The organism is Maribacter sp. BPC-D8 (genome assembly GCF_035207705.1).
Lineage (GTDB): Bacteria > Bacteroidota > Bacteroidia > Flavobacteriales > Flavobacteriaceae > Maribacter.
This window is the reverse complement of sequence record NZ_CP128187.1, coordinates 1,903,159-2,018,501: the sequence shown is the minus strand read 5'-3', so window position 1 is coordinate 2,018,501 and position 115,343 is coordinate 1,903,159. Positions and strand designations below refer to the sequence as shown.

Genomic DNA, 115,343 nt, shown 5'->3' with positions numbered 1-115,343 from the left:
CTTCCGACATATAAAAAGCTCCAGAAGGGTCTGCACAAAATGCCGAAATGGCGTGGTGCGTATCATGATCATCAAATCCACTCAGTACTATTTCAACATTATCGGCCTTGTCATCTCCATCGGTATCTGTGTACAGTTTTAAGTTGGTGCCTTGGCTCACATAAACGCCTTCTGGTGAAAATTCGAAGCCAATAGGTAAATGTAATTTATCTGCGAATACCGTTTCCTTATCTGCCTTGCCATCGTTGTCGGTGTCTTCTAAGATAATTATCTTATCATTTGGCTTTGGGTCGCCCGGCTTATAATGTGGATAAGAGGGTAGGGTAGCAATCCACAAACGACCTTTGTTGTCAAAAGATATTTGCGCGGGGTTGGCCAAATTTGGAAATTCCTTTTCCGACGCAAATAATTCAACTTTATATCCATTAGGCACGGTCAATGTTTTAATAGCATCTTCGCCATACTTGTAGTGTACGATATCTTCGCTATTTCCTAAATTGTAATTGGTTTCTACGGGAGGCAGTTGAGATGTTAAGGCATCTGCCGAATTTATGTCATAAGAATTACCTTGAGCGCTAGCCCAAATAGACGAATCTCTAATTGAAGTAAGTTCTCTAGTTTTTTTTATTTCGTAGGGGTAGTTGTCAGGACCATAAGGGGCATGGCGTCTTCCAAAAACATGAACTCCATTCGGAATTTTATAATCATTATGCCAGTAAAAATTCTTTTCGGCGATAGCTTCGTTTGTAGCTATTCTTTTGGTTTCAGATTTAACAGCTTTATTACCAGTAAGTTCATTAGCCAGATGTTTAGCGAATTTATCATATCCGCTTTTGTTCATTTGAGAGCCATCTATAGTTATGTCATTTTCGGTATTTTGAAACCATTGTTTAGTGGGGCTTAAAACATCTATAAAAGGAATATTATTAGCAGCGCTAATATCTTTCATTGCATGGGTATACAACTTCAAATTTTCATTTTCTGATACTCCATTTGGTACATCAAAATGGTCTGAAATATCTTCAAAAGCAATAGGGGAAACCAATACTAATTGTGGAGTGGAAGTTCCATTGTATTTCTGTTTTAAAGTATGTTTTATAAATGCATCTAATTCCGCCTTGTAATTTTCTAGTCCATTAGTACCTTCAAAAGATTCATTATAACCGAAAAAAGCTAAAATAACATCGGTGTTTAAGCGTGTTAACCATTCATCAGGAGTTTCGAAAATTCCTTCACTGCCAGAATTCTTTGCTAGTTCTGTTTGAAACTTTTCGGCACCAGGAAAAGCCCAGGGCGATACCCGCCCCGAATGTGGTCTAAAGCCTGGGGTGTCGCCACCATCGCACATATTTCTAATGATTAACGAATCTTTAGGGTAGCGCAATTGCAATTCCGTTTCTAAACTACCATAATTTAACATTCTAGATCCTAGATTGTTTCCAATAAAAACAATAGTTGAATGTGGTTTTATATCTATTAACGGCTCTTTGCTTTCAGTACAGCTTTGAACAATTAGAACGCTTATGAGTAGTAGAGCGAATCTAAATAATTTTGTAGTGATTGTTGTCATTTTGAGTAAGTTGGTGGCAGTTCGTTCCTTTAAATATAGATATAAAAAAACCACTCGAAAGTGGTTTTTATTATTTTAAATATGATTTAGAAATTTCTGTAATCGCCTTCTAAGAAAGCGTTGGCTTCATCTTCAGAGAACTTGGCGTTTTCACTATCCCAATGTAAAACTTGATTAGGGAATCTACCAGCAATTACACCTAGTAAAATAGTTTCGGTAAGTCTAGAAGCATAGGAGAATGGCGCGGTGGTTTCATCTGTGCCTAAACAGGCATCTACAAACTGATGATAATGTTTAGCTCCTTCCGTGTCATAATTACGAATTGGTTTACCCATATTATTCGCTTTTTCAACCGCTTCTATTTCTGCAGATATATCCACATATTCCCCATCTACTATTTTAGTTGGTAGTTGCATGAAGTGAGGTAACAATAATCTTCCTTTTTCACCAATGAACATAGCACCTTGGTCAGGCAATGTACCTTTATCTGCAGTTTTGGTTTCTAGAGACATTTTGTCTTCCATAGAATCTTCCGCAGTTTCTTCTGAACCTTTCACTTTCTTAGCTCCAGGAAGTATTAAATCTTCATGGTCTTGCGGTGCACCCGGACCATCGTACCAAACCCATTTTAATGTTTCTGTGGTGTAAGGAGTCTGCGGAAATTCGTAAGTCACAACATTGTTTTGTGGAAAACCGAATCCGTTTGGTTCTCTACATTCATTTTTAATGGTCATAGGAACTTGCAGGTCTAGAGCATTGTACGGAGTGTCAAAAATATGAACGCCCATATCACCTAAAGTACCACAACCGTAATCGACTAATTTTCTCCAATTACCTGGGTGATAGAATCCTTCTTTATATGGTCTTTCTGCAGAAGTTCCCAACCATAAATTCCAATCTAAAGATTCTGGTATTGGGTCAGAACCTGTTGGTTCAGTTCCGTCATAGCCCCAATCTTTTGGTGACCATGCTCGTACCGTATGTACTTTGCCAATAATACCAGATTGTATTAATAAGGTAGCTAGTTTATAATCGTAAAATGAATGTACTTGAATTCCCATTTGGGTAATCAAGCCTTTTTCTGCTGCTAGTTTGTTCATAGCTCTAGCCTCAGATACATAATGCGTCAACGGTTTTTGACAATACACTGGCTTATCCATCTCCATAGCCATCATAGAAGCAGGTGCATGGGTATGATCAGGAGTTGATACAACCACAGCATCAATTTCATCGCCCATTTCTTTTAACATCACTCTATAGTCGGTATATGTTTTTGCATTTGGATGCAGTTTTTTTGCTTCTGCCAAATTATTAGCATCAACGTCGCATAATACAGTTACATCTACCTTGCTGTGTGATGAAATGGCTTCCAAATCTGCTGCGCCCATATTACCAACACCAATATGCGCAGTACGAAGCCTAGTTAATTTCGTTTCTTCTTTTTTACAAGACCAAAGTCCAGATGGTAATAATACAAATGTGGACAATGCTGCCGCGTTTTTTAAAAAGTCTCTTTTATTCATTGGTGTGGTCTTTAAAGTTTTTTGATTTTTATATTTCTAAACCAGATGGGGCTAGAGTGATCTTGGAAGCCTATATAGCCAGTTTTAAACTTGCCATAATCTTTACTATTCTTCCATTTGTCTGAATTCTTCTTTGCGTACCAAGCTTCATTCCAAGGTACAAATGATACTACCTTTTTACCGTTAAGCCAATGCTCAACTTGTTCAGGTGTGAAAATGATTTTAGTAGTATTCCATTCTCCAACAGGGTTCAATATTTTTCCTTCAGGTTCAGCCGCATGCATGGCGTAATCAGAAGCAGTTTGCTGAAGTGGTTTTAGTTCTTCGGGTTTGTCTGTATACCCTAAGCTTAGGTTGTAGTCAGTTAAGTCGTGAATGCTGGCGTAATTTTCATCATCGATTAATTGGTATTCAGGTGAAACTTCTGGCGGACTATCATAGCCTTCTTTTAAGTGATAGAAAATACCACTATTACCGCCTTTTGGTAATTTCCATTCTACATAGAGTTCAAAATTATCAAACTCTTCTGCACCATAAATAATATCAGTGCCACCTGTGTAGTCTTGTTCTTTTCCTAATTCAGTATCGAATTGTAATTCACCATCTTTAGCAATCCATCCTGGTGGTAGTTCTTTACCGTTGTATGCACGCCAACCTTTAGTAGTGGTTCCGTCGAATAAGGTAATCCATTCGCCTTTAGCTGGTTCTTCGGTTTTTGTTTGCTCTTCTGTTGTTTGTTTTTTTTCTGTTTTACAAGAAATAGTTAAAGCAATAAGTGCGATTAGTGTTGCGAAGGTGGTTTTTTTCATATATCGAGTTGTAGTTGAAAGATGTAAAATTTACATTTTACACGATATTGAAATTACAAAAAAAAAGAATGGCGATAAAGGTATTTCCCTATATCGCCATTCCTGTAAGTCGAACAACCGCTCTTGGTCGTTAGATGTTTATCTTGAAATTGTTTGTGTTCTATCTGGACCAACAGAAACAATCTTAATTGGCACTTCTAATTCTTTTTCAAGAAAGTCAATATACTCGTTAAGTTCTTTCGGCAATTGGTCTGCTGAAGTCATTTTAGTTAAGTCTTCTTTCCAACAAGCGAACTCAGTGTAAATAGGAGTTACGTTCTCTGGTTCTATGTTATATGGAAAATGAGTTATGGTTTCGCCTTTGTACTCGTAAGCAGTACATACTTGCAGGCTATCAAAACCAGAAAGTACATCGCCCTTCATCATATTTAATTGTGTAACACCATTTACTTGACAAGCATATTTTAATGCTACAAGGTCTAACCAACCACAACGACGAGGTCTACCGGTTACTGCACCAAATTCGTGACCTACTTTAGCCATTTCTGCACCAACTTCATCGAACAATTCTGTTGGGAAAGGACCAGAACCTACACGAGTAGTATATGCTTTGAAAATACCATATACTTCTTTTACTTTATTAGGTGCAATACCTAAACCTGTACAAGCACCTGCTGCTGTTGTATTAGATGATGTAACAAATGGGTATGTACCAAAATCGATGTCTAATAAAGACCCTTGAGCACCTTCTGCTAAAATAGTTTTACCTGCTTTAATAGCTTGGTTTAAATACTCTTCGCTATCTATAAAAGTTAATTCTTTTAAACGCTCTACAGCTTCAAAGAATTCTACTTCCATTTCATCCAAATCATACTGTACATCTACATTGTAGAAACTAATCATAGTTTCATGCTTATCTGCTAAATGACGGTATTTTTCTTTCCAAGATTCTAATTCTAAATCTCCAATACGCATACCGTTTCTACCAGTCTTGTCCATATAAGTCGGACCAATACCTTTCAAAGTAGAACCAATTTTTGCTTTTCCTTTAGATGCTTCAGAAGCTGCATCTAACAAACGGTGAGTTGGTAATATTAAATGTGCTTTTCTAGAAATAATAAGTTTTGCTTTGTAATCTATGTTGAACTGGTCTAAACCTTCTAGTTCTTTTACAAAAACAACCGGATCGATAACAACACCGTTACCAATAACGTTCATTGCTTTTTTATGAAAAATTCCTGAAGGAATAGTTCTAAGTACGTGTTTAATACCGTCAAATTCTAAGGTGTGACCAGCATTTGGACCACCTTGAAAACGCGCAATAATGTCGTAATCTCTAGTTAATACATCAACAATTTTTCCTTTTCCTTCGTCACCCCATTGTAGGCCTAACAATAAATCTACTGCCATCTAAATATTATATACTTGGTTAGTTCTATTTAATTTCTTTTTTGCCTGCTTCTTTTGCAGGAGTATTTTTAGTCCCGTAAAAATATAGGGAATGTGTGTTTATGGTAATGTCAAAAACTTCTTCTATCGTTTTTTTTATAGATTGAATTCGTGGGTCACAGAACTCCATTACTTCACCGGTATCGGTAAGAATAACGTGGTCATGCTGACGGTCAAAATATGACTTTTCGTATTGTGCCTGATTTTTGCCAAACTGGTGCTTACGTACCAATTTACAATCTAAAAGAAGTTCTATTGTATTGTATAAGGTAGCCCTACTAACGCGATAGTTTTTATTTTTCATTTTAATATAGAGTGATTCTATATCAAAATGCTCTTCACTTTCGTAAATTTCTTGAAGAATGGCGTAGCGTTCAGGGGTTTTTCTATGTCCTTTGTCCCCCAAAAAGGTTGTGAAGACGTTTTTTACAATTTCTTGATTTTTATCAGAAGACATATATGCTACATTAATGCACAAAGGTACAGTTAAATTTTAATTTACTTTTTTTAAATACGTGTAACTTTATCAATACCGTTGATGTTCATAAGATTGTCGGTCAGCTTTTTTAATACAGCTTTATTTTTGACCACTACAGTAATCTTACCTTTAAATGTTCCACCATCGGTGCTGAAATTTAAATTACGCATATTCACGTGCATAATATCAGATATAACTTCTGTAATATCACTTACAAGACCGAGGTTATCAATACCGGTCATAACAATATCAGCTTGGTATTCTTGTTGAGATGAATCTATCCATTTCGCACTAATGATACGGTATGCATAATTAGATTGTAATGAGATGGCATTGGGACAATTCTTTTTATGAACCTTAATACCTTCAGATACACTTACAAAACCAAATACCTCGTCACCAGGTATTGGATTACAACATTGCGAAAGTTTATATTCTAATTTTTCTTCTTCTTTACCAAAAACCAACATGTCATACTTAGACGTAATCTCATCTTTGTTGATATCTTCTGGTACTGGTGTTTTGCGCATTCTGTTTTTAAAGAAACTTATGAATGCATTGTTGTAAGAAGAAGCAAAATCTTTGATCATGGTATTGTCAATGGATCCAATACCCACTCTATAAAATAAATCTAGACTTGTTTTAAGTTTAAAGAAAGAAACCATTTTATTAATGGAGTCTTCATTCAATGTCATTTTTTGTGATTTTAGCTTACGGCGTAAAATCTCTTTTCCATCTTCTGCAACAGATTTTTTCTCTTCCCTTAATACAGATTTAATCTTTGCGCGAGCACGTGCCGTCGTAGCATAATCTAACCAGTTTGAATTTGGTTTTGCTTGATTAGATGTTATAATTTCAAGTTGGTCACCACTAGATAATGTGGTATTTAAAGGCACCAATTTACCATTGACTTTAGCTCCTCTTGTGTGCATACCTACTTCGGTATGTATGCTAAATGCAAAATCTAATGGAGTAGCACCTTTAGGTAAAGATTTTAATTCTCCTTTAGGGGTAAATACAAATATTTCTTTTGAGTAGAGGTTGAGCTTGAATTCCTCAACAAAATCGACAGCATTGGTATTTGCATTTTCTAATGCTTCTTGAAGTTTATTTAGCCAAACATCTATGCCTTGTTCTTTTTGATTACCATGCTTGTATTTAAAGTGCGCAGCATATCCTTTTTCAGCTATTTCGTGCATGCGTTCACTTCTGATCTGTACTTCTACCCATTTCCCTTGAGGTCCCATTACGGTAATGTGTAATGCTTCGTATCCCGTAGATTTAGGTGATGAGATCCAATCTCTTAATCTTACTGGGTTAGGGGTGAAGTGATCAGTTACTATGGAATATATTTTCCAAGCAAGAAACTTCTCGTTCTGTACATCAGATTTATAGATAATACGAATTGCAAATTTGTCATAGATTTCCTCAAAAGTGACATTCTGGGCAATCATTTTTTTACGCATCGAGAAGATAGATTTCATCCTCCCTTTAATAGTATAATGAAGTCCTTCTTTCTTAAGTGAATTATCAATGGTATCAGAGAAAGCATCAATATAGGCTTGCTGCTCTTCTTTGCTTTCTTCAATTTTGTCCTTAATTGAATTGTAAACTTCGGGTTCTGTATATTTTAAACTTAAATCTTCTAATTCTGACTTAATATTGTAAAGTCCGATTCTATGTGCTAAAGGTGCATAAATGTATAAGGTCTCAGATGCAATTTTAACTTGCTTATGCTCTGGCATAGAATCCATAGTGAGCATATTGTGGTATCTGTCGGCAATTTTAATAATGATTACCCTAACATCATCATTTAAAGTCAAAAGCATTTTTCTGAAATTCTCTGCCTGTTGAGAGATATTCATGTCTTTCTTTAAATGAGATATTTTTGTGAGTCCGTCTACAATACGCGCTACAGTTTCGCCGAACATGCGGTCAATATCATCTAAGGTGTATTCGGTGTCTTCTACAACATCGTGTAGTAGGGCAGATGCAATAGATACGGCATCTAGACCAATTTCAGATGCTACGATTTTTGCTACCGCAATTGGGTGAAAAATGTAGGCTTCGCCCGATTTTCTTCGTTGAGTTTTGTGCGCATCAACAGCTATCTCAAAAGCACTTCGTATTAGTTTTTTATCCTCATCTGTTAAGGTTTGGTAGCTAATACGGAGTAATTCTTTGTACTCGTGAGCTATAAGCTTATTTTCTTCTTCTATTTCTGCCTGTGTCATACTAGATTAAAAATAAGATAATCTTATATGATGGGCAACAAAAATTATGCCTTTAAATTACGTATGCGATCGATTAACGGCGGATGGGAATAATGCATGAAAACATATGCCGGATGCGGAGTTAAGTTGCTTAGACTGTTTTTTGATAACTTTTTCAAAGATGTTACCAAAGGCAAAGCTGCGTAGGTGTTCTTTGCATAGTCATCTGCTTGATATTCAAATTTTCTTGAAAAATGATTCATAAGCAATCCGGTGATTTCTGAAATTGGACTGTATAAAATTCCAAAGCCTATTAATGCCGCATGAAAACTTGGTCTGTCTACACCGATTGCTAAACTAACTTCAGGATTATTTATAAATAATGACAGTATAAATAGCATTAATCCTGTAAGTATTATTGATGTGGCTAGGTTGAATATGATGTGTTTTCGTTTATAATGTCCTATTTCATGGGCTAAAACAGCAACAATTTCTTCTTCTTCTAAATCGTTGATCAAAGTGTCATATAGTGTTACACGCTTCTCTTTTCCGAAGCCCGAGAAATAAGCATTTGCTTTTGTAGAGCGTTTAGATCCATTGATGACAAAAATGTTTTGAAGATCGAAACCTACTTGAGCTGCGTAATTTTCTATTTTCTCTTTTAAGCTACCAGCTTCTAAAGGCTCTTGTTTATTGAACAAAGGCACAATTAATTTACTGTAGAACAAATTCATGAATAAGGTAAATACCGCTACAAATGCCCAGGTATACAGCCAAAAATCAGTGCCTGCCCATTCAAAAAACCAAATGACTAGCGATAGAATTGCACCGCCAAAAGTAATGGTCATTGCCCATTGTTTTAATTTGTCAAGAAAAAAGGTTCCTTTTGTAGTTTTATTGAATCCGAATTTTTCTTCGATTATAAAGGTTTGGTAATATGAAAATGGAATGTTGAGAATATCGCTTCCGATCATAATAATACCAAAGAAAATCAATGCCTGTATAATAATATTCTCGCTGTTACTTTGGGCTACATTATCTACCCAAGCAAATCCGCCGAAAAATAAAAAGGCTAAAATTAATACTAAAGAAAAAATAGAGGTAAAAACACCAAATTTGTAATTGGTTAATTTATACGCTTGCGATTTTTCATATTCTTCAGCATTATAAACATCATTTAAATCTTCAGGAATAGGGTCTTTAAATCGTTTTGCATTCAAATAATTCATTACTGTAGCAAGTATGAATTCTGCAATCAAAATGAAAAGAATACAATAAAAGACGAATGTTTTATCCATATAGTGTAGTTGCAAACGAAAACTGTACTATAAAAAGTATAAATATTACTTGTTAATTTTTCGCTGACGTTTCGCTTCAAAGATAAGTATTGCCGCAGATACCGAAACGTTCATAGAATCTATTTGGCCTTCCATAGGTATAATAATATTCTGAGTGCTGTTTTCTAGCCATTCAGCACTTAGTCCCGAATGTTCGGTACCCACTACTATTGCGGTAGGTTCTTTAAAATCTACTGTCGTATAATCTTTAGATGCTGACAGTGCTGCACAGAATATCTTAAATCCTTCTTTCTTTAAATAGGATATAATTTCTGTTGTGCTGCCCATTTTTACATTTCTAGAAAAAATGCATCCTACGCTGGATCTTATAATATTGGGGTTGTATAGGTCTGTTTTTGGGTTAGCGATTAAAACAGCGTCTAAATTTGCTGCATCTGCAGTTCTTAGTAATGCGCCTATATTACCAGGTTTTTCAGGAGCTTCGGCGATAAGAATTAACGGGTTCTTAGTTTCGAATTTCAATGTCGAAAGTTGATGGTCTTTGCTTTTTGCTATAGCAATTACTCCTTCGGTCGTATCTCTGTAAGCTAATTTCTTGTAGATTTCTGTGCTTACCGAAATAAGTTGATCTGAGTGAAATGATTTTAAAATACCGCTACTTTCAGAACTCTCTAAAATGTCTTCACAATATAATACTGTTTCTATCTCATAATGCGCGCCAATTGATAGTTGTAATTCAAGCAGCCCTTCTAAGATGAAAAGTCCTGTTTTTTTGCGCTCCCTTGATTTTTCTTTTAAAAGTAAAATCTTCTTTATCAGTGGGTTTTGAGCGCTGCTAATGTGTTTTGTTGCTTGCATGAAATACAAAAATAGTTCAATTTAGTAAGTCCCCTGTAGTTTCTCGACTAAGCGATTTCAAAAAATAATAAATAATTAATTGAAATGATGAGTAAATTTTACCTTTTAGTTTTAGCCTTGGTTATATTTTCATGTAAAGAAGCGCCTAAAAAAGAAATGATTACCGATGCTGTTGAAGAAGTGGCTGTTCATGTAAATTTAGATAAATACCCTACTGAATTAAATAAAGTATTTGAAGCCCACGGCGGATTAAATGCTTGGAAGGGATACAAAACATTGAATTTTGAAATGCCAAATGAGAAATTCAATGAAATACAAACAATTGACCTGCATAAAAGATTCGATAAAATTTTTACACCAGATTACACACTTGGTTATAACGGAGAAGTTTGGCTTTTAGATAACACCGGTAATTATGAAGGCAAGCCAAAATTCTATCATAATTTAATGTTCTATTTCTATGCGATGCCATTTGTATTGTCAGATGACGGAATAAAATATGAAGAAGTTGATGCTTTGGTTTATGACGGAGTTTCGTACCCTGGGTTCAAAATTACATATAATAGTGGAGTGGGATCGTCATCTACAGATGAATACTATATTCATTATGATGCAAAGACATATGAAATGAGATGGTTGGGGTATACCATGACTTATTTTAGTGGTGAGCCATCAACAAAAATTAACTGGATCAACTATAATGATTGGGTAAAGGTTGATGCTGTTTTGTTGCCGAAATCAATTACATGGCATAAAGTAGAGGAAGGCGAAATTAAAGGAGCAGCTAAAACGGTGAACTTTGAAAATGCTAGTTTATCTACAGAAGCTAAACCACTTGACTTTTATGCTGCACCTGAGAATGCTGTAATTGTGGAGTAAGACTTTTCTCAAAATCATATAATTTTTTTAAAATAGGTGCCATTTTTATGGCACCTTATTTTTTATACCTAACTTGGAATTTATCTAATTTTAAAGGGATATGAATGTACTTTTTTTTGGCATAACAAAAGATATTGTAGGTAGCTCTGAAATCAGTTTTTCTGATGAATTCAAGCCTGTAAATGTTGCCGAACTAAAAAAACAACTTATTGAATCGTATCCTGAATTTTCTAAATTGAATTCATTGGCAGTAGCTGTAAATAGTGAATATGCTGATGATAATGTGCTATTGAACGGCAATGAAGAAATTGCCATTATACCACCGGTAAGCGGAGGCTAATGAAGAAAGTAATCGAGATAGTTGATGTAATTGATACTGCTAAGGTGTATGCTGAATTAAGCGATGCCAATAGTGGCGGAATCTGTGTTTTTGTGGGTGCCGTACGTGAGTTTACGAACAATGAAGAAGTAGTTGCTTTAGAGTTTGAAACCTATAAAGCTATGGCGTTAAAAGAGATGGAGAAGATTGCCGACACCGCAATGCAAAAATGGTCGTTGAATAAAGTGGTCATGAGACATGCCGTTGGTGAAAAAGGTGTTGAAGAACCAGTAGTGGTTGTAGGTGCATCATCTGCTCATAGAGATGCTTGTTTTGAAGCTTGTAGATTTCTTATTGATACCTTAAAAGAAACGGTTCCTATTTGGAAGAAAGAGAAATTTAAGAATAAGACGGTGTGGGTTTCGGCGCATCCTTGATTTTTTGGAAAAGAGAAGTTAGAAGAGAGAGAATAGAGAAGAGAAGTTAGAAAATAGAATAAAGAAAATTGAGTATAGAGAAGAGAGAATTTAAACTCGAACTTGTTTTTGAGTTTGTTTTTTTGAATTTGAATTTGAACTTGCCACTTGAACTTGAACTTATTTTTTGAACTTGTTTTTTTGAATTTTTATTTAAAAGTATGTTAGTAGACAACCATAATAGACCAATAAATTACTTGAGGTTAGCGGTTACAGACCGTTGCAATCTTCGTTGTAATTATTGCATGCCAGAGGAGGGAATCAATTTTGCCAAAAATGACAAGTTGTTTACCATAGATGAGTTGGTGAAATTAAGCGAGATTGTAGTTTCTCAAGGCATAGACAAAATACGAATTACGGGTGGTGAGCCTTTTGTCCGTAAAGACTTAATGGTATTACTACGCAGCTTGTCAAAATTAGACGGGCTAAATGATATTTCTGTTACTACCAATGCAACTTTAATTGGTCCGCATATAGATGAGTTGAAAGAACTGGGCATTAAGAATATTAATGTCAGTATGGATGCCATTAACCGTGAGACTTTTGAGCGTATTACGCGCCGTGATCATTACGACGTGGTATATAATAACATGATTCGCTTAATCACCGAAGGCTTCAATGTTCGTATTAATTTTATTGCTTTAGAGGGTCAGAATACAGATGATATCTTGCCAATGTTAGAATTGACAAAGCACTACAATGTGTCAGTACGTTATTTGGAAGAAATGCCTTTTAATGGTGGGTCAAAAGAATTTCAAACTATAAAATGGGATTTTAAAACCATACTCGAACATATTCGAGGGGAGCATCCAGATTATTATAAATTAGACTCTCCAAAAACATCAACTTCTATAAATTACAAGATTCCCGGTTTTAAAGGGACTTTCGGAGTGATTCCTTCCTTCAGTAGAACTTTCTGTGGAAGTTGTAATCGTTTACGAATCTCTGCTACTGGTGATGTTATTACATGTTTGTACGCCAAAGCAAGTGCAAATCTTAGAGATATCATGAGAGCTGATGATGTGGAAGAGAATATTAAAAAAGAAATTTTAAAGGCTGTAGGCAATCGTGCTAAAACAGGTTTTGAAGCACAAGAAAAATATAAAGACGTTTTTAGTAATTCAATGACTTCAATAGGAGGATAATGCAGAAGAAATTATCACATATAGATGAATCTGGGAATGCTACCATGGTAGATGTTTCTCAAAAAACAGCTTCGGTACGTACTGCAATTGCTAGTGGAACTATAAAATTTCCATCAGAGGTTTTTAAATCTTTGTCTGAGCAAGATTTTGTCGGTAAAAAAGGTAGCATCGTGCAAACGGCTGTTATTGCAGGTATTCAGGGAGTAAAGAAAACGGCGGAATTGATTCCGTTATGTCATCAAATAAACCTATCTAAAATCAATGTTGAAATTGAGTCAAGTACAGATGCTTTTCAAATTACATGTACGGTAAAATGTAATGAAAAGACAGGTGTTGAAATGGAAGCTTTAACAGGAGTTTCAATTGCAGCATTAACGATTTATGATATGTGTAAAGCACTTTCGCAAGATATCGTAATCGGTGCAATTCAATTAGAACAAAAAACAGGAGGGAAGAATGATTTCCAACGCTAAGTTATACGGGTTGGTGCTTTCAGGTGGTAAAAGCACAAGAATGGGTGAAGATAAAGGTTTGATTACCTATCATAACCTGCCACAACGTGAGCATTTATATCATTTGTTAAATGAAGTTTGTAATCAAACATTTCTAAGCATTCGTAACGATCAAGAGAGCGAAATTTCAAATTCGTTTGAAACAATAATAGATCAAGATGAATTTCGTGGTCCGTACAACGGATTGCTATCGGCTCATAAAGCACACCCTGAAGCTGCTTGGTTAGTCTTGGCGTGCGATTTACCTTTAATGGATAAACAGGCGTTGCAAGAATTAATAGCTGCTAGGGATTCAGATAAGATTGCAAGCGCTTTTGCAGATGCTGAAGATCCTTTGCCAGAGCCACTTTGTGCTATTTGGGAACCAGAAGCATTGAAACAATCTGTTACATATTTAGAAGCAGGTAATGGTTCTTGTCCTAGAAAATTTCTCATAAATTCAGATGTTAACTTGGTGTTTCCGAAACAAAAAGAAGTATTGCTCAATGCAAATTCAAGAGCAGAATATGAAGAAGCGCTACTTAAAATAGCACCATGAACGAGGAACGTTACCTAAGACAAATCACTTTAGACGGATTTGGAACCGAAGGTCAGCAAAAATTAAACAATGCCAAAGTGCTTGTTGTTGGTGCTGGTGGACTAGGAATTCCCGTATTGACATATCTAAACGCGATGGGTGTTGGTACTTTAGGTATTGTTGATGCAGATGTAGTATCATTATCTAATCTTCATCGTCAGGTTTTATTTACCGAAACTATGGTGGGTATGCCCAAAGTAGAAGCGATAAAAAAACAATTGTCCGCTCAAAACTCAACTACACAAATACATATTTATCAAACTTATTTAACGATTGCTAACGCACTTGATATTATTAAAGATTATGATATCGTTGTTGATGCTACCGATAATTTTCCCACTAGATATTTAATTAATGATGCCTGTGTAATAGCAAATAAGCCTTTTGTTTATGGTGCATTACACGCTTTTGAGGGTCAGGTAAGTGTGTTTAATTATAAAGGCGGACCAACATATCGTTGTTTGTTCCCGACCATGCCGGCGGCAGATGCAGTTCCTAATTGTAATGAGAATGGCGTACTGGGTATTTTGCCTGGTATTATTGGTAATCTACAAGCTTTAGAAGTAGTAAAGGTTATTGCGGAAATAGGAGAGGTGTTATCAGGTGTTTTGTTACTTTTTGATACACTGAGCCAACGTACACAACGAATGAAATTTAAATTACAGGCTGGTAATAATGAGATTAAATCACTTGCTGCTAGCTACGAGTTTGACTGTAAACTTGCATTAAAATCAGTAGATGCTGGTGAGCTTCAGCAATTGCTTTCAGGTAAACTTATTGAACTCATAGATGTACGTACCGATAAAGAATTTCAAAGGCAACATTTAAAAGAAGCCAAACATATTCCTTTAGGTGAGTTAATTGATAGAGTGGCCGAGGTTGATTTAGAAACTACCGTTTATGTTATTTGTCAGTCTGGGGTTCGTAGTAAAAAGGCAATAGCAAAAATGCAAGAATTATTTCCGGGTAAAGATTTTGTCAATGTTACCGGTGGTATGAACCAGATGAAAAATTATGTTGATACCTATTGAGCAATTGGTGTTTTTATGCATCGGGTTTTTTATCATTGCCACATTATATTCTTCTGTAGGTTTTGGCGGTGGTTCTAGCTATTTGGCTTTATTGACACTTGTTTTAACTAGTTTTTTTGCCATTCGCTCTATTGCTTTGGTTTGTAATTTAGTGGTAGTTTCAGGTAGTACATATCTATATTTTAAAAATGGTCACGCGAAATTAAAAGATTTTTTACCTTTTGTTTTGGCGAGTATTCCGTTGGCATACATAGGTGCAACATTTCGATTAAAAGAAAGCGTGTTTTTTATCATTTTAGGTTGTTCACTTATTCTTTCTGCATTATTCTTGGCTGTCCAGACATTTGAAATCAACAAATCAAAAAAAGAAGTTGAAGATTATCCTAACTATTTAAGTTATGTTTTAGGTGCGGGAATCGGATTCTTATCAGGATTGGTAGGTATCGGTGGAGGTATATTTCTAGCTCCCGTTCTTAATCATTTGCGATGGAACAAAGCCATAAAAATAGCAGCGCTTGCAAGTTTCTTTATTTTGGTTAATTCGATATCCGGTTTATTCGGATTGATTACCAGTGATTCGCTATCACTACCATGGCGAGAAACTATTTGCTTGGTTATAGCGGTTCTTCTTGGCGGACAGTTAGGTATTCGGATCAGTCTTAAAAAACTATCGGCAAATGGTATTAAAAGGGTTACTGCTTTATTAGTATTTGTTGTGGGTATTAGAGTCTTGTTGGTAAACGGACTCGGGTTATTTTAGAAGTTTAAAATAATTAGCTACAATTCTTCAATGGTATAGTTTGTATTAGTTTTACCTTTAATTCTATGATTACATTTAAGGAAGCATTTCAAAAAGTATTAGACCATCCTCTAGACTTAGGTTCAGAGGTCGTTTCACTTATGGATAGCTTAAATAGAATATTGGCAGAAGATATTTATGCCGATAGAGATTTTCCTCCGTTTGATCGTGCTACCAAAGATGGTGTTGCCATTCAGTATTCAACTCTTGTTAATAATGGTCACCTTTTCACAATTGAAGGTGAAGCTGCTGCGGGTGTGGTTCAACAAGTTTTAACAGATAAAAAAAATTGTTTTGAGGTGATGACGGGTGCTGTAGTGCCAGAAAAATGCGATACCGTTGTTATGTATGAACATATCACTATTGATGGTGGTAAGGTTACTATCAATGAGAAAGTGACAAAAGGGCAAAATATTCATTATCAAGGCAGCGATGAAAAAGCTGGTGCGCTTCTGTTGTCCAAAGGAAAAAAAATTACTCCTGCAGAAATCGGAGTAATGGCTACTGTTGGTAAAGCAACAGTAAAGGTTATGGGTATTCCTAAAATTTGCACTATTGCTACGGGTAATGAATTGGTTGCAGTAAATGAAACTCCCAAGCCACACCAAATACGAAAATCTAACATGCTGACTATTGAGTCCGCCTTACTGAACTCTAAAATTAATGCTAGTTCTCTTCATTTGTTGGATGATAAAATAGAAATTGAGCGAGAACTAGAAAAAGCATTAATTGAAAACGATGTACTTCTTTTAAGTGGAGGAGTATCGAAAGGGAAGTTTGATTTTATACCTGAGGTAATGGAGACACTGGGAGTTGAAAAAGTATTTCATAGAGTTTTACAAAGACCAGGCAAACCATTTTGGTTCGGAATTCACCCAGAATTGAAGACAGTTATTTTTTCTTTTCCTGGAAATCCCGTTTCTACATTTGCCAATTATCACCTGTATTTTTTGCCTTGGTTACAGAACTCTAGGCAACTTCCATTAGATAATTCGTATATTAAACTAAGTGCAGCAATTAAAATAATACAGCCGCTAACCCGATTTATTCAGGTTAGTACAGAAGTAAAAGAGGGTATGTTTTGGGCAACGCCTGTTGTTGAAAATGGTTCAGGAGATCTTACTAGTTTGGCAAAGGCAGACGGATTTATTTGCCTTGAACCAAGAACTGAAGAATATGAAGTAGGGGAGGTTGTACCTTTTATAAAGACCAGATAGTAACCAATTAAATTTTTATATATGAATCCTGTTGTAAAGAATATTTTGGCGGTCCTAGCCGGAATTGTTGTTGGTAGCATTGTTAATATGGGAATTATAATGATCAGTGGTTCTATTATTCCGCCACCAGAAGGTGCAGATATAACAACCATGGAAGGGCTAAAGGCTTCTATACACTTTTTTGAACCTAAGCATTTCATTTTTCCTTTTCTGGCTCATGCTTTAGGTACTTTGGTGGGTGCCGTTATAGCGACAAAAATTGCAGCAACCAGAAAAATGACGATGGCACTGCTAGTAGGTCTATTTTTCTTAATCGGTGGTACCGCGAATATTGCAATGCTTGGCGGACCAATGTGGTTTACTGCCTTAGATATTATCGTAGCTTATATGCCTATGGGATATTTAGGATATACACTTGCTAAAAAATAATAGCTACTTTATTATAAATAAAAAGAGGCTGTCTACAATGGTAGATAGCCTCTTTTATTATATCAACTTATAACGTTTACTATTTTCCTTCGTACTTGCCCATGTAGCGTTTCCAAAGTTCGGTTTGGTGTGTTTCTAGAGAAACTGTTCTGCCATCAATGAAAACATGTGTTAATTGATTGCCAGCCATTTCTAGCGCATCACCCTCAGAAATAAATAACGTTGCGCTTTTTCCATTTTCCAATGTTCCGTAAAGATCATCAATGCCTAGGATTTTAGCAGTATTGCCTGTTAGTAATTGAACGGCTACTTCTTTATCCAACCCTTGTTGTGCAGCTTGACCCGCGTAGAATGGTAAATTTCTAGTTTGAAAGTTTACCGCATCTGAATTTTGAATTCCGACCAACAAACCTGCGTCTACCAATAATTTCGGTAGTTTATAAGGTAAGTCATAATCATCATCATCAAATACAGGTAGGTTATGAGTGTACTGTACTAAAACCGGAATGTTATTGCTCTTTAAAAACTCAGGAATTTTATAGGCATGATAACCACCAATTAATACCACTTCTTTGGCGCCATTAGACTTTAAAGTGTTGATAGCATCAATAATCTGTTTTTCATCATCTGCATGCACATATAGTTTTTGACTACCATCAAATACCCCTTTCATTGCCGCGTAAGCAGGATTTACTTCTTTCGGAGTAGATTTGCCATAAGCTTCAGCATTTTTGAAAAAGGTAACTACTTCTTCCATTTGCTTAGCATACTCTTTATTTGGGTGATAGCCTGGGTCTTCACCTGCCCACCAGCGACCTTGCTTAAAAGTAGTTGGCCAGTTTAAATGAATTCCGTCATCTACTTTAATAGCTGCATCTTCCCAGTTCCAAGCATCAAATTGTACAATACTTGATGTACCTGAAATACGACCGCCTGAAGGTGCAATTTGTCCAATCAAAACTCCGTTAGGGCGCATACTTTCTACTACTTTAGATTCTGCATTGTAAGCGATTAAACTTCTAACATGCGGAATAAAATCTCCTATCTCGTCTTCATCTTTAGATGCTCTTACTGCATCGATTTCAACTAAACCTAATGTTTTAGCAGGGGCTATGAAACCTGGGTAGACATGTTTGCCTGTAGCATCGATAACTTTTCCCTTTCTGGCAATTTTCATCTTAGAATCGCCCACGAAAGTAATTTTTCCGTCTTCGAACATAATCAAAGAACTTTCAATTACTTCGCCGTTACCCAAGTGTGCAGTAGCACCTTCAATGGTAATGGCTTCGGTTTGTTTAGAACCGGGTGTTTGTTGTGCCATAGCTGGTATGACCAGACCTAAGGCTATGATTAAGGTTATAAATTTTTTCATTTGTATTGTTTTATATTTTTGAACTAGCTTATTGAATTAAAGGCTTTCGCAAGTGAAATCTCTTTTTACACTTTGTTTCGGACCTTGTGTCTTTTTACCGCCACTTTTTTCTTTAAGCATCATCGTAACCAACTCGTTTCTTTCCTTCTTAATGGTTTCACGGTTCTTCTTGTCGGTTTCCAAATCGAAATAAGTAACACCTTCAATCATTGTTTTTTCTGCTTTGGAGTATATTGAAAGCGGACTACCTGACCATAAAACTAAATCGGCATCTTTACCTTCTTTAATACTACCAACACGATTTTCTAAATGTAAAAGCTTAGCAGGGTTTATTGTAACCATTTTCCAAGCTTCCAATTCAGTCATGCCACCATACTTGATAGTTTTAGCAGCTTCTTGATTTAATCTTCTAATCATTTCGCGGTCATCACTATTAATAGCCGTTACAACACCTTGCTTTTGCATGATAGCTGCATTATAAGGTATGGCATCGTTTACTTCAAACTTGTATGCCCACCAGTCACTGAATGTAGCAGCGCCAGCCCCGTGTTCTGCCATTTTATCGGCTACTTTATAACCTTCTAAAATGTGAGTGAATGTATTAATTCTGAATCCGAAATGCTCGGCTACTTTCATCATCATATTGATCTCGCTTTGAACATAAGAGTGGCACGAAATAAAACGCTCACCGTTTATGATTTCTGCCAATACTTCCATTTCTTCATCATATCTATATGATTCACCATTTTTCTTTTTGGTGTCATATTCCTTAGCTCTTTGGAAGTAGTTCATGTACATCTGTTCAACACCCATACGCGTTTGCGGAAAACGAGAGACGCTTCCCCAGTTACTTTGTTTTACATTTTCACCAAGGGCAAATTTGATAAACTTTGGTGAGTTGTCATATATTAGCTCGTCTGCTTCTTCTCCCCATTTTAATTTCAATATAGCCGATCGACCACCAATTGGGTTTGCAGATCCGTGTAATAATTGTAAAGATGTAACACCACCAGCAAGTGAGTGGTAGATACCCATGTGTTCTGGGTCAACGACATCTTCCATTTTTACCTCTGCAGAGCTATTTTGACCAGCTTCGTTTACGGCTAAAGCTGCAATGTGACTATGTTCATCAATAATACCAGCAGTTAAATGTTTACCTGTAGCATCAATAACTGTTGCACCACCAGCGTTTAAGTCTTTTCCTATTTTTACAATCTTTCCGTTTTTAACAAGAACATCGGTATTTTTTAAAACACCTGCATTTTCACTTGTCCAAACTGTAGCATTTTTGAACAATGTGTTTTGTGCTTTTGGCTTAGATGCGAATCCGTATCCTACATTAGGGAAAGTCACTGGCATTACTTTAATCGCTTCTGCAGTTTTGCTTTTCTCTGCTTCTTTTTCTGTGAAAGATTTAGATTTGGTTGCCGTGAATTGAGATTCAGTACCATCTGGTAAAACCAAACGACCCGATAAATTATCTGATGTTTTAGTAACCGCACCAATCATTCTATAGGTTTTTTCACCTTTATCTGTAGCAAATGACATTGTTACCCAATTATCATTGTAAGCAATTTTTGAAGTTAATTTGGTAGTATCTTGTTTGATCTCAATTTTAGGCTTAGAGATTTCGCCTGTTATAGAAACATCGTACGATTTGCCTTGTACGGTTAAATTGTAATCTCCACGAATGTCTTTCGAGTCCATAGCATTTACAACACTTTTTGTGCCTTGAACCCAGTTTTCGTAAAGCGTAGTAGACTTATCAAAGACATCACCAGAAGTAATTAAGAAGTTGGCAAGAGCCCCAGTTTTTAAAGAACCAATTTCATTTGATTTTCCTAAGATCAGAGCAGGTACCGTAGTAAGTGCTTCTAATGCTTTAGTAGATGAAAGTCCGTATTCAATAGCTTTCATTAGCTTCTTTTTGAAATTTGCGGCTGATTTTAAATCATGGGTAGTTAGTGAAAACTGAATTCCGTTCTCTGCCAATACCTTCGGATTAGAAGGAGCCTGATTCCAATAACGCATATCTTGTAAAGAAACATAACCAACAGCATACGGATTAGAAACATCATACGCATCTGGAAAGTTTAGCGGTAGAATGTATTTGGCATTGGTAGCCTTTATTTCTTCAATACGTTCAAACTCATTACCACCGCCTAATATGGTGTATTGAATACCATTTGCATCTCCAATTTTATCGGCACGTAAATCATGAGATTTATCTTCAGCTTCAAAAATCTGTACTAAGCTTTTGTTTTCGTTGAGAGCCTCTAAAGAAAGGTCTGTAGTAGAGGCGTATCCTTTAGCATACCAGTCGGCATCGCTATACATTTGTCTTAACAGCGCCAATGTTCCCATTAATGAACCTGGGTAAGATTGCCCTTTTGCAATACTTCTAGTTAAAGAAAAATATTGAGCAGAGCGGTCATCTAAAATTCTATTTGCATTGGTTCCGTTTCCGTTTAAAGCAATAAGAACACCAGTACCTCTGGCAATACCATCTTGAATGTGAGAGTTAACGACACCGAAACCAGCTTCACGTAGCACTTTGGCTTCTTTGTCATTATAAGTAAATTTTTCAATTGCCTTGTTTTCTGGCATTATATGATCGTTCCAATAGTACCCTTCTCTAGAAGGTTCATATTGCGTAGATCTACCTCCGCCCGGTTTTTTCTTTGCTTGTTCTACTCCGAATTTAGAATACACATCAATAAAAGACGGATAAATAGATTTGCCTTCTACATCTATTACAACAGCATTTTTCGGAATGCTAACAGAGCTTGACGCACTGACAACCTTGCCGTGTTGAATTAATAATGTTCCCTTTTCAATTACTTGAGTAGGGGTTACGAAGATTTTTGCATTTGTAAAAGCCGTGTATTTGTTATTGTTGACCTTTACCCCAGCGTTTTCTGGGAAATAATCTTGTGCAGTTAATAATGAGCCATACCCGAGTAGGCATAGCGCAAAGAATAGTTTTTTCATTACGTTTGGTTTGAATTAGTGTTTTAAAAATACTCGGATTCTGCAGTAAATACGGTCTCTTTCACTTTTGTTTAACAGTTGAGTGTATCGTAATTACGAATAGTTAGTATTTTCTTAAAATATTGTAAGAAGGGTGGTTAAAATGCCTTTAGATTTCGAAGTTCTAAACCTATTTTAAAGAGGATGATCTTTATGGTAAGCAACTAAAAATAACACTACTGCACTATAACTTTTAATACCCTCGGTTTGGTTATTGGCTTTGAGAAAAGTATCGAAAATAGTTTTAAAGACAGGTTCCATCGGGTTTTCGTAAGAATTCCAAAAAATCGACATTTCTTGAAAGTTACTTTTTACACCAGGGTTAAGTAATAACATCAATCTATCAAATTCTTTGATGTCGGTGCGTCTTATATCATTTAAGCAATAACCTAAAGCATAGGCATAGGCAGCATATTTAAAATATGCATCTTCATTATTAGATGTTACTAGGTAACCGATAAAGTTTGTTTCGTTTTCGGCGGAGTATCCTAATTGATGACCTACTTCGTGACCGGCAACAAATGGGAATCTAAAGTTGGGCAGTAGGTCATTAACTTGAGCTTCGTTGGTAAACGGATTTAAATATCCGGCGTAGCCCATATATGTTAATCCGGTGCTGAATAATGATTTTTTTAAACTTGGTCTATCGTAAGCCAAAAACGGATGAATTGTTGCTAAATGATTATAACCCAGTATGGTTTTATCCAAAATTTCTTTCTGAGAATACGGAATCTTAACAGCTAATGTCGAGTCTTTTGTAATTGTAAATTGTGATACGTTGGTTTTGAGAATTAACCGTTCTGTGAATTCTAATAAATCTTGGTAGTCTTTATTGGGTACTAACGCTAACTTTTTTGACAGCGGTTCTCTATAGTAATTCATGCCCCACATGACATGAAATGTAAAATAAGCTACTGAGAGCACCATTGCTACATTCTGTAAAAACTGAAGTTTATGGCGCCAAATATATTTTCGGTTTTTAATTACATAAATAAGGGCGAGCAGTATAAGAATGAAATAGATAATATCACCAACAGAGAAGGGTACCCATCCAAATAGGAGTCTAAAGAATTTTGAAATAACAGGGTATAATCCGTTACTGTAATATTCCTCAACTATATCGGTACGTGTACCTAGCCACTTTACAATAATGATTTGGGGAATCAATGAAATTGCAATGGCATTCTTAAAAGATATCTTCATTATCTCAAAAATAGCGAAATCCTTTTTCTATCAGTATTTTTGTAAGCACTAACCGTGAAAAAAAATGTATGGATATTAATAAATTAGAGCCAACGGCTGTTTGGAAGAATTTTTCAAAATTGAACGCGGTACCTAGACCATCTAAAAAAGAGGAAAGGGTTATTAGCTTTATGTTAGAATTTGGCAATGCCCTTGGCTTAGAAACTTTTTCTGATGCTATAGGTAATGTTATCATTAGAAAGCCTGCGACCAATGGTATGGAGGCTAAGAAAATGATAACGCTGCAAAGTCATTTAGATATGGTGCACCAAAAAAATGCAGATACCGTATTTGATTTTGATACGCAAGGTATAGAAATGTATGTTGATGAAGATTGGGTAAAAGCAAATGGTACTACATTAGGTGCCGATAATGGTATGGGTGTAGCTGCAATTATGGCGCTTTTAGAAAGTACAGATATTTCTCATCCTGCTCTTGAAGCCTTATTTACCATTGATGAAGAAACGGGTATGACAGGTGCTTTTGAGTTGAAAGCGGGTGTTCTACAGGGTCAAATTCTATTGAATTTAGATACGGAGGAAGACGATGAGATTGATATTGGTTGCGCAGGTGGTATTGATGTTACGGCAACTAGAACCTATAACGAAAAAGATGGTACGCATGGTGATGCCGGTGTAGCGATTACCGTAAAAGGTTTAAAAGGCGGACATAGTGGTATGGATATTCATAAAGGCTTGGGTAATGCCAATAAAATTATGAACCGATTACTTTATTTAGGACTTGATTATAATGTTCGTATTAGTTCTTTGAATGGTGGTAGTCTAAGAAACGCGATACCAAGAGAGAGTGTTTGTAAATTGAATGTTGGTAGAAAACACGCTGATAAGTTTTTGAAGAAAGTTAATAAGCTTTCTGAAGCTATTAAGGCAGAGTTGAGTGTTCAAGAGCCTAATTTACAAATTGAAATAGAAGATGTCAAGCCCGCTAAAAAAGTAATGGGACTTGGTGCTCAAGAAAAATTGGTTAAGGCTGTTTATGCTGCACATAACGGAGTCTATGCTATGAGCGGTGCTATTGATGATTTGGTAGAAACTTCGAATAACATTGCTATTGTTAAGGTTAAAAAAGGAGAAATAAAGATTGGTTGTTTAACGCGTTCGTCAGTAGATACGGCAAAGTTAGATTTGGCGAATTCGTTACGTTCTGCTTTTGAGATCAGTGGTTTTGATGTCGAACTTAGTGGTTCTTACCCTGGTTGGAATCCGAACCCGAATTCTGAAATATTGACTGTTGCTAAAAACACCTATATTAATTTGTTTAAAGAGCAACCTAGGGTTGTTGCTTGTCATGCAGGTTTGGAATGTGGAATTTTAGGTCAAAATTATCCGGATGTAGATATGGTAAGTTTCGGACCTACTATTCTTGGAGCTCATTCACCAGATGAAAGAGTTAGTATTTCGTCTGTTCAGAAATTCTGGAGTTTGCTGTTAGAGATTTTGAAGAATACAAATTAGAATTACAGTTATAAAAAAAAGCCCTTTAGTGAAAACTAAAGGGCTTTTTTTGTTTGAGATTGTTATTCAGAAATACCTGTAATTTCTAAATCAAAAATTAAATCTGCATCTGGTGGAATTGGACCGCCACCTTGTGGACCATATCCTAAGTGAGACGGAATGAACAAACGAACTTTATCACCAACTTTCATTGTTAAAAGTCCTTCTCTAAATCCTGCGATTAAACGAGATTCTGGAGAGTAGTCCATTGGTACTGGCATGTAACCACCACCTTGTTGTCTCTTAATATCGAACATACCATATTTCTGAGCAACTTCTTCGTAGTTACTATCGAACAAAGTACCATCCATTAAATAACCAGCGTACATTACGTTTACTTTCTGACCAACTTTTGGTTTGTCACCAGAACCATTTTCTAAAGTTAAAACCTTAAGACCAGAAGGTAAAGTCTGAGCTTTTGCTTTTTGAGCTTCGGTAGAAGAAGCAAATTCAGCTTTTATTTTTTGTACTTCAGCTAACTTATCAGCTTTCTCTTTTTCAATAGCAGCAAGTCTATCTTCTTCACCATCAAAATAATCGGTCATTATTTTAACGGCATCGAACTTACGTGCTTCTTTACCGTTTCTAATGATTTCTACGGTATTCATTAAAACTGGTTCTACTGGCTTATTACCAGCGCCTACTGCAACATTTGCAATAGAATCAACAACATCCATGCCTTCAATAACTTCACCGAAAACAGTATGCTTGTTATTTAACCAAGGTGTCTCTTTATGCGTGATGAAAAACTGACTACCGTTAGTTGTAGGACCAGAGTTTGCCATTGAAAGAATACCTTTTTTATCATGAACTAATGAATCATTGAATTCATCCATGAACTTATAGCCAGGGTTTCCGGTTCCTTGTCCTAATGGATCTCCACCTTGAATCATAAAATCTTTCATGATTCTGTGAAATGTTAGTCCGTCATAATATTTTTTACCCTTATACTCTTCACTAACAAAAGTATTTGTTCCTTCTGCTAAAGAAATAAAGTTGGCAACTGTAACGGGAGTCTTATCTTGCTCTAAACGAACAATAATATCGCCTTTAGATGTTTTAATATCGGCAAACAAACCGTCTCCTAAATCGGCTCTTTTGCCGGTTTTGCAGCTAGCTAAAACTAAGGCTATAACTGCAAGCAAGTACATTTTTTTAATCATAATGGTCATTTTAATTTACTGTGTTGTCTTGTTGTTTTTCTATTTGTAAAATTGTTATAGTAGATTTTATAGGCACATTGCTTCCTATTTTATTTTCATCGCCATGGTAACCAAAGGCAATAGATGATGGAAAAAGAAATGTAGCGCGCTCATTTTCTTTTAACATCTTAACGGCATCTCTAAGACCTAAGAATAGCTCTTGCTTATCAACTTTATAGGTGAAAACGCCAATTTCTTCTTTTGAATAGATAGTGTCATTGTCTAAAGTTAATATGTCATAGCTGAATGCTACCAAATCTCCTGTTTTAGGTGTGTAGTCACTTTCTTCGTTAACTGTTAGGTAATGATACCAAGAACCAGAATTACTGTGCGAGTAGTGTTTTAAAGAATCTAGTTTTATAATTTCTTGAATTTTACTTTCTTCAGCTTCAAGTAGCTTACGACTTCTTTCAATAGATGCCTTAAAGAAACTCCCGCTTTTTGTTTGAATCGGTTTTCTTGGTTCAGGTCCATCACAACTAATGACCAAAATGGCTAAAAATAAAAATGAAACTAATCTCATGCCTGTAGTTGATTCTTATATAAAGGCAGCAACGAAGTAAATTTTGCAATGGTTTCCTCTAAATTATCATCACTTTTTCCGCCTGCAGCATTTGTATGTCCGCCGCCACTAAAATGTTTTCTTGCGAAATCATTTACCGAAAACTCGCCGACTGATCTAAAAGATATTTTATAAATACCTTCTTCTCTATTTTCTATAAATATGACGGCAAACTTAATACCATCTAAAGTTAAGCCGTAGTTTACAAAACCTTCGGTGTCTCCTTTTTGATAGTTATAGGTATCTAATTCATCTTGACTCATTGTAATATATGCCGTAGCATACTCTTCTAATATGACCATATTCTTCAATGCGCAACCTAGTAAGTGAAGTCTGCTCGGAGAATTAGTGTCATATATGCGGTGATGAATTTCTGTTCCTTCAGCACCTTTATCCATAAGGTCGGCAATAACTCTATGTGTATTACTTGTAGTTGCAGCAAATTTAAAAGAACCGGTGTCTGTCATAATACCGGTATATATGCAATTCGCCATTTCTGGGGTAATACTGTTCTCATCACCTAATTGGTTAATAAGTACATATACCATTTCACAAGTAGAACTCATTTTTACATCAGAGTACATGATCTTAGCGTAATCTGAGGGCTCTTGATGGTGGTCTACCATTACAAAAGTTGCCTTTGCAGATTCTAGTATATCGCTCATTTGACCAACACGACCAAGGTGATTAAAGTCTAAAGTGAATATGATATCAGCATTGTTAATGCATGATTTGGATTGTGAATTTTCTTTTTCAAAATTCAAGATTTTATCTGATCCTGGCATCCATTTTAAAAACTTCGGATAGTCGTTCGGTGCAACAATACTAGCCGTATGACCGGTATTAACCAAATAATGCCAAAGTGCTAATGTTGATCCAATGGCATCTCCATCAGGATTCTTGTGTGGTATAATCGCTACTTTCTTTGGTGAAGAAAGTAACTTTTTAAGCTCGTTTAGGTGCTCTAAATTCATGGCGGCAAAGATACAATTTAATAATATAGGCTTTAAAGCGAAAGCCTTAATTTTACCCAGACTTAACTATCTCATATGAAAATTACATACTTTTTTATTTGCGCACTCTTTTTAGGGTCATGTTCGTCGAACAAAAAACAAGTTGAAAATAAAGCTACGAATAGCGATTTCGTTTTAGCTTTTGGTTCTTGTAATAGAATTGATTTACCAAACCTTTTGTGGGATGATATTTTAAACACCAAGCCCGATGTTTGGGTGTGGGGCGGTGATAATATTTATGCTGATACTGATGATATGGTTGCCTTAAGAGCGATGTATAATAAGCAGAAGGAGCAAACGGAATATAAAAAACTAGTAGCGAGCACTGATATATTAGGTACTTGGGATGATCATGATTACGGATTAAATGATGGTGGAGTAGAGTTTGAGGCTAAAGATGCCAGTCAACAAGAGTTTTTAAATTTTATGAATGTGCCAGAAGATAGTCCGTTACGTAAGCGGGAAGGAGTCTATAATGCCAAGAAATATGAAATCAAAGGTCATTCTATTAATATTATCATACTTGATACAAGATACTTTAGAACCCAATTAACACCTGATACTGAAACTTCTAAAAGAATTAAACCAAACGAATATGGAGATGGTACTGTGTTGGGTGATGTGCAATGGGCGTGGTTAGAAAATGAATTGAATACATCAAAATCAGATTTTAATATTATTGTGAGTAGTGTGCAATACCTGTCTGATGAACATGGATTTGAAGCTTGGGGTAATTTTCCGCATGAGGTTGATAAATTGGCGAAGGTAATAGCAGATTCTAAAGCAGCGGGAGTAATTGTATTATCTGGTGATCGACATATTTCTGAATTTTCCAAGACAGTTATTGACGGTATGCAGTATCCGCTAATAGATTTTACCAGTAGCGGACTAACGCATGCCTATAGAGGTTTTACCGGTGAGCCTAATAAATATAGAGTAGGGGATGTTGTTTTTACAGAAAGTTTCGGAATTTTAGAGTTCGATTTTAATGCCAAAAAGGTTGATTTTAAAATAGTTGGAGATAACGGAATAGTGCTAGAGAAACTAGAACAAGTCTATGAATAGTTGTGAGATATGTATAAAAACGTATTTTTGCGCAAAAATTAAGATATGAGTACGAATAGAACGTTTACGATGATTAAACCAGATGCCGTTAAAAACGGACATATTGGGGCTATTTTAGAAAAAATTACTGCTGCTGGTTTTAAAATCGCAGCAATGAAATATACACAATTGAGCTTAAGAGATGCACAAGAATTTTATGGTGTACACAGCGAGCGTCCATTTTTTGGTGAATTAGTTGAATTCATGACAAGTGGTACAATTGTAGCAGCTATCTTAGAAAAAGAAAATGCAGTTGAAGATTTTAGAGCATTAATCGGTGCTACCAACCCTGCAGATGCAGCTGAAGGTACTATTCGTAAAATGTTTGCTACTAGTATTGGTGAGAATGCAGTACATGGTTCTGATAGCGATGAGAATGCAGCTATAGAAGGTTCATTCCATTTTGCTGGTAGAGAAATTTACTAAGTCAGATAGTTTTGAGATAAAAAAAAGCCAGTTCGAAAGAACTGGCTTTTTTTTTATAATATTTTCCTACAGCCAACAGCCAACAGCCAACAGCCAACAGCCAACAGCCAACAGCCAACAGCCAACAGCCAAAAGCTATCGCAAAACTAGCTTTTTAATCACTTCTTTTCCTATTTCTTCGTTGAGCATGCGAATTATTTTCGATTTGCCCAAGCTTAACTCTTCTCGCAATACAGAAGAACTTAAAGCCACGTAAAGGGTGCCGAACTTTAATTCAATTTCTGTAGTATAATTATTTACACCATTACCCATAAGTTTAGCCCATGCAGTTCTTGCATCTACTTTGTCTATTCCTTTTTCTAATTTATTCTTTTGAATAAATGCAGAAAGTGCATCTTTCATTGAAGTATTGTCATTGCCTCTGCTTGCCATTATGGGGTTATATTTATAGGTTCAAATCTGTTGTATTCGTAGGTAAGTCCTTCTCTGTTTTTTACCGAGAAACTATCTTCTGTAAGTTTAGTCAAAACCTCTTCCCAAGTATTCGAATTATTGGTGTAACTCATAAAAATAGAATCGTTAGAGATTCTAATGTGAAAAGGCTCTGCATCATTAGACGTTTCAAATGTACCATTGAATTTTGGGACTACTTTTTTTCGAAATCCTGTTAAAGAGTCTAACTTTATATAGTCAACCGTACTATTTATGGAATACTCTTTTTTTGCTCCGTCTTTAAAGGTAACTTCTTTTATTTCCCAATAGCCATTTAATAGATGTAATTGGTTTTTATCAACTTTAGAACTACAAGAAGCAAAAAATATGAAGCAAATGATCAGTAATTTTTTCATCATTACAATTTAAAGATTTTATACGATTGATGAATTTTTTTAACAACACTTTCGGTTCTATCCGCGTGGGTGTCACTAATAAAAATCTGTCCGAAATTTTCATCATTCACCAAAGTTATAATATGAGATACACGATGCTCATCCAACTTATCAAAAATATCATCTAAAATTAATATTGGCGTAGTGCCACTTTGCGATTTCATAAAATGAAACTGTGCGAATTTCAAAGCTATTAAGAAAGATTTTTGCTGACCCTGGCTACCAAACTTCTTAATAGGGTAGTTGCTAATTTCAAAGCTAAGGTCATCTTTATGAACACCAACGCTGGTATATTGTAGCGCTCGGTCTTTATCTAAATTTTTATTTAAAAGCGTAATCAGGTCATAATCTTTCAACTTACTATCGTAAGAAAGCGAAACATCTTCTGTATTGCCTGTGATAGATTTATATTGTTCTTGAAAAATAGGAATAAAAGCTTCTAAGAACGATGTCCTCTTTTTAAAGATTTCTGTGCCATAGGTGTTCATCTGTTCGTTATAGACCGCTAAAGTGTCTTTATTAAATGTTCTATTGGCTGCAAAATACTTTAATAGCGCATTTCGCTGTGAAACCACCTTATTATAGTTGATGAGGTTTTGTAAATAGCTTTTGTCTGATTGTGAGATAACACCATCAATAAATTTTCTGCGGGTATCGCTACCTTCTATAATCAGGTCTCTATCTGCAGGGGAAATTATGACTAAGGGTAGAAGACCTATATGGTCGGCAAAGCGGTCGTATGCTTTTCCGTTACGTTTAATAATCTTCTTGTTACTCTTTTTAAGGCTACAGACAATTTTTTCTTCTCTACCTTCTTTTTCAAAAGTACCGTCGATCACAAAAAAATCTGATCCGTGACGAATGTTTTGAGAAGAGACCGGGTTAAAATAGCTCTTGCCAAATGATAGGTGATAGATAGCGTCGAGAATATTGGTTTTTCCAATTCCGTTATCACCTACAATACAATTTATTTTAGCATCGAAAGTCAGTTCTTTTGACTCAAAATTTTTGTAATTGATCAATGATAATTGTCTCAGCAGCATTAATAAAATTAGATTTTAAATTAGGAAGAATGTATACTCGCTTAAAATATCCAAAAATAACGAATAAATACACTTTGCGATTTCAATAAAACCATTATTTTTGCGCGACCAATAAATTTACACATGGCTACATATAAGAAAAGAGGATATAAACCTGAAACGAAAGCTGAGCAGCAAGAATTTGACGAACAGGAAAGCACAACGGCTGAGGTTTTTAGTTCTTTAGATGAAGGCGCTTCTAGATCAGAAGAGTGGGTTTCTAAGAATCAGAATATCATTTTAGGTGCCATTGGTGTTATTGCTATAAGTGTTTTAGGCTATTTAGCTTACGACCAATTCGTAGAGAAACCGAAAGAGGCTAGCGCAGCAAATGAGATGTACTACCCACAACAATATTTCGACCAAGCATTGGTCGCTACAACTGCAAAAGATTCATTGTTTACTTTGGCATTAGAAGGTGCTGAAGGTAAATATGGTTTTTTAGATATTATTGAGGAATACAATGGTACAAAAGCTGCTAACCTTGCAAATTATAGCGCAGGTATGGCATACTTGAATATGAACAACTACCAAGAAGCGATTACATATTTAGAGGACTTTAGCTCTGAAGATGCTGTTTTAGGTGCTTTGGCAAAAGGTGGTTTGGGTGATGCTTTCATGCAATTAGACCAGGCTTCAGATGCTTTAGGTTATTATGAAGCTGCTGTAAAACATAGTGGTAACGAATATACTGCTCCTAAATTTTTATATAAAGCGGGAGTTACTGCTTTAGAAATGGGAGATAAGGATAAAGCTTTAGGTTTTTTCCAGAAAATAAAAGACGAGTTTCCAAAATCAGAAAACGCCAATTCTATAGATGCATTTATAGGTATGGCTAAAAGTGGTGAGTAATGGCTACAGTAAATAAAAATTTATCAGTTTACGATAAGGCAACAATCCCAAACGCGAACGGACTTCGGTTTGGGATTGTTGTTTCAGAATGGAATTCAGAAATAACAGAAGGTTTGTGTTCTGGTGCAATTGAAGCATTAATTGACTGCGGAGCGCAAGAGTCTGACATTATTCGTTGGAATGTTCCTGGTAGTTTTGAACTTACTTTTGGTTCAAAAAAAATGATCAATTCGCATAAAGTTGATGCTGTAATTGCCATTGGTAGTGTAATACAAGGCGAGACGAAGCATTTCGATTTTGTTTGCGATGCTACCGCTCAGGGGATAAAAGACTTAAATATTATTACCAATGTGCCCGTTATATTTTGTGTACTTACAGATAATAACATGCAACAAGCCATAGATCGTAGTGGTGGTAAACATGGTAATAAAGGTACAGAAGCCGCTATTGCAGCTATTAAAATGGCAGTTTTAGGTAGTTAATAGCCTTTTTAATAGTTCTATTTTCTTATAAGTTTAAGAGTATTAGGTTAGTGTCGTAAGATGTTAACAAATTTTGGCATTGGTAACATGCCCTATTTTTCTATTTTAAGTAACTTTGAGGTTATGGGGATGTTGAGCAAAATAACGCGGTTACGAAAAAATAGGTCATTTGAATACAATCCTAGGTATTATGATGGCAAAGGAAAAGGGAATCCGTTTAAAATGGAACCTAAATTCGACCAATTTCGTAGTACATTAAACACATCTCGAGGATTAAAAAGAAAGATTAATAGTGCTATAGAAGATACCAAAAGACAAGGAGATCGCAACTTAAAAATTAGAATGGTAATTATTATTGCGGTATTGCTTCTTGTTTTTCTTTACATAATTGATTTTGACCTCACAATTTTCTTTACTTCATAATGGCAGATATTATTAGATTATTACCTGACCATGTAGCAAACCAAATTGCTGCTGGTGAAGTGGTGCAACGCCCATCTTCTGTGGTAAAAGAATTAATGGAGAATGCCATTGATGCCGGTGCTACCGAAATTCAACTTATTATAAAAGATGGTGGTAAAACACTAATTCAAGTAGTTGATAATGGTAAGGGTATGAGTGGTACAGATGCTCGTTTAAGCTTTGAGCGCCACGCTACATCTAAAATTCAAAAGGCAGAAGACCTTTTTAATTTAAATACTAAAGGTTTTAGGGGAGAGGCATTAGCCTCTATTGCTGCAATTGCACATGTAGAAATGCTGACCAAGACCGAAGATGACGAGATTGGCACGAAGATTAAAATTGAAGGAAGTAAAATAGTAACTCAAGAAGTTGTGGTTGCCCCTAAGGGTACTTCAATGTTAGTAAAGAATTTATTTTTTAATATTCCTGCTAGACGTAATTTTTTAAAATCTGATCAAGTCGAATATCGACATATAGCAGATGAGTTTCATAGAATATCATTAGCGCATCCGCAGGTAGCATTTAATTTTTATAATAATGGTAGCGATGTTTTTCAATTGCCGGCTACTGATTTCAGAAAGCGTATTGTGCATATTTTCGGTAGAAAGACCGATGAGAAGCTTGTACCTGTTGAGGAGGAAACTCACGTAGTAAAAATCTCAGGGTATATTCAAAAACCTGAGTTTGCTAAAAAAAGCAGGGGAGAGCAATTTTTCTTTGCCAATAACAGGTTTATAAAGAGTCCGTATTTACATCACGCTATATTGGGTGCTTTTGAAGGATTAATTCGTCCGGGTACACATCCTGGGTATTTTTTGAATTTAGAGGTTGATCCATGTACTATTGATATAAACATACACCCAACGAAAACAGAGGTAAAGTTTGACGACGAGCATACATTGTATGCAATGCTTAAATCTACGGTAAAGCATAGTTTGGGTCAATTTAATGTGGTACCTGCCTTAGACTTTGAGCAAAATCAAAATTTAGATACGCCGTATTCCTATATAAATAAGCAGGTGGGCATACCACAGGTAGTGGTAGATTCTTCTTTCAACCCTTTTGAAACTGCACAACCGTCGAAAGGAAATTCTAGAGGTAGTAGCTATTCAAAACCAAAGGTAGATGGTTGGGAGAATTTATATGTAGGTTTAGAGAATACTGTCGATAGTGGGGCTAGTCATTTAGAATTTGAGTCAGAGGTTGTAAATAGTAGTATTTTTGATGATGAAAGAGAGGTTTTTGATCATACGACTACTACTTTTCAAATGCGTAAAAAGTATATTATTACGACCATAAAATCTGGTATGGTGGTAATTAATCAAAGTAGGGCGCACCAACGCGTGTTGTACGAGAATTTTTTAAAGAACATTACTATAAAAGAAGCTGTAAGTCAACAATTGCTTTTTCCATTGACTTTATCTTTTTCTACTAGTGAAATAAATATCTTAAAAGAGATAAAAGAGAATTTATGTACTGTCGGTTTTGTATTCGGAGAAATAACTGAAGACGGAGTAGAGATTTCTGGTGTACCTGTGTTAGTTGTGGAAAGCGAAGTTCAAATGATAATGGAGCAACTGATTTCAGATTTTCAACAAGAAGTGCCTGGCGATAGTTTTTCTCAAAGTGATATGTTGGCGAAAACATTAGCTAAAACACTTTCTGTAAAAACAGGGGAAACTTTAGACGAGTTGTCTCAAGTGAAATTGGTTAATGATCTATTCGCTTGTAAGGAAACTACTCTTAGTCCGTTTAACAAAAAAGTTTACATTACGATTACAGAGAACGATATTGAACGAAAATTTATATAAATGGGAAGAATTACTGATACTATAAAGCATTTACTGATAATCAACGTTCTGTTTTTTATTGCTACACAAATGTATGGTGAGCAAATGTACGAGTGGTTCTCATTGTATTTCCCAAAGAACGAACACTTTGAGCTGTGGCAGATTATAACACATATGTTCATGCATGGTGGCTTTATGCATATACTTTTTAATATGTATGCATTATGGGCTTTCGGTACACCTTTAGAGCGTATGTGGGGCAGAAATAAGTTTTTATTTTTCTATATCTCAGCGGGTTTAGGTGCAGCTTTAATTCATATAGGTGTTAACTATTATTACTATAATGCTGGCATGAGTGCTCTGATAGATTCAGGAATTTCTGAAAGTAGTATTCTAGAGATTATTAATAGCGGACAGTATAATACAGAGTGGTATTCCATTGCAGGGAAAGCAACAATCGATAACTTTTTAAGTGCTTTCAATACTCCGGTAGTTGGTGCCTCAGGTGCTATTTATGGTATTTTGGTAGCATTTGGAATGTCTTACCCTAATAGCGAGTTGTTTCTTATTTTTCTGCCAGTTCCCATAAAAGCAAAATTCTTTATTCCTGTTTTAATTGGTCTAGATTTGTTTTCAGGAGTTACTGGGTACAGTTTATTCGGGCAAGGTATAGCGCATTTTGCACACGTAGGTGGTGCCTTATTTGGTTTCTTAATGATGTGGTATTGGAAAAAAAATCAGTTTAATAATAAAAGGTGGAACTAAACTATGGCTCAGCCAGATTTAAAATATCAATTTAGTAGGTTAAACATTGCAGAGAAACTCATTGCGGTCAATGTAGTGGTTTTCATTGTAAATGCTTTAATACCATTCTTACTTGGTTTACAAAAAGATACCATTGCTCAATGGTTTGAGCTGCCTAATGATATTGTCGATATCGCTTTTCAGCCTTGGTCTATAGTTACCTATTCATTTTTTCATGGTGGTCCCGGGCACTTGTTTTGGAACATGTTGATGATTTATTTTGTGGGTAGAATATTTCTAAATCTCTTTGATGCAAAACGTTTTTTAAATGTTTATTTGCTCGGAGTAATTTTAGGCGGATTATTCTTTGTTCTAGGATATAATATCTTTCCTGCATTTTTTAAAACAAATGCATCATTAATTGGTGCTTCAGCGGGAGCTAGTGCCGTTTTAATATTTATTTGTACCTATTTACCAAATCAAGAAGTTAGAATCATATTTTTCAATGTAAAGCTTTGGATGGTTGGTGCTGTGTTAGTACTTAGCGATTTAATTCAATTACCTATGAGTAACTCTGGCGGACATTTAGCGCATTTAGGAGGTGCTTTTTTAGGATACCTATATGCTAGTCAATTATTGAAAGGCAATGATATTGGGTCTGGCTTTTCTAAATTTATGGATAGTATAGCGAACCTGTTCAAAGGTTCTGAGAAGAAGGCTCCCATGAAAACAGTTTATAAAAATAAAAGTACTACCCGTAGTAATACTAATTCAGCCGTAGACTATGATAAGAAGACACATCAAAAAAAGATTGATGCTATTCTAGATAAAATAAGCAAATCTGGCTATGAAAGTCTTTCAAAGGCAGAGAAGGACTTTTTGTTTAAAGCTGGTAAAGAGAATTAAGCATGAAGAAAATGTCTTTTTTTAAAAAGTTCATGTTGCTCTTAAATGTGATTGTAGCTTTCAGTTTATTTTTGGCCTGCATTGTTCCATATACTTCTATAGCTAGTTTAGCATTTATTAGTTTAACAGTACCTGCATTGGTAATTGTTAACATGCTATTTTTCTTGTATTGGTTAATTGGTAAAAAGATATATCTACTGCTGTCTCTTTCCATATTAGTTTTCGGTTACTTTACCTTGGGTTCATTTATTGCGTTTAATGGGAGGTCAAAAAATATGGCTGATTCTGAAACTATTTCATTATTAACTTATAATGCATTGGGCTTTCATAGTAAATATCATGGTGATTGGGAGAATATAACAAGTCCCGAGGTTATAGAGTTTGTGGAAGGGGAGAATCCTGATATTATTTATTTTCAAGAATTTGAGTCTCATTACGTCAAGGGTGATATGTTGAAGAGCTATCCATATTTAGCAAATAAATTTGAAGTTGGTGATGAAGAATCTAGTAAAGATTTAGCTATTTATTCTAAGTTTAAAATAATCAATAACGGTGAGTTGGATTTTCCTAATACTTACAATGAGGGCATTTATGCTGATATCGTTTTCAAAAAAGATACAGTTCGTTTTTATAATCTGCATTTAGAATCTTTAAGCATAAGACCAAATTACTTCAAAAAGGAGCGCTCAGACAAGCTGTTTGTTCGACTTAGAGATTCTTTTGATAAGCAGCAACGGCAATCAGATATCGTTAGAAATCATATTAATACGAGTCCTTATCCTGTTATTGTTGGTGGTGATTTTAATAATACACAATTCTCTAAAGTGTATTTTAATATTAAAGGAGATTTAAAAGATAGCTTCTTAGAATCGGGACATGGGTATGGTGAAACCATAAAATTTTGGAAATTCCCTTTTCGAATAGATATGATTTTAGGAGATCCAAGTTTTACTTTCATATCTCATAAAAATTACAAAATCGATATTTCTGACCATGAGCCTATCATGGCAACTTTTAAATTGTCTGGCGAATAAAGTAACAGTCTACTGTATCAGCTAAAATATGTAGGAGCAAAGCCAAACCGATAATTCGAGTTTTCTTATAAGCGAATAACAGCGTATAAGCACCAATTGCCCAATAACTATGTAGCGGATGAAAATTTACACTGCAACGGTTAGGGTCAAACATTGGTGTAGCCAAAAGGTGGTCAACATCAATTACAATTGCAGATAATAATATAACCGCAGACCAGAGCTTATTTTCTTTATAGAAATAAATAGCAATTATAATGGGTACAATAAAATGTATACCATAATGCGCTATAAATCTAATCATTGTCAGCAGCTATGAACTCGTGTTTTAGATACTGTATGCTATTAGGTCCTAAATTGAACAACAGATCTAATATACTTAAATTAGGGGTAAAGCCATGTCGATCACCAAACACTTGTGTGTAAGGTTCTATATTCAATTGAGGCTTAAACTTAGCGCTTATTAAAAATCTAAAATCTTCTTTACCTTCAGGGGTGGTCTCATATGCAAGACTTTTCTCTGTAGGTGTTTCTAGTTGAAGACATTCAAATATCGTCTCTATAGTCTTTAAATTGAAGTCAAGCAGGCTTTCGTAAGTTTGATGATAAAGTGGTCTAATATCATCTTCATAAAACTCAAAGAAAGGAGATGTTCTGTAGGCTGTTTCTAAGGTGCGCCAATGTTGACGTTGCCAAGGATAAGAATTGTCTATTAAAACATCTTTATATTTTTGCCTTCCATCTGCTCTACCAGCATGAATGATCGGTATGCTTAATATATGCTTACCTCGGTCATTAGAAATATATGTTCTATTTCTAAACGTCTGTTTTTGGTAATTATCATTTACCTCCCAACAAATTGGGTGGTGCATAATATAGCTGAAAGTTAATATGTTCGGAAAATAAGAGGGATGAATTAATTTCACTTTTTTTCCTTTTTACGTTTCCAGAACCAATTTCCTACGAAATAGGCTACGAGTAATATTAAGAAATATTTGAAATAAGATTGTGGTTCTCCATCGCCATTCACTGTAGTGAATATACGATCCCATCTTGGTCTCCAGTTGCTAATGCCTTCCGTGAAATTATCAAAGCTCATCCAAATAAAAATAGGAGTACCGACAATATGATTTTCTGGTACATAACCCCAAGCTCTACTATCTTCAGAGTGGTCTCTGTTGTCACCCATCATCCAAAAGTAATCTTGTTTGAAAGTATATGTAGTAGCTGGCGACCCATTAATACTAATTTGATTTCCAGATACCGAAATTTCGTTCTTTTCGTACTCCTTTATTATCTTTTTGTAAAGAGGAAGTACTTTTAGGTTCAGGTCTACTGTAGCTCCTTTTTGAGGAATGTAAATAGGTCCCATTTGACTATAGTTCCATGGGTAATCAGGACTCTGAGGAAATAAGTTGATGCCTCTTCTCCCTATTGCCGCAACTTGTTGAACTACAGAATCTATATTAGGGTCCTTTCTAAGCGAATTTACCATGTCAGCAGTTAAGGGCACAGTACGTTTGCGATCGGTAACTTCTTTTAATGCTAATCTATATTTAGATATCACATTCGCAGGAATACCAGATGCCTTTGTGTAAAGTTCTAGTTGTCCGTTTTCGGTTTGATTAAAGCCCATTATATAGGATCTTAATCCATTTACTTGATCTTGGTTCAGCGGACTTGATTGGTATTTTCTAGTGAAATCGGTAATGCCTAAATTATCAAGTGTTCTAGACGATACTCCCTTAGAGCTATAGATATCGTAGTCGAACTGTGGTTTAGCGCTTTTCGGTAATTCTAATTGCTTTCCGTTTATAAAAACATAACCATTACGAACCTCTAAAGAATCGCCTGGTACGCCGACACAACGTTTGACATAGTTTGATTTTTTGTCAATAGGCTTGTCAACGCCTTTTTCTTTTTTGAAAAATACACGAACGGTATCAGCAGGCCAACTGAAAACTACTATATCGTTTCTTTCAACTTTGGTAAAGCCTGGTAATCTAAAGTAGGGTAGTTGTGGCTTTTTTAAATAAGAAGGAATTCCCAAGCCTGGTAACGTATCATGTACCATTGGTGCGGCAACTGTCGTCATGGGTGTTCTGGCGCCATAGTGAAACTTACTTACGAAAAGAAAATCACCAACCCTTAAGGTACGTTCTAATGACCCTGTTGGTATTACATAAGGTTGTACGAAATAGGTATGTACCAATGTAGCTGCTACAACAGCAAATAAAATAGAGCTTACCCATTCGCCTGCTGCAGTTGTTGGATGTAAAGATCGGTCTTCAATGTATTTAACATCTAGTGTATAGTTTACATAGTAAATGTATAAACCAAGTGTTAAGACAACGATCCAAGTTTCTAACTTACTATTTCTACCAAAGCTTCTTATGGTTTCTACCCATATTACCGGAAACATCAATAAGTTGATTATGGGTATGAATAATAATATAACCCACCATTTTGGTCTATTAATAATTTGCATTAAAACTATAGCGTTGTAAACAGGTATTGCTGCCTCCCAAGCTTTTCTTCCTGCTTTTACGTAAAGTTTCCAAGTACCTAAAAAATGTATTACTTGTACAATGAGAATAAAAATAATCCATTGAGTGCCGTTCATATTCTTTAATTTTTATTGAAATAGAATGAATTTTTTTGATGCTAATTAAGTCATCAATAATTCATAAGTCTTTGAGATTGATTTTTGTTACGTTTTTAACCTAGGTTTAACACATCTCGCATAGAGAAAACGCCTGTTTTGCCAATAATCCATTCTGCCGCTGTAACTGCACCTAGGGCAAAACCCTCTCTATTGTGAGCAGTATGCTTTATCTCAATACTGTCAACAATACTATCGTAGGCTACTGTATGTGTACCAGGTACAGTGCCAATTCTTTTAGATGTAATTTTTAAAGTTTCTTGAGATGCACTGTCTAACTTCCATTGCTTATAGTTGGAGTTTGCAATAACACCTTCAGCTAAAGTAATTGCTGTTCCGCTAGGTGCATCTAGCTTTTGCGTGTGATGTATTTCTTCTAACTCAGTGCTGTATTCAGGAAGATTTTGCATCATTTTTGCCAAGTAATTATTCAACTCGAAAAAAATGTTAACTCCTAAACTAAAATTAGAAGCATATATAAATGCTCCTTTTTTTTCATTACAAAGAGTTAAAGCATCATCATATTTATCTAGCCAACCAGTGGTACCTGATATTACAGGTACATTGTTGTTAAAGCATTTAGTGATATTGCCGAAAGCAGCTTCTGGCATACTGAAATCAATAGCAACATCCATCGTGCTAAAATCAATATTTTCAGAATTTTCGTCAATTTTGGCAACAATTTGATGACCACGCTTTATAGCGACTTGTTCTATCATTTGCCCCATTTTTCCGTATCCGAAAAGTGCGATTCTCATTCTTAAAATTTTATAATTAATGCCATTCCGTAATTAGGACTATTGGTTACTTGATTTAAATCAAGATAGGGCTCAAAGTCTATACTAAGGTCATCATCAATATTAAACTGTTTTAAATGCGCGTCAACGTTGGCGTCGACTATATTTAAAGCATACAATGCAATTGCAGCTACTAACCAAAGATCACGATCGCTCTGAAAACGTTCTTGTTGATATTCAAGATCGTCATCACCAAACAATGGTAAAATACCTTCGCCATTAAATTCATCATCTGTAAAACCAGCTTGCCTTCTTATGAATGCTGTTCTAAAACGTTGATATTGATCATTGTTGTAGATGTACATGTAAACACTTCCGCCAATAGCTCCCCAGACAATAGGGGCTTTCCAGTATCGCTTGTTATAAATTTGACCCATGCCAGGCAGAACTGCAGAGTAAAATGCTGCTTTACTTGGTGCTAATGGATTGAATTCTTTTTTAGCTTTTTTGAAGGAAACAGAATCTTTGATGACAACACCATTTTTGGCAAGGTCAGCTTGTACACTATCTATTTCAGTTTTAGGAATAGAATCTTGTTCCTCTTGAGAAAAGGAAAAATTAATGAATAATAATAGAGTACTTAATAATGAAAGATAGTTACGCACCTGTTATCAATTTTTTGATACGGTCAAATTCCTCTTGAGACTTAAATGGTATGGTTATTTTTCCTCTTGCATTATCAGCAGATTTTATATCCACTTTTACTGATAAGGCATCTGTAAGTTCTTTAATACCCTTACGAACAAAAACAGAAGCTTCTTTTTTTACCGTTTTTACTACATCGTCAGTAGGTACTTCATCTGCGTGGTATGCTTTTACGGCACTTTCGGTATCTCTAACAGAAAGATTGTCAAAGATAATTTTTTCGTAAAGTGATATTTGATCTTGCTTTTTGTCAATATTGACCAAAGCTCTACCGTGACCCATAGTTAAAAAACCATCACGCATACCCGTTTGTATAATCGGGTCTAATTTCAACAATCGCAAATAATTGGCAATTGTAGAGCGTTTTTTACCAACACGCTCACTCAATCTCTCTTGAGTAAGATTAATCTCGTCTATAAGACGTTGGTAAGAAAGTGCAATTTCTATTGGGTCTAAATCTTGTCGTTGTATATTTTCGACCAATGCCATCTCTAAAGACTCTTGGTCATTAGCGATACGTATATATGCCGGTATGGTGTCTAAACCTAAAAGTTTAGAAGCACGATATCTTCGTTCTCCAGATACTAATTGATACTCGTTAAATCCTAATTTTCTAACGGTAATTGGTTGAATTACACCAAGTTCTCTAATAGAAGTGGCTAATTCTTTTATAGACTCATCATTGAAATTAGAACGAGGTTGAAATGGGTTTACTTCAATGTGTTCTAAATCGAGCTCGATAATGTTACCTACAACTTTATCTGCATTCTTATCTGATGCTGTATTAATATCATTCTCCGGATCTTTTAAAAGAGCCGAAAGTCCTCTACCTAAAGCTTGTTTCTTTGTCGCTTTTGCCATACTTAAACCGTCTGCTTATTTTTTTTGACTATCTCGTTAGCCATGTTCAAATAGTTTGTTGCTCCTTTACTGGCAGCATCATATTTGATTATACTTTCTCCATAACTAGGAGCTTCACTTAATCTAACATTACGTTGAATTACAGTTTCAAAAACCATATCACCGAAATGCTTTCTTACTTCATCAACTACTTGGTTCGACAATCGTAACCTAGAATCGTACATAGTCAATAACATGCCTTCAATATCTAAATCTGGATTATGTAATTTTTGAACACTTTTTATTGTATTCAATAATTTGCCCAGTCCTTCTAAAGCAAAATATTCGCATTGAATTGGTATAATTATCGAATCTGCAGCGGTTAGTGCATTCAAGGTTAATAAACCTAATGAAGGTGCGCAATCAATTAAGATATAATCGTAATCATTCTTAAGATCTATAATTGCCTTTTTCATCATGTACTCACGCTCTTCTTTGTCAACCAATTCTATTTCAATGGCGACTAGATCGATATGTGCAGGTATAAGGTCTACATTAGGGGAGGTTGTAGGTATAATTGTTTCCCTAGCAGTTTTAGTATGTTCCATCAGCTGGTATGAGCCAAGTTCAACACCATCAACATCAATACCTAACCCAGAAGTTGCATTTGCTTGGGGGTCAGCATCGATTAATAAAACCTTTTTTTCCAATACACCTAGAGAGGCAGCTAAGTTAACTGTAGTGGTAGTTTTACCTACGCCTCCTTTTTGATTGGCTATAGCAATAATCTTGCCCATGTTCAAAGTAAGTTAGGTGGTAAAAATACAATTATTTATGGGGCTAATGAAAGCTTTTTGTTAACACTAAGTGAATAAGCACTTACTTTTCTTTAATAAAGCGTTAAACTTTTAATTATGAAATGGTTAAGCCGCTGTTTATTGTGTAGTATGTAGAAAGGCTAAAACTTATTAAAATGATATTAAAAACTATTCTTTATCCTTGACTTTTAAACTATCCTCGTATTCAATAAGATAAATTTCTTCATTCTTTTTCTTCAAATAATACTCTTCTCGAGCAAAGCGCTCAAGCTCATCTTCGTCAGATAATTTTTCAATAATTTTTTTATCCCTAGCAATTTCATCTTTCAAGAAGTCTTGGGTTTTTTCCAGTTTTTTTATCTCTTTTCTTAATTCTAAATGAATTAGAAGGGAGTTGGTATCAAAAAAAAGCATCCAAACAAGAAAAACGGACAGAACCAATACATACATATTAGTCATGATTTTAAACCATTTTTTTTGTTTTAAATCTTTGAATGCCATTACTCTTGCATTATTTTTTCATTAATAATACTCTTAACTATTTCAACGGCAACAGTGTTGTATTTATTATTCGGAATAATAATATCTGCATATTCTTTTGTTGGCTCAATAAACTGCTCGTGCATTGGCTTAATTACAGCTTGGTATTTTTCTATAGTTTCATCTAAATCCCAACCTCTTTCATTGACATCTCTTTTTAATCTTCTGATCAATCTTTCATCGGTGTCAGCATGTACGAATATTTTAATATCGAACATTTTGCGAATAGCAGAATTGGTCATAATTAAAATGCCTTCTACGATAATAACCTTAGTAGGGTGGGTAAGTATAGTCTTTGCGGTTCTGTTACATTCTAAAAAGGAGTATACAGGTTGTTCGATAGACTCTCCATTTTTTAAAGCTATTAAATGCTTCTCAAGTAGTGCGAAATCTATAGAACTTGGGTGGTCAAAGTTAGTTTTGCGTCTTTCTTCAAGAGATAAATGAGATAGGTCGTTATAGTACGAATCTTGTGAAATTACCCCAACTTCTTCATTTGGCAACTCATTTATAATTTGATTTACTACTGTGGTTTTTCCACAACCTGTTCCACCGGCAATACCTATAATCAGCATACATTGTAATTTAATGCAAAAGTACATATTTGAATTTCAAAAATGCATAAACTCAAATATCAACTTTTAATAACATTGCTTGTATTGTTAAGCCTTATTTTTGCATGATGCAGAATGAACAGGTAAAACCGAATTTTGAGTTTGTTGCCCTAATGGCTTCTTTAATGTCAATTGTTGCGTTAACTATTGATGCAATTTTGCCTGCAATGGCAGATATTGGCATATCTATCAATAGTCTTGATCCTACGCAGAATCAATTGCTGGTAACCATGATTTTTTTAGGTTTGGGAGTAGGGCAGCTGTTCTTTGGTCCGCTTTCAGATAGTCTTGGTAGAAAGCCAATTGTTTATATAGGTTTTACTGTTTTTTTGATAGCTAGTGTTGTTTGTTTGTTAGCTCCGAATCTTGAAATAATGCTAGTAGGGCGTGTGTTGCAGGGGATTGGTTTATCAGCACCTAGAACTATTAGTATCTCTATTATACGCGATACGTATCGGGGTGATTATATGGCGAAAATAATGTCTTTTGTAACGGCATTTTTTATTTTGGTCCCTGTTGTGGCGCCTGCAATTGGTAAAGCCGTTATGGGTATTACAGGTTGGCAAGGTATCTTTTATTTGCAGCTATTTTTTGCGTTATTAGTTAGTATTTGGTTTTATAAAAGACAGGCAGAAACATTGCATCCAGAATACAAAGTACCTTTCTCATTCCATGTATTTGTTAGAGGGACTAAGGAAATTATTAGACATAAAGAAACGGTTTCATGTACCATGATATCAGGCTTTATTACGGGTTCTTTTTTGGTGTATTTAAGTTCTGCTCAACATGTTTTTGAGGAGCTTTACGGATTGACGGAAACATTTCCTTATGTGTTTGCAGGGTTGGCGCTATCGGTTGGTTTTTCAACCTTAATGAATGGTACCTTGGTACTTCGTTTTGGTATGCGAAATTTATCGTTCACAGCCTTAGTAGCTTTTACTTTTATAGCCTTATTATATAGTGTGTTATTTTTTGGATCTAAAGACCCAAGCATAACTATTTTACTGATATTTCTTTCACTTCAGTTTTTGTGCTTAGGATTTATTTGGGGAAATATGAGATCCATAGCCATGGAACCTATTGGGCATATTGCCGGAATAGGTGCAGCGATTACCGGATTCATTTCTACCATTCTTTCTATACCGATTTCTATATTCGTGGGTAGCTTTATTGAAGATTCTGTATGGGCACTTTTTGCTGGTTTAGGTGTATGCGGACTCATATCAGTAATACTGTTTATGACCTTTAAAACGCGACCTCTTTTTGCTAGTAATCGTGCATTTTCAAGTTAACCATAAATTATATTCTTTAAATCTCAGAGTATAGTATCTTTTGCAATCGAAGATTTTGTTGAAAATAAAAATCCATCAAACTCATAGTTAAATGATCCTGATGGATTTTATAATTTTTATTCCTAAGAATTGAATACTCCTTTATAAGGAATTATCCATAATTTCTTGAACAATTTCCGGATTTAATAAAGTACTTGTATCCCCTAAATTACTAGTATCGTTACTGGCAATTTTACGAAGAATTCTACGCATAATTTTACCACTACGCGTTTTAGGAAGTCCGTTTACAAACTGAATCTTATCTAGTTTTGCAATAGGACCAACATGTTCTGTAATCTGCTGATTAATTTCTTTTCTTAGGTTATCGCGATCTCTGCTTTCTCCTGTTTCTTTTAAAATAACATATCCATAGAGCGCATTTCCTTTTACATCATGCGGGAAACCTACAATTGCAGATTCTGCAACTGCTGGGTGTTCGTTGATAGCATCTTCAATTGGTGCAGTACCTAAATTATGACCCGATACAATGATAACATCATCTACACGCCCCGTTATTCTATAATAGCCAACAGCATCTCTCAAAGCGCCATCACCTGTGAAATACATATTTTCATATGCTGAAAAATAAGTATCTCTATAGCGATCATGATTCCCCCAGATAGTTCTTGCAATTGCTGGCCATGGGAATTTAATACATAAACGACCTTCGACTTGGTTTCCTTTTATCTCTTTTGCACTTTCATCCATTAATGCTGGCTGAATACCAATAAATGGTAGGGTTGCGTAAGTAGGAGTAGTAGGGGTTACATATGGAATAGGGGTAATCATAATACCGCCAGTTTCAGTTTGCCACCAAGTATCAACAATAGGGCTGTTCTTTTTACCTACATTATTATTGTACCAGTGCCAAGCTTCCTCATTTATGGGTTCGCCAACAGACCCTAATACTTTAAGACTAGATAGGTCGTATTTTTCAACGTATTCTAAATTCTCTTTTGCTAATGCTCTAATTGCTGTAGGTGCGGTATAAAATTGATTTACTTTATGTTTTTGAACCACATCCCAAAAACGACCAAAATCTGGGTAGGAGGGAACACCTTCAAACATCAATGTCGTTGCTCCGTTTGCTAACGGTCCGTAAACTATGTATGAGTGACCCGTTATCCATCCAATATCAGCAGTACACCAATAGACATCATTTTCTGTATATTGAAATACATTTTTAAAAGTATATGCCGTGTACACCATGTAACCGGCGGTAGTATGTACCATCCCCTTTGGAGTACCTGTGGATCCTGAGGTATATAAAATAAACAAAGGGTCTTCGGCATCCATAATTTCAGCAACGCAATCTGCATAAGCTTCATCAAGTAATGGTTGTAACCATTTATCTCTAGCTGGAAGCATAGTAATTTCAGATCCTGTACGTTTTACGACCAAAACATTCGCTACACCAGGGCAAGCTTCTAGTGCTTTATCTACAATACCTTTTAAATCGATTGATTTGTTACCGCGAAATGAACCGTCTGATGTTAGTACAATTTTACAATCAGAATCATTGATACGTGTTGATAATGCATGTGAAGAAAAACCAGCAAATACTACCGAATGTATCGCGCCAATACGTGCACATGCTAAAAGTGCTACCGACAATTCAGGAATCATTGGTAGATAAATACAAACACGATCTCCTTTTTTAACACCATGGTCCAACAAAACATTTGCCATACGACAAACACGCTCATGTAATTGCCTATAGGTTATATGTAGTGCTTCCTCCTCAGGATTGTTGGGTTCGAATATGATTGCCGTTTTTTCTCCTCTTGTTGGTAAATGACGATCCAAACAGTTTTCGGTAATGTTCAATTTAGCACCTTCGAACCATTTTATTTCTGGCTTCTTAAAATCCCAACTCAGCACACTATCCCAGCGCTTACGCCAAACAAAATGTTCTTCTGCAATTTCTTCCCAAAACGCTTCAGGATTACGGACCGATTTTCGATAAACTTGATAATACTCCTCCAGATGTTTAATGTGGTAATTACTCATGGTATGCGTTAGTTTAATATGCAAAGGGTCTTGAAATCCTTTGGTTGTTGTTGTTGAATGTTGATTTGTTTTAATTAATGGCCTGTGGCTTCACCTGCACCACTGGGTATTCTAATATTTTCTACAATTTCTTGAACATCTTCAGGTGGCTCTGGGGTAAATTGTAAAACAATAATTGCTACAATAAAGTTAGCAATCATAGCGATACTACCAAACCCTTCTGGCGAAATACCGAACCACCAATCTGCCGGAGTTCCGCCGCCAAACCAGCCGAATTTAAACTTGGTCATATAGAACAGCATAAGAACGATGCCGACTACCATACCGCTGATAGCTCCTTCTTTATTCATTTTTTTATAAAAGATACCGAGAACAATTGCGGGGAAGAAGGAGGCTGCTGCCAGACCGAATGCCAGTGCGACTACTGCAGCTACAAACCCAGGCGGATTTATGCCAAAATAACCGGCAATAACTACGGCAACTGTTGCTGCACCTCTAGCCACCCACAATTCTGCTTTGTCAGAAATATTCGGTTTAAATACTTTCTTTACTAAATCATGAGAAACCGATGCCGAAATAACAAGTAATAGACCCGCCGCTGTTGAAAGTGCTGCTGCTAATCCGCCAGCTGCTACTAAGGCAATTACCCAAGCTGGTAAATCTGCAATTTCAGGATTCGCCAATACCATAATATCATTATCTATGGTTAATTCGTTTTTGGTCTTATCAGCTACATATTGAATTTTACCATCTTCATTTTTATCGTCAAAAGAAAGTAGTCCGGTTTCTTCCCAATTTTTAAACCAAACCGGCATGCTAGAATATTCTTCGTTGCTAACGGTATTAATAAGATTGGTTTTTGCAAATACAGAAACAGCTGGTGCCGTAGTGTATAGAATAGCGATCAGTAACAATGCTAATCCCGCAGATTTACGTGCATCTTTTACTTTTTTAACGGTAAAAAATCTAACGATTACATGTGGTAGCCCTGCGGTACCGACCATTAAAGCTAAAGTGATGGCAAAAATATCTGTTACAGATTTAGAGCCGTCGGTGTATTCATTGAATCCTAGTTCAGTTGATAATCCGTCTAACTTATCTAATAAGAATGTACCAGAGCCATCATTTAAAGTTGATCCCATACCTAATTGTGGAATAGGGTTTCCGGTCATTTGAATAGATATGAAGATAGCGGGAACCATAAAGGCAAAAATCAGAACACAGTACTGAGCTACTTGTGTATAAGTGATGCCTTTCATTCCGCCTAAAACTGCATAAAAAAGAACGATAATCATGCCTATAATCACACCTGTGTCAATGTCTACTTGAAGGAATCTTGAGAATACAACACCAACACCGCGCATTTGACCTGCTACATAAGTAAACGAAACAATTAATGCGCAAATTACAGCCACAATACGTGCTGTTTTTGAATAGTATCTATCACCTATAAAATCAGGAACTGTGAATTTCCCGAATTTACGTAAATAGGGTGCTAATAGTAATGCTAGTAACACATAGCCACCTGTCCAGCCCATTAGGTATACTGAACCATCATAGCCTGCAAAAGAAATTATCCCTGCCATTGAAATGAAAGATGCGGCAGACATCCAATCAGCTGCAGTTGCCATCCCGTTGGCAAGTGGTGAAACTCCGCCACCGGCAACATAAAAGTCCTTTGTGGATCCAGCTCTTGAATATATCGCGATGCCTATATAAAGGGCAAAGGTGATTCCTACTAAAATATACGTCCAGGTTTGAACACTCATAATGTGGTTTTTTGGTGGTTGATGGTTGTGCTGTTATTCGTTGTAGCCGTATTTTTTATCCAACTTGTTCATGAGTCTTACATAAACAAAAATCAGAACTACAAATACATAAATTGATCCCTGTTGTGCAAACCAAAAGCCTAATTTAAAACCTCCGATTTTAATAGTGTCTAAAGCTTCTTTAAATAGAATGCCTGCTCCAAAGGATACAACGAACCAAATAGCTAATAAAATGAATAGGTATCTAACATTTTCTTTCCAGTAAGCGGTTGCTTTCTTTTGTTTTTCTGACATGTCTATTTCGGTTTTTATGAAGTGAATATCCTTAGAATTCGTCAAGGCAAACTTCAAGTAAAAATTAATATGCTTCAGCGATAAATCGCTAGGGGTATCTAAATCTCGATTATCGAGTAAATTAGGTAAAAAAGTTTAATTGGGTATGAACAATACTCCGCTTGAGGAATCTTTTTTTGCTCCAGTAACAGATGAGAGTACATTTGTTAATTGCGCTACCCTTAATACGCCCATTAAAGCAAATACTAAAGCTTCTTTAAATTCTATGATTATTTTTTCTGGTACAACTACTTTTGTTGTGTCGCCCAATTTTTGCTGCAAAGTTTCTATTAAAAATGAATTCAATGCGCCACCACCTGTAACCAGTAATTGCTGCTTGTTATGTTTGAAATTTAGATTGATTTGTTGCGCTACCTTATCGCAGATATGGTGAATACCTGTGTGAAGTAAATTTTCGATGGTATCATCGGTATCTTCAACTATAGGAACCACTTCTTCTAAAAACCATTCATAGCCAATCGATTTCGGATGCGGTAATAGGTAGTATTTTAGATTGTTTAATTGCGCTAACATGTTGGTGTTAATCTTACCCGAACGTGCTAGTTTGCCATCTTCATCATATTCTAAATCAACTTTTCTGGTGATATAGTTTAGAATCATATTTGCCAAACCGATATCATATGCTATTCTCTTATCCTTTACTTCAAAAGACACATTGCTAATACCACCAAGATTTAAACAATAATCATATTCATTAAAAAACATGCGGTCACCTATAGGTACTAGCGGAGCTCCTTGTCCGCCAAGTGCCAGATCGTTTGTTCTGAAATCTGCAATTACTTTAATGCCTGTAACATTTGCCAAATGTTGCCCAGAACCCACTTGAAATGTAAGTCCCATTTCTGGTCGATGATGGGTGGTATGACCGTGACTAGCGATGTAATCTACTTCTAACTTGTTCTCGTTAATAAATATTGAGGTTTGCTCACCAAGGTAAGTACCGTAAGTGTTATGTAATTCAATAAGTTTTTCTGCGGATAAACTAATAGCATCTTTAAGGGTATTCAACATCTCTGATGAATACTTGACACTTTTAGTTTCTTTAATATCAAATTCCCAAACCCCATTTTTCTCCCAAATGTGGCAATAGGCTAAATCAAGACCATCTAATGATGTGCCCGACATGAGACCGATAATTTTATATATTTTCATTTGCGATTAATTGGGGTTTCTTTTTTATTTGATAATAATAGATGATTAAAAACACTAAAATTAACTCGGTGAATAAAGAAAAAATAGAGCCTTCAAAGCCGAATTGACCTCCATTGATTTTATTGTTTTCTGGAACCGTAAATTCAATAATACTATAAATATCTTGCCCACTAACATTGAAGCCTAGTAATGACTGAAAGAGATTCCAGCTAAAATGGAATGCTATTGGGTACCATAAGTTTTTTGTATACATATAAGAAGCACCCAAAGCCATACCGGCTAAGAAAAGCCCTAGTAAACTAAACAAGCTTATATTAGGGTTGGCGCCATGCATTAAGGCGAAAAGTGCAGAAGCAACTATTAATGCAACATATTTGTTAAAAGAGAGCATTAGGTTTTTTTGAATATACCCTCTAAACAGCACTTCTTCTAAAATTGCTACTAGTATGAATAACACAGTGGTTAAAAACAATTCGTGGAAATTAAAATTGAATTTCGAGAATACAATCTCTTTTGAAGCTGCTAGACCAAAATAGGCAATAGTCATGATTATTAACCCGAGTAATGTGCCTATCGCAATATCCTTTTTTCTGTTTTTTATTTGAAGTCCTACTTCTATAAACTTTTCGTCGTCTACAAATTTCATAAATAGCCAAATGAGTAGAAATGTGCCTAAGAAAGAAAGGGCCGTCATAATTACATATTGTATGGTAGTTTCTTGGTAGTCTATATCGGCCAGCGGTACGTCTGCTAGTAAAGCACCCGCAACTTGAAATAAACCTACTATTAGAAAATAGGTTATTATGATTGCTAAAACTCTTAACCACCCATTATGATTCATATGCTTTTTTCAATATTAAATGGCAATTTTCCTTTTGCTTCAATACTACCTAGAAAATGTTCGGTTGCTACATCTTGAAACTCTTTAAAATTCTGATAAGCTATTACGGTAGCAGTTGTTTTTTCGGTACTGAAAAACTTCAACGCATACGGATTACCGAAGTGATACAGAACAACATTTTTAGAGGTTATCAATTCGTTTATAAACTGGATTTCTTCATCAAAGAATCCGAATTTGTTGGTCGGTTTTATTTGTGGCGGAGTTAATAGAAGTAAGATTTCGGTTTCCGGTTCAACTTCTTTTTTCATTTCTAAGATATTATCTAAAATATCTTGCTTCGCTTGGTCGGCGCCAAATCGTTTTATGGTTAGCGTACAGAAATTTGTTGTTTTAAATGCTGTGATTTCTGCAGCAGTACCATGATGTAAAGTCAGTGAGTTTTCTGCTATTTTTCTATTTAAAGAACTTGGGTCGGTCAGCTTAAGCGTTGAATCTTCTTTTAAAATAGCTTTTTCTTTGAGCTGCCAAATGCGTTCAATGCTTTTGTTAATTTGAGTTTCAGTGGCATTTTTTAAGATATGCTGAATACCTTCTTCTATATGTTCGGCAAAACATAATACATCATTACCAGCGTTAAAAGCTAGCCATTCTAATTCTCCTTTAATAGGGTAATGTTTTGACACGGCATGCATATTCAGCGCATCAGAAATTACCACTCCTTCAAAGCCCATTTCATTTCTTAACACACCAGTTATAATGTCTTTATTAATGCTTGAAGGTAATTCTGGAGTAGTAGTTAAAGCGGGAACGGATAAGTGACCTGCCATAATTGAATCGACACCTTCATTAATTAATTTTTGAAAAGGATACAACTCATTTTCAATAAGTTCTTCTTTTGATTTATCAATAACGGGTAAACCCAAATGCGAATCTGTAGCGGTATCTCCGTGACCAGGAAAATGCTTAATGCTCGTAAGTACACCTTCACTTTGGGTGCCTTTTACAAACGCAGTTGCCATAGTAACTACATTGGTTTTGTCATCGCCAAAAGAGCGATAGCCAATTACAGGGTTGTTCGGGTTCGTATTGATGTCTACCACAGGCGAAAGATTCCAATGAATACCTGCTGTTTTACAATCTTTTGCAATCTGCTTGCCAACTTCAAAAACTAATGCTTCGTTATCAGGATTTGAGCCAAGAGTTATAGCATATGGGTATTGCGGAGTATTTTCTATTCGCATTGCTAATCCCCATTCGGCGTCAATAGAAATCAGTAGGGGATAAGTAGCTGCTTTTTGATATCTCTTAATGAGGTTTTTTAAGGTGTCAAAACTATTTTCATTGACAACTATTTTTTTCTTGCCTTCAAAATTGGTCGCAGCACTCGCTCTGGAGTGAAAGAAGCAGAGTCCGCCAACGTGGTGCTCAGATATGAGTTTTTCTAATTGCTGAATTTCTTCTTCTGTATCATTTATAAAAGCTGCGGGCATAAAAAGCTGTCCGACTTTCTCGGTCAAAGAGAGTTTTTCTATAGCTTCTTTTGTAGGTATGATGTTATTCATTGGGAGATGTTGTTTTTTTACCGAAATCTGCCGGATAAGAAATGAATTTTAGTAAGAATACCGTAGGTAAGGCAGCAATAACTACCCAAACGAAAAACCCGTCGTAACCTAACCATTGTTGAATATAGCCACTGGCCATACCTGGTAACATCATGCCCAGTGCCATAAATCCTGTGGCAATGGCGTAATGCGATGTTTTAGACTTGCCGTCGGCAATATAAATGAGGTACATTAAAAAGGCTGCGAAACCGAAGCCGTAACCGAATTTCTCAAAAATCACGGTTGCCGTTACTGCATAAATATTAGTGGTATTTGTGATTGCTAATATTGCATATAAGATATTAGGTAGGTTTAGCGAAAGTACCATAGGTAGCATCCATTTTTTTAGACCGTCCCTAGAAATTAAAACTCCTCCTAAAATTCCGCCTATAGAAAGAAAAATAACTCCTGCTGTACCGAAAATGGTTCCTAGTTGTTCTGTTGAATATCCTAATCCGCCTTTATCGGGAGAGTCCAATAAAAACGGTGATGTCATTTTTACCAATTGCGATTCTCCTAATCGATAGGTAAGTATAAATGCCAGCGCAATACCAATACCTGGTTTTTGGAAAAAAGTAGTAAATACTTCTAAGAACCCAGCAGGTTTTTCTTTGTCCTCTGTATTTTCAGCTTCATATTTCGGAGTAACAAAAAAGTTAGCAACGGTCATAATCAACATTAAAAATGCTGCTGCCGACATAGTTACGCTCCAGGCTTTGGTGTTGTCACCATATTTGTTTTCTAAAAATCCTGCTAAGACAACAATTAATCCTTCACCGGTTACCATCGCTAACCTATAAAAAGTACTTCGCATTCCCACGAAGAAAGATTGTTTCTTTTCGGTCAAGCCCAACATATAATACCCATCTGAGGCAATGTCGTTAGTTGCCGATGCAAAAGCAGCCATCCAAAAACAGGCTAATGATGATATGAAAAACATATTGGTCGGTAAGGTTAAACCAACGCCCAATAATGAAATTGCAATTAACAGTTGCATGGCTAAAAACCATTTACGCTTGGTGCTTTTAAGATCTACAAACGGACTCCATAATGGTTTCAAAACCCATGGTAGATATAATAAACTGGTATACAGTCCAATGTCTTCATTGCTGACGCCTAATTTTTTGTACATAATTACCGAAACGGTAACTACCAAAACATACGGCAGCCCTTGTGTAAAATATAAAACTGGAACCCATGCCCAGGCACCTTTATCTTTTTGAATCATTTTTAGGACTGTTCTTTAGGTTGATGACTGTTGGTTTCGTTTCTGCGCCATAAAAATCAATAAAGCTGACACTGTAAAATGATTTACGGTAATCTGATTTTGATATGCGAATGGTATTAGAATTCGGTACTACTAAATTTTTTGAGAGCAATTTTTTAATAGAATATTCCTCTTTTACTTTTCTGCCAGCCTTATATAGAAGAGCATAACGCAAGCCTCTTAAATCGTCGTATTCTAGAATAACCTCATCATCAACAAAAGAAACATCTAAAAGTTTAGGTGTCATTGAAATATGATTTTTTGCCAGTGAAAAAATAGGATTCAAAGCGGGTAACTTATAATATTTCTTGTGAATATATTCAACAACGTCATCATTGTCACTCATTAGAGATTTAGCACTGAACATGATATTACCCTGAATTTCCGGAGTCTCTCGTGCAAGTTCTAATTGGTTGGGGATCTCTTTAATATCGTCCCAGGCTTTATCGCTGTTGTTTCTAATTTTATATGGACCATTACCTATATAAAGATTGGTGCCATAATTATTTTTAGACCACCAGTCTACAATTTTTGTGTGAGACGCTACAGGTAGATCCATACTCCAATATACTTGCGGAGCTAGGTAATCGATCCACCCTTTTTCCATCCAAAGTAGCGGGTCTGCGTATAAATCTTCATAGGTAGTTTGCCCTGCTTTAGTATCTGAACCTTTTGGGTCGGTCGAATTGTTTTTCCAAACCCCGAACGGACTAATACCGAACTGTACCCATGGCTTAATCGATTTTATAGTTTTGTGAGATTGGCTTACAAGAGAATCTATATTGCTACGTCGCCAGTCATCAATAGTTTGGTCATTTTGAGCGTAAGTTTCAAATGCTAAAGAGTCATTAAAAACAGCATCTTTAATGGTGTACGGGTAAAAATAATCATCGAAATGAATGGCATCTACATCATAGCTAGCAACCAATTCTGCAATGATATTAGAAAAATGCTTGCGTACTTCAGGTAGCCCAGGGTTGTAGTAGTTCTTTTTACCATAATGCACGATCCACTCTGGGTGAGTGCAGTAGTCATGGGTTTCAGAAAGGACTTCGAAATTTTCATCGAAAGTTGCTCTATACGGATTCAACCATGCGTGAAACTCCATGCCACGTTGGTGCGCTTCATTAATCATCCATTCAAGAACATCTGTATTCCATTTTGGTGCCGTACCTTCTTCGCCCGTTAAAAATCGGGAGTATGGTGCATATTCAGATTCGTAAAAAGCATCACCTGCAGCACGAACTTGTACGATTACAGCATTGTAGTTTTCTTTTTCGTAAAAGTCTAGAATTTTAAGGTAATCTGCTTTTTGTTTCTTAGAAGTGTCATTACCATTTTTTGGCCAATCGATATTGACCACTGTAGCAATCCATACGCCTCTAAATTCTCTCTTTGGGTGTTTTTCATACGATTGAAAAACTCCGCAAGAATTAAGAAGTAAAAGTAGAAGGGTGAGTAGTGTTAGTTGTTTTGTCATAAATGTAAAAAAGGCCCATTTTAAAACTAAAAATAGGCCTTTTAATTCAATTTAGTTGTTAGTTGAATTTATGTCTTACAAAGGCTTCCATTGCTGCGTATGATGATAAGCCCATTGCTTTGTATTTATTAGCGGTATCGCGGTTTCTTTCTTCTGCGCGCATCCAGAATTCTCTAGAGTCGTCACCTTGAAACATTACGCCGTCTTTTTGAGACTGGTGGCAGAAAATAGCATATCGCTTTTTCAATACTTGCCCCGGACTCATTGGTACTGCCATTTCAATTTCATTAATATCCCACTCATGCCAAGCGCCTCTGTACAACCAAACCCAGCAATCTTTCATAAATGATTCTGATTTCAATTCTTCGCACGCTGCAAATACTGCATCTAAACACACCTTATGTGTACCATGCGGATCGGCTAAATCGCCAGCGGCATAAATTTGATGAGGTTTTATCTGTTTGATAATATCAACAACAATCTTAATATCTTCTTCAGATAAGTTTTTCTTTTTTATAGTACCTGTTTCATAAAACGGAAGATCTAAAAAATGTACGTTTTTATCATCAAGTCCCATATACCTGGTTGCGGCATAAGATTCTCCTCTTCTTATTTTTCCCTTTAAATTTCTAACTTCTGGAGCATCAATTCGAGTTTCGTTTTTATCTGCTATAGACTTAATAATATTTTTAGCCTCATCAGACGGATTAATCTGCATAGCTATTTCAGCATATTTTCTAGCATCGGTATCTGAAACTGCAATGTTACCTGAAGTTTGATATACAATATGTACATCATGCCCTTGTTCAACTAACCTGTCAAAAGTGCCGCCCATAGAAATAACATCATCATCTGGGTGCGGACTAAATATGATAACTCGCTTTTTAGCCGGTGTAGCACGTTCTGGTCTGTGGGTGTCATCAGCATTAGGTTTTCCGCCTGGCCAACCGGTAATGGTATGTTGTAATTTATTGAACATTTCAATATTAAGATCATAAGAATCATCTAAGGCTAAAAGATCAGCCATACCGTTATCATTATAATCTTTATCGGTTAAACTTAAAATAGTTTTACCTGTAGTTTCACAAAGCCAAACCATGGCTTTTGCTTTTAACTCCTCGTTCCATTCGCAAGAATCTACTAACCAAGGTGTTTTATTTCTAGTTAATTGGCTACCTGCACCAGTATCTAAAACAAAAGTACAATTGTCATGTTCTTGTAAGTAGGTTGCTGGTACATGCGATGAAATATCACCTTCAATGGTCTTTTTTATAATACCCGCTTTGTTTTCACCCCAGCCCAATAAAACAATTCTCTTGGCTTTTCTTACCGTGGCAATCCCCATGGTAATTGCTTTTCTAGGTACATTGGCTATTCCTAAAAAAGAAGGTGCTGCATCTACGCGAGTTATATGATCTAAAGTAATTACCCGTGTTCCAGAATTAAAATGTGATCCTGGCTCATTGAAGCCAACATGCCCTGTTCTACCAATACCTAATAATTGAAAGTCTAAACCGCCATGTTCTTTAATTTTGCGGTCATAGCTTAAGCAATATGCTGTAGTTTCTTCATTACTTACGGTACCGTCAGGAATATGAATATTCTTTTCAGGTATATCTACATGATTAAAAAGATGCTCATGCATGAAATAGAAATAACTCTGTATGTTATTCGGCTCCATCGGTAAGTATTCATCTAAGTTAAAGGTGATAACATTTTTAAAGCTTAAACCTTCTTCTTTATGCATACGAACCAATTCTTCATAAACCCGTATTGGTGAAGAACCAGTTGCTAAACCTAAAACACAATTTCTCTTTTGCCCTTGTCTCTTTTTTATTAAAGCAGCAATTTCATGAGCTACTACTATCGAAGCTTCATTGGAGTCTTCGAAAATGACATTATGTATTTTTTCGAATCGTGTTTCTTCAAACTGACCTATAGGCTTGTGTGAGATGTCGATTTTAGAATTTTTAACGGTTGTTTTCATGAGGTAGTGGTAGATTTTTGGATTTTTAAATCATGCAAATATATGCGTTATTTTTATTCGATGCAGTTTTTTGCAAGAAATAATGCCGTATTGTGCCGTTAATTAATCTTAATTTTATGTTACACTAGCATTAACGTCATAAAACGGCATGTGGTAAAAATCATTATCTTTGACATATTCATAAGTAATAAAGTTGCTATTACATGCTAAAAGAAGAACGTCAGCAAACCATTTTAAGTGAGGTTGATCTACACAATAGAATACTTATAACAGATATTGCCGAGGCATTAGACGTGTCTATAGATACTATTAGACGTGACGTCAAAGAGCTTGACGCGGAGAATAAACTGCGTAAGGTTCATGGTGGTGCAATCTCTATGGGTTACATGACCAATAGTGCGAGAAATACCAATATATATAAGATAGAAGATAAAGCAGCGATTGCTACCAAGGCAGTTAGTATGTTGCGAGATGGTGCCGTTATTTTTTTAGATGGTGGTACTACCTGTATGGAACTTGCCAGAATTATACCTGAGAATTTAAACCTTACTTGTTTTACAATCAGTTTGCCGGTGGCTATGGAATTGTCTCATAAGGCAAATATTAATGTGATTTCTATCGGCGGACAAATTTCTAAGGAAGCACAGATTGCTATTGGCGCAAATGCCATTCATCATATTTCTGAAATACGGTTCGATTATAGTTTTATAGGTACAGGATATGTTGATGCTACCTACGGATTAACAGAATTTGATTGGGATATTGTTCAAATCAAAAAAGCGGTAATTAAAGCTTCAAAGAAAACGGTCTTATTGTCTATCTCTGAAAAACTGAATTCTCAGCATCGCTATAAAACATGTGACATCAATAGTATAAATACGATGATTACAGAATTAAAGCCTGATGACGAATTGCTTAAGGCTTTTAGAAACCACGATATAAAAATTATTTAATTATATGGATTACAAAAAAATTACCGAGACTCCGTCGAACCACGACAATTTAGAGTTGATGGATACCACTACTATTCTTCAAAAAATGAATGAGGAGGATAAGAAAATTGCCGATGCCGTAGAAAAAACGATTCCGCAAGTAACAAAACTTGTAGATGCCTTAACCGAAAGATTTAATAAGGGAGGAAGGTTGTTTTATATCGGTGCTGGTACTAGTGGTAGGTTAGGCATTTTAGATGCTTCTGAAATTCCGCCAACTTTTGGTATCCCACATGAGCGTGTAGTTGGTTTAATTGCTGGTGGTGATACAGCCATTAGAAAAGCAGTTGAAAATGCAGAAGATGCAACTAAGCAGGCTTGGTTAGATTTGAAGGAACATGATATTAATACCAATGACGTAGTTGTAGGTATAGCTGCTTCTGGTAGTACACCATATGTAATTGGCGGATTAGAAGATGCTAAGAAAAACGGTATCCTCACGGCAGCAATTACAAATAACCCTGGTGCACCGATTGCTAGAATTGCAGATATTCCTATTGAAATAAATGTAGGTCCAGAATTTCTTACCGGTAGTACGAGAATGAAAAGTGGTACGTCTCAAAAACTGGTTTTAAATATGATATCTACTGCTTTAATGATTAAAATAGGTAGAGTTAAAGGGAATAAGATGGTAAATATGCAATTAAGCAACGATAAGTTGGTTGATCGCGGAACTCGTTACATTATGGAAGGGCTAAATATTGAATACGCCGCAGCTGAAGCATTGTTGAAAGAACATGGCTCTGTAAAGCTAGCAATTGATGCCGGTAGGGGGTAAGTAGCTCTTCTAATTTTTATGTTAGCATAAAAAAGGTCTGTAATCATATTTGATTACAGACCTTTTTTGATTTTGTGAGCTTGCTATTATGCTACTTTTTCGGAATTAGTTTATAGATTCCTTTTCCTTCAACGGCTACATAAATAAGTCCATCAGGACCTTGTTTTACAGCACGTACTCTACCTAAACCGTCCATTAATTTTTCACGGGTGGTTACTTTGTTTCCTTCCATTACTAATCTTTCTAAATATTGAAAAGCTAAAGATCCTACTAAAAGACTCCCTTTCCAATTTTTGTATTTATCCGTAGTTACAAACTCCATTCCGCTAGGGGCAATAGAAGGTACCCAATAATGAATAGGTTGCTCCATGCCGCTCATCTCTGTTTTATCGGTAATGGGAGTGCCGCCATAATTGATTCCGTAAGTAACTAAAGGCCATCCATAATTAGCTCCTTTTTTAATAATATTTATTTCATCACCACCTCTTGGTCCGTGTTCGTTATCCCAAATTTCTCCTGTAATAGGGTGCTTAATCAACCCTTGCGGATTTCGGTGTCCGTAACTGTAAATGGCAGTCTTCGCACCTTTTTCACTTATAAACGGATTGTCTTTTGGTATACGCCCATCGTCATGTAAACGGTAAATTTTACCACCATCTCTTTTAATGTCTTGTGGGTTGATATCTCTGTCGCCACGCTCACCAATAGAAAAGTAGATATACCCCTCGTTGTCAAAAGCAATTCTAGATCCAAAATGTTGACCTTTTGTAGTATTTGGTACTGCCTTATAAAGCACTTGTTTTTCGGTCAAAGAATTGTTCTTCAATTTTGCTCTCATCAATGCGGTATGTCCGCCTTTTTCTTGGCCGTCTGTTGATGCGTAAGTGAGGTAGATCCATCCGTTTTCTTTGTACTTAGGGTGAAGGGCAATATCTAATAATCCGCCTTGACCTCTGTTGTAAACTTCAGGAGTATTGTTAATTATTGTTTTTTTTCCATTGGTAAAATGAATCAATTTGCCTTCTTTTTCAGTGATTAAAATACTATTGTCAGGAAGGAAGGTAAACCCCCATGGAATCTGTACCTCATCGACGAACAGCTCAGTTGTAAAAACAGACTCTTTTGGTGTACTTACTTTGTTATCAGTGTTTTGTGCACAAGAAAAATTTAGCGATACAACGAATAAAAGATTGATTATAATACTATTTTTCATATACAAGCGTTAGAATTATGTTAGAGAACACATGATTATTTAAAAGATAAAATATAAGTATAAAAATTACACCAAAGAACTAATTAGATCCCAAATCAACTTTGTTCTTAAAAACGAATCTTAACCTATGCTTCCAAAACAACAGCGGTATGCGCTGTATGTACTTTTTCTGATTGTTCTTTCAGTAATTGGTACTACGGCTTTAGCCAACTCTAAAGTAACTACTTTATACGAAGAGGTGGCTCATGTAATCGAAAAAGCTGTTTCGATTTCTACCAACAACCAATCGACCTTAGAAAAGAAAGTTCAAGTTGAACGAAAGTCTAACTTAGCTACTTCGGCAATGTTTGCTACACCTATAATAGGCGCAGACAATACGGTCACTTGTAATGATAACGGATTTACAATTGCACGTTTTAATCTATGTGGCGATTTTGATGATCGTATCATAAGTTTGTCTGGCGGACCTTATAGCTCAGTTTCTTGGCAAGTATTGGGCGGTTCATGTACTGCAAATGTTAATGTTGAATGCCCTAACACGACAGATACTTGTTATACTGAAGTCGGAACAGGACAAACATTTAGTTTAGATGCCAGTTCAGTACCGGCTACTTCAGGTGCCGAATATAGAGTGGAAGTTAATGGTCAACCATATTACTTTAAAGTAAAGAAAAGTACCATTACGCAAACATATGTAAAACAAGATTATATCTGTGGTGTAGATGGTAGAATACAGATTACCAATCTATCTAGTGCTTACGAATTTAGTATTAATGGTGGTACTTCTTGGCAAGGCGCTATATTTTCTAATTTAACACCAGGTACCTATAATATTCTAGCTAGATTAAAGAATACAGCTAATACATGTGAATATCCTTATGAGCCTATTGTAATAGAGGAAAAGGAAATCGAAATAACTGCAACTTTTACAGATGCGTTATGTAGTGGAGATACCGGTAGTATTACCGTTACTGCTTCTAACGTTCCAGGACCTTATAAGTATACCTTATTAAATTCTAGTGGTGTTGCTCAAGAATTTACTGCTTTTATAGCAACCAACCCTTATACTTTTTCTGCGGTAGGTTTTGGTACATATACGGTACAGGTAGAGACACAACAATGTACAGGTGATCCTTTAAACGGTATTACTGCTCCAAGACAAGATGTAGATACTAGTGGAAACCCTTTAACTATAGGTGCTGGAGCTTCTGCTTTAGATGCTTCGACTGAGGTAAATAGTAGTTTTGGGTGTTCAGATATTTCTAGTGTAGATATTACTTTGAATACAACGGGTGGTTCTGCTCCTTATACCTTTACAGTTAATGGCGGCCCAATTCAACCTGCATTTGGCGATGCTGCTACAGATTCTGGTACTACAACATATACTGTAACTGCTGCAGGAACTTATGATTTTGTTATTGTCGATAGTAATAATTGTATTATAAATGCTTCTTCTGATGTTGAAGATTTATTGCCGCCAGATGTTACGGTTGCAGGTATTGATGGCACCTGTAGTAACGGTGGAGCAAAATTAGAGTTTACTATAAATAATGGTAGAGGTTATAATATTTCTTATAGAGAAAGTGCATCTGAAGTTTGGGTGAATACACCACAAATTTCAGTAGCGGCAGGTACTTATAATGATATTGAAGTAAGATACCAACAAGGTGCATTCGAATGTACTTTAGATTTACCTTCAGTAACGGTTGATACTGTTGGTTCATTAACAGGTAGTGCAACTAAAATTTCTGATGTTACTTGTACAGGAGCTGGAACTACTGGCGGGCAAATTGATTTTGTTGGTCCGTTTTCTGGTGGATCAGGTAGTGGATATGTTTTTAGTATTGATGGGGTTAATTTCTCTGCAATAACTTCTTATACTGATTTAGCTGCAGGTACTTATACTCCAATTATTAAAGATGCAGGTGGTTGTCGTTTAGATCTTACGGCAATTGACATTTTAGATGTAAATCCACCTACAAATTTAGATTTTGCACAAAGTAATATTAGCTGTGCGGCAGGTACATCTGATGTGCAGTTGACACCAACAAGTAACGCTGCAATTAATAGATATGAAATTATTAGTCCTGCTTATTTTGATAATGGAAATAACGATACGTTTACAGGTTTACTAACTTCTCAAGCATATATTTTTCAAATTACAGATGTTAACGGTTGTTCTTATACAGAAGGCTTTAGACCTGTAGAAATAAGTTCTATTCGTGTACGAGTAAAATCTGGCGGAGATTTAAGAGTTTGTAATGGAGAAATTGATGGTTCGGGTACTTTCATTATTGACGGATTCGCAAATAACTATACATATGACATTAACGGAGGATTATTCTCTGGTGGTCCACAAAGTGCAAATGAAGTAGTTTTACCATTATCTGGTGCAGGTACATATACAATTACGGTAACCGATGCTGATACAGGTTGTACAGATACTACATCTTTTGATATTAATGAAGCTCCGGTTTTAGAATTGGCAACGAGTACAGTTACAGATATGAGCTGTGCTAATGGAAATTTAGGAGCAGTAAGAGCAAACACAACTGGTGGTTGGGGTACAAATAGATATACCTTAACTCAGCCTGTAGGATCACCAATTGGTCCAAAATCTGGAAGCACCTTTAGTAATCTTTCTGCAGCGGGAACATATACATTAACTGTTGAAGATGCTGAGGGTTGTACAGATACATTCTCATTCGATTTAAACCCCATTGATGCGCCAAGTATAGCATTGGATGGCCCTTCTTCAGATTTCTGTTTCGTGGCAGGTATTGGCGCAACGGTAGCAGTTACTTCTACAGCAGGTACTGCGCTAATTGGTACACATCAATATAGAATAAACGGAGGTACACTTCAACCGACTGCAACTTTTGCGGGACTTTCGCCTGGTAATTATACGATTGAAGTTGTTGATGGTAATGACTGTTCAGATAGTCTTCCAATTACCATTGCACCTCAATTAAGAGTGAATACAAGTATCGTAGCTGAAATACCTTGTGGTGGAGCTAATGGTACAATAAGAGTAAGTGTCAACGGTGGGTATACTTCTGGTGCAGGAGCAAAGCAATATGAAGTTAGTTTTGATGGAGGAGCTACTTTTGGAGCAGCGGTACCATTAACTACTAATACTTTTGATTATGATACGGCGACTCCTGGAGATTATGTTTTCAGAATCACCGATAATAATACCACAAGCAGTGGTTGTGTAGCACAGTCTGTTTCGATTACCTTAAATCCACCTCAAAATATTGCAGCGGCAGCAGCGGTACCTAGAGCCGTAAGCTGTAGTTCAACGAATAATGGTTCTGTTACTATAACGCCAGATGCTACTAGCGGTGTGCCTCCATACGAAGTTAACTTTAATGGAATGGGATGGGCTTCAGAAACGGTATACTCCAACTTAACGGTGGGTACTTATTCATACTTGGTTAGAGATGCTAGAGGTTGTGAAACCCCAGCTGATACTTTCGATATAATATTAGATACAACTCCACCACCAGCAACTACGGTTTCTGAAGTACAAGCAGTTTGTGGTGGTAGTGGACCAGTTAGTGGTGGTATCAATATTGATGCTGTAACTGACGGAACCCCTGATTATACATTTATAATAGAGGACAATACAGGAGTAGAAATTACACGTGTAGAAAATCAAAGTGCTTTTCCAATACTAATTTTAGATCCACTTTTAGTAACGGGAGATTATACTGTTATTACTCTTGATGCTAATGGGTGTACAGATATTGATACTGTTTCTATTACTTCAAACGAAGTGGTGATTGCACCAATACCGCCACCAGTACCTGCAACTTGTGATGATACTACTTTTACGTATGCAGTTGCAGTAAGTGGAGGTTCTGGTTCATATCAAATAAGATTAATAGATCAACCAGGTTATTACGCTTTAAATAATACACCAGCGGTTAACGATCATACATTTAGTAATTCTGCAGATGGCATTCAATACGGTGTAGCTTATACTGTTGTTGTTTTAGATGTGGTTACGGGTTGTACTTATGAACAAGAGATTCCGCCAATTGAAGGACCGTCAACATTAGATGTAACCGCAAGTTCAACGCCTGGCGCTTGTGATATTAATAGAAATGGAGAGATTACTTATAATATAATTGGTTATACTGTTGGTGACAATTTAAGGATAGAATTAATAAATAACGAAGATGGTTTAACTACTATCTTACAAAATTCTGTAACAACTACAGGTTTACCTTATACTGATACGTATCCAGAATTACCAGGTAATTATCAAATATTGGTTACAAATTTAACCATAGCATGTACAGATGCCGCTCCGGTTACTATCGTTCAGAATTTACCAGATATTGATATTTTACAGGAAGTTCCTGCAAATTGTAATGCTTTTGGTCAAGTTACCGTACAGGGTAGAGGTGGTTCTGGTGGACCATATGAATTTGCCTTTATGGATTCAGGGATGCCGCCTTCAGGTTGGACTTCGGATACAACATTCTCGGCAGCTGATGGTACGTATGATGTTTATGTAAGAGATGCAAGTGGTTGTACTTCATTTGATATTGCTACCATTATTTCTTTAGATCCAGATTTACCAGTTCCTACATTTGCAGTAGTAAATCAATGTGATCCTACTTCAACTGCTTTTGATATTACGGTAAGAGTACCTAGTTCTGTTAACACCCCAAGATTTACTTTAGGTGGCGATGAGCAATTACCAACAATAAACGGTAGTTTTTGGGAATATACATATATAGTAAGTAGTCCTGGTGAATATGTAGTAGATGTAGTTGATGCGAATGGTTGTACTAGTGTAGATACTGCTACTGTTTATGATTTCTTATCCGCAACGGGTAGATTTTCAACTGATAGTACATGTAATGACGCAGATGGAGAAATTACCATTTCAACTACTGGTGGTAGTGGAGATTTTACTTATGAATTGACAGGTTCAGATTACAACTCTAGTTTAGTAGGTCCGATAACACAGACGAATGATCCAATATTTACAGGATTAACACCTGGTACTTATGAAGTATTAATTACGGATCGTATTGTGAACGATGGTTTTGGCTTCTGTGAAACAACGGTATCAAACATTATTTTAAATCAAGCTGCACAACCGGTAATTGTTTCAGAAGAAGCAATTGATATTAGCTGTAGAGATGAAAATGATGGTTCTATTGAGATAGTAGTTGGTCCTGCAAATGCGGCTGTTCCATTCACCTCTCAAGACACTCCAATTACATATATATTAAATGATGTTACTTCTGGAACTACAGAAGTAACTAGAAATAATACTGGTGCCTTTTCAGGGTTGCCTGCTGGTGATTATCAGGTACAGGTGGTAACGGCGCGTAACTGTGAGGTGTTATCTGCTGTACATACGATTACAAATCCTGATGCATTTAGTATTTCTGCTAGTGCTGCCGATTTTGCTTGTGAGCCAGGTGCTAATAGATATAGTTCAACAATTATTACAGTGACTGTTGATGATGCAGGTACTGTAGGTTCAGGGTATCAGTACAGTATTACCGGTTTTGAGAATTATCAACCTGGTAATACATTTGAAATTATAGATGATGGTTCTGCTCAAAATATTACGGTGTATGCTATAGACGGTAATGGTTGTCAAAGTACATTTGACGTTCCTACTATTAATCCGCCAACAGATGTAGTTCCAACAATTATTGATGTAGATATTTTAAACTGTAGAGATGACGAACGTGTACGTATACAAGTTATAGGTACAACTGATTTTACAGTAAATACGGTATCGGTTACTCCGGTAGCTGCAGTTACTAATACTTCAGGTAATAACTATGTTGATGTGTACTTATCTGATGTTGGTGATTATTTATTCGAAGTAACCGACAATACAGTGGGTTGTACATACCCAATGCCAGTGCATACGGTGAATACTCCAGAAACGCCAACGGTATTAATTAGCGAGGCAAAACCTGTTAGTTGTGCAGTGCCAGGCGATGATGGTGCGTTATTCATAACTGTAGGTAATTATACAGGAGAGTATGAGGTGTTTGTTTATGAAGCAACTGATGTAACTAGAACGACACTTTTAGCTTCTCAAACTTTTAATACAACTAACTATCCTGATGTAAATGGATTTGAGGCTAGAATAGATAATTTGCCAGGTGGTAACTTGATTGTTGATGTTGTTTCTGCAGATATTCCATTCTGTACTGGAACAAGTAATGTTACAAATATTAGAACTCCGAATGGGGAACTTCAAGTAACTGCAGAATCTATAGGTAATGTTAGTTGTACGAACGATACAGGTGAGATAATTGCTACTGGTACCGGTGGGTGGGATACTACTCCGTATGAATACAGGTTACTAATGAGTACAGATGGTGGTGCTTCATATACTACTGAGATAGCAGCATTCTCTAACAATAATGAATTTACAGGTTTGTCTTTCGGATTCTATGAAGTAGAAATTACAGATGTTGAGGGTTGTACAAATACGGTAGAGATAGAATTAGAAGAAGTTCCACAAATTCTTGCTGGTATTAGAGAGCCACAAACACTAGATTGCCCTAATGGTAACAATGCGGTGCTTGAAGCTTATGACACTACAACTGGTGACGCTATAACGGCTACTGCCGGTGCAAGTGGAGGTTTTGCTGGTGCAGGATACAACTATACTTTGTTATATTTAAGTGGTGATGATAACACGGCTATTGTGTCTGAAAGTGGATTACAGAATACACCTACATTCATTGGCGATAGTGGCGGTTATATTAGCGCTGGTTGGTATGCAATAGAAGTATCTTCTAGTTTCGGATGTTCATTTGTAACTGATGCTTACTATGTTGATCCACCACCACCAATTCAACCTGTTTTAGTTCAAATAAGAGTACCTGGTTGTGGAGGTGATGGTGAAATAAGATTGACAGTAGAGAATCCTGATCCTTTATTTACCTATGAGTATTTAAGAGTTGAAAATGGAGTAACCATTGGTACTTATATTCCAATGACAGGTACTTCCTTTAACGCAACAGGTGTACAGGGTATTACATATCAATATGATGTAAGAAAGGTTAATGCATCTGGTGCTTGTCCGGCAATACGTTCTAATGGTATTACCATGACAGATGCTTCTGATCTTGAATTTTTACCAAACTCTCCAGTAGATCCTATTTCTTGTGCATCTGAATTAGATGGTAGAATAGAGTCATTTGCAAGTGGTGGGGTAGGTAATAACTTGTTTACATTATATATAGGGCAACCTACAGATGGTTTTAATATTGGAACAGCAACTATATTCAGAGGTCCACAGGCTGAAGGTACTTTTGAAGGACTTCCTGAAGGAACAGAATATTGGGTTGGTGTTACAAGTGGTTTAACTTGTGAGGCTATAGATGGTCCGTTTGAAATTGTTAGACCTGATCCTATAATATTTGATGCAGTACCAATAAATGTATCTTGTAATGGTGAAGAAGACGGTTCGATTGCTATTTCTGTAAGTGCAGGTGGCGTAGGTTTAATTCAATTTGCAATTGCACCGAACTTTAATGAATTCTTTAGTGATTCTGATAATCCAGGTACGTATACTTTTGATGAGCTTGAAGCAGGTACTTATGAGATTTTAATAAAAGATGACAACGGTTGTTTTGAAAAAGATTTTATCACTGTTGAAGAGCCAGATGAGTTACAGATAATAAATATCGATACAACACCTGAGTTATGTATTGGTGCTAATAACGGTTCTGTTGTTTTTGACATAATAGGTGGTACTCCGTTCGACGATGTTACCGTAAACCCTACTCCGTATTTTGAGTACAAAATTGAAATGGTTGATCCAGTAGATGAATCAGGTACTGCAGTATTTGCTCCTTATACAGGTGCTATTACAGAAGATTTGCAAGGTGGAGCTTCTTATGTGATTTACGTTCAAGATGTTAATCTTTGTTCAGTATCAGAGTTGTTTACGATTACTATAGGAGTTGACTTAACGGCTGTACCACAAGTTCAATATGGCTGTGAAGGTATATTCCCAACTAGTACAACTACCATTCAATTAGAAAATAATAACTTATTGCCTGAGCTGATGTTTGCTCTTGACCCTATTGATCCTACAGATGCAATTACTGCAAACGCTACAGATCAGTATGTTTGGGGAGATTTACCTGCTGGTGATCACATCGTGTACATTTATCACGAAAATGGTTGTACCAATATGGTTGAGTTTAGTATAGATGGTTATGAGCCTTTAAGCCTGGTTGTTGATAAAACCGGACCTAATGAAGTTCTTGCAACTGCAGAAGGTGGTTACGGAGAATATGAGTTCTTTTTCAACGGACGATCTTTTGGCGAGGAAACAACATTTACTACCAATGAAAGCGGAATAGTTAATGTTCGTGTAAGAGATGCAAGAGGTTGTGAACTAGAATTAAGTGTACCGTTCGAATTTACGGGTATGTTAGAATTCCCTAATTTCTTTACTCCTGATGGAGATAACTTAAATGATATCTGGTCACCTAAGAATAGAGACCTTTTTGATGGTGTTGAGGTTCGAATTTATGACCGTTACGGTAGAGTAGTGGCTGTATTAGATGAAGTAAGTGGTTGGGACGGTACCTATGAAGGTAAAGAAGTGCCAACAGGAGATTATTGGTATGTAGTAAATGCCAATAGCGATTCGCTTAAGTATGTAGGTCACTTTACTTTATACCGATAAATAAAAGAGAGAACATAGATTTAAAAAGGAGGATGCATTGTGCATCCTCTTTTTTTGTTTTGAAAAATTATAAATAAGTTTTTGAAATCTTATTCGTCTAACGTTTCGAACACAAATGGACCTAAAACCACTTTTACTTCAAAAGAGCTTGTTTTTAAGGTACATTTGATAGAAAATTTTGCATTCACAGATGAGGTTAATTTTATATATTATTTTACTGGTTATTTTTCAAAGTTGTGCATCTCAGGCAAAACCTATTCTGATAGATTCAGAAATGGAAACGAATGTAAAAGAGAATCTAGCCTATTACTTGTATTACCCAGAAGATTACGAGGAGGAGCCTGAAAAAGATTTTCCGATATTATTATTTTTACATGGTGGTGGCGAATCGGGCGATAGTTTGGTTACGGTGAAAAGAAACGGTCCGCCAAAACTAATAGTGCAGGGTAAGAAGTTTCCGTTTTTAATATTGGCTCCGCAGAACCCGAATGCCAAAAAATGGTGGAATACGAGGGCGGTAAAGCAATTGCTAGACTCCATTGTAGATAATAATAGAATCGATAAACGTAGAATTTATTTAACCGGATTAAGTAGAGGCGGCGGAGCAGCATGGGAATTAGCAGTACAGTACCCTGATACTTTTGCAGCCATGGCAGTAGTTTGCGGTATGGCACCTTTACCTTATGCCTCGTGGATTAATCGCGAAATGCCAATTTGGGTTTTTCATGGCGAGAAAGATAAATCAATTCCGTTTTCCGAATCTGAAAATATGGTAGCTAAATTAAAAGAAATGGGCTACGAGGTCATATTTACCAGATACCCTAATGTAGGTCATAGTGCCTGGATCAAGGCATACGAAACAGAAGCTTTGTATGATTGGTTTATGAATCAGGAATTAGACTAATAATTGATTGAAAATGAATAATAAGAAGAATTTAAAGATTATTGTGTTCATAATTTTTGGATTGTTCTTAGTTTATGGATTTTGGTATTTTAAAAATGCTATCGAAATCTCATCGTATTTAGAACCAGATGTTATAGCTACACATTATAATGGTTCCAATTTTGTAGGGTCTGAAACCTGCTTAGAATGTCATGAAAACATTTATAAATCACATTTAGAAACAGCACATTTCAACACTTCATCTAAGTCTAAAAAAGATCATATTAAAGGACGGTTTACTGAAGGCTTGAACGAGCTTGATTTAATGAGTGTTCGTCTGAAAATGATAGAGGAAGAAGGTGATTACTACCAACTTTCGAACATTAAGTATAAAACAAAAGAAGTAGTAAAATCAAAAATCGAGATTGTTATTGGTTCAGGGGTTAAAGGGCAAAGCCATCTTCAATGGAAAGGGAATGATTTATATCAATTACAAGCTTCTTATTTTCAACCCACAGACTCGTGGGTCAATAGTCCTAATTTTCCCGAAAACGCATTAAGTAGAAAGGTAGATGATAATTGTCTAAAATGTCATGTAACCTTTGCGGAGCCTAAACAGGAATCTAACGTAAGTAAATCTTATGATAGAGAAAGAATAATGTTAGGTATTGATTGTGAACGTTGTCACGGACCTTCTGAGAAACATGTGCAATTCCACAGATCTAATCCTGATGCTTTAATTGGTAAGTTTGTTGATAATTATAAGGAATATTCACGGCAACAACGTTTAGATGCTTGTGCGGTATGTCACTCTGGTTTACAGGGACAGCAGATAAAAGGTAATCCATTTTCCTTCATTGCAGGAGACACCTTGTCTTTGTATTCTAAAAATTATAGAAATGCAAATTCAAATACGAAATTAGATGTTCATGGAAATCAAATGGGATTATTGAGTGAAAGTTCGTGTTTTGTAAACTCATCGAAAATGGATTGTATAACGTGCCATAGTCCTCATGAAAATCAGAGAGGAAATGCTGATGTGTTTAATGCTAAATGTTTGTCGTGCCATGATGTTGAAACGGTAAATAATGTAGCTGAAGGTCAAGAACATAATGTTTCTCAAAATTGTATTACTTGTCATATGCCACTAGTACCTTCTGAAGTTATGAAGTTAAAGTTAGAAGATGGAATGAATGAAATACCCGTCTATATTAGAACGCATCTTATTGGTATTTATAAATGATTATAAAAGTATTTTAAAATATAAAGAGTGGTTAAAACTGTTTTAACCACTCTTTATGCAACTAACAATTAACAATGCTATTTATTCTTTAATAAGCTGGATCTTGTGTTAATGTAGGTTGTCCATCAATAGCTGATCTGTCAATAGCTTCAATAGGAATAGGAAAGAACTCATTTTTACCTTCTACAAATGACCTGCCTTGTAAATAACTTCTTTGTTGAGATTCACTAGCTATATAAGCGTTAAGTGTTTCTGCAGCGATGCCCCAACGTTGAAGATCAAATAAACGGTGTCCTTCTAAAGCAAATTCTAAACGAGTTTCGAATCGTACTGCTTTTCTTGCTGTTGCAGGATCTGTCCATGCATCGTCATACGTTGCTATATCGTAATTAGCAGCAGGTGTTCCTTCAAGAATTGTAAAATCATTACGTTCTGCACCTTGTGTAGCACTCGGTACAAAACCAGCAGGGTTTGCAGCTCTTGTTCTTATTTCATTTACTAAGGTTCTAGCTCGCTCTAAATCACCTAATTCAACTTCAGCTTCTGCTAACCATAAATAAATCATATCTAACCTCATGATTCTATAGTTGTTGGCTGAAAGGTTACCCCAGCCACCTTGACCAAAAGCTTCTGGCTCTGCTACATGCTTCATTGAAAAGAAAGGACCGGCGTAGGTTAAATCACGTACAAAATCGGTTTGGTAAATTTTAAAACCTTTGTATAAAATACCTGGTCTACCAACAGAATGATCCAATCTTGGATCTAATGTGCCGGCATACGTAGATAATGTGGTAGTTTCATCAGTTTCAAATGGAACGTTAGAATCATTAAAAGTGTCTAACATTGGTAATCCATCTTCAGTTTTATAAGCATTTACTAAGTTCTGCGAAGCCTGGTAGAACCCACAACATCCCCAAGGGTCAGTATATGGATGAGCTAATCCAATACCTCTATTAGAAGCGCCATCTGCAGCACTACTAATTGCATACTGTACTTCAAAAATAGATTCTGTATTGTTACGTGTTCCAACTTTGAAATTATCTTCAAACTTATCCATTAATATAAATGGACCATTATCAATAATGTCATCTAGAAGAACCTTTGCTTCGCCTAATTTCGTTGTATTTGCATTACCAGCAGCATCCCACCCTTGGTACATTTTAGCTTTAGCTAAAAATGCTTTAGCAGCCCATTTTGTTGGTCTACCAACATCACTTTGTGTAGTTGGTAACACTGCTATCGCAGCCTCAAAATCAGCTTCAATTAATGGCCATATTTCTCGGTCATTAGGAATTTTGGTGCTTTCCAGATCATTTAATTGAAAATTTGTGTCATCAACATACACTGGCGACCTCCACATTTTTCTTGCTTCAAAATGAAATAATCCTCTTAGAAACCTAGCTTCGGCAATTACTTGAGCTCTTCTTTCATCAGATATACCATCTTCAACAGCTGCAAGTGTAGTTAATGTAATATTGGCATTTGCTACGCCTTTGTATAATCCTCTCCATTTATCACGAATGTGAACATTAAATGATTGAAAATCATAAGCTTCTATAAATGATTGTTCTGGTTGATCCCCAGCATCTGTACCTTTTAAGGCATCATCAGAAGCTATATTGAACACCCAACTATGAATATCATTATGCCATGTCTGTCCTTCAAGGCCACCACCTGGTACCATATTATATGTACCAATAAGTAAGTTTTCTACACCGTCAGGTGTTGCTACATCTGCCTCACTAAATTGACCTTCGGGTTGTCTGTCTAAAAACTCATCACTACATGCAACAACAAAAAGAAGTGCTGTAATTAATGAGGATATATAAATCCAATTTCTTTTTTTCATGATATATTTTATTAGCATTTTCAAATTATTTTAAAGTTACATTTAAGCCTAAAGTGAATGTACGTGCTACTGGTAAACCACCACCATCATAACCTAACGTAAGGTTTCTTCTTGAATCATCAGTGTTACTTAATTGTACTTCTGGGTTAAGCCCTGTGTATTTAGTAAACGTAGCCAAGTTTTGACCTTGAACATAAATATTAGCATTAGCAATACCGCCAATTGATTCCAATAAGTTTTGATCAAAATTATAAGTAAGCTGTATGTTTTTTAAACGGAAAAAAGAAGCATCTTCTATGAAGTATGATGAAGGACGACTACTAACAGCATCATTACGATCCATTATTGGAGTAGTGGCATTCGGATTTGCTGCTACCCAAGTTGAAGGGTCTGATTGCGGATTTGTTGGTTGCCATGCATCATAAAGTGCTCTTGTTGATTTATTACCTTGAAAGGTGTTGAAATCTGCAAAATAACGAGTGTAATTAAATACATCATTACCTTGTGACCCATTACCGAATACATTAAGCGCTAAATTTTTATAAGTAAGATTTATATTTATGCCGTATGTGAAATCTGGGTGAGGTGTACCTATTACTGTACGGTCATCATCGTTTATTTCACCGTCATTATTTACATCGGCAATTTTAAATTTACCAGGCGCGTTGTAATCTCCATAAGGAGCCCAAGCGTCTGCTTCTGCCTGAGTTTGAAAAAGACCTAAGGTCTTAAACCCGTAAAAAGAAGAAACTGGTAAACCTTCTTGCGTAATTGATAAAGCAGGAATTCTTTCACTTCGTCCAAAAATTCGAATGTTCTCACCACCTAATTCAGTTACTTCATTATCATAAGTTGACCAGTTTACATTTACACTATACCCAAAATCACCCTTATCGTCACTATAACCTAATCCTAAATCAAGGCCTTTATTCACTAATTCACCAACATTAAATGATGGTACAGTTGCTTGACCTGCAGTATACGTTGGTGGAACTTCAATTAACATGTCAGCTGTTGTACGGCTATAAATATCCAAGTTGAAATTCACTTTACTATCGAACATAACGGCATCTATACCAAAATTGCCTTGCGTTGTAGTTTCCCATTTAGCATCTGGGTTACCGAAGGCTTGAGTGGAGAATCCTATAGTTGGTGAGCCTGTGCTGCCATCTATTGGATAACCGCCTGTGCCAATATCGGAACGAAAGGTAGTATAGGCATTATAATCTCCAATTTGTTGGTTGCCAGTTTGTCCCCAACCATATCTAAGTTTTAAGTCATCTATCCATTCAACACCATCCATAAAGCTCTCATCAGATACTCTCCAGCCTAAACTAAATGCTGGGAAAACAGCACTATTTGCTGCTTGTTGAAATCTAGAAGAAGAGTCATTTCTTAAAGTTACTTGTGCTAAGTATTTACCATCGTAATCATAGTTTAATTTTCCAAATTGTGACCATAAAGAATAATCTTGCCATACATAACCACGGTTACTTGAAGTGGTTGCATCTCCTAAGTCTAAATAACTTATAATATTATTAGTTTCAAATTTGAAACGTTGACGAGATGCTTCAAAACGCTCCTCAAATTGTTGAATAGATTCAACCCCAACATAGGCAGCGAAATTATGCTTTTCATTAAATGTTTTAGAATAATTTACCGTATTGGTCCATGTCCATTGATATTCGTATTGCTCACGAGCTGTAGAACTATTGATGAAATTACCTTCTACATATTCTGGTTGTGGTCTTTCTATATCTCTATTTCTTTCCACTCTACTATCTAAACCAAAACTAGAACGAACACTAATGTTAGGTGTAATGTCATAATTTGCAAAAACATTCCCTAATAAACGTAATCCATAAGTACGATCGTCCTGGTTTCTAGATAAGCTTGCAAAAGGGTTGTAATTGTTACCCAAGTTAGCACCTCTACTTCCTGCAAAGTTACCGGCAATATCATAAATTGGTAAAAGTGGATGATGTTTATATGATCCCTGTACAGGACCTTGTTCATCAAAATTGTTTACAACACCTTTTTTGTTTTCAAAAGAAGCGGTAAAATTTTCACCCAAAGTTAATTTTTGACTTAAAGCTTTAAATTCTGTATTTGCTCTAATAGATACTCTATTGTAATCAGAAAACTTAATAATTTCAGATTGCTCAAAATAATTTAAACTAAAAGCATAACGGGCATTTTCAGTAGCACCTGAGGCAGAAAGATTATGACTCATTATTGGAGCAGAGCGTGTAATAGCATCCCACCAATTTGTATCTGCCGATTCTGTGATTGCATAGATGTTTTCTGGAGTTAATGAATATAAATTTGGGTCGGTACCTACATCACCTGCACTTGCTCCACTCGGGAAAACGAAATCAGGAATAGTTACTTCGCCATTTGGTCCATAACTATATTGACCATGGCTTGGTGTTACACCAGCATATAAATCGGCTAAATATAAATATTTACCTAAATCTGCTGCATTTAAAGCGTCAACATCTTCAGCGGCAGATTGAATTCCATAAAAAGTATTATAGGTAATTTGTGGCTTACCCATTTTACCTTTTTTTGTGGTAATGATAATTACCCCATTTGCAGCTCTTGAACCGTAAATAGATGCGGCAGAGGCATCTTTTAAAACCTGTAATGATTCTATATCATTTGGGTTAAGGTTAGATTGCGTCTGAGAAGGAACTCCGTCGATAATATATAACGGGTCATTGTTGCCTAAGGTACCAAAACCTCTAATACGCACAGTAGCTTCGCCACCAGCTCTTGCATCATTAACAATGTTTACACCTGCAGCTCTACCTTGAAGTTGTTGGGCGAACGTTGTTGCCGGTATAGCTAAAAGGTCTTCTGTGTCAACGACACTAACTGCCCCTGTCAAGTCTTTTTTCGCCTGAGTACCATACCCGGTAACTACAACTTCATCCAATTTACTCGCATCTTCTTGAAGAGTAACACTAATAGTTGTTTGATTGTCAACTGCAATTTCCATGGTTTTATAACCAATGTAGCTAATCACTAATGTAGCATTGCTTGGAGCATCAATAGTGTAATTTCCGTCAAAATCGGTTTGGGTACCATTAGTTGTTCCTTTTACAAGTACACTAGCACCTGGTAATGGACCCATTTCGTCTGAAACCGTTCCTGTGACGGTATTTTGAACAATTGTTAATTTAACTTCCTTCGAAGTTGTTAATTTTTCATTTGCTACGATTTCTTGCGTGCAAATACAAGCTAAAATCAGTAGAAACCCATGGCTTAGGAATGATGATTTTCCTTTGGATTTCACTAATTTAAAATCTAGTTTTTGATTCATAATAAGTGGTTGTTAAGTTAATTGTTGAATTATCATCAATTCTTAATGTGTGTTAAGAATTGCATAATATTTATATAATATTAGTTAATATTATATCAAATAACCAGTGATACTGCTTATTTTTTGAGAAAAATACACTTATGGCTTCGCGGATGTTATTTATCGTTTTGTAAGTGTCGTCTGTCGTAATGATTGGATGTTTCTTATTGCTTTTTTAGCACTAATTAAGTGCTTAAAGCTTACAAATAGAGAGAGTTATGTTAATGTTGTTGCATTTTTAATCATAAGCCAAGTGTTTTTATAGCTCAGGATGAGTTTTTTTATAAACAAAAATCGGCTGACATATTTCTTAAATATGTCAGCCGATTTCTTTAAAGTAATACAAGTTTTAGTTCTTCTGAAATACCCTTACGGAATCTCTGTTCTGAGTAACAATAAAGTATGGTCGGTCTTCTTGATTACTATTTACCTTTATGATGCTTTTGGCATCACCGGGAACTAGAAATCCACTTTCAATGGTATTAATGGTTTTGTAATCACCTTTGCCATCATTCTCTAATAATAAGCCGTTGAAAGCCTCATATCGTCCTATGAAGACTTCATTTCCAAAATCATTACCTACCAACAATATATCTTCATTGCCGTCATTGTTATAATCTAATGTCGTAATTCCATTAATTGGAGCAACTTGTGCTTCTATTGGTAATGCATTGTATTTAAATGTACCATCGCCCATGTTTTCTAAAATTATACTTTTATCGAAATTGCCAATAAGTTTTGTTGATCCTTGTAATTCTTCATCGTTAAATAAACTTGAGATGGTTGCTTTAGAGTATTCTTTAAAAGTGCTGAATTTGCCTCTAAATAGTGGACTTTGACCATTTAAATCTCCCCAAAAGTTTACTGGAAATGATTTGTATGTAGGATTGTCAAAGCTCTCTTTAAAATAAGCGAACATGACAGGGTCAATAGTACCGTTGTTATCAAAATCTTTTGCTATTACGGTAACTGGTCTTTCTGATGATGGTTGATAGAAGTTGTTCATACCCAAGTTACCTACTATAAAATCAATGTCACCATCATTGTCTATGTCAGTTTTTACAATACTTTCCCACCAACCAGAAAGTTCTTCAACTCCTGTTTTTTCTAATTTATCGATACTAGTTCTATTGTTTTTGAAAATAGTGATAGGCATAAATTCACCAACAATAATCAAGTCATCATTTCCGTCTAAATCAATATCTGCCCAAACTGCATCGGTAACCATACCTAGGTTTCTTAATTCTGGAGTAATACTATCTGTCACATCTTTTAATATGCCGTTTTCGTTTTTTAGTAAGAAGCTTTTTTCCGCAGTGGGATATTTTGAATAAGGGGTTCTGCCACCAACGAAGAGGTCGACGAAACCGTCTTTGTCAAAATCTGAGATGGAGACAACTGATGCACTTGCCTTAACCACTGGCATTTTATCGATTGAAACCGTAAAGTTTCCTTTACCATCATTCAGTAATAATCGATCTGTATAGTGAATGCTTTCTAAGTCAAATTCATTACTACCAGAAACTAAGTACATATCTAAATCGCCATCATTTTCCAAATCGAATAAAGCAATACTTTCCTCTTCATACATTTTATTTTCTTCATCGCTAAATAATGTCTTTTGCTTGAAGTTACCTTCTTTGTCTTGAAAAAATAATTGAGGAGACATACCTGAAGAACTGCCAATAATAAAATCTTCTATACCATCGCCGTTAAGATCTCCGGTAGCTATAACAGGACCATTTTGTGTAAGTTTATGTGGTATAGTTCGTTGTATATTATAATCTACAATATCTTTTTCTTCGTGTAAATAGTTTATACCAATAGCATTTGAAACCTCTTTGAAAATTGGTGCTACATCTTTTGCGACAAATGGAAAATTTAAATCTTCTGAAACGATAGAATTTGCATCCTCGTATTTTATGGTTAACCTTTGGTTACTTTCAACGTTCTCTAATTTTTGAAACTTGTAATCTGCCCAAAGTACTTCAACAGATGCTATTTGCTTTTTATCACCTAGTCCAAAATGCGCTATATCTTCCACGGTAGACATATAGCCCCTATACGTATGGTGTTCTTGGTATTGAAAAGTACCGTCTTTAAATTTTATTGCAATTTTTGCTCCTGTCTTTAGCGATTTTAAAGAAGTATCTAATAACTCTATACTTAGGTAATTATGTTGACCATCTTTTTGATCCGTATTGTTTTGAAAAATAAGAGCTTCGTCGTTTATGTTATTTACGATATAATCTAAATCACCATCGTTATCTAGATCAGCAAATGCTGCACCATTGGAGAAAGAGGGAATGCCTATTCCCCATTCTTCGCTCGCATCTGTAAACTGGTTGTTTTTGTTATTCTTATAGGCGTAATTAGGAATCTTTATTTTAGGAATAGAGTCTAAAATTTGTGCGGGACTTAGGTATCTACTTACGTTAAATTTGAAATCACCAAAATCTAAGTCGGTAATGTCTCTTGGAAATCCATTTGTAATTAATATATCTTGATAGCCATCGTTATCCATATCAGCAAATAGGGGAGACCAGCTCCAATCTGTTTTTGATACGCCTGCCATTAAACCAATTTCACTAAACGGTACATTGTTTCCATTGCCTTTCTGCAGCATGTTTCTGGTGTGCTGGTATTCATAATCAAAACGGTCATTTAAGATATACTCGGTGTACTTGTTTCCTGATAAAGTAGTTTTTAACCTCTCGTTGGTTTCCCCAAGCATATCTAAAGTGATGATATCTAAATAGCCATCATTATTGAAATCAGATATATCATTACCCATAGAGAACTTACTTTGGTGTTTCGTGTTCTCTTTTATCTTATTTGAAAAGGTACCATCTTGATTGTTTATATATAGAATGTCATTAGATAGGTAGTCATTACTTACGTAGATATCTGACCATCCATCGTAATTTAAATCGGCAATAGAAAGTCCTAAACCATAACCTTCTATAGTTATGCCAGCTTCTATGGTGACATCTGTAAAAGTACCGTCGCCATTGTTTTTATATAATTTATCATTGCTCAACGCAGAGCCATTAGTAATTTTCTTTCTGAAGTTAGAAGGTAAAACATGAATGTCAACATTGTTTAAAACATATAAATCTAAAAGCCCATCTTTATTATAATCAAAAAAAGATGCTCCCATACTATTGGCTGATTCTTCAACTCCAAATTCACTAGCCTTATCTATAAATGTGGGTATGTTATTTTTATTTAAACCCTGATTTATGTATAAAATGTTTTTCTTTTCTTCAGCACTGTCTAGCATGGCAGAACATACATAAATGTCTAAAAAACCGTCGTTATTTATATCTGCCAGAGCAACACCGGTATTCCATTTATTTAGTGCTTCTATACCAGATTCTTTAGAGACATCTTTAAATTTGAAATTACCTTGATTTAAGTATAACTTATTAGATACTTGGTTTCCACTAAAAAATATATCGGGCATATTGTCATTATTGAAATCGCCAATTGCAACACCACCACCATTAAATATGTATTCACTGGTTAATATGTTGAAACTGTCAGTTTCAACAATTTTATTGTTAAAATCAATTCCTGATTCAGAAGCAGAGACCACTTTAAAAAGTGAGGTAGATTCTTTTTGATTACATGAAAAAATACTGATTGTAAGTAATGTAATTGTTATGACCGAAAAGATTCGCATAATCGGGTTTTTAGTGCTATTTACTAGAGAAGAAGTATTCAATTTGTCGTGAGTTTGTTGAAAAGAAAATAATGTGATAAAGTGTCTTATGTTCGCAAATGTTGATTTGCATTTTTGCAGTACCAAAATAGTGTTTTTGTACTGAATATCACAAGTAGTTGTGTACTTACTTAAAGATTTAACTAGTTTGTTTTTATGAAAATGTTACAGTCTAACTAGTAATAGATTCTGTTATAATTTACTATTTAGTTTATTGATTACTATAGAATTTGTGTTTCTGCTTTATTTGAGTTTTATTCAAAAAAAAAGCAGGACATTGCAAAATGTCCTGCTTTTAATTAATAATAATTCTATTGACTAGAATCCGTCATTTTGTTGTAAAATTCCACCACTTAAATCGATAGCAGTTAAAGGAATAGGCAATACATTATGTTTTGCTTCAACAGTTTTAGCTTTAGTAGCAAAGTTAGGTATTGTACGACTTTCATTTGCAATGTATTCGTTCATTACACTTGCGGCGTTACCCCATCTTCTAAGGTCAAACAAACGGTGACCTTCCATACTAAGCTCTAAACGACGCTCATGACGAACAGCCTTTCTAGCGAAGTCTTGACTAGCGAAAGATGTATAAGGCTCTATGGCATAGTTAGCAGCATCGGCATCACCAGCTTCATTTTGAATATAAGTCATGTTCTTAGCTCTGTTACGAACTAAGTTTGTCCATGTTAAAGCAGATGCTAAGTCATTAGTTTCAGCAGCAGCTTCAGCTCCCATTAATAAAACATCAGCATAACGAATTATGTGATAGTTGATACCTGCGTGTTGCTCACCCCATGCACCTGTACCTTGATTGTCGGTATCGCCTGATTGGTAAACATTTTTAGCTGGTAAATAAGGACCTGAAATATCTGAGAAAGTTGCACGAATCCAAGAATGACCAGGGAAAGTACCATAACGGTTATAATCAATACCTCTTCTACCTACTGTATAATCTAATCTTGGATCTAAAGGACCTGTATGTGTTGTAAATGCATCTGCATCTTCAAGACCATAATCATTTGCTACATCAGTATCATTAAAAGTATCCAATAAAGGAAGACCTGATCCATCAGTTTGAAATGCATTAACTAAATCTTGAGATGGTTGGTAAAAACCACAGCAAGAACCAAATGGACCTGGATTAGGGAAGTTTAATACTCCACCGATATTTCCATTTAAAGACTGACCATCATCTGCAGTAAATTGAATTGCAAAAATTGCTTCAGAACTGTTTTCTCCAGCACTTTCCCAATTCGCTACAAATTCAGGATTTAAAGCATAAGGACCATCATTAATTACTTCTTCGAATAAATCAAAAGCAGGAGCCCACTCAGACTGTTGTAAATGAACTTTACCTAAATACGCTTTAGCAGCCCAAGAAGTTGGTCTACCTGATTGCGCTTGAGTTGCAGGTAAGTTATCAATAGCAAATTGAAAGTCAGCTTCTATTTGATCCCAGATAGGACCAGAGTTCGGCTGATTAAATTCTGTATTTGCATAGTTTTCTTCAGAGATGTAAGGTACATTTCCGTAGATTCTTTGCAATTCAAAATTGAAATGACCACGTAAAAAACGAGCTTCAGCAAGTTTACCTGTTAAATCAGCATCTTCTATTGTTGCAATTAATGCTATAACGGCATTTGAACGATTGATACCAGCAAAAGTTGACGACCATTTTCCTAATATATAAGGGTTGGCTGTTGTCCAATTGTAGGTCTCCATTTCAAAAAGTTCAGCTTGATCACCATCGGTACTACCTTTGTGTGCATCATCAGCTAAAACGTCAAACCACCAGTTGTCTCCACTTGCAGCAAAACCATTTCCTGCTAAGTTATTACGTATACCATCTAATGTTGAATAGGCTCCAATTAAAAGTAATTCTACACCATCTTCATTTTGTACTGCGGCATCACTAAGAGCACCAATAGCGGGCTGCTCTGTAAAGTCATCACTACAGGCGCTCATAGCTGCGAATAGTGAGAATAAATAAATTAATTTCTTTTTCATTTTTTTACAATTTTAAATTAAATCCAAGTGTAAGAATTCTAGATTGTGGAACAACCTGACTATCTACACCTATTGTTAGGTTATTACCAGTTACTGAAGAAATGATTTCAGGATCAAATCCATCATATCCAGTAAGGGTAAGTAAGTTTGTGCCTTGTAAGTAAACTCTGAAAGAATCTAAACCAATTGTGTTGGCAATTTTATCAGAGAAAGCATAACCTAATTGTATGTTTTTAAGACGTAAGTAAGAGCCATCTTCAACAAAGTATGAATTTGGTTGTGTTTCACTATTTTGTATAGTATTACTTAATGCTGGTAAAGTAGCATTAGTGTTTGTAGGTGTCCAAGAATCTAATACTCTTACACTACGGTTACCATCTACGAAAGTTGGAAAATCTGTAAAGATTTTAGTGTAGTTGTAAATATCGTTTCCTTGTGATCCTTGCAAGAACAATGACAGATCAAAAGATTTATAACCTAGGTTAAAGTTAAGTCCGTAAGTGAAATCTGGGTGTGGAGAACCAATAAAAGTTCTGTCATCATCATCGATTACATTATCTTCATTAACATCTCTATATTCAAATCTACCTGCATCTGTAAAGCCAATAACTTCTCTACCATAAAAAGTTGAAATAGCTTCGCCAACTTGAGTTCTAGAAACTGCACCACCACGGTAGCTTTCATCACCAACTTGAAACTCGCTAATCCAATCGGTTACTTCGTTTTTGTAGTGAGAGAAGTTTACATCAACACCATATTTAAAGCCAGATGTTGTTTCATCTTTATAACGTAGCGTAACATCAAAACCAGTGTTTTCTACATTACCTGCATTTACGAAAGGTGCACCAGCATCAATAGCAGTAGTACTTATCAAGCTATTATCTTGAGTAATTAAATCTTTAGTTTTTATTTTGAACCATTCAAAATCAACATTTAACTTATCGTTGAAAAAACCTAATTCAACACCTGCGTTGATTGCTTCACTGGTTTCCCATTTTAAATTTGGGTTACCTACAGAAGATAAAATAGCGCCTGTTGCTATAGAGTTACCGTCAATTGCATAATTTGCAAGACCTTCATTAAGAGAAGAGATGTTAATAGTAGGGTTACTTGCCGGTAAAGATTGATTACCTAATTGACCCCATGAACCTTTGAATTTAAACCAACTTAAAGCTGAATCAGAAGAAATAAAATCTTCTTTACTAACTACCCAACCTGCGCTAACAGACGGGAAAGTTGCGCTTTTGTTATCTCCTGTGAAACGAGAAGAAGTATCATTACGTAATGTACCTGTAACAAAATACTTGTCGCCATAAGAGTATGTTGCCGAACCAAACAATGAATATAATGATGTTTTAAAATCATATGCACCATCAACATTAGGTGTACCGCTACCGTTATTCAATAAGTAAAAATCTGGTGTTTCGAACAAGAAACCATTACGGCTAATTGTTTTTCCTTTACCACCATCTTCCACAGATTCTATACCTACTAATGCGTCAATTTTACTGTTGTTGAACGTTTTTTTGTAGTTCAATGTATTGGTAAAAGTCCAAGAATAACCATCTTGATTCGTTTCTCTTAGCGTATTGGTACCTAATGGCTCACTATGCTCTGGGTCTAATGCAGTAAAACTACGTGTGTTAAAAGAGTTGATAGTACCACCAACTGTTGTTTTAAAAGTAAGACCGTCCATTAATTGAGCAGATAAATAAACATCACCTAAAATTCTAATAGTCTTGTTGAAGTTGTCACTTTGTCTACCTAATTGTGCTAATGGGCTTCTAGAGTTACCAGTACCTTGGGCACCTGTACCTGCATAATTACCGTTGTCGTCATATAATGGTATTAGCGGGCTACTTCTAACAGCTTCTTCGTATTGTGCACCGTTACCTCCTTTAGAATTGCTGTAAGCAGTACTAAAGTGCTCTCCAATACGTATTTTATCACCTATTTTAAATTCAGAATTTAAACGAATTTGTCCAATTTTATATTCTGTGTTTAAAAGGTTACCTGGGTTGTTCAAGTAGTTTGCAGAAAGAGAATACTTGCTGTTCTCTTCACCGTTTGCTACAGAAAATGCAACGCTTTGAATAATTGCAGTTCTTGTAATAGCATCAATCCAATCTGTGCCATTTGGGTTTACTGTAGCTGAAGCAGGACCTCTAGTAATTGGGTCGTAAGAAACTACTCTTGTATATCCATTTAAAGAAGAAGGAACAACTGCAGATGATCCATTACCATATTGCGGGTGGTCAAAAGCTGTACCGTCGTTAGCAGAACTTTGAAACAACACATCACCTAATTGTTGTGCATTTAAAAGCTCAGGAACATTTGCTACAGAAGAAAATCCAGTATATGTATCAACAGATACAATAGGTTTATCCATATTGTAACCACCACCTTTGGTTGTGATAATTACTACCCCGTTAGATGCTCTTGCACCATATATAGCTGCAGCACCATCTTTTAAAACGTTCATTTGATCAATGTCGTTCGGGTTAATACTGTTTAAAACAAATGGATCATCTGTTTGTAGACCATCTATAATAAACAATGGGTTGGTGTTGTTACTTGTACCAAAACCACGAATGTTTATTTTTGGTGGGCTACCTGGTGTTGCATTTTGTACTACAGTTACACCACTTACACGACCTTGTAATGCTGAAGCAGCATTTACAACCGGTGCTTTTGTTGCTTCAGATACATCTACAGATGCTACTGAACCAGTTAAATCACCTCTTGTTTGTGTAGAGTACCCTAATACAATAACTTCATCAAGAGCGGCAGCATCTTCAGCTAAAGTTGCATTAACGCTAGATTGACCATTTACTGCAATTTGTGTGCTTTTAAATCCTATATAGCTAAATACTAATGTAGCACCATCAGATACATTTAAGCTATAGTTACCATCGAAATCTGTTTGTGTACCATTAGTAGTACCTTTTTCTACGACATTAGCACCAGGTAATGGTTGGCCAGTGTCATCAAGAACGGTTCCTGTAATAGTAGATTGAAGTGTTTTTACTTCAACTTCGTTTGAAGTACTTGTGTTTTCATTTGCTTGGGCCAATTGGGCACTTAAGCAAACAAGCATTGATAAAACTCCAGTCTTAATAAAGGAAGACCTTTTTTTGGATTTCATCAACGTGTAATCACGTTTTTGATTCATAATCGTTGTTGTTTGTTAGTTTAAATTAAATGTATTGAAATTGACCCTTTAAAATTTTTAGTTGCAGTGTTTAAATGTTAAAAAAATCAAAATCAGGTATAATAATAGCACTTTTCCTTTAAATATGAATAATTCAACAACGTTAATTTTCGAAGGTCATAAAACCATTTGGGGGTATTGTTATTGTAATAATCTGTATTAATAGGTGTAAATAATGGGATATCAATAATTTAGCTATAGATAAATTTGGAATTTTACACGTTAAATTTTTAACATTTTCATTTTAATATGTAGATAAAAATTACGTTAAAAGGTAATTTACAACGTTGTAGTTTTGCAATTATAGCTATTTTAAATAAGTGTTAAATGTTATGAATTTGAAGCTATTTTTTATCTTCTAATGATCTTGAAAGATCTGTAAACAGGAAATTACGACTAAATTTTGCTCCATATCTGTAGTGCAAAAAAGATAGTTTTCTCCACCATCTTTAATTCCCAATTTCTTTCTGATTTTAATCACCGAATCCGGGAAATTTCTTGTGGTGATATTTGCCTTAATTATACCTTCTTTTTTTAATGATTTTTTAGAATAATCATAAACGCCTTTTACTTTGAATATTCGACCAGGAAATGAAATAAATTCATCTGAGGTGTATAAGTGAGAATTGGACTGTATTTTTTTAAGATCTAAACGTTCTCCTAATAATTTGAATGCTCCAGATTTTAAAATCGCTGCATTTGGTTCATAAATGTAATTAAGTGGCTTTGAATATTGCGCGTCGGTAATCTGCTCTTCACTTAAATGGAATTGAAATTCTTGTAATGTCTTTGCTTTATAATTTAATGTTTTGATTAATGGTTCACCTTCATAATCTTTCTCAATCAACCAAAGAATTTCTTTTACATCATTATTGACAGCTACAATATGAATTTCTTTTACATGCGACAATTCTTTCAATCCACTTTTAAGGTCTAGTAACGGACCGGTTTTAATAAGTAGGTTTGATGCCTTTGATAGTAAAAGGTCCATGTTGCTAACAACATTTGGCTCGCAGTCAGATAAGTAATAGACCTTTTTGTTATCCTTATCTCTTCTTGAAGGGTCAATATATATCCAATCTATAGGCTTGTTGGTTTTTTTAAGGAATTCTAATCCGTTAGTAGCAATACATTCTATATTGGCAGCGTCTAGTTGTTTAAAGTTATGCTGTGCAATTATTGATAAATTCTCATTTTTATCAATATGAATAACTTGCTTCATTTTCTTGCTAAAAGCAAAAGAGTCTACACCGAACCCAGCGGTTAAATCAATAATCTTAGTACCATGAACTAATGTGGTTTTATAGTTCGCTGTAATTTCTGAAGAGGTTTGCGAAAGATTTAATTTGTTAGGGTAGTAGATGTTATCTGTACCAAACCAAGTAGGTAATTTCGCTTTCGCTTTCAATTTCGATTCTATTTGCTCAACTAGTTCTTTTGAAGAAACATGGAGGAATCTTGATTTAGATAAAAGTATTTTATGAATATCAATATTTAAATTATCATTGATAAACTCTTGTACATCGTTAACTAGTATTTCAGAATTCACGAATGCCTAGAGATTATGGGTCAAAGATTTCACAATTTGATTATCAGATAGAAATTCCTTCAGAATAACCTTAATAGCGGTATACCCAGGTACGGCGACAATCATACCTACGGTGCCAAATAATAATCCGGCAATAATAATCACTAAGAAGATTTCTAAGGGATGAGATTTTACACTATTTGAAAATATAAATGGTTGAGAGAAAAAGTTGTCTACCAGCTGACCAATTAATAATCCTATGAATACATATCCTGTTTTTGGTAGTATTACCTCGCTAAAATCTGAACCCAAATTACTAGTCATGGTTAGTGTCAACATAATTACGCCACCAATTATTGGACCTATATATGGTATAATGTTGAATAGTGCGCAAAGAAATGCGATTACTACAGCATTTTCAATACCTACGACTAGTAAAACTATGGTGTAAATGACGAAGAGAATAAATATTTGAAGTAGCAACCCAACAAAGTATCGTGATAATAGTCCATTAATTTTGCCAATAGAATTTGTGGTGCCTTTCTTTTTATCTATTGGAATAAATATCAATAAACCGTGCTCAAACAATTTACTATCTTTTAAGAAGAAAAAGGATATGAAAAGAACGGAAAACAAGCCGATACTTGCTGTACTTAAAACATTTAAAAAGGAATTTAAAAAGTTAGGTATAAAGCCAATATCTAGTCCTTGTAAAATATTTTTTTCTAAACCAGCATCGTCAATGACATCTTCTACAATGTGAGAAGAAAGCCCCAAATAATTAGTAATTTGATGATATAATGTATTTAGACTTGTCTGTAACTCATCAATGTCGAGTAGCGACAAGTTTTTGCCTTGCTCTGATAATAATGGAATGAATAAGGCAATAATACCTACCAATAATCCAACCATTAAAATCATTGTAATGATTACCGCAAGTATATTAGGTAGTTTAAGTCGTAATCTAAAAAAACGGACTAAAGGGCTACCGATTAATGCGGTGACGGCTGCAATTGCTAAATAAGCTATAACAGATTGTATCGTATATAGAAAATAAAGTAAAAGTGCGATGCCAATTAATACACCTATAGCTCTTAATATACCTTGTGAGATGGTTTTTGAGGTCATTGATTAATTTTTAAAAACGTAGGTTATAATATTTGCGCCCATTTGTAAAGCTTTTTCTCTAACCTCTGCGGTATCGTTATGTACTGTAGGGTCTTCCCAGCCATCGCCTAAATCTGATTCTGAGGTAAATAGCAAGACTATTCTGTTATTGTGTGATATGGCAAATGCTTGTGGCCGTTGCCCATCATGTTCGTGTATTTTTGGTAATCCCTTTGGGAAGGTATACTTGTTTGAGAAAATAGGATGTTCAGAACCCAATTCCTCTAATTCTGTATTGGGGAAAAGCCTTTTGATTTCTCTGGTAATATAGGGCTTCATGCCATAATTGTCGTCAATATGTAAAAAGCCTCCAGATAAAAGATAGGTTCTTAAGTTTTCTAGGTCTTCATCTGAAAATACCACGTTGCCATGCCCTGTCATATGTAAGAAGGGATATTGAAAAATAGCGCTGCTACCAACTTCTACAGTTTCAGGTTTGCTGTCAATGGTTGTGTCGATATTATTATTACAGTATTTGATTAAGTTGGGCAATGCAGTAGGGTTGGCATACCAATCGCCACCACCTTGATATTTTAAAATAGCTATTTCTTGGGCATTGATAGACCAGCCAAAAAACAATATAAAAAAGAGAAAGGCAGGAATGATTTTTTTCATATTCAAATCTACAAAAAATAGGTTGTGATTAGTTGAAGCTGTTTTTTTAGAGATTCTATTACCCGTTATTAATTGTCGCAATTATAGTGCATGCGACAATTGCTGCTGTTTCGGTTCTTAATCTTGTTTTACCCATGGCAACTGGTGCATAGCCTTTTTGCATGGCATTTTTAATTTCTTCAGGAGAAAAATCACCTTCAGGGCCAATTAATATAGTAACATCTTTATCTGCCGCGACTCTTCTTTTTAGTTCATGGCGCTCTGTGTCTTCGCAATGTGCAATAAATTGAAGTTCAGATACAGGTTTCTCTAAAAACTCAGAGATGCTTATGGGTTCGTTTAGTTTTGGCAAATATGTTTGTAGCGATTGCTTCATGGCAGACTCTAGTACACGTTGCATACGTTCTAGTTTTAATACTTTGCGTTCTGATCTTTCACAAATTATAGGTGTTATTTCATCAACACCTATTTCGGTAGCTTTTTCTAAAAACCACTCAAAGCGATCATTCATTTTTGTTGGTGCCACTGCTATATGTAACCAATGAGATTTTGGATGTGTTTTTTTGGAGGATATAAGTTCAACCTCACATTTTTTTATATTGTCACTAATTATTTTAGCTTCAAATAAGTAACCACTGCCATTGGTAATAAATAATTCGTCGCCAATTTTTTTTCTCAAAACCTTAACAATATGCTTACTTTCATTACTATCGAAAGTGAAAGTACTGTCAGTGTCTTTAATATCAGGATTGTAAAATAATTGCATGTGGTTTATTTTAATGACTATGATATAACGTATCTGGCTTTAGCCGTAACATCTTGTTGAGAGAATTGTTCGTTCTTGTATTTCTGATATCCTACAATACCAATCATAGCAGCATTATCTGTACAGTATTCAAATTTGGGTATGTAGGTTTTCCATCCGTATTTTGCTTGGGCTTCGGTCAAAACCTTTCGAATACCAGAGTTTGCAGACACGCCGCCGCCAATGGCAATTTCTTTTATGCCAGTTTGCTTTACTGCTTTTTTTAGTTTTTTCATCAGTATCGTAATAATGGTATATTGTATAGATGCGCAGATATCTTCTAGATTGTTCTTAATAAAATCAGGATTCTCTTTCATTTGTCGCTGAATGAAATAGAGTATGTTCGTTTTTAATCCGCTGAAACTAAAATCTAAATCTTTTACATTCGGTATGGTGAATTCAAATTTGCGAGGGTCACCAGTTGTTGCATATTTGTCAATTAAAGGTCCGCCAGGGTAGGGCAGCCCTAAAATTTTTGCACTCTTGTCAAATGCTTCCCCTACGGCATCATCTAAAGTTTGTCCAATAATCTTCATGTCAAAGAAATCGTTCACTTGAACAATTTGTGTATGACCTCCACTTATGGTTAAAGCTAAAAACGGAAATGACGGTGTCTTCATAGTTTCGTCATCTATAAAATGAGCTAAAATATGGGCTTTCATGTGGTTAACTTCAATAAGCGGTATCTGTAAGCCTAATGATAATGATTTTGCAAATGATGTACCTACCAGTAAAGAACCCATTAGTCCAGGTCCGCGTGTAAATGCTATGGCTGATAATTGTTTTTTATCGATATTTGCTTTAGCTATGGCTTGATGAACAACGGGCACTATATTTTGTTGGTGTGCTCTTGATGCAAGTTCTGGTACAACCCCTCCATATTCTTTATGAATAGCCTGGGTGGCGACAACATTACTGAGCACTTTATCGTTCATTAAAACTGCCGCAGAAGTGTCATCACAAGAAGATTCTATAGCAAGTATATAAATTGTATCGTGTTCCGACATATTTGGAATAAAATTTGAATAACAAAGGTAAAACATAAAGACCTATCAAAAAACTGAGAAAAATATTGGTTCGAACATTATTGGTGCTTTTGCTGATATGTGTTTTGGGTACTATCATTTTTTCATTGCCAGTGGTACAGACCTTACTGGCACAGTTTGCTACGAAAAAAATTAACGATCAATACGGTACACATATTAATATTGAGCGCTTAAAGGTTTCGTTGATTTCTTGGAATACCGGTTTGGAAGGTGTCTTTATCGAAGACTACAAACAAGATACTTTATTCTATGTCAATGAGCTTAAAACATCCATTTTAAGTATCAATAATTTGGTGCAGGGTAACTTAGAGTTTGGCGATATTTCGGTTGATAAATTAAACTTCAAGCTAAAGACTTATTTCGGAGAAACGAATACCAATCTTGAGGTTTTTGTAGATAAACTTGATGATGGCAAACCTCGGGCACCAGGTACACCACCCTTTAGGCTTTCTTCTTCGTATGTAGATATTGAAAATAGTAGGTTCAAGTATATTGATGAAAATTTAAATAATACTACTATTTTAAATTTTGATAGTTTAAATATTGGTGCAGCCGATTTTTTAATTCTTGGTCCAGAGGTTTCTACAGATATACAAGAGATGTCTTTTTATAGTAATCGAGGATTAAAAGTAGAAAAGCTAGCCACAAATTTTAAGTACACGAAGCAGCAAATGCGTTTCGATTCTTTGAAAATAAAAACACCGCTTTCTGCTTTAGATGGTAATCTCGTATTTAATTATAATCGTGAAGATTTTAAGGATTTTTTAAATAAAGTAAATGTTGTTGCAGAATTTAAGGAATCTTTAGTCGCTTTTGACGAGGTTAATTTGCTGTATAATGAATTTGGAAAAGGAAAAGAAGTAACCTTCAATGCTAACGTTAACGGGGTTTTAAATGATTTAAATACAGATGATCTTTTCTTGTTTTCTGATGATACCGGTATACGTGGCGATTTTAATTTCAAGAACTTATTTAGCAAACAAAAGCCCTTCAGTTTAAATGCTGAAATGAAAAATGTTACTAGTAGTTACTACCAATTAAATGCTTTGTTGCCTAATTTAATCGGTAAATCTTTGCCATCTTCTTTTAGTAAATTGGGTCAATTTACTATTCGTGGTAATGCCTTTATTACTAATTCTTCGGTAGATGCGAAAGTAAATTTAAATACTGCCGTAGGTAGTAGCTATGCCGATATCGTTTTAAGTGATTTTAATAATATTGATAATGCAACCTATAAAGGATTCATTTCTTTAATTGATTTTGATTTAGGTGATTTTACCGAGAATAAAAATCTGGGTAAAACAACTTTAGATTTTAATGTCGAGGGTAAGGGTTTTGTAAAAGAGAAACTGAATACAGAGGTTATAGGTCAAATATATTCTATTGAATTTAATAACTATAATTATCAAGATTTAAAAGTTTCGGGTTTAATTAAAGATCAATTGTTCGATGGCTCTTTGATTAGTAATGACGAGAATTTTAAATTTAACTTTAAGGGTCTTGCGAATGTAGCCGAGACTAGAAATAATTTCAATTTTATTGCCTCTGTAGATTATGCCGATCTAAAGAAATTGAATATCATAAATGATAGCGTTTCTATTTTTAAAGGAAATGTTAGTATGGATATTACAGGTACCACCTTAGATAATATCGTTGGTGATATAAACTTTACACAAACGAGCTATCAAAATGTAAACGACACCTATTATTTCGAAGATTTTGCGGTGACCTCTAATTTTGGAGAAGATCGTGAACGTACAATTAATATAAACTCCCCAGATATTATTACCGGTTTTATGAAGGGTAATTTTAAAGTACGAGAATTGGGTAAACTTGTGCAGAACTCTTTGGGTAGTATTTATACAAATTACAGGCCTTTTCAAATTTCTGACGGTCAAAATCTTTCCTTCAATTTTAAAATTTATAATAAGATCGTAGATGTATTTTTTCCTGAAGTTCGGTTTGATCCTAATACTTTTATAAAGGGTAATATTGTTGCAGACGAAGGTGATTTTAAATTAAATTTTGAATCTCCAAGTATTGAGGCATTTGGTACGGCTGCCGATAATATCGAAGTTAGAATAGATAATAAGAATCCGCTGTTTAATACATTCGTTTCTGTGGGTGAGTTAGATACGCCGTATTATAATTTTAAAGACTTCAACCTGATTAATACGACATTAAAAGATACGCTGTTCTTTAGGTCAGAATTTAAAGGCGGAAGCGATTTTAATGATTCTTATAACTTGAATTTCTACCACACTTTTAATAAGGATAATAAATCGGTTATTGGTCTTAAAACGTCTGATGTCAATTTTAAAGGCAACAAATGGGTGTTGAATAAAGATGGCGATACCAAGAATAAGGTTATACTAAACAGGGCTTTAGATAGTATTACAATTCAAGAAATTGTAATGAATAATGAAGAAAAAGAACAAATACGGCTTAAAGGGCAGTTGGCAGATTCTACATACAAGGATCTTCAGCTTCAGTTCAAAATTGTATCCTTAGATAAAATAACGCCGGTAATTGATAGCCTTAAGTTGCAAGGAGAAGTTAATGGTACTTTAAACGTGCTTCAAAAAGACGGAATCTATTTACCATCATCGAACTTGAATATAGAAAAGTTTGGAATTAATAATATACCCTTAGGAGATTTAGCAATTAATATTATTGGGAATAAAGATTTGTCTGAGTTTCAGGTTAACTCTCAATTGTCTGATAATAATGTTGAAAAATTTAGTGTAGTTGGTAGTATAGAAAATAAGGGCGAAATACCAAAAGCAAACCTAATAGCTAATTTCAGCAACTTTGGTTTAGAGCCGTTCAGTCCGTTAGGTGAGGGGGTAATAGATAATATACGAGGCGATATTGATGGTAGGGTCAAGATAGAGGGCAATGTAGATAACCCGAGTTTTAATGGTCTGCTGACTTTAGATAATGCAGGTATTGCAGTGCCTTATTTAAATGTTGATTACGGTTTCGCTCCACGTTCGCGGGTAATTCTTAAAGATCAGACTTTTGATTTTGAAAATATAGCATTAGAAGACGTTGCAAAGGGAACGCGGGCAAATTTAGATGGTACTATAACACATAGTTTCTTTAAAGATTGGGTTTTAGATTTAAATGTTGATACCAAGAAAGACAAATTTTTAATTCTGAATACAGAGTTTAAGGAGGGGGAATTGTACTACGGTACAGGTTATTTAAATGGTACAGGTCGTATTTACGGACCTACAACTGCTTTGAATATAACTGTTGACGGGTCTACGGCAAAAGGTACTTCATTGAAAATACCTTTAAGTGATGTAGCTAGTGTGGGTGATTACTCCTTCATTAATTTTGTAGAAAAAAAGGATAAGCAAAGAATTGAAAGTCAACGGCAATTAAAAGATTATCAAGGGTTGGAGTTAGAGTTCAATTTAGATATCACACCCGATGCCGAGGTTGAAATTGTAACTGATACCAAAACAGGAAGTTCTTTAAAGGGTACTGGAGTAGGTATTATTTTAATACAGATCAATACCAATGGTAAGTTTGAAATGTATGGTGATTATGTTGTAGTTACAGGAGACTTTAATTATAAGTTCGGCGGAATAATTGATAAAAGGTTTAAGGTAAAACCGGGTGGAACTATAAATTGGGATCAAAAGCCATTAGAGGCAATCTTGAATATGGAAGCGGTGTACTCTTTAAATGCCAATCCTGCTCCATTACTTGAAGATGCCGGATTTACACGTAGAATACCAACAGATGTTATTATTAGTTTAACAGGAGAATTACAAAGTCCAGATATTGATTTTGGAATCGAATTCCCTGGTACGAGCTCTATAGTTAAGTCAGAATTAGAATATACTTTACAGGATCCAACGGTTGAAGAGAAGAATGCCATATTCTTATTAGCACAAGGTACTTTTGTGAATTCACAAAGTGGTATAAACCAACAGGCGATAACCGGTAACTTGGTTCAAAGTGCATCGAGTATTTTAAACTCAATTCTAAGTGGAGGTAATGATAAGTTTAATCTAGGTCTTTCTTATGAGCAAGGTATACTTGATCGATCGGCAGATATAGAAACTGATGATAGAATAGGGGTTACGGTATCTACGCAAATATCAGATAGAATACTATTTAATGGTAAAGTAGGTGTACCGGTAGGTGCTTCTAGCGAGACATTGGTAGCAGGTGATTTTGAAATACAGGTATTATTAAACGAAGAAGGTACTTTAAGTGCTAATTTCTTTAGTAGACAAAGTGAAATACAGGCATATTTGTCTGATCAACAAGGCTCTACTCAAGGGGCTGGTATATCTTACGAAGTAGATTTTAATAATTTCAAAGAACTTTTTCAAAAAATATTGGCCACTAAGCCAGTTGAAAAAGAAGAACCTGTAAAAGAAATCGAAAACCCATCTTCTGTCATGGGTAATGATAGCTTAATCCGTTTTTACGATAAGCCAAAATCATTAAATTAATAGTTGAATACTTTTCTTTTTGTGAATAAATAACAAAATTTAAGAATTTGATTGTTAATCTGTTACAACGAAATCCTTTTCGTTGATTTTTTCTTAAAATGCGACTGACTTTTATTCCAATTTCAACTAAGATTTCTTACTTTCGTTGGCTTAAATTTTTCAATGTCTTCAGAAATAAAAAAAATAGCAGTACTGACTTCAGGAGGTGATTCACCAGGTATGAATGCTGCCATAAGATCAGTTGTTCGTACGTGTGCATACTTGAAGGTAGATTGTGTTGGAATCTATAGAGGGTATCAAGGTATGATAGAGGGCGATTTTAAACCAATGGACGCCCGTAGTGTAAATAATATTATTAATAAAGGTGGTACTATACTTAAGTCTGCTCGTTGCGATGATTTTAGAACTCCAGAAGGTAGAAAAACAGCGCATGAGGAGTTACTAAAAGCAGGAATAGATGCATTTGTTGTAATAGGTGGTGATGGTAGTTTTACTGGTGCCATGATATTTAACAGAGAATACAATTTTCCTGTTATAGGTATACCTGGTACTATTGATAATGATATTTTCGGTACAACATTCACATTAGGTTTTGACACGGCGTTAAATACTGTGGTAGAATGTATTGATAAAATTAGAGATACGGCAAGTTCTCACAACAGGCTTTTCTTCGTAGAAGTAATGGGTAGAGATGTTGGTCATATTGCATTGAACGCAGGTGTTGGTGCAGGTGCTGAAGAAATTTTAATACCAGAAGAGAATTTAGGTTTAGATAGATTACTTGAATCTTTAAAAAGAAGTAAAGAGTCAGGTAAATCTTCAAGTATTGTAATTGTTGCCGAAGGTGATAAATCTGGTAAAAATGTATTCGAACTTAAAGAATATGTTGAGGAACATTTACCAATATATGACGTGCGTGTATCTGTACTAGGGCATATGCAAAGAGGTGGTGCGCCATCTTGTTATGATCGTGTGCTTGCAAGTAGAATGGGAGTAAAGGCTGTAGAGGCTTTGTTAGAGGGTAAAACAAACCTTATGGTGGGTATACAAGATAACAAACTTACATTAACGCCAATCAACAAGGCGATTAAAGGGCATACAAAAATTGATAAGGAGCTTATAAGAGTTTCAGAAATAATGACTACATAATTTTAAAAATTAAAAATAGAGAAAATGTCAAATTTAAAAATAGGAATTAACGGTTTCGGTAGAATAGGTAGATTGGTCTTCAGAACTACAATTAAGCGTGGTGATGTAGATGTAGTAGCTATCAACGATTTATTAGATGTTGAGCACTTAGCTTACTTATTGAAATATGATTCAGTTCACGGTAAATTCGATGGTACTGTTGATGTAAAAGATGGTCACTTAATCGTAAACGGTAAAACTGTACGAATTACTGCAGAAAGAGATCCTAAAAATTGTAAGTGGGATGAAGTAGGTGCTACAACTGTTGCTGAATGTACTGGTATTTTTACAACATTAGAAACTGCTCAATATCATATTGATGGTGGTACTAAGAAAGTAGTTATATCTGCACCTTCTAAAGATGCACCAATGTTCGTAGTAGGTGTAAACCATAAAGATGTTAAAGCAACTGATACTATTGTTTCTAATGCATCTTGTACTACAAACTGTTTAGCTCCTTTAGCTAAAGTTGTTAATGATAACTTCGGTATTGAAGAAGCATTGATGACTACGGTTCATGCAACTACTGCTACGCAAATGACTGTTGATGGTCCTTCTAGAAAAGACTGGAGAGGTGGTAGAAGTGCAATGTTAAATATTATACCTGCATCTACAGGTGCTGCTGTTGCAGTAACGAAGGTGATACCTGAATTGAAAGGAAAACTTACTGGTATGGCTTTTAGAGTGCCAACTGCTGATGTTTCTGTAGTAGATTTAACTGTGAAAGTTAAAAAAGCAACTTCTTTAGCGGAGATTAAAAAAGCTTTTAAAGCAGCTTCTGAAGGTGAATTAAAAGGTGTGTTAGGTTATACAGAAGAGAGCGTTGTTTCTCAAGATTTTATTGGCGATCCTAGAACTAGTATTTTTGATGCAGGAGCTTGTATCGAATTAAACTCTACGTTCTTCAAGTTAATTTCTTGGTATGATAACGAAGCTGGTTTCTCCAATAAAATGGTAGACTTAATGCAGCACGTTAATACGTTATAACCATCATTTTAGTATAACAAAGATATATCCTGAAAATGAGGCAGTTTTTCCTTATTTTCAGGTTTATTTTTTAAAGACATTCGGTATATGATTTTAATAGTAGATAGTGGTGCGACCAAGTCAGATTGGATTGCATTGGATGAAAATGGCGAACAACTTTTTTTAACGCAAACTTTAGGGTTGAGTCCTGAGGTGTTGACGAAAGATGTTATTGAAGATCGCTTAGCGAATAATTTTGAACTTTCTAAAAATAGAGAAAAGGTGTCACACCTTTATTTCTATGGTGCCGGTTGTGGTACCGATCGTATGAAGTTATTTTTAAAGGCAATCTTTAAAGATTATTTCCCTAATGCAAAAGCCGATGTAAAAGAAGATACGTATGCTGCCATATTTGCTACAACAAAAGTTGGTCATCAAGGTATCGTTTGTATTTTGGGTACGGGTTCTAACTGTAGTTATTATGATGGTAATCAGTTATTTCAGAAAGTAACATCATTGGGTTATATACCTATGGATGATGGTAGTGGAAATTTCTTTGGGCGTAAGCTTATTCGTGATTACTATTTTCATAAAATGCCGTCTGATTTAGCACATAAATTTGCTGCTTCTCATGATTTGGATGCTGATGTAATCAAAGAAAACTTATACAAGCAGCCTAACCCAAATACGTACTTAGCAACCTTTGCTCGTTTTTTAATAGAGAACAAAGATCACCCGTATGCTAAAGGTGTTATAGATAAAGGCTTTCAGCAATTTATAAATAACTACGTAATGCAATTTGAATTGGCGACGAAGGTTCCAATCAATTTTGTAGGAAGTATTGCGCATTATCTAAGAGATGAATTAACTTCTGTATTGCTTAGAAATGATTTAATTGTTGGTGTAATTAGACAAAGACCTATTGAAGGTTTGGTCGATTTTCACAGATCTAATATGTAAGATTTTATTTTACGGCAATCATAGAAATTTCAACATTTACGAACTTAGGTAAATTTGCAACTTCTACTGTTTCTCTTGCTGGTGCAGTTTCTGCATTAAAATAAGAAGCATATACTTCGTTTACTTCAGTGAATTGTTTCATGTCACTAAGAAAAATAGACGACTTCACAACATTTTCAAAGGTCATTTCAGCTTCGGTTAAAATGGCCTTTAAATTTTCCATAGACTGTTTTGTCTCTAGTTTTATATCTCCAGAAACCAATTCTCCACTTTTAGGGTCTAAAGGAATTTGACCAGAAATATATAAGGTTCCGTTGCTTAAAGTTGCTTGATTGTATGGTCCTATAGGTGAAGGAGCATTAACTGTATTGATGATTTTTTTCATGGTCAATAAAATTTAGATGTTAGTTTTGGCTTCTGTTTTCCCACTTAAGATCTTTAAGTATCGAAGAATCTATACCGATAAAGAAGTACCATCTTTTATAAGTTCCGAAGGGTGTCCAATTAAAACGCATGGTAAAACTCTTTAAATCTCTTTGAAAACGCAATTGGGTTAATGTAAAACCTTGGTTTTTGAAATCGTAACCAGAGGATCCGCCTACAGACCAACGTGGTGCAAGTTCTATATCTCCAGAGAACATTAATGAGTGACTGCTAAACTCACTTTGTCGAGCTGAATTGCTGTAGTTGGCAGAATAGGCAAGTCTAAAGTTCCATGGAATTTTGGTGCCGAATATTGGATTCTCTACATCAGAATTTTTATCATCTTTTCTAACGGGGTTAGAATTGAAATCATCGGCTCTACCAAAAAGGTCATCATCTCTACCACCACTTTGAGCTACATAATCAAAGGGGTCTAGCTCTTCTTCGTCATCTCTGTCTTTATCGTCTTTTTTACCGAACATTTCGCTGCTAATGGAGTATGATACATTGGCGTTTGCTCTTGTTAATCTAAAAAGACTTCCGCCATTATCAATATTCCAAGTGTCTATTCGAGTTCCGTTGTTATCAATTGCATAAGGGTCTAAGCCGGCAGAAAAGTTAATAGACATCTTGTTGTCAAGTATGTTAGTACCTCCGTTAATACTCACCGGATTCAATTTTAAGGAATCTGACTCAAAATTATATCCCGTAGAAATATTAAAATTGCTTAATAGCGATATTTTCTTGGGTTCAGTTTTGGTGGAATCCTTATCTCTTACTTTTGCTTCTAATGTATTGGCTAAAGAGAAGCTTAGGCTATTAGATTTTCCTAATGATGGTGCTCCGTTTAATGTTCCTTGAAATCGACTGTATTGTACATCGACACCATCTTCGTCAAGATACTCGTCGTAAAACTGTTCAAATGATGGCGCATAGCCATAGCTCAATGATGGTCTTACGGTGTGCCTTAGAGCTTGAAATTTTTTGTCCTCACCAAAAACATAGGTTCCATATAGGGTGGTTCCAACACTTGCGCTGAAATTATAGGTGTTGTAACGGTCAAATCCGCTAACAGTATCTATTACGACTTCTTCTAGGTCATTGTCATAACTTCTGTTGTACGTTTCTAAAGACCAAACATCTTCATAGTTACCACCGACACTAACACTAAAAAATTTGGCTACTTTGAAGTTGGTTGCAATTGGGATACTGTGACTAACACCTGCACGAGCATTGTCGAACATTTTGGTAGTTAAAAAATCTTCATCGTTAGTAGTAAGCCTATTTTGTGCATTTACACTATACTGAAAATTGATGTTGTCAATAATTCCCTTTTTTATGCCATCTCGCTTTACGAAAGGGTAAATACGCTCTACACTTGCTTGAAATGTAGGTAAGGTCATGGTGATGTTATCTGTATCAGATTCTGTGGCAGTAGCTGAAGTTAATTGCGAATGTGTAGCCGTTAAACTCATATTCACCGACGGATAATTGGGAAACGTTTTGGAATACGATATCGATGATGATAAGGTGTTATTCTGGGTATTGGGTAAATTTCGTTGTTGTAAAGAATTTCGGTAATACTCACTACTACCCAAGTTTACAGACGCTGAAAATCGTGAATTCGGACTCGATTTAGTATCCTGCGAATGTGAAAATTGAATATTATAATTTCTTGACAAACTATAGTCACTAAAGCCTTTTTGACTAGTAACTTGATTTTCAAATCTTAAGTTAATATTACCTCGATATTTATAGCGTTTCGTGTAAATAGAAGCGGTTCTAAATGCGTAACTACCATTGGTGTAAAAATCTCCAGAAAGTGTAACATCTGCATAATCTCCTAAAGGTACATAGTATCCCATGTCCTGTAGAAAATACCCTGTATTTGGGTCATTACCAAAAGAGGGCATTAAAATACCTGCGGATCTACCTTGCGAAAGTGGAAAATATGCAAAAGGCATAGCAATAGGCGTTGGTACATCTGCAATATATAAATTACTGAAACCAGCAATTACCTTCTTTTTAGGTACAAATTTTGCTTTTCTTACACGTATGTAATAATCTGGGTTTATAGTATCTGTAGATGTGGTCAGCTTTCCTTCACTTAAAAAATAGACCGAGTCATTTTCCTTTTTGGTGATTTCAGCATAAACTTTCATAGCATCACTACCTAAAGCACCTGCTGCTGCTTGTTGTTCTGTTCTCGAATTCCAGATAAGTGCTTTTTGAGTGTCAAAATTAAAGCGAATAGAATCTGGTATAACAATATTGGTGCCTTGTTTGAAGTAAGGTAGTTGCGTATAATTGCCTAAAGAATCTATCATTCTACCGGCATAAACTTCATTTTTTATATAATCCATTATAATAACACCAGCTTTTAGTTCGGTATCTTGATAATAGATTTCTGCTTCGTTATAGAGGTAAATTTTATTTTCTTTTTGACTTAATTTTACATAGTCTTTTGCCTTGTATGTTATTTTATCTAACAGTAAAGGTGGTTTTTGATTTAGAGAATCAGCAACTAAAGAATCATTGGCAATGGAGTCTCTTATAGCGGTTGGCGGAAACAATGGCGCGATTATTGAATCTCTTTCTGCTTTGATATTAAGAGTCGTGATTTTACCTTCTTGACCAACAGCGTAAAAAGCATTGGCAAAGACGAAGAATAGGAAAAGTAAGTAATGTTTGTTTGATTGCAAGGCTATATATCCTATTTTTGTAAAGGTTTGGCGGTCCAATGAGCCGTTATTTAAGATGTCAAACTTACATATATTTTTTAATCCCTATGTAGCGTCTTACAATAAATTTAACCATTATCAGGGCGATATAATCCCTAACACATATGAAAATAAAATTCTTTAGCATTTCTTTAGTTTTAACAACAGCGTTATTACTTCTGTCTTTTACGGCGCCTGATGAGGAAATCAAATCAGATGATCCTTTTATTGTTGTACTTGATGCAGGGCACGGTGGTCATGATCCTGGTAACTTAGGAAATGGCTATTTAGAGAAAAAAATAGCCTTAAATATTGTTTTGAAAGTAGGTGAAATACTTTCTAAGAATAAAGATATTAAAGTTATATACACTCGTAAAGACGATACATTTATTGATTTGTATGTTAGGGGAGAGGTAGTAAATAAGGCAAATGCAGATTTATTTGTATCGGTGCATTGCGATTCTCATACTTCAGATGCGCATGGTGCAGGTACCTTTGTATTAGGTCTTCATGCCAACAAACAAAATTTTGAAATAGCTAAGAAAGAAAACTCGGTAATATACTTAGAGGATAATTACGAGAATAGATATGCCGATTACGACATTAATTCTCCAGAATCTGTTATCGGATTAACCATTATGCAAGAAGAATTTTTAGATCAAAGTGTAGCTTTGGCGACAATGATTCAAGAGAATTTTTCTAGTAAGCTAAAAAGAACAGATAGAAAAGTGAAGCAAGCGGGTTTTATTGTATTGCATCAAACTTTTATGCCAAGTGTTTTAGTTGAAACTGGATTCTTAACCAATAAAGATGAAGGGGCTTATTTAAATTCGACAAAAGGTCAGAATGATATGGGCGAGGCAATTGCTAAGGCAATATTACATTATAAAGAAGGTGTTCAGCCAACAGTACAATCTGTAACTACTACAGTTGCTAAGCCTAAGGCACCGCCAGTAAAAGAAGCGGTTATAGAAAAGGTTGAAGAAAAAAAGGAAGTAGTTGTCGAACCAGTAAAAGAGGTAGTTGCTGAAGTAGAGCAACCAAAAGAAATTATTTCTACACCTAAAGTTGAAGAGGTTAAAGAAGTAGTAGCAGAAGTACCTGTTGTGGAGGTAAAAGAAGCAATTAATGAAAAAGAAGTGGCGAATTCTATTGTCTTTAAAATTCAATTGATGGCAAGTAGTAAGAATGTAGCTCTTAGTTCTAGTAATTTTAAAGGACTATCTAATCTTTCTCAAGAACCTTTTAAAAACTTGTATCGTTATATGTACGGCGAAACAAGGTCGTATAGAGAAGCTAAAATGATGCAGTCTCAAGCTCAAGAAAAGGGGTATGCAACTGCTTATATTGTTGCCTATAAATTGGGCGAAAGAATTCCGATTCAAGATGCTATTGACGAGGTTTCTAATTTTACACCTTAAAGTGTAAATATTATTCATAATTTTGAGAGTACTAAAAATATAATTGCTTGAAACTATCTAGAGAATTAAAAACAGGAATTATTGTTATAGGTGGCATATTACTGTTCATCATGGGATTCAGCTATTTAAAGTCGACTCCACTTTTTGATAATAGTAAAACATTTTTTGCCGTATACCCAAATGTTGGCGGTTTACAATCTGGTACTACTGTCTCTATTAACGGCTTTAGTGTTGGTAAGGTTAACGATATCAAATTTTTAGATGATAAAGGAAATCTGTTAGTGACTTTTACAGTTGGTAATAAATTTAAATTTTCTAAAAATAGTACCGTTGAATTATATGATACTGGTATCATAGGAGGTAAGGGATTACAAATAAAGCCCATATTTGATCAAGCTTTTGCACAATCGGGTGATACACTACGTACAGAAACTAGACCTGGTATTACAGATTTGGCACAGCAAAAACTAAATCCGTTAGTACGTAAAGTAGAATCGGCTATTTCTGGTGCAGACTCTGTTTTGGTTAATGTAAATTCTGTTTTAGATGAAAAGACTAAAAGAGAACTGAAAGAGGTAATTGGCGGTTTAAATACTTTGATTACGACTTTGAACGGTAGTGCTACGCAACTTAATTCGGTGTTAGCTGGTAATAAAGAAAAGCTAAATAGCTCATTTGAAAATTTTGAACAACTAACAGCTAATTTCGCAAAGCTTTCAGATTCATTGAATTCTGCAGGTTTAGGTAGAACTTTGGCAAGTTTAGAATCTACTATGGCTAGTTTAGATAAGGTGACAGAAAAAATTGAAAATGGCGATGGATCACTTGGGTTACTTATGAATGATAAAGAATTGTATGGTAATCTAAATAGTGCATCACACGAGTTAGATTTATTGTTACAAGATTTTCGTTTAAATCCGAAGAGGTATGTAAACGTTTCTGTTTTTGGTAAAAAGCAGAAAGATTACGAAGTACCAGAAGATGATCCAGCGGCAAATTCAATTGAGAAGTAAAGAAGATTAATTTATATGCAATATCTCCCTAATATTATTTTTGTAGTCCTGCTAATAGTAGGTATTGGTTTCTTTGTAAAAAATGTTTCAAGGTTGAAACGAAATATTTTTTTAGGTAAAGAAGCTTCGGTAACAGATAACAAGCCACAACGTTGGAAAAACATGGCAAAGATTGCTCTCGGGCAATCTAAAATGGTGGTGCGCCCAATTGCAGGAGCACTTCATATCATTGTTTATGTTGGTTTTGTTATTATAAACATTGAAGTTCTAGAAATTATTTTAGATGGTATTTTTGGTACGCATAGAATGTTTGCGGTATTAGGACCTGTTTATGATTTCTTAATTGGATCATTCGAGGTTTTAGCTTTATTGGTTATAATAGCTGTTGTTGTTTTCTGGTTTAGAAGGAATGTAATAAAACTAAAACGGTTCTTTAAACCAGAAATGGAAGGATGGCCTAAAAAAGACGGAAATTTTATTCTTTATATAGAGCTTGTATTAATGGTCTTATTTTTGACCATGAACGGTGCAGACTACCAATTGCAGCAAATGGGCGCAGAACATTATGCTGCTGCTGGGTCTTTCCCAATCAGTAGTTTTATAGCTCCTATGTTTGAGGGTATGTCTATTTCTACTTTGGTATTAATAGAACGTACAGCTTGGTGGGTACATATTGCTGGAATTTTATTTTTCCTAAACTACTTATACTACTCAAAGCACCTTCATATTCTTTTGGCTTTCCCAAATACCTATTATGGTAAATTGACCCCAAAAGGACAATTTAGAAATTTACAGTCTGTTACGGATGAAGTTCGTATGATGATGGATCCAGATGCTGATCCTTATGCAGAACCTGCTGAAGATGCTGCTGTTCCAGATAAGTTTGGGGCATCAGACGTGCAAGATTTAAGTTGGATACAATTGCTAAATGCATATACATGTACAGAATGTGGTCGTTGTACCAGTGAATGTCCTGCAAACCAAACAGGAAAGAAATTATCTCCTCGTAAGATTATGATGGATACCCGTGATCGTTTAGAAGAAGTGGGTAAGAATATAGATGCGAATAATGGTGAGTTTAAAGACGATGGTAAGCAATTACTGAACGATTTTATTACTCCCGAAGAATTATGGGCATGTACATCATGTAATGCATGTGTAGAGGCCTGCCCAATTAGTATTGACCCTCTTTCTATTATTATGGATATGAGACAGTATTTGGTTATGGAAGAATCTGCAGCTCCTACAGATTTGAATAACATGATGGGGAATATTGAGAATAACGGAGCACCGTGGCCATTTAACCAAATGGACCGTTTAAATTGGAGTAAAGAATCTTAAAGATAGATATGGCAAGTGAATTAAAAGTGCCTACAATGGCAGAATTTTTTGCGTCGGGAACCGTACCTGAAGTTTTGTTTTGGGTAGGTTGTGCTGGTAGTTTTGATGATAGAGCAAAGAAAATAACGAAAGCCTTCGTAAAGATTTTGAATAAGGCTAATGTCTCTTTTGCAGTACTTGGTACAGAAGAAAGTTGTACGGGTGATCCTGCAAAACGTGCTGGTAATGAGTTTTTGTTTCAGATGCAAGCAGTAACTAATATAGAGGTGCTGAACGCTTATGAAATAAAAAAAATAGTAACAGCGTGTCCGCATTGTTTTAATACGATAAAAAACGAATACCCTGGCTTAGGTGGTAACTACGAAGTTGTACACCATACGCAGTTTCTTAAAGATTTACTGAACGATGGAAGAATTTCTATGGAAGGCGGTCACTTTAAAGGGAAACGTATTACATTTCACGATCCTTGCTATTTAGGTAGAGCTAACGGAGTATACGAGGCTCCAAGAGATTTAATTAGAAAGCTAGATGCGGAGCTTATCGAGATGAAAAGCTGCAAACAAAGAGGTCTTTGTTGTGGTGCTGGTGGTGCTCAAATGTTCAAAGAGCCTGAAAAGGGAGATAAGGATGTGAATATTGAGCGTACAGAGCAAGCATTAGAAACAAAACCAGAAATTATAGCGGCAGGTTGTCCTTTCTGCAACACGATGATGACAGATGGTGTTAAGAATAAAGAAAAAGAAGGTGATGTTCAAGTAATGGATATTGCTGAGATGATTGCAACGGCTGAAGACTTATAATAGTTAAAAAATTAAAATTTGTTAGTAGAATTTAACACATTACCTGAAACTGCAAGAGTTTGGATATATCAATGTAACCGTTCATTTTCTGAAAAGGAAATAGCGGAAATTGGTTCGGACTTAGATACTTTTTTAACTTCATGGACCGCTCACGGTAATGATTTAAATGCAGGTTACGAGATAAAGTATAAGCGTTTTATAGTGATTGCTCTTGATCAAACTACCCAAGGGGCTACGGGTTGCTCTATAGATGCTTCTGTACATTTTATACAGGCTTTAGAAAAGAAGTATGATGTTCTTCTGTTAGATAAAATGAACGTTTCGTACAAACAAGGGGAGTTTGTAGCTTATAAAAGCTTAATTGATTTTAAGGCTATGGCGAAGCAAAAAGCCATTTCTAAAAACACAATTGTATTTAACAATCTGGTTACCAATAAAGGAGAGTATCTTGAGCATTGGGAAGTACCTGCTTCAGAGAGTTGGCATGCTCGTTTCCTTTAACATAATTTCTTCTTAAGTATCAGATTTTATTGGGTTTTATCGATGAAATGCAATAATTTCAATCCATAATAGTTATCTCAGTACATATATTTTTATGCGCTATATTTTTATTCTTATTTGTGGATTGTTTTGCTGTTCAAGTTTGCTTGCTCAAAACCCCTTAGTAACCAAAGACAGCACTGCTCAACAGAGATGGGTAGATGCGCAGTATGCTCAAATGAGCTTAGATCAAAGACTTGGTCAGCTATTTATGGTAAGCGTTGCTTCTAATCAAAGTAAGCAAGCTACTGATCAAATTAAGAATTTAATACTTCAAGAGCATCTGGGTGGCGTTATCTTTTCTAAAGGCGGACCAGTAAGACAAGCAAAACTTACAAATGATTATCAAGCTGCTTCAAAAATTCCATTACTTATTGGAATGGATGCGGAATGGGGACTTTCCATGAGATTAGATTCTACCTATGCATTCCCATGGAATATGACTTTGGGTGCTATTCAAGATAATTCGATTGTAGAAAAAGTAGGCTATCAAATAGGTAAGCATGCAAAACGTTTAGGAGTGCAAATAAATTTTGCTCCAGATTTAGACATCAATACAAATCCGAAAAATCCAATTATAGGCAATCGTTCTTTTGGTGAGAATAGAGATAATGTAGTTGCGAAAGGAACCGCTTTCGCCCGAGGTATGGAGAGTGCTGGGGTATTGGCAAATGGGAAGCATTTTCCCGGTCATGGTGATACAGAAGTAGATTCTCATCACAATTTGCCGGTAATTCCGTTCTCAAGAAAGCGATTAGATAGTTTAGAACTATATCCGTTTAAAAAATTAATCAGTTCAGGTTTAAGTAGTATAATGGTAGCACACTTAGAGGTGCCTGCACTTGAAATGAAAAAAGGAATGCCTTCTTCTTTATCAGAACAAATCATATCCGGAATTTTAAAAGAAGAATTAGGTTACGAGGGATTAATTTTTACCGATGCCCTGAATATGAAAGGGGTTTCTACAAAAGGTAAAGATGGTAGTGTTGAGTTGGATGCATTTATGGCAGGTAATGATATGTTATTAATGCCAGAGAATATTGTAAGCGCAAAAGAAAAATTAACCAAAGCTTACGAAAAGGGTAAGTTGTCTGAAGAGCGTTTGGCTTATTCCGTCAAAAAAATATTACAGGCAAAATATAAGGCTGGTTTAAACAAGTATAAGCCCGTACAAATAGAAAACTTATATGAAGATTTAAATAGCCTTGAAGATGATATTATTTACGAACAAGCTATTGAGAAAGCGATTACGGTTGTAAAGAATAAACTAGATTTATTATCTATTAAAAACCTTGACAATAAGAAAATTGCTTATGTGAAAATGGGCGATTCTGATAACGAGGCATTTGTTAAAGGGCTAAAGAATTATGCCGATGTTACGGTAGTTGAGGCAAATGACATTAATACCTTAAAAGTAAAATTAAGGGATTTTAATTTAGTTATTGTAGGGCATCATAAGAGTAATGAAAGTCCGTGGAAATCATATAAATTTTCAACTAAAGAATTGAATTGGTTGCAAGCAATTGGCAGCGAACGAACTTCAAATCTTATTCTTTGTGTTTTTGCTAAACCTTATGCGTTATCAGATATCAAATCATATGATACAATTGATGCGGTGGTAATGTCTTACCAAAATAGCGACATCGCACAAGAGAAAACAGCAGAAATTTTGTTTGGGGCTGTTGGGGCGACAGGTAAATTACCTGTAACGGCGCATGAAGACTTTCCTGTTAGCACGGGCGTTCAAATTAAAGCCCTAAGTAGATTAGGTTATAGCATTCCAGAACGTGTAGGTATGAGTTCTAAGGGACTAAGAGAAATAGATGAGTTAATGAGTCATGGGTTAGATAGTTTAATGTTTCCTGGAGCTCAGGTTTTAGTAGCAAGAAAAGGAAAGGTTATCTACCAGAAAAGTTTTGGTAAGCCAACATACGATAGCAAAGAAAAGATTACCAATGAATATATCTATGACTTGGCTTCTCTGACAAAAATATTAGCCACATTACCCATGGTAATGAAAATGGAGGAAGAGGGCAGGATAGGTTTGAACAATACTTTTGAAGAATTGGTGCCAAATTACTCAAATACCGAAATTAAAAATGTAACCGTTTTAAAAGCACTTTCGCATTATGGTCGTTTGCCAGCGTGGATTCCTTTTTACATCAATACATTAGACGAAAATAAAAAGCCTTCAGGTGAATTTTATAGAAACTCACCATTGCCCGGGTTTTCAACTAAAGTATATGATAATCTGTACTTAGCAGATGCTTACAAAGATTCAATTTATAATAGAATCGGTAGACAAGATTTAAAGTCTAATAGATACCGTTACAGCGACGTTCCGTATTATGTTATGAAAAAGGTTGTTGAAGAAAGTTACGGTCAAAGGCTAGACGGATTAACAAATAGCTTTCTTTATAATAGAATTGGTGCAAACCACACCTCATACAATCCTTTAGAGAAATTTGACAAGAATATGATTGTACCTTCTGAGGAGGATAATTATTATAGATATGGTACAGTACAAGGTTACGTTCATGATATGGGTGCAGCAATGCAAGCAGGAGTCGGTGGTCATGCCGGACTCTTTAGTAACTCTAATGACATTGCAAAAATTATGCAAATGTATCTTCAAGATGGGTATTATGGCGGCACTAAATTTTTCGATTCTAGAACGGTTAAAAAATTCAATACCTGTTATTTTTGTGATAACAATGTGCGTAGGGGAGTAGGTTTTGATAAACCACAGCTACAACATAGTGGTCCGACCTGTGGTTGTGTTTCAAGAAAAAGTTTCGGACATAGTGGTTTTACAGGAACGTATACTTGGGCAGATCCAGAAGAAGAAATTGTCTACGTATTTTTATCGAACAGAACATATCCATCTGCATCTAACACACTTTTAGTTAAATCTGGGTTAAGAACCAGAATTCAACAGGTTATTTACGATTCAATTCTGAATTAAAAAAGGTAATTTTGTTGTAATGAAAATAGCAATAGTATGTTACCCTACCTTTGGCGGTAGTGGTGTTGTCGCAACAGAATTAGGAATTGCATTGGCTAACAGAGGTCATGAAATTCATTTTATTACCTACAAGCAACCTGTTCGTTTAGAGTTGTTAAGTAATAAAATATTTTTTCATGAAGTTCATGTGCCAGAATATCCACTGTTTCATTATCAGCCTTATGAATTAGCATTATCTAGCAAGTTGGTTGATACTATTAAACTTCACAAAATAGATTTACTACATGTTCATTATGCTATACCACATGCATATGCTGGGTATATGGCAAAGAAAATGTTAGAAGAAGAGGGTATTTACGTACCTATGATTACAACATTGCATGGTACCGATATTACTTTAGTTGGTAAACACCCTTTTTATAAGCCAGCAGTTACTTTTAGTATCAACCAATCTGATGTAGTTACTTCGGTTTCTGAGAGTTTAAAACAAGGTACTTTAGATACTTTTGATATTAAAGGCAATATAGAAGTTATCCCGAACTTTATCGATGCTAAAAAATATAGTACATCTTTTACCGATTGCCAAAGGTCTAATATGGCAACCGAAGGTGAGCGAATAGTTACACACATAAGTAATTTTAGAAAAGTAAAACGTATACCTGATGTCGTTAAGATATTCAGTAAAATTCAACTTCAAATTCCTTCTAAACTTATTATGGTAGGTGAAGGTCCTGAGAAAGAAGGTGCAGAACGTTTATGCGAAGAATTAGGTATAGCAGATAAGGTGATATTTTTGGGTAACAGTAATGAAATCGATAAGATTTTATGCTTTTCAGATTTATTTTTACTGCCTTCAGAGACAGAAAGCTTTGGACTAGCAGCACTTGAGGCTATGATAAACAAGGTTCCTGTGATTTCTAGTAATGCTGGTGGTATTCCAGAAGTGAATACAGAAGGCGTTAGTGGATTTTTAAGTGACGTAGGTGATATTAATGATATGGCCGCAAAAGCAATTACCATTTTAAAGAGCGATAGCGTGCTAGAACGGTTTAAACTGAATGCCTTAAAAGAGGCACAACGTTTTGATATTCAAAAAGTGGTACCGCTTTATGAAGAGGTATACGAAAGAGCTTATAAAGGTAGATTCAAAAATGCTTAAATATTTCACTTGTTTTTTTCTATTAGCTATAATTCAGCTGAATTCTTGTAAGAGCACTGCTCAAAGTAGTTTGCAAGAATCTAATGATACCGTTATGGAACTTATCTTAAATGAAAATTATAGCGGCTTTGAACAAGAAGAGTATCTATTAATAAAGAATCAGAAAGAATTAAACGCTTTTTACGGTAAAATAAACCGTTCCAGAAAACCAGGATTGACTCCGCCTTCAATAGATTTCAATACCGAAATGATTCTTATTTGGTGTGGCGATAGTACAGCTTCTAATTATGCTGATTTAGAATTGAACGAGAAGGCTGGTTATTTACAAATTCATAAGCTTAAAACTACAGCATCTAAAGAAGAAAATGGTTTTATTGTAAGTCCTTTCAGCATGTATAAGTTGCCTTTAAGTACAAAATCTCTGAAAATTCAAAAGTAATTAGTCGATAATTATTCTACATTCAACTATCAAACGATTTTAATTGCTGTATAAAGTAATTATTTGTTAAGTACCTCACCTACAACTAATTTTACATTTTATAACCCCAAATTTATAATTATGAAAACTACTCCTATTTTTAGTTTTTTATTACTTCTTATGGTATCATCCGTCACTTTTGCTCAAGATGAACTTCAAATTACGGCAAAGGATAGTATTGTACAAAGCTCTTGGATTTTCGGTGTCGGTTTGAATGCTGTAGATGATTCGGGTAATGTTTTTGACGGTATTTTTAATGTAGGTCAAGAATGGAATATTGTCCCTTTTCCTTCTCGAGTAAGTATCGGTAGATATTTTAAAAGTGGACTTGGTCTAGAAGCTGTTGGAACTTATAATCAATATAAAGAAGGTAATATTATTGATGCTGTGGTTATTACTGATAATATCAGTTATTTTGGAATTGATAGTAGGGTTACTTATGACATTAATAAAATAATAGGAGAAACTGGCTGGTTCGATCCATATGTAGGTATTGGTGCGGGTTATACAGATGCAAATAATAAAGGTAGAGGAACCTATAATGCAGTTGTCGGTTTTAGAACATGGTTTTCTGATAGATGGGGATTAGACTTTAGCTCTACGGGCAAATGGGCTATGAGTCAAAATGGAGGCGCTACAAATCATATACAGCATGCAGCGGGCGTGGTTTATCAATTTGGTATTGAAAAAGGACTTTCTGAACTCGGTGAAGAGAAATTAGAACTTTTAGCTGCCATCGAGAAAGAAAAACAACGTCAAAGAGATTCAATCAATGAAGTTAATCGTTTAAAAGACGAATTGTTATTGGCAGAAAGACTTAAAAAACAACAAGAGGAAGATGCATTGGCTGCAGCTGAAAAAGCAAAAGTAGATGCGATTAATAAGCGTAAAGCAGAAATTAAATCTAAAATTGAGAATTTAGGTAATGTATATTTTGGTTTAAATTCTTCGGTTGTTAATTCTTCATCTAAAAAAGTGTTAGACTCTTTAGTTCAGGTTTTAGAAGAAATACCATCATTAACTTTAAAGATTACTTCTCACACAGATTCTCGAGGAACCTCGAAGTATAATGATTGGTTATCGCAGCGTAGGGTCGATAAAACTAAAGACTACTTATTGTCTAAAGGCGTATCTGCTGATAAGTTAACAACAGAAGCTTATGGTGAAACCATGTTATTGAATGAGTGTGATGACAATACCTATTGTCCTGAAGAAAAACACGCAGTTAACAGACGTTCTGAGTTTGTGATACTAGAATTCTAGTAAAGAATAACGTTGATTGTTTTGTATAAATATTATATCCATAAATTAAGTTTTAATCTATGGATATAATAGAATATAATTAAATTGTGATTGAATTATTTGGATTTCGATAAGCAGGAAAGAATTCAGTGATATCAGAGTTAATGATATTATTAATTCCGAAGGTGTTTTGAGATTCAATACTAAGATCATCATAAGTATTTTGATTTAGTATTTTTCTTCCTGTAAAAAATATGATGTCTTTTTCCTTTGGAAAAAAGGATTTTTTATAAGTATATAAGTTGTCATTATTAATTCTACCGCCACCTAGTATATATTGCTTAAAATTTTTAATCCTAGCCCAGTTTATAATATTTACTTTCAAAAAATCATTTGGTCTACAATTAAAATATTCAGAATTTGTTCCACCTAAATAAGAGTAAATTTTATTATTGGAAAGTAATAAAAATTCAGTGGAAATTGGAACTTCATTTTTATACACCATTGCGATTGCGCAGTGGTTTGGATTAGATTTAGTATAATTTTCAAAGTAATCTAGTGAGAAATATAATTGAATATCCGCACTGCGTCTTATCATAGTGTTTTTATAAATATCATAAAATTGATTAACGATTTTAGGTTCAATTTTATTGGTAAATAGTTCGAATTTTAATTGATTTACTTCAGCCTTCCTGTAGTTGTTACGTACTTTTTTATCAAATCTGGTCCATTGTAAGTTTTCTTCAACAATATCACCACAAACATTATCTAATGTAGGTTTTAAAACTCCGTTGTACCCGTGAGTATTGTTATCTAAACTAAAGCGAATAAATTCGGAAATTATATTATTATTATTATACCATAAATCAACTTCTTTCCAAAATATAGTTATTTCGAGTTCGGTTGCTTTTTCTGAGATTAAAGGACCGCTATATCCATACGGGCTAATAACATCTTTATGTTTCGTTGGTAATTTATTGATACTAATGTTTCGAATAATAATTGGCATGATTATTATTGGTTCGTTATTCACACTTAATAAAAAGTATTTAATTTTATTGGTAGAAAAATCATTTGAAATAGTTAAATCGAATTTAATGAATGGATTATCATCTTTTATTTTGGAGCAAATATCTAGATAAGATGTTAAATCTTTTTGGGACGATAAATCTACAATTTCGAAAGTATTAGCTGTCATATTTATTTTTATAGTGGGGTTGTTATTATCAAAGAAAATTAGAAACTTTCTGCATAGTTTTAATAATTATTTTTTTACCTTTTTTTCTAAATTTAGGGTATAAAGATTCGAAAGTATCTGAAACTTTTATTTTGATTGGTGTTTGGTATAAGATAAGACCCTTGTCATATTCGTCGTCTATAATGTGGGTGGTTATACCTGTTATTTTTACGCCATATGCTAATGCATCTTGAATAGCAGTTTTTGTGGCTAAAAAACTTGGAAAAAGTGATGGATGGATATTTATAATTTTATTCGGAAAGGTATCAAGCATTTCTTTTTGGATTAAATATTTATAATTCAAAAGAAAAATAAAATCTATTTCTCTTTTTAGAACTTCATTACAAATAACTCTTTGATGCTCTTTGGAATTTTGAAAGGAATATTTTGAGATTTCTAAAGTTTCAATACCATGTTTTTTTGCAGCTTCTAAAGCCGCGAATTCATTATTATCGTATATGATTAATGAAATTTCAAAATTATTTTGAACTGTATTTTGGTGATGTAAAATATTAATAATATCAATTATATTATTACCTATACCACTACATAATATAGCCCATTTTTTATTTCTTTTATTTTCCATTATAGCGATTTATTTAAAAATTAAAGACATATATCTGATGCTATTTATTTTACAATAAAAGTATGTTTAATTGGAAAATAATGTTCTCGTTTTGTGAATGTTTTAAGTATAAATTTATAGTGAAATTTAATCTTATGATCCAACTGTGAAATTAAAAACTGACGAGGTTGATTCGTTTCCAACACTGTCTTTTGTTATAATCTTCCAGTAATAAGTTTTACCCGCTTCCACGGGTATCTCGCTAAATCTAGTGTCGGTGACATCGGTTCCATAAAGCTGAGGGTCTTTTGCTTCACCAAAAAATAAGTCATAAGAAACAATATCGTCATCTGGGTCTTCTGATTTCCAAATTAAATTTACGCTTGTACTTGTTTGTGATATTGAAGCTCCTGAAACAGGGGAGATAGCTGTAGCGGCTAAAGGTGGTTCAGATGTATCCCATGGACCTAGATTTATAAAAGTCCATGTTGCACTTATGTTATTTATAGAATCTTTTACGATCCACGAATATGCTACATCACGTTGAAGTATTATTGAAGCGTTAGTCGTGGCGCTTTCATAAATTGTGGTTTCATAATTGCTAAGGTTTTTTAGTTCTAAAAAGTATAAATTTTCATTACCGATACCTTCGTTATGCCATTCGAAAACTAATTCACTTTCCGTATCAGAAATAATCATTCCATCTGAAACTTCAGACGTGTTTTTGGGAAATATTAGT

General features: G+C 35.2%; 90 protein-coding genes (2 of these 90 only partly in view). 39 read left to right on the top strand and 51 right to left on the bottom strand.

What is annotated here, in order from left to right; translation table 11 throughout:
- The 8 genes from QSV08_RS09010 to QSV08_RS08975 all read right to left on the bottom strand — a co-directional run.
- Positions 1 to 1,570, bottom strand: partial view of a PVC-type heme-binding CxxCH protein gene (locus QSV08_RS09010; protein ID WP_324028060.1) — the beginning only. The gene continues 1,592 nt to the left of window position 1, outside the view; only the first 1,570 of its 3,162 coding nucleotides appear in the window; its start codon is at positions 1,568 to 1,570; its stop codon lies beyond the left edge, outside the window.
- Positions 1,571 to 1,656: 86 nt separating this feature from the next.
- Positions 1,657 to 3,093 carry a Gfo/Idh/MocA family protein gene (locus tag QSV08_RS09005; protein WP_324028059.1) on the bottom strand — a complete coding sequence of 479 codons (1,437 nt, stop codon included), beginning with the start codon at positions 3,091 to 3,093 and terminating at the stop codon, positions 1,657 to 1,659.
- An 11-nt stretch (positions 3,094 to 3,104) separates the two neighbouring features.
- Positions 3,105 to 3,902: a 3-keto-disaccharide hydrolase gene (locus QSV08_RS09000; protein ID WP_324028058.1), complete on the bottom strand. Its 798-nt coding sequence runs from the start codon at positions 3,900 to 3,902 to the stop codon at positions 3,105 to 3,107.
- 138 nt (positions 3,903 to 4,040) lie between these two features.
- Complete coding sequence (locus tag QSV08_RS08995; RefSeq protein ID WP_299799076.1) at positions 4,041 to 5,312, bottom strand: adenylosuccinate synthase; 1,272 nt, start codon at positions 5,310 to 5,312, stop codon at positions 4,041 to 4,043.
- 25 nt (positions 5,313 to 5,337) lie between these two features.
- Positions 5,338 to 5,808: a Fur family transcriptional regulator gene (locus QSV08_RS08990; RefSeq protein ID WP_324028057.1), complete on the bottom strand. Its 471-nt coding sequence runs from the start codon at positions 5,806 to 5,808 to the stop codon at positions 5,338 to 5,340.
- A 50-nt stretch (positions 5,809 to 5,858) separates the two neighbouring features.
- Complete coding sequence (locus QSV08_RS08985) at positions 5,859 to 8,063, bottom strand: RelA/SpoT family protein (RefSeq protein ID WP_324028056.1); 2,205 nt, start codon at positions 8,061 to 8,063, stop codon at positions 5,859 to 5,861.
- 44 nt (positions 8,064 to 8,107) lie between these two features.
- Positions 8,108 to 9,340, bottom strand: a complete 1,233-nt coding sequence (locus QSV08_RS08980) for a M48 family metallopeptidase (protein ID WP_324028055.1) — start codon at positions 9,338 to 9,340, stop codon at positions 8,108 to 8,110.
- A 45-nt stretch (positions 9,341 to 9,385) separates the two neighbouring features.
- Positions 9,386 to 10,198: a TrmH family RNA methyltransferase gene (locus QSV08_RS08975; RefSeq protein WP_324028054.1), complete on the bottom strand. Its 813-nt coding sequence runs from the start codon at positions 10,196 to 10,198 to the stop codon at positions 9,386 to 9,388.
- An 84-nt stretch (positions 10,199 to 10,282) separates the two neighbouring features.
- On the opposite strand from QSV08_RS08975, the gene QSV08_RS08970 reads away from it, so the two are divergent.
- The 10 genes from QSV08_RS08970 (at position 10,283) to QSV08_RS08925 (ending at position 17,582) form a co-directional block, all read left to right on the top strand.
- Positions 10,283 to 11,077: a hypothetical protein gene (locus tag QSV08_RS08970; protein WP_324028053.1), complete on the top strand. Its 795-nt coding sequence runs from the start codon at positions 10,283 to 10,285 to the stop codon at positions 11,075 to 11,077.
- A gap of 100 nt (positions 11,078 to 11,177) precedes the next feature.
- Complete coding sequence (locus tag QSV08_RS08965) at positions 11,178 to 11,417, top strand: MoaD/ThiS family protein (protein ID WP_133687088.1); 240 nt, start codon at positions 11,178 to 11,180, stop codon at positions 11,415 to 11,417.
- Positions 11,417 to 11,833, top strand: a complete 417-nt coding sequence (locus tag QSV08_RS08960) for a molybdenum cofactor biosynthesis protein MoaE (protein WP_324028052.1) — start codon at positions 11,417 to 11,419, stop codon at positions 11,831 to 11,833. Before QSV08_RS08965 ends, QSV08_RS08960 begins: the two co-directional genes overlap by 1 nt.
- Before the next feature lie 200 nt (positions 11,834 to 12,033).
- Positions 12,034 to 13,017 carry a GTP 3',8-cyclase MoaA gene (moaA, locus tag QSV08_RS08955; protein WP_324028051.1) on the top strand — a complete coding sequence of 328 codons (984 nt, stop codon included), beginning with the start codon at positions 12,034 to 12,036 and terminating at the stop codon, positions 13,015 to 13,017.
- The gene (gene moaC, locus QSV08_RS08950) at positions 13,017 to 13,490 is read left to right on the top strand and encodes a cyclic pyranopterin monophosphate synthase MoaC (protein ID WP_324028050.1); all 474 of its coding nucleotides are present in this window, start codon (positions 13,017 to 13,019) and stop codon (positions 13,488 to 13,490) included. Before moaA ends, moaC begins: the two co-directional genes overlap by 1 nt.
- Positions 13,474 to 14,067 (top strand): NTP transferase domain-containing protein, encoded by a 594-nt coding sequence (locus tag QSV08_RS08945; RefSeq protein WP_324028049.1) that lies wholly within the window; start codon positions 13,474 to 13,476, stop codon positions 14,065 to 14,067. Before moaC ends, QSV08_RS08945 begins: the two co-directional genes overlap by 17 nt.
- On the top strand, positions 14,064 to 15,137 hold the full coding sequence (locus QSV08_RS08940; RefSeq protein ID WP_324028048.1) for a HesA/MoeB/ThiF family protein: 1,074 nt from the start codon (positions 14,064 to 14,066) through the stop codon (positions 15,135 to 15,137). The genes QSV08_RS08945 and QSV08_RS08940 overlap by 4 nt, the downstream gene beginning before the upstream one ends.
- Entirely contained in the window at positions 15,121 to 15,897 is a 777-nt protein-coding gene (locus QSV08_RS08935; RefSeq protein WP_324028047.1) for a sulfite exporter TauE/SafE family protein, read from the top strand. Before QSV08_RS08940 ends, QSV08_RS08935 begins: the two co-directional genes overlap by 17 nt.
- Positions 15,898 to 15,962: 65 nt before the next feature.
- Positions 15,963 to 17,153, top strand: a complete 1,191-nt coding sequence (locus tag QSV08_RS08930; RefSeq protein WP_324028046.1) for a molybdopterin molybdotransferase MoeA — start codon at positions 15,963 to 15,965, stop codon at positions 17,151 to 17,153.
- 21 nt (positions 17,154 to 17,174) lie between these two features.
- Positions 17,175 to 17,582, top strand: coding sequence for a hypothetical protein (locus QSV08_RS08925; protein ID WP_324028045.1), 408 nt, complete (start codon positions 17,175 to 17,177; stop codon positions 17,580 to 17,582).
- A gap of 79 nt (positions 17,583 to 17,661) precedes the next feature.
- Here the strand turns inward: QSV08_RS08925 and QSV08_RS08920 are convergent, their stop codons facing one another.
- From QSV08_RS08920 to QSV08_RS08910, 3 genes are all read right to left on the bottom strand, one after another.
- Entirely contained in the window at positions 17,662 to 18,954 is a 1,293-nt protein-coding gene (locus QSV08_RS08920; protein WP_324028044.1) for an amidohydrolase family protein, read from the bottom strand.
- Between the two features lie 36 nt (positions 18,955 to 18,990).
- Positions 18,991 to 21,945, bottom strand: a complete 2,955-nt coding sequence (locus QSV08_RS08915) for an amidohydrolase family protein (RefSeq protein ID WP_324028043.1) — start codon at positions 21,943 to 21,945, stop codon at positions 18,991 to 18,993.
- A 174-nt stretch (positions 21,946 to 22,119) separates the two neighbouring features.
- Positions 22,120 to 23,187, bottom strand: a complete 1,068-nt coding sequence (locus tag QSV08_RS08910; RefSeq protein ID WP_324028042.1) for a DUF3810 domain-containing protein — start codon at positions 23,185 to 23,187, stop codon at positions 22,120 to 22,122.
- Between the two features lie 68 nt (positions 23,188 to 23,255).
- Between QSV08_RS08910 and QSV08_RS08905 the strand changes: the two genes are divergently transcribed.
- Positions 23,256 to 24,701 (top strand): aminoacyl-histidine dipeptidase, encoded by a 1,446-nt coding sequence (locus QSV08_RS08905; RefSeq protein ID WP_324028041.1) that lies wholly within the window; start codon positions 23,256 to 23,258, stop codon positions 24,699 to 24,701.
- Positions 24,702 to 24,763: 62 nt separating this feature from the next.
- Here the strand turns inward: QSV08_RS08905 and QSV08_RS08900 are convergent, their stop codons facing one another.
- The 3 genes from QSV08_RS08900 to QSV08_RS08890 are packed head-to-tail and all read right to left on the bottom strand — an operon-like array spanning position 24,764 to position 27,478.
- The gene (locus QSV08_RS08900; RefSeq protein WP_416382056.1) at positions 24,764 to 25,900 is read right to left on the bottom strand and encodes a peptidylprolyl isomerase; all 1,137 of its coding nucleotides are present in this window, start codon (positions 25,898 to 25,900) and stop codon (positions 24,764 to 24,766) included.
- Between the two features lie 13 nt (positions 25,901 to 25,913).
- Complete coding sequence (gene gldI, locus QSV08_RS08895) at positions 25,914 to 26,465, bottom strand: gliding motility-associated peptidyl-prolyl isomerase GldI (RefSeq protein ID WP_324028039.1); 552 nt, start codon at positions 26,463 to 26,465, stop codon at positions 25,914 to 25,916.
- A complete protein-coding gene (locus tag QSV08_RS08890; protein WP_324028038.1) occupies positions 26,462 to 27,478 on the bottom strand; it encodes a DHH family phosphoesterase in 1,017 nt (338 codons plus the stop codon). Before QSV08_RS08890 ends, gldI begins: the two co-directional genes overlap by 4 nt.
- A 75-nt stretch (positions 27,479 to 27,553) precedes the next feature.
- Between QSV08_RS08890 and QSV08_RS08885 the strand changes: the two genes are divergently transcribed.
- On the top strand, positions 27,554 to 28,582 hold the full coding sequence (locus QSV08_RS08885) for an alkaline phosphatase D family protein (protein ID WP_324028037.1): 1,029 nt from the start codon (positions 27,554 to 27,556) through the stop codon (positions 28,580 to 28,582).
- A gap of 45 nt (positions 28,583 to 28,627) precedes the next feature.
- Complete coding sequence (locus tag QSV08_RS08880; protein WP_324028036.1) at positions 28,628 to 29,047, top strand: nucleoside-diphosphate kinase; 420 nt, start codon at positions 28,628 to 28,630, stop codon at positions 29,045 to 29,047.
- Positions 29,048 to 29,182: 135 nt separating this feature from the next.
- Here QSV08_RS08880 and QSV08_RS08875 read toward each other — a convergent pair whose 3' ends face one another.
- From QSV08_RS08875 to recF, 3 genes are read right to left on the bottom strand one after another with little or no spacing between them, the layout of a single operon-like run.
- Positions 29,183 to 29,479: a DUF721 domain-containing protein gene (locus QSV08_RS08875; RefSeq protein WP_282050929.1), complete on the bottom strand. Its 297-nt coding sequence runs from the start codon at positions 29,477 to 29,479 to the stop codon at positions 29,183 to 29,185.
- On the bottom strand, positions 29,479 to 29,898 hold the full coding sequence (locus tag QSV08_RS08870; protein WP_324028035.1) for a lipocalin family protein: 420 nt from the start codon (positions 29,896 to 29,898) through the stop codon (positions 29,479 to 29,481). The genes QSV08_RS08875 and QSV08_RS08870 overlap by 1 nt, the downstream gene beginning before the upstream one ends.
- Positions 29,898 to 30,977, bottom strand: coding sequence for a DNA replication/repair protein RecF (recF, locus tag QSV08_RS08865; protein ID WP_324028034.1), 1,080 nt, complete (start codon positions 30,975 to 30,977; stop codon positions 29,898 to 29,900). The genes QSV08_RS08870 and recF overlap by 1 nt, the downstream gene beginning before the upstream one ends.
- A 123-nt stretch (positions 30,978 to 31,100) precedes the next feature.
- Here recF and QSV08_RS08860 point away from each other — a divergent pair, with 123 nt between their 5' ends.
- From QSV08_RS08860 to QSV08_RS08830, 7 genes are read left to right on the top strand one after another with little or no spacing between them, the layout of a single operon-like run.
- On the top strand, positions 31,101 to 31,868 hold the full coding sequence (locus QSV08_RS08860) for a tetratricopeptide repeat protein (RefSeq protein WP_324028033.1): 768 nt from the start codon (positions 31,101 to 31,103) through the stop codon (positions 31,866 to 31,868).
- On the top strand, positions 31,868 to 32,350 hold the full coding sequence (gene ribH / locus QSV08_RS08855) for a 6,7-dimethyl-8-ribityllumazine synthase (RefSeq protein WP_324028032.1): 483 nt from the start codon (positions 31,868 to 31,870) through the stop codon (positions 32,348 to 32,350). The genes QSV08_RS08860 and ribH overlap by 1 nt, the downstream gene beginning before the upstream one ends.
- A 60-nt stretch (positions 32,351 to 32,410) precedes the next feature.
- Positions 32,411 to 32,773: a riboflavin synthase subunit beta gene (locus QSV08_RS08850; protein WP_324028031.1), complete on the top strand. Its 363-nt coding sequence runs from the start codon at positions 32,411 to 32,413 to the stop codon at positions 32,771 to 32,773.
- Positions 32,773 to 34,623 carry a DNA mismatch repair endonuclease MutL gene (gene mutL / locus QSV08_RS08845; protein ID WP_324028030.1) on the top strand — a complete coding sequence of 617 codons (1,851 nt, stop codon included), beginning with the start codon at positions 32,773 to 32,775 and terminating at the stop codon, positions 34,621 to 34,623. Before QSV08_RS08850 ends, mutL begins: the two co-directional genes overlap by 1 nt.
- Positions 34,624 to 35,367 carry a rhomboid family intramembrane serine protease gene (locus QSV08_RS08840; RefSeq protein ID WP_324028029.1) on the top strand — a complete coding sequence of 248 codons (744 nt, stop codon included), beginning with the start codon at positions 34,624 to 34,626 and terminating at the stop codon, positions 35,365 to 35,367.
- A gap of 3 nt (positions 35,368 to 35,370) precedes the next feature.
- Positions 35,371 to 36,252 (top strand): rhomboid family intramembrane serine protease, encoded by an 882-nt coding sequence (locus tag QSV08_RS08835; RefSeq protein WP_324028028.1) that lies wholly within the window; start codon positions 35,371 to 35,373, stop codon positions 36,250 to 36,252.
- 11 nt (positions 36,253 to 36,263) lie between these two features.
- Positions 36,264 to 37,286: an endonuclease/exonuclease/phosphatase family protein gene (locus tag QSV08_RS08830; protein WP_324028027.1), complete on the top strand. Its 1,023-nt coding sequence runs from the start codon at positions 36,264 to 36,266 to the stop codon at positions 37,284 to 37,286.
- On the opposite strand, the gene QSV08_RS08825 is transcribed toward QSV08_RS08830, so the two are convergent.
- The 9 genes from QSV08_RS08825 to udk form a co-directional block, all read right to left on the bottom strand.
- Positions 37,267 to 37,587 (bottom strand): DUF6122 family protein, encoded by a 321-nt coding sequence (locus tag QSV08_RS08825; protein WP_324028026.1) that lies wholly within the window; start codon positions 37,585 to 37,587, stop codon positions 37,267 to 37,269. The genes QSV08_RS08830 and QSV08_RS08825 overlap by 20 nt on opposite strands.
- A complete protein-coding gene (locus tag QSV08_RS08820) occupies positions 37,580 to 38,209 on the bottom strand; it encodes a WbqC family protein (protein WP_324028025.1) in 630 nt (209 codons plus the stop codon). The genes QSV08_RS08825 and QSV08_RS08820 overlap by 8 nt, the downstream gene beginning before the upstream one ends.
- Positions 38,206 to 39,906: a signal peptidase I gene (gene lepB / locus QSV08_RS08815; RefSeq protein ID WP_324028024.1), complete on the bottom strand. Its 1,701-nt coding sequence runs from the start codon at positions 39,904 to 39,906 to the stop codon at positions 38,206 to 38,208. Before lepB ends, QSV08_RS08820 begins: the two co-directional genes overlap by 4 nt.
- Before the next feature lie 95 nt (positions 39,907 to 40,001).
- Positions 40,002 to 40,703, bottom strand: coding sequence for a 4-hydroxy-tetrahydrodipicolinate reductase (gene dapB / locus QSV08_RS08810; RefSeq protein ID WP_324028023.1), 702 nt, complete (start codon positions 40,701 to 40,703; stop codon positions 40,002 to 40,004).
- Between the two features lie 2 nt (positions 40,704 to 40,705).
- On the bottom strand, positions 40,706 to 41,347 hold the full coding sequence (locus tag QSV08_RS08805) for a DUF5683 domain-containing protein (RefSeq protein ID WP_324028022.1): 642 nt from the start codon (positions 41,345 to 41,347) through the stop codon (positions 40,706 to 40,708).
- The gene (locus QSV08_RS08800) at positions 41,340 to 42,248 is read right to left on the bottom strand and encodes a ParB/RepB/Spo0J family partition protein (RefSeq protein ID WP_324028021.1); all 909 of its coding nucleotides are present in this window, start codon (positions 42,246 to 42,248) and stop codon (positions 41,340 to 41,342) included. Before QSV08_RS08800 ends, QSV08_RS08805 begins: the two co-directional genes overlap by 8 nt.
- Before the next feature lie 2 nt (positions 42,249 to 42,250).
- The gene (locus QSV08_RS08795; RefSeq protein ID WP_324028020.1) at positions 42,251 to 43,024 is read right to left on the bottom strand and encodes a ParA family protein; all 774 of its coding nucleotides are present in this window, start codon (positions 43,022 to 43,024) and stop codon (positions 42,251 to 42,253) included.
- 189 nt (positions 43,025 to 43,213) lie between these two features.
- Positions 43,214 to 43,546, bottom strand: coding sequence for an FtsB family cell division protein (locus tag QSV08_RS08790; RefSeq protein ID WP_324028019.1), 333 nt, complete (start codon positions 43,544 to 43,546; stop codon positions 43,214 to 43,216).
- Entirely contained in the window at positions 43,546 to 44,160 is a 615-nt protein-coding gene (udk, locus tag QSV08_RS08785) for a uridine kinase (RefSeq protein WP_324028018.1), read from the bottom strand. Before udk ends, QSV08_RS08790 begins: the two co-directional genes overlap by 1 nt.
- Before the next feature lie 107 nt (positions 44,161 to 44,267).
- Between udk and QSV08_RS08780 the strand changes: the two genes are divergently transcribed.
- On the top strand, positions 44,268 to 45,491 hold the full coding sequence (locus QSV08_RS08780; protein ID WP_324028361.1) for a multidrug effflux MFS transporter: 1,224 nt from the start codon (positions 44,268 to 44,270) through the stop codon (positions 45,489 to 45,491).
- A 141-nt stretch (positions 45,492 to 45,632) separates the two neighbouring features.
- Here QSV08_RS08780 and acs read toward each other — a convergent pair whose 3' ends face one another.
- The 9 genes from acs to nagB form a co-directional block, all read right to left on the bottom strand.
- Positions 45,633 to 47,540 (bottom strand): acetate--CoA ligase, encoded by a 1,908-nt coding sequence (gene acs / locus QSV08_RS08775; protein WP_324028017.1) that lies wholly within the window; start codon positions 47,538 to 47,540, stop codon positions 45,633 to 45,635.
- A 74-nt stretch (positions 47,541 to 47,614) separates the two neighbouring features.
- Complete coding sequence (locus QSV08_RS08770) at positions 47,615 to 49,309, bottom strand: sodium:solute symporter family protein (protein WP_324028016.1); 1,695 nt, start codon at positions 49,307 to 49,309, stop codon at positions 47,615 to 47,617.
- Positions 49,310 to 49,342: 33 nt separating this feature from the next.
- Positions 49,343 to 49,603, bottom strand: coding sequence for a DUF4212 domain-containing protein (locus QSV08_RS08765; RefSeq protein WP_324028015.1), 261 nt, complete (start codon positions 49,601 to 49,603; stop codon positions 49,343 to 49,345).
- Between the two features lie 135 nt (positions 49,604 to 49,738).
- Positions 49,739 to 50,815, bottom strand: a complete 1,077-nt coding sequence (locus QSV08_RS08760) for an anhydro-N-acetylmuramic acid kinase (protein ID WP_324028014.1) — start codon at positions 50,813 to 50,815, stop codon at positions 49,739 to 49,741.
- Positions 50,802 to 51,656 (bottom strand): CPBP family intramembrane glutamic endopeptidase, encoded by an 855-nt coding sequence (locus QSV08_RS08755; RefSeq protein ID WP_324028013.1) that lies wholly within the window; start codon positions 51,654 to 51,656, stop codon positions 50,802 to 50,804. Before QSV08_RS08755 ends, QSV08_RS08760 begins: the two co-directional genes overlap by 14 nt.
- Positions 51,653 to 53,218: a glycoside hydrolase family 3 protein gene (locus QSV08_RS08750; RefSeq protein ID WP_324028012.1), complete on the bottom strand. Its 1,566-nt coding sequence runs from the start codon at positions 53,216 to 53,218 to the stop codon at positions 51,653 to 51,655. Before QSV08_RS08750 ends, QSV08_RS08755 begins: the two co-directional genes overlap by 4 nt.
- Entirely contained in the window at positions 53,211 to 54,485 is a 1,275-nt protein-coding gene (locus tag QSV08_RS08745; RefSeq protein ID WP_324028011.1) for an AmpG family muropeptide MFS transporter, read from the bottom strand. The genes QSV08_RS08750 and QSV08_RS08745 overlap by 8 nt, the downstream gene beginning before the upstream one ends.
- A complete protein-coding gene (locus tag QSV08_RS08740; protein ID WP_324028010.1) occupies positions 54,469 to 56,004 on the bottom strand; it encodes a glycoside hydrolase family 10 protein in 1,536 nt (511 codons plus the stop codon). The genes QSV08_RS08745 and QSV08_RS08740 overlap by 17 nt, the downstream gene beginning before the upstream one ends.
- Before the next feature lie 58 nt (positions 56,005 to 56,062).
- Positions 56,063 to 57,991 (bottom strand): glucosamine-6-phosphate deaminase, encoded by a 1,929-nt coding sequence (nagB, locus tag QSV08_RS08735; protein ID WP_324028009.1) that lies wholly within the window; start codon positions 57,989 to 57,991, stop codon positions 56,063 to 56,065.
- A gap of 203 nt (positions 57,992 to 58,194) precedes the next feature.
- On the opposite strand from nagB, the gene QSV08_RS08730 reads away from it, so the two are divergent.
- Both QSV08_RS08730 and murQ read left to right on the top strand, forming a co-directional pair.
- The gene (locus tag QSV08_RS08730) at positions 58,195 to 58,944 is read left to right on the top strand and encodes a DeoR/GlpR family DNA-binding transcription regulator (RefSeq protein WP_324028008.1); all 750 of its coding nucleotides are present in this window, start codon (positions 58,195 to 58,197) and stop codon (positions 58,942 to 58,944) included.
- 4 nt (positions 58,945 to 58,948) lie between these two features.
- The gene (gene murQ, locus QSV08_RS08725) at positions 58,949 to 59,761 is read left to right on the top strand and encodes an N-acetylmuramic acid 6-phosphate etherase (protein WP_324028007.1); all 813 of its coding nucleotides are present in this window, start codon (positions 58,949 to 58,951) and stop codon (positions 59,759 to 59,761) included.
- Between the two features lie 91 nt (positions 59,762 to 59,852).
- On the opposite strand, the gene QSV08_RS08720 is transcribed toward murQ, so the two are convergent.
- Positions 59,853 to 60,974: a PQQ-dependent sugar dehydrogenase gene (locus tag QSV08_RS08720; protein ID WP_324028006.1), complete on the bottom strand. Its 1,122-nt coding sequence runs from the start codon at positions 60,972 to 60,974 to the stop codon at positions 59,853 to 59,855.
- 127 nt (positions 60,975 to 61,101) lie between these two features.
- Between QSV08_RS08720 and QSV08_RS08715 the strand changes: the two genes are divergently transcribed.
- The 3 genes from QSV08_RS08715 to QSV08_RS08705 all read left to right on the top strand — a co-directional run bounded on the left by QSV08_RS08715 (position 61,102) and on the right by QSV08_RS08705 (position 71,795).
- Positions 61,102 to 69,669, top strand: coding sequence for a T9SS type B sorting domain-containing protein (locus QSV08_RS08715; RefSeq protein WP_324028005.1), 8,568 nt, complete (start codon positions 61,102 to 61,104; stop codon positions 69,667 to 69,669).
- Positions 69,670 to 69,859: 190 nt separating this feature from the next.
- A complete protein-coding gene (locus tag QSV08_RS08710; RefSeq protein WP_324028004.1) occupies positions 69,860 to 70,573 on the top strand; it encodes a prolyl oligopeptidase family serine peptidase in 714 nt (237 codons plus the stop codon).
- Between the two features lie 13 nt (positions 70,574 to 70,586).
- Positions 70,587 to 71,795: a multiheme c-type cytochrome gene (locus QSV08_RS08705; RefSeq protein WP_324028003.1), complete on the top strand. Its 1,209-nt coding sequence runs from the start codon at positions 70,587 to 70,589 to the stop codon at positions 71,793 to 71,795.
- A gap of 88 nt (positions 71,796 to 71,883) precedes the next feature.
- Here QSV08_RS08705 and QSV08_RS08700 read toward each other — a convergent pair whose 3' ends face one another.
- From QSV08_RS08700 to tsaD, 10 genes are all read right to left on the bottom strand, one after another.
- Entirely contained in the window at positions 71,884 to 73,644 is a 1,761-nt protein-coding gene (locus QSV08_RS08700) for a RagB/SusD family nutrient uptake outer membrane protein (RefSeq protein ID WP_324028002.1), read from the bottom strand.
- A gap of 25 nt (positions 73,645 to 73,669) precedes the next feature.
- Complete coding sequence (locus QSV08_RS08695; RefSeq protein WP_324028001.1) at positions 73,670 to 76,969, bottom strand: SusC/RagA family TonB-linked outer membrane protein; 3,300 nt, start codon at positions 76,967 to 76,969, stop codon at positions 73,670 to 73,672.
- 388 nt (positions 76,970 to 77,357) lie between these two features.
- The gene (locus QSV08_RS08690) at positions 77,358 to 80,693 is read right to left on the bottom strand and encodes a VCBS repeat-containing protein (RefSeq protein WP_324028000.1); all 3,336 of its coding nucleotides are present in this window, start codon (positions 80,691 to 80,693) and stop codon (positions 77,358 to 77,360) included.
- A 357-nt stretch (positions 80,694 to 81,050) separates the two neighbouring features.
- The gene (locus tag QSV08_RS08685) at positions 81,051 to 82,739 is read right to left on the bottom strand and encodes a RagB/SusD family nutrient uptake outer membrane protein (RefSeq protein ID WP_324027999.1); all 1,689 of its coding nucleotides are present in this window, start codon (positions 82,737 to 82,739) and stop codon (positions 81,051 to 81,053) included.
- Between the two features lie 4 nt (positions 82,740 to 82,743).
- Complete coding sequence (locus QSV08_RS08680; RefSeq protein ID WP_324027998.1) at positions 82,744 to 85,911, bottom strand: SusC/RagA family TonB-linked outer membrane protein; 3,168 nt, start codon at positions 85,909 to 85,911, stop codon at positions 82,744 to 82,746.
- A gap of 397 nt (positions 85,912 to 86,308) precedes the next feature.
- The gene (locus QSV08_RS08675; protein WP_324027997.1) at positions 86,309 to 87,499 is read right to left on the bottom strand and encodes a class I SAM-dependent methyltransferase; all 1,191 of its coding nucleotides are present in this window, start codon (positions 87,497 to 87,499) and stop codon (positions 86,309 to 86,311) included.
- A gap of 6 nt (positions 87,500 to 87,505) precedes the next feature.
- Positions 87,506 to 88,606: an AI-2E family transporter gene (locus QSV08_RS08670; protein ID WP_324027996.1), complete on the bottom strand. Its 1,101-nt coding sequence runs from the start codon at positions 88,604 to 88,606 to the stop codon at positions 87,506 to 87,508.
- A 3-nt stretch (positions 88,607 to 88,609) separates the two neighbouring features.
- Positions 88,610 to 89,260, bottom strand: a complete 651-nt coding sequence (locus QSV08_RS08665) for a DUF4159 domain-containing protein (RefSeq protein ID WP_324027995.1) — start codon at positions 89,258 to 89,260, stop codon at positions 88,610 to 88,612.
- 58 nt (positions 89,261 to 89,318) lie between these two features.
- The gene (locus QSV08_RS08660; RefSeq protein ID WP_324027994.1) at positions 89,319 to 90,026 is read right to left on the bottom strand and encodes a 16S rRNA (uracil(1498)-N(3))-methyltransferase; all 708 of its coding nucleotides are present in this window, start codon (positions 90,024 to 90,026) and stop codon (positions 89,319 to 89,321) included.
- A 17-nt stretch (positions 90,027 to 90,043) separates the two neighbouring features.
- Complete coding sequence (gene tsaD, locus QSV08_RS08655; protein ID WP_324027993.1) at positions 90,044 to 91,072, bottom strand: tRNA (adenosine(37)-N6)-threonylcarbamoyltransferase complex transferase subunit TsaD; 1,029 nt, start codon at positions 91,070 to 91,072, stop codon at positions 90,044 to 90,046.
- A 104-nt stretch (positions 91,073 to 91,176) separates the two neighbouring features.
- Here tsaD and QSV08_RS08650 point away from each other — a divergent pair, with 104 nt between their 5' ends.
- From QSV08_RS08650 to QSV08_RS08635, 4 genes are all read left to right on the top strand, one after another.
- Entirely contained in the window at positions 91,177 to 95,586 is a 4,410-nt protein-coding gene (locus QSV08_RS08650) for a translocation/assembly module TamB domain-containing protein (RefSeq protein ID WP_324027992.1), read from the top strand.
- A 162-nt stretch (positions 95,587 to 95,748) separates the two neighbouring features.
- Positions 95,749 to 96,735 carry a 6-phosphofructokinase gene (pfkA, locus tag QSV08_RS08645; protein WP_324027991.1) on the top strand — a complete coding sequence of 329 codons (987 nt, stop codon included), beginning with the start codon at positions 95,749 to 95,751 and terminating at the stop codon, positions 96,733 to 96,735.
- A 24-nt stretch (positions 96,736 to 96,759) separates the two neighbouring features.
- The gene (gene gap / locus QSV08_RS08640; protein ID WP_324027990.1) at positions 96,760 to 97,761 is read left to right on the top strand and encodes a type I glyceraldehyde-3-phosphate dehydrogenase; all 1,002 of its coding nucleotides are present in this window, start codon (positions 96,760 to 96,762) and stop codon (positions 97,759 to 97,761) included.
- Positions 97,762 to 97,848: 87 nt separating this feature from the next.
- Positions 97,849 to 98,700: an N-acetylglucosamine kinase gene (locus tag QSV08_RS08635; protein WP_303599648.1), complete on the top strand. Its 852-nt coding sequence runs from the start codon at positions 97,849 to 97,851 to the stop codon at positions 98,698 to 98,700.
- Positions 98,701 to 98,704: 4 nt separating this feature from the next.
- Here QSV08_RS08635 and QSV08_RS08630 read toward each other — a convergent pair whose 3' ends face one another.
- The gene (locus tag QSV08_RS08630) at positions 98,705 to 99,085 is read right to left on the bottom strand and encodes a RidA family protein (RefSeq protein ID WP_324027989.1); all 381 of its coding nucleotides are present in this window, start codon (positions 99,083 to 99,085) and stop codon (positions 98,705 to 98,707) included.
- A 19-nt stretch (positions 99,086 to 99,104) separates the two neighbouring features.
- A complete protein-coding gene (locus QSV08_RS08625; RefSeq protein ID WP_324027988.1) occupies positions 99,105 to 101,825 on the bottom strand; it encodes a putative LPS assembly protein LptD in 2,721 nt (906 codons plus the stop codon).
- A gap of 143 nt (positions 101,826 to 101,968) precedes the next feature.
- On the opposite strand from QSV08_RS08625, the gene QSV08_RS08620 reads away from it, so the two are divergent.
- From QSV08_RS08620 to QSV08_RS08580, 9 genes are all read left to right on the top strand, one after another.
- Positions 101,969 to 103,264 carry an N-acetylmuramoyl-L-alanine amidase family protein gene (locus QSV08_RS08620; protein WP_324027987.1) on the top strand — a complete coding sequence of 432 codons (1,296 nt, stop codon included), beginning with the start codon at positions 101,969 to 101,971 and terminating at the stop codon, positions 103,262 to 103,264.
- A gap of 47 nt (positions 103,265 to 103,311) precedes the next feature.
- A complete protein-coding gene (locus QSV08_RS08615; protein WP_324027986.1) occupies positions 103,312 to 104,277 on the top strand; it encodes an MlaD family protein in 966 nt (321 codons plus the stop codon).
- A gap of 15 nt (positions 104,278 to 104,292) precedes the next feature.
- Positions 104,293 to 105,618 (top strand): (Fe-S)-binding protein, encoded by a 1,326-nt coding sequence (locus QSV08_RS08610; protein ID WP_324027985.1) that lies wholly within the window; start codon positions 104,293 to 104,295, stop codon positions 105,616 to 105,618.
- Between the two features lie 8 nt (positions 105,619 to 105,626).
- A complete protein-coding gene (locus QSV08_RS08605) occupies positions 105,627 to 106,418 on the top strand; it encodes a (Fe-S)-binding protein (RefSeq protein WP_324027984.1) in 792 nt (263 codons plus the stop codon).
- An 18-nt stretch (positions 106,419 to 106,436) separates the two neighbouring features.
- On the top strand, positions 106,437 to 106,919 hold the full coding sequence (locus QSV08_RS08600; protein ID WP_324027983.1) for an ABC transporter ATPase: 483 nt from the start codon (positions 106,437 to 106,439) through the stop codon (positions 106,917 to 106,919).
- Positions 106,920 to 107,013: 94 nt separating this feature from the next.
- A complete protein-coding gene (locus tag QSV08_RS08595; protein WP_324027982.1) occupies positions 107,014 to 109,923 on the top strand; it encodes a glycoside hydrolase family 3 N-terminal domain-containing protein in 2,910 nt (969 codons plus the stop codon).
- Between the two features lie 19 nt (positions 109,924 to 109,942).
- Complete coding sequence (bshA, locus tag QSV08_RS08590) at positions 109,943 to 111,082, top strand: N-acetyl-alpha-D-glucosaminyl L-malate synthase BshA (protein ID WP_324027981.1); 1,140 nt, start codon at positions 109,943 to 109,945, stop codon at positions 111,080 to 111,082.
- Entirely contained in the window at positions 111,075 to 111,521 is a 447-nt protein-coding gene (locus QSV08_RS08585) for a hypothetical protein (protein WP_324027980.1), read from the top strand. Before bshA ends, QSV08_RS08585 begins: the two co-directional genes overlap by 8 nt.
- A gap of 120 nt (positions 111,522 to 111,641) precedes the next feature.
- Positions 111,642 to 112,823: an OmpA family protein gene (locus QSV08_RS08580; RefSeq protein WP_324027979.1), complete on the top strand. Its 1,182-nt coding sequence runs from the start codon at positions 111,642 to 111,644 to the stop codon at positions 112,821 to 112,823.
- 79 nt (positions 112,824 to 112,902) lie between these two features.
- Here QSV08_RS08580 and QSV08_RS08575 read toward each other — a convergent pair whose 3' ends face one another.
- The 3 genes from QSV08_RS08575 to QSV08_RS08565 form a co-directional block, all read right to left on the bottom strand.
- Positions 112,903 to 114,000, bottom strand: coding sequence for a GNAT family N-acetyltransferase (locus tag QSV08_RS08575; RefSeq protein ID WP_324027978.1), 1,098 nt, complete (start codon positions 113,998 to 114,000; stop codon positions 112,903 to 112,905).
- A 28-nt stretch (positions 114,001 to 114,028) separates the two neighbouring features.
- The gene (locus QSV08_RS08570) at positions 114,029 to 114,625 is read right to left on the bottom strand and encodes a formyltransferase family protein (protein ID WP_324027977.1); all 597 of its coding nucleotides are present in this window, start codon (positions 114,623 to 114,625) and stop codon (positions 114,029 to 114,031) included.
- A 132-nt stretch (positions 114,626 to 114,757) separates the two neighbouring features.
- A protein-coding gene (locus QSV08_RS08565) for a hypothetical protein (protein WP_324027976.1) crosses the window boundary here: on the bottom strand, positions 114,758 to 115,343 show its 3' portion. The gene runs 107 nt beyond the window's last position; the window shows 586 of its 693 coding nt (coding positions 108-693); its start codon lies off the right edge, out of view; its stop codon occupies positions 114,758 to 114,760.

Bases quoted from the DNA above. Each gene is read 5' to 3' on its own strand.
- QSV08_RS09005 (WP_324028059.1), bottom strand. From the start codon at position 3,093: ATGAATAAAAGAGACTTTTTAAAAAACGCGGCAGCATTGTCCACATTT.
- QSV08_RS09000 (WP_324028058.1), bottom strand. From the start codon at position 3,902: ATGAAAAAAACCACCTTCGCAACACTAATCGCACTTATTGCTTTAACT.
- QSV08_RS08995 (WP_299799076.1), bottom strand. From the start codon at position 5,312: ATGGCAGTAGATTTATTGTTAGGCCTACAATGGGGTGACGAAGGAAAA.
- QSV08_RS08990 (WP_324028057.1), bottom strand. From the start codon at position 5,808: ATGTCTTCTGATAAAAATCAAGAAATTGTAAAAAACGTCTTCACAACC.
- QSV08_RS08985 (WP_324028056.1), bottom strand. From the start codon at position 8,063: ATGACACAGGCAGAAATAGAAGAAGAAAATAAGCTTATAGCTCACGAG.
- QSV08_RS08980 (WP_324028055.1), bottom strand. From the start codon at position 9,340: ATGGATAAAACATTCGTCTTTTATTGTATTCTTTTCATTTTGATTGCA.
- QSV08_RS08975 (WP_324028054.1), bottom strand. From the start codon at position 10,198: ATGCAAGCAACAAAACACATTAGCAGCGCTCAAAACCCACTGATAAAG.
- QSV08_RS08970 (WP_324028053.1), top strand. From the start codon at position 10,283: ATGATGAGTAAATTTTACCTTTTAGTTTTAGCCTTGGTTATATTTTCA.
- QSV08_RS08965 (WP_133687088.1), top strand. From the start codon at position 11,178: ATGAATGTACTTTTTTTTGGCATAACAAAAGATATTGTAGGTAGCTCT.
- QSV08_RS08960 (WP_324028052.1), top strand. From the start codon at position 11,417: ATGAAGAAAGTAATCGAGATAGTTGATGTAATTGATACTGCTAAGGTG.
- moaA (WP_324028051.1), top strand. From the start codon at position 12,034: ATGTTAGTAGACAACCATAATAGACCAATAAATTACTTGAGGTTAGCG.
- moaC (WP_324028050.1), top strand. From the start codon at position 13,017: ATGCAGAAGAAATTATCACATATAGATGAATCTGGGAATGCTACCATG.
- QSV08_RS08945 (WP_324028049.1), top strand. From the start codon at position 13,474: ATGATTTCCAACGCTAAGTTATACGGGTTGGTGCTTTCAGGTGGTAAA.
- QSV08_RS08940 (WP_324028048.1), top strand. From the start codon at position 14,064: ATGAACGAGGAACGTTACCTAAGACAAATCACTTTAGACGGATTTGGA.
- QSV08_RS08935 (WP_324028047.1), top strand. From the start codon at position 15,121: ATGTTGATACCTATTGAGCAATTGGTGTTTTTATGCATCGGGTTTTTT.
- QSV08_RS08930 (WP_324028046.1), top strand. From the start codon at position 15,963: ATGATTACATTTAAGGAAGCATTTCAAAAAGTATTAGACCATCCTCTA.
- QSV08_RS08925 (WP_324028045.1), top strand. From the start codon at position 17,175: ATGAATCCTGTTGTAAAGAATATTTTGGCGGTCCTAGCCGGAATTGTT.
- QSV08_RS08920 (WP_324028044.1), bottom strand. From the start codon at position 18,954: ATGAAAAAATTTATAACCTTAATCATAGCCTTAGGTCTGGTCATACCA.
- QSV08_RS08915 (WP_324028043.1), bottom strand. From the start codon at position 21,945: ATGAAAAAACTATTCTTTGCGCTATGCCTACTCGGGTATGGCTCATTA.
- QSV08_RS08910 (WP_324028042.1), bottom strand. From the start codon at position 23,187: ATGAAGATATCTTTTAAGAATGCCATTGCAATTTCATTGATTCCCCAA.
- QSV08_RS08905 (WP_324028041.1), top strand. From the start codon at position 23,256: ATGGATATTAATAAATTAGAGCCAACGGCTGTTTGGAAGAATTTTTCA.
- gldI (WP_324028039.1), bottom strand. From the start codon at position 26,465: ATGAGATTAGTTTCATTTTTATTTTTAGCCATTTTGGTCATTAGTTGT.
- QSV08_RS08890 (WP_324028038.1), bottom strand. From the start codon at position 27,478: ATGAATTTAGAGCACCTAAACGAGCTTAAAAAGTTACTTTCTTCACCA.
- QSV08_RS08885 (WP_324028037.1), top strand. From the start codon at position 27,554: ATGAAAATTACATACTTTTTTATTTGCGCACTCTTTTTAGGGTCATGT.
- QSV08_RS08880 (WP_324028036.1), top strand. From the start codon at position 28,628: ATGAGTACGAATAGAACGTTTACGATGATTAAACCAGATGCCGTTAAA.
- QSV08_RS08875 (WP_282050929.1), bottom strand. From the start codon at position 29,479: ATGGCAAGCAGAGGCAATGACAATACTTCAATGAAAGATGCACTTTCT.
- QSV08_RS08870 (WP_324028035.1), bottom strand. From the start codon at position 29,898: ATGATGAAAAAATTACTGATCATTTGCTTCATATTTTTTGCTTCTTGT.
- recF (WP_324028034.1), bottom strand. From the start codon at position 30,977: ATGCTGCTGAGACAATTATCATTGATCAATTACAAAAATTTTGAGTCA.
- QSV08_RS08860 (WP_324028033.1), top strand. From the start codon at position 31,101: ATGGCTACATATAAGAAAAGAGGATATAAACCTGAAACGAAAGCTGAG.
- ribH (WP_324028032.1), top strand. From the start codon at position 31,868: ATGGCTACAGTAAATAAAAATTTATCAGTTTACGATAAGGCAACAATC.
- QSV08_RS08850 (WP_324028031.1), top strand. From the start codon at position 32,411: ATGTTAACAAATTTTGGCATTGGTAACATGCCCTATTTTTCTATTTTA.
- mutL (WP_324028030.1), top strand. From the start codon at position 32,773: ATGGCAGATATTATTAGATTATTACCTGACCATGTAGCAAACCAAATT.
- QSV08_RS08840 (WP_324028029.1), top strand. From the start codon at position 34,624: ATGGGAAGAATTACTGATACTATAAAGCATTTACTGATAATCAACGTT.
- QSV08_RS08835 (WP_324028028.1), top strand. From the start codon at position 35,371: ATGGCTCAGCCAGATTTAAAATATCAATTTAGTAGGTTAAACATTGCA.
- QSV08_RS08830 (WP_324028027.1), top strand. From the start codon at position 36,264: ATGTCTTTTTTTAAAAAGTTCATGTTGCTCTTAAATGTGATTGTAGCT.
- QSV08_RS08825 (WP_324028026.1), bottom strand. From the start codon at position 37,587: ATGATTAGATTTATAGCGCATTATGGTATACATTTTATTGTACCCATT.
- lepB (WP_324028024.1), bottom strand. From the start codon at position 39,906: ATGAACGGCACTCAATGGATTATTTTTATTCTCATTGTACAAGTAATA.
- dapB (WP_324028023.1), bottom strand. From the start codon at position 40,703: ATGAGAATCGCACTTTTCGGATACGGAAAAATGGGGCAAATGATAGAA.
- QSV08_RS08800 (WP_324028021.1), bottom strand. From the start codon at position 42,248: ATGGCAAAAGCGACAAAGAAACAAGCTTTAGGTAGAGGACTTTCGGCT.
- QSV08_RS08795 (WP_324028020.1), bottom strand. From the start codon at position 43,024: ATGGGCAAGATTATTGCTATAGCCAATCAAAAAGGAGGCGTAGGTAAA.
- QSV08_RS08790 (WP_324028019.1), bottom strand. From the start codon at position 43,546: ATGGCATTCAAAGATTTAAAACAAAAAAAATGGTTTAAAATCATGACT.
- udk (WP_324028018.1), bottom strand. From the start codon at position 44,160: ATGCTGATTATAGGTATTGCCGGTGGAACAGGTTGTGGAAAAACCACA.
- QSV08_RS08780 (WP_324028361.1), top strand. From the start codon at position 44,268: ATGCAGAATGAACAGGTAAAACCGAATTTTGAGTTTGTTGCCCTAATG.
- acs (WP_324028017.1), bottom strand. From the start codon at position 47,540: ATGAGTAATTACCACATTAAACATCTGGAGGAGTATTATCAAGTTTAT.
- QSV08_RS08770 (WP_324028016.1), bottom strand. From the start codon at position 49,309: ATGAGTGTTCAAACCTGGACGTATATTTTAGTAGGAATCACCTTTGCC.
- QSV08_RS08765 (WP_324028015.1), bottom strand. From the start codon at position 49,603: ATGTCAGAAAAACAAAAGAAAGCAACCGCTTACTGGAAAGAAAATGTT.
- QSV08_RS08760 (WP_324028014.1), bottom strand. From the start codon at position 50,815: ATGAAAATATATAAAATTATCGGTCTCATGTCGGGCACATCATTAGAT.
- QSV08_RS08755 (WP_324028013.1), bottom strand. From the start codon at position 51,656: ATGAATCATAATGGGTGGTTAAGAGTTTTAGCAATCATAATAACCTAT.
- QSV08_RS08750 (WP_324028012.1), bottom strand. From the start codon at position 53,218: ATGAATAACATCATACCTACAAAAGAAGCTATAGAAAAACTCTCTTTG.
- QSV08_RS08745 (WP_324028011.1), bottom strand. From the start codon at position 54,485: ATGATTCAAAAAGATAAAGGTGCCTGGGCATGGGTTCCAGTTTTATAT.
- QSV08_RS08740 (WP_324028010.1), bottom strand. From the start codon at position 56,004: ATGACAAAACAACTAACACTACTCACCCTTCTACTTTTACTTCTTAAT.
- nagB (WP_324028009.1), bottom strand. From the start codon at position 57,991: ATGAAAACAACCGTTAAAAATTCTAAAATCGACATCTCACACAAGCCT.
- QSV08_RS08730 (WP_324028008.1), top strand. From the start codon at position 58,195: ATGCTAAAAGAAGAACGTCAGCAAACCATTTTAAGTGAGGTTGATCTA.
- murQ (WP_324028007.1), top strand. From the start codon at position 58,949: ATGGATTACAAAAAAATTACCGAGACTCCGTCGAACCACGACAATTTA.
- QSV08_RS08720 (WP_324028006.1), bottom strand. From the start codon at position 60,974: ATGAAAAATAGTATTATAATCAATCTTTTATTCGTTGTATCGCTAAAT.
- QSV08_RS08715 (WP_324028005.1), top strand. From the start codon at position 61,102: ATGCTTCCAAAACAACAGCGGTATGCGCTGTATGTACTTTTTCTGATT.
- QSV08_RS08710 (WP_324028004.1), top strand. From the start codon at position 69,860: ATGAGGTTAATTTTATATATTATTTTACTGGTTATTTTTCAAAGTTGT.
- QSV08_RS08705 (WP_324028003.1), top strand. From the start codon at position 70,587: ATGAATAATAAGAAGAATTTAAAGATTATTGTGTTCATAATTTTTGGA.
- QSV08_RS08700 (WP_324028002.1), bottom strand. From the start codon at position 73,644: ATGAAAAAAAGAAATTGGATTTATATATCCTCATTAATTACAGCACTT.
- QSV08_RS08695 (WP_324028001.1), bottom strand. From the start codon at position 76,969: ATGAATCAAAAACTAGATTTTAAATTAGTGAAATCCAAAGGAAAATCA.
- QSV08_RS08690 (WP_324028000.1), bottom strand. From the start codon at position 80,693: ATGCGAATCTTTTCGGTCATAACAATTACATTACTTACAATCAGTATT.
- QSV08_RS08685 (WP_324027999.1), bottom strand. From the start codon at position 82,739: ATGAAAAAGAAATTAATTTATTTATTCTCACTATTCGCAGCTATGAGC.
- QSV08_RS08680 (WP_324027998.1), bottom strand. From the start codon at position 85,911: ATGAATCAAAAACGTGATTACACGTTGATGAAATCCAAAAAAAGGTCT.
- QSV08_RS08670 (WP_324027996.1), bottom strand. From the start codon at position 88,606: ATGACCTCAAAAACCATCTCACAAGGTATATTAAGAGCTATAGGTGTA.
- QSV08_RS08665 (WP_324027995.1), bottom strand. From the start codon at position 89,260: ATGAAAAAAATCATTCCTGCCTTTCTCTTTTTTATATTGTTTTTTGGC.
- QSV08_RS08660 (WP_324027994.1), bottom strand. From the start codon at position 90,026: ATGCAATTATTTTACAATCCTGATATTAAAGACACTGACAGTACTTTC.
- tsaD (WP_324027993.1), bottom strand. From the start codon at position 91,072: ATGTCGGAACACGATACAATTTATATACTTGCTATAGAATCTTCTTGT.
- pfkA (WP_324027991.1), top strand. From the start codon at position 95,749: ATGTCTTCAGAAATAAAAAAAATAGCAGTACTGACTTCAGGAGGTGAT.
- gap (WP_324027990.1), top strand. From the start codon at position 96,760: ATGTCAAATTTAAAAATAGGAATTAACGGTTTCGGTAGAATAGGTAGA.
- QSV08_RS08635 (WP_303599648.1), top strand. From the start codon at position 97,849: ATGATTTTAATAGTAGATAGTGGTGCGACCAAGTCAGATTGGATTGCA.
- QSV08_RS08630 (WP_324027989.1), bottom strand. From the start codon at position 99,085: ATGAAAAAAATCATCAATACAGTTAATGCTCCTTCACCTATAGGACCA.
- QSV08_RS08620 (WP_324027987.1), top strand. From the start codon at position 101,969: ATGAAAATAAAATTCTTTAGCATTTCTTTAGTTTTAACAACAGCGTTA.
- QSV08_RS08610 (WP_324027985.1), top strand. From the start codon at position 104,293: ATGCAATATCTCCCTAATATTATTTTTGTAGTCCTGCTAATAGTAGGT.
- QSV08_RS08605 (WP_324027984.1), top strand. From the start codon at position 105,627: ATGGCAAGTGAATTAAAAGTGCCTACAATGGCAGAATTTTTTGCGTCG.
- QSV08_RS08595 (WP_324027982.1), top strand. From the start codon at position 107,014: ATGCGCTATATTTTTATTCTTATTTGTGGATTGTTTTGCTGTTCAAGT.
- bshA (WP_324027981.1), top strand. From the start codon at position 109,943: ATGAAAATAGCAATAGTATGTTACCCTACCTTTGGCGGTAGTGGTGTT.
- QSV08_RS08585 (WP_324027980.1), top strand. From the start codon at position 111,075: ATGCTTAAATATTTCACTTGTTTTTTTCTATTAGCTATAATTCAGCTG.
- QSV08_RS08580 (WP_324027979.1), top strand. From the start codon at position 111,642: ATGAAAACTACTCCTATTTTTAGTTTTTTATTACTTCTTATGGTATCA.
- QSV08_RS08575 (WP_324027978.1), bottom strand. From the start codon at position 114,000: ATGACAGCTAATACTTTCGAAATTGTAGATTTATCGTCCCAAAAAGAT.
- QSV08_RS08570 (WP_324027977.1), bottom strand. From the start codon at position 114,625: ATGGAAAATAAAAGAAATAAAAAATGGGCTATATTATGTAGTGGTATA.